The 81,369-nt window shown below is 62.8% G+C and carries 85 protein-coding genes, 1 tRNA gene, 1 other RNA gene, 2 pseudogenes and 1 riboswitch (1 of these 90 only partly in view); of the genes and pseudogenes, 50 read left to right on the top strand and 39 right to left on the bottom strand.

Going from position 1 to position 81,369, the window contains the following annotated elements:
- On the top strand, positions 1–92 hold a 92-nt coding region (locus tag AC5RUU_RS14655; RefSeq protein WP_493975930.1), incomplete at its 5' end, for an IS3 family transposase.
- A gap of 83 nt (positions 93–175) precedes the next feature.
- On the opposite strand, the gene AC5RUU_RS14650 is transcribed toward AC5RUU_RS14655, so the two are convergent.
- The 4 genes from AC5RUU_RS14650 to rfbB are packed head-to-tail and all read right to left on the bottom strand — an operon-like array spanning position 176 to position 3,729.
- Positions 176–565: a DUF2304 domain-containing protein gene (locus tag AC5RUU_RS14650; protein ID WP_493975917.1), complete on the bottom strand. Its 390-nt coding sequence runs from the start codon at positions 563–565 to the stop codon at positions 176–178.
- A gap of 9 nt (positions 566–574) precedes the next feature.
- Positions 575–1,300: a glycosyltransferase family 2 protein gene (locus AC5RUU_RS14645; RefSeq protein WP_493975916.1), complete on the bottom strand. Its 726-nt coding sequence runs from the start codon at positions 1,298–1,300 to the stop codon at positions 575–577.
- A gap of 2 nt (positions 1,301–1,302) precedes the next feature.
- Entirely contained in the window at positions 1,303–2,727 is a 1,425-nt protein-coding gene (locus AC5RUU_RS14640) for a sugar nucleotide-binding protein (protein WP_493975915.1), read from the bottom strand.
- 3 nt (positions 2,728–2,730) lie between these two features.
- Positions 2,731–3,729, bottom strand: coding sequence for a dTDP-glucose 4,6-dehydratase (rfbB, locus tag AC5RUU_RS14635; RefSeq protein ID WP_493975914.1), 999 nt, complete (start codon positions 3,727–3,729; stop codon positions 2,731–2,733).
- 56 nt (positions 3,730–3,785) lie between these two features.
- Between rfbB and rfbA the strand changes: the two genes are divergently transcribed.
- Positions 3,786–4,655: a glucose-1-phosphate thymidylyltransferase RfbA gene (gene rfbA / locus AC5RUU_RS14630; RefSeq protein ID WP_493975913.1), complete on the top strand. Its 870-nt coding sequence runs from the start codon at positions 3,786–3,788 to the stop codon at positions 4,653–4,655.
- A gap of 59 nt (positions 4,656–4,714) precedes the next feature.
- Here the strand turns inward: rfbA and AC5RUU_RS14625 are convergent, their stop codons facing one another.
- Complete coding sequence (locus tag AC5RUU_RS14625) at positions 4,715–7,618, bottom strand: GH25 family lysozyme (protein WP_493975912.1); 2,904 nt, start codon at positions 7,616–7,618, stop codon at positions 4,715–4,717.
- A gap of 290 nt (positions 7,619–7,908) precedes the next feature.
- On the opposite strand from AC5RUU_RS14625, the pseudogene AC5RUU_RS14620 reads away from it, so the two are divergent.
- Together AC5RUU_RS14620 and AC5RUU_RS14615 are read left to right on the top strand one after the other, a co-directional pair.
- A pseudogene (locus AC5RUU_RS14620) lies at positions 7,909–8,799 on the top strand (TadA family conjugal transfer-associated ATPase); the annotation flags it as partial.
- Between the two features lie 32 nt (positions 8,800–8,831).
- Entirely contained in the window at positions 8,832–10,394 is a 1,563-nt protein-coding gene (locus AC5RUU_RS14615; protein ID WP_493975911.1) for a recombinase family protein, read from the top strand.
- Between the two features lie 190 nt (positions 10,395–10,584).
- Here AC5RUU_RS14615 and AC5RUU_RS14610 read toward each other — a convergent pair whose 3' ends face one another.
- On the bottom strand, positions 10,585–11,184 hold the full coding sequence (locus AC5RUU_RS14610; protein ID WP_493975910.1) for a recombinase family protein: 600 nt from the start codon (positions 11,182–11,184) through the stop codon (positions 10,585–10,587).
- Positions 11,185–11,413: 229 nt separating this feature from the next.
- Between AC5RUU_RS14610 and AC5RUU_RS14605 the strand changes: the two genes are divergently transcribed.
- Together AC5RUU_RS14605 and AC5RUU_RS14600 are read left to right on the top strand one after the other, a co-directional pair.
- The gene (locus AC5RUU_RS14605; protein WP_493975909.1) at positions 11,414–12,136 is read left to right on the top strand and encodes a hypothetical protein; all 723 of its coding nucleotides are present in this window, start codon (positions 11,414–11,416) and stop codon (positions 12,134–12,136) included.
- 1 nt (position 12,137) lies between these two features.
- Complete coding sequence (locus tag AC5RUU_RS14600; RefSeq protein ID WP_493975908.1) at positions 12,138–12,515, top strand: FlgT C-terminal domain-containing protein; 378 nt, start codon at positions 12,138–12,140, stop codon at positions 12,513–12,515.
- Between the two features lie 194 nt (positions 12,516–12,709).
- Here the strand turns inward: AC5RUU_RS14600 and AC5RUU_RS14595 are convergent, their stop codons facing one another.
- A complete protein-coding gene (locus tag AC5RUU_RS14595) occupies positions 12,710–13,369 on the bottom strand; it encodes an HNH endonuclease family protein (protein WP_493975907.1) in 660 nt (219 codons plus the stop codon).
- Between the two features lie 724 nt (positions 13,370–14,093).
- On the opposite strand from AC5RUU_RS14595, the gene AC5RUU_RS14590 reads away from it, so the two are divergent.
- A complete protein-coding gene (locus tag AC5RUU_RS14590) occupies positions 14,094–14,660 on the top strand; it encodes a hypothetical protein (protein ID WP_493975906.1) in 567 nt (188 codons plus the stop codon).
- A gap of 250 nt (positions 14,661–14,910) precedes the next feature.
- Here the strand turns inward: AC5RUU_RS14590 and AC5RUU_RS14585 are convergent, their stop codons facing one another.
- Positions 14,911–15,555: a LysE family translocator gene (locus tag AC5RUU_RS14585; protein ID WP_493975929.1), complete on the bottom strand. Its 645-nt coding sequence runs from the start codon at positions 15,553–15,555 to the stop codon at positions 14,911–14,913.
- A gap of 115 nt (positions 15,556–15,670) precedes the next feature.
- On the opposite strand from AC5RUU_RS14585, the pseudogene AC5RUU_RS14580 reads away from it, so the two are divergent.
- The 13 genes and pseudogenes from AC5RUU_RS14580 to AC5RUU_RS14520 all read left to right on the top strand — a co-directional run.
- Positions 15,671–16,018: pseudogene (locus tag AC5RUU_RS14580) on the top strand (CpaF family protein); the annotation flags it as partial.
- Positions 16,015–16,872: a type II secretion system F family protein gene (locus tag AC5RUU_RS14575; RefSeq protein WP_493975905.1), complete on the top strand. Its 858-nt coding sequence runs from the start codon at positions 16,015–16,017 to the stop codon at positions 16,870–16,872. The pseudogene AC5RUU_RS14580 and the gene AC5RUU_RS14575, both read left to right, overlap by 4 nt.
- Complete coding sequence (locus AC5RUU_RS14570) at positions 16,869–17,747, top strand: type II secretion system F family protein (RefSeq protein ID WP_493975904.1); 879 nt, start codon at positions 16,869–16,871, stop codon at positions 17,745–17,747. Before AC5RUU_RS14575 ends, AC5RUU_RS14570 begins: the two co-directional genes overlap by 4 nt.
- A gap of 11 nt (positions 17,748–17,758) precedes the next feature.
- A complete protein-coding gene (locus AC5RUU_RS14565; RefSeq protein ID WP_493975903.1) occupies positions 17,759–19,177 on the top strand; it encodes a recombinase family protein in 1,419 nt (472 codons plus the stop codon).
- 604 nt (positions 19,178–19,781) lie between these two features.
- Positions 19,782–21,158, top strand: a complete 1,377-nt coding sequence (locus AC5RUU_RS14560; RefSeq protein WP_493975928.1) for an AAA family ATPase — start codon at positions 19,782–19,784, stop codon at positions 21,156–21,158.
- Complete coding sequence (locus AC5RUU_RS14555) at positions 21,155–21,337, top strand: hypothetical protein (protein ID WP_493975902.1); 183 nt, start codon at positions 21,155–21,157, stop codon at positions 21,335–21,337. Before AC5RUU_RS14560 ends, AC5RUU_RS14555 begins: the two co-directional genes overlap by 4 nt.
- A gap of 329 nt (positions 21,338–21,666) precedes the next feature.
- The gene (locus AC5RUU_RS14550) at positions 21,667–21,846 is read left to right on the top strand and encodes a hypothetical protein (protein ID WP_493975901.1); all 180 of its coding nucleotides are present in this window, start codon (positions 21,667–21,669) and stop codon (positions 21,844–21,846) included.
- On the top strand, positions 21,843–22,832 hold the full coding sequence (locus AC5RUU_RS14545) for a hypothetical protein (RefSeq protein ID WP_493975900.1): 990 nt from the start codon (positions 21,843–21,845) through the stop codon (positions 22,830–22,832). Before AC5RUU_RS14550 ends, AC5RUU_RS14545 begins: the two co-directional genes overlap by 4 nt.
- Positions 22,829–23,305 carry a GNAT family N-acetyltransferase gene (locus AC5RUU_RS14540; protein ID WP_493975899.1) on the top strand — a complete coding sequence of 159 codons (477 nt, stop codon included), beginning with the start codon at positions 22,829–22,831 and terminating at the stop codon, positions 23,303–23,305. Before AC5RUU_RS14545 ends, AC5RUU_RS14540 begins: the two co-directional genes overlap by 4 nt.
- A complete protein-coding gene (locus tag AC5RUU_RS14535; protein ID WP_493975898.1) occupies positions 23,306–23,524 on the top strand; it encodes a hypothetical protein in 219 nt (72 codons plus the stop codon).
- A 2-nt stretch (positions 23,525–23,526) separates the two neighbouring features.
- Entirely contained in the window at positions 23,527–23,937 is a 411-nt protein-coding gene (locus AC5RUU_RS14530) for a helix-turn-helix domain-containing protein (protein WP_493975897.1), read from the top strand.
- A gap of 11 nt (positions 23,938–23,948) precedes the next feature.
- Positions 23,949–24,566: a hypothetical protein gene (locus tag AC5RUU_RS14525; RefSeq protein WP_493975896.1), complete on the top strand. Its 618-nt coding sequence runs from the start codon at positions 23,949–23,951 to the stop codon at positions 24,564–24,566.
- 17 nt (positions 24,567–24,583) lie between these two features.
- A complete protein-coding gene (locus tag AC5RUU_RS14520) occupies positions 24,584–25,153 on the top strand; it encodes a hypothetical protein (RefSeq protein ID WP_493975895.1) in 570 nt (189 codons plus the stop codon).
- 179 nt (positions 25,154–25,332) lie between these two features.
- Here AC5RUU_RS14520 and AC5RUU_RS14515 read toward each other — a convergent pair whose 3' ends face one another.
- The gene (locus AC5RUU_RS14515; protein WP_493975894.1) at positions 25,333–25,803 is read right to left on the bottom strand and encodes a pentapeptide repeat-containing protein; all 471 of its coding nucleotides are present in this window, start codon (positions 25,801–25,803) and stop codon (positions 25,333–25,335) included.
- 358 nt (positions 25,804–26,161) lie between these two features.
- Between AC5RUU_RS14515 and AC5RUU_RS14510 the strand changes: the two genes are divergently transcribed.
- Complete coding sequence (locus AC5RUU_RS14510; protein WP_493975893.1) at positions 26,162–26,446, top strand: hypothetical protein; 285 nt, start codon at positions 26,162–26,164, stop codon at positions 26,444–26,446.
- A complete protein-coding gene (locus tag AC5RUU_RS14505; RefSeq protein WP_493975892.1) occupies positions 26,447–27,685 on the top strand; it encodes an SGNH/GDSL hydrolase family protein in 1,239 nt (412 codons plus the stop codon). It abuts the gene before it with no gap.
- A 213-nt stretch (positions 27,686–27,898) separates the two neighbouring features.
- On the opposite strand, the gene AC5RUU_RS14500 is transcribed toward AC5RUU_RS14505, so the two are convergent.
- Together AC5RUU_RS14500 and AC5RUU_RS14495 are read right to left on the bottom strand one after the other, a co-directional pair.
- The gene (locus tag AC5RUU_RS14500; RefSeq protein WP_493975891.1) at positions 27,899–28,438 is read right to left on the bottom strand and encodes an HNH endonuclease; all 540 of its coding nucleotides are present in this window, start codon (positions 28,436–28,438) and stop codon (positions 27,899–27,901) included.
- 112 nt (positions 28,439–28,550) lie between these two features.
- Positions 28,551–28,970, bottom strand: a complete 420-nt coding sequence (locus AC5RUU_RS14495; protein ID WP_493975890.1) for a hypothetical protein — start codon at positions 28,968–28,970, stop codon at positions 28,551–28,553.
- 56 nt (positions 28,971–29,026) lie between these two features.
- Here AC5RUU_RS14495 and AC5RUU_RS14490 point away from each other — a divergent pair, with 56 nt between their 5' ends.
- The gene (locus AC5RUU_RS14490; protein ID WP_493975889.1) at positions 29,027–29,212 is read left to right on the top strand and encodes an HNH endonuclease; all 186 of its coding nucleotides are present in this window, start codon (positions 29,027–29,029) and stop codon (positions 29,210–29,212) included.
- Between the two features lie 101 nt (positions 29,213–29,313).
- Positions 29,314–29,679 (top strand): phage terminase small subunit, encoded by a 366-nt coding sequence (locus AC5RUU_RS14485; protein ID WP_493975888.1) that lies wholly within the window; start codon positions 29,314–29,316, stop codon positions 29,677–29,679.
- 493 nt (positions 29,680–30,172) lie between these two features.
- Here AC5RUU_RS14485 and AC5RUU_RS14480 read toward each other — a convergent pair whose 3' ends face one another.
- Both AC5RUU_RS14480 and AC5RUU_RS14475 read right to left on the bottom strand, forming a co-directional pair.
- Positions 30,173–30,427, bottom strand: a complete 255-nt coding sequence (locus tag AC5RUU_RS14480) for a hypothetical protein (RefSeq protein WP_493975887.1) — start codon at positions 30,425–30,427, stop codon at positions 30,173–30,175.
- 704 nt (positions 30,428–31,131) lie between these two features.
- Positions 31,132–32,004, bottom strand: a complete 873-nt coding sequence (locus tag AC5RUU_RS14475) for a DUF6602 domain-containing protein (protein ID WP_493975886.1) — start codon at positions 32,002–32,004, stop codon at positions 31,132–31,134.
- A gap of 211 nt (positions 32,005–32,215) precedes the next feature.
- Between AC5RUU_RS14475 and AC5RUU_RS14470 the strand changes: the two genes are divergently transcribed.
- Both AC5RUU_RS14470 and AC5RUU_RS14465 read left to right on the top strand, forming a co-directional pair.
- The gene (locus AC5RUU_RS14470) at positions 32,216–32,458 is read left to right on the top strand and encodes a hypothetical protein (RefSeq protein ID WP_493975885.1); all 243 of its coding nucleotides are present in this window, start codon (positions 32,216–32,218) and stop codon (positions 32,456–32,458) included.
- A 267-nt stretch (positions 32,459–32,725) separates the two neighbouring features.
- On the top strand, positions 32,726–33,049 hold the full coding sequence (locus AC5RUU_RS14465) for a helix-turn-helix domain-containing protein (RefSeq protein WP_493975884.1): 324 nt from the start codon (positions 32,726–32,728) through the stop codon (positions 33,047–33,049).
- A gap of 491 nt (positions 33,050–33,540) precedes the next feature.
- On the opposite strand, the gene AC5RUU_RS14460 is transcribed toward AC5RUU_RS14465, so the two are convergent.
- Positions 33,541–34,008 carry a hypothetical protein gene (locus tag AC5RUU_RS14460; protein ID WP_493975883.1) on the bottom strand — a complete coding sequence of 156 codons (468 nt, stop codon included), beginning with the start codon at positions 34,006–34,008 and terminating at the stop codon, positions 33,541–33,543.
- Between the two features lie 490 nt (positions 34,009–34,498).
- Between AC5RUU_RS14460 and AC5RUU_RS14455 the strand changes: the two genes are divergently transcribed.
- From AC5RUU_RS14455 to AC5RUU_RS14405, 11 genes are all read left to right on the top strand, one after another.
- A complete protein-coding gene (locus AC5RUU_RS14455) occupies positions 34,499–34,708 on the top strand; it encodes a hypothetical protein (RefSeq protein WP_493975882.1) in 210 nt (69 codons plus the stop codon).
- Positions 34,709–34,712: 4 nt separating this feature from the next.
- Positions 34,713–35,129, top strand: a complete 417-nt coding sequence (locus AC5RUU_RS14450) for a TadE family protein (protein WP_493975881.1) — start codon at positions 34,713–34,715, stop codon at positions 35,127–35,129.
- Positions 35,110–35,679 (top strand): hypothetical protein, encoded by a 570-nt coding sequence (locus AC5RUU_RS14445; RefSeq protein ID WP_493975880.1) that lies wholly within the window; start codon positions 35,110–35,112, stop codon positions 35,677–35,679. The genes AC5RUU_RS14450 and AC5RUU_RS14445 overlap by 20 nt, the downstream gene beginning before the upstream one ends.
- A 29-nt stretch (positions 35,680–35,708) precedes the next feature.
- The gene (locus AC5RUU_RS14440) at positions 35,709–36,122 is read left to right on the top strand and encodes a pilus assembly protein TadG-related protein (protein WP_493975927.1); all 414 of its coding nucleotides are present in this window, start codon (positions 35,709–35,711) and stop codon (positions 36,120–36,122) included.
- Positions 36,123–36,262: 140 nt separating this feature from the next.
- Complete coding sequence (prfB, locus tag AC5RUU_RS14435; RefSeq protein ID WP_493975879.1) at positions 36,263–37,378, top strand: peptide chain release factor 2; 1,116 nt, start codon at positions 36,263–36,265, stop codon at positions 37,376–37,378.
- A 183-nt stretch (positions 37,379–37,561) separates the two neighbouring features.
- Entirely contained in the window at positions 37,562–38,350 is a 789-nt protein-coding gene (ftsE, locus tag AC5RUU_RS14430) for a cell division ATP-binding protein FtsE (RefSeq protein WP_493975878.1), read from the top strand.
- Positions 38,347–39,261, top strand: coding sequence for a permease-like cell division protein FtsX (gene ftsX / locus AC5RUU_RS14425; RefSeq protein WP_493975877.1), 915 nt, complete (start codon positions 38,347–38,349; stop codon positions 39,259–39,261). Before ftsE ends, ftsX begins: the two co-directional genes overlap by 4 nt.
- A gap of 26 nt (positions 39,262–39,287) precedes the next feature.
- Positions 39,288–40,715, top strand: a complete 1,428-nt coding sequence (locus AC5RUU_RS14420) for a peptidoglycan DD-metalloendopeptidase family protein (RefSeq protein WP_493975876.1) — start codon at positions 39,288–39,290, stop codon at positions 40,713–40,715.
- A gap of 85 nt (positions 40,716–40,800) precedes the next feature.
- Entirely contained in the window at positions 40,801–41,274 is a 474-nt protein-coding gene (gene smpB, locus AC5RUU_RS14415) for an SsrA-binding protein SmpB (RefSeq protein ID WP_050054575.1), read from the top strand.
- 73 nt (positions 41,275–41,347) lie between these two features.
- Positions 41,348–41,716: a transfer-messenger RNA gene (gene ssrA, locus AC5RUU_RS14410) on the top strand.
- A 178-nt stretch (positions 41,717–41,894) separates the two neighbouring features.
- Positions 41,895–42,878 (top strand): S1C family serine protease, encoded by a 984-nt coding sequence (locus AC5RUU_RS14405; RefSeq protein WP_493975875.1) that lies wholly within the window; start codon positions 41,895–41,897, stop codon positions 42,876–42,878.
- A gap of 27 nt (positions 42,879–42,905) precedes the next feature.
- Here AC5RUU_RS14405 and AC5RUU_RS14400 read toward each other — a convergent pair whose 3' ends face one another.
- From AC5RUU_RS14400 to AC5RUU_RS14355, 10 genes are all read right to left on the bottom strand, one after another.
- Entirely contained in the window at positions 42,906–43,277 is a 372-nt protein-coding gene (locus AC5RUU_RS14400; RefSeq protein ID WP_493975874.1) for a hypothetical protein, read from the bottom strand.
- Positions 43,278–43,345: 68 nt separating this feature from the next.
- Positions 43,346–43,747 carry a fluoride efflux transporter FluC gene (locus AC5RUU_RS14395; RefSeq protein WP_493975873.1) on the bottom strand — a complete coding sequence of 134 codons (402 nt, stop codon included), beginning with the start codon at positions 43,745–43,747 and terminating at the stop codon, positions 43,346–43,348.
- Entirely contained in the window at positions 43,744–44,172 is a 429-nt protein-coding gene (locus AC5RUU_RS14390; RefSeq protein WP_493975872.1) for a fluoride efflux transporter FluC, read from the bottom strand. Before AC5RUU_RS14390 ends, AC5RUU_RS14395 begins: the two co-directional genes overlap by 4 nt.
- A gap of 1 nt (position 44,173) precedes the next feature.
- Positions 44,174–44,887 carry a metal-dependent transcriptional regulator gene (locus AC5RUU_RS14385; RefSeq protein ID WP_493975871.1) on the bottom strand — a complete coding sequence of 238 codons (714 nt, stop codon included), beginning with the start codon at positions 44,885–44,887 and terminating at the stop codon, positions 44,174–44,176.
- Positions 44,888–44,930: 43 nt separating this feature from the next.
- Positions 44,931–45,689 carry a class I SAM-dependent methyltransferase gene (locus AC5RUU_RS14380; RefSeq protein ID WP_493975870.1) on the bottom strand — a complete coding sequence of 253 codons (759 nt, stop codon included), beginning with the start codon at positions 45,687–45,689 and terminating at the stop codon, positions 44,931–44,933.
- 68 nt (positions 45,690–45,757) lie between these two features.
- Positions 45,758–47,176: an aminotransferase class V-fold PLP-dependent enzyme gene (locus AC5RUU_RS14375; protein WP_493975869.1), complete on the bottom strand. Its 1,419-nt coding sequence runs from the start codon at positions 47,174–47,176 to the stop codon at positions 45,758–45,760.
- A 38-nt stretch (positions 47,177–47,214) separates the two neighbouring features.
- Positions 47,215–47,328, bottom strand: a riboswitch (SAM riboswitch).
- Between the two features lie 161 nt (positions 47,329–47,489).
- The gene (gene hisN / locus AC5RUU_RS14370; RefSeq protein WP_493975868.1) at positions 47,490–48,302 is read right to left on the bottom strand and encodes a histidinol-phosphatase; all 813 of its coding nucleotides are present in this window, start codon (positions 48,300–48,302) and stop codon (positions 47,490–47,492) included.
- A gap of 48 nt (positions 48,303–48,350) precedes the next feature.
- A complete protein-coding gene (gene rsgA / locus AC5RUU_RS14365) occupies positions 48,351–49,466 on the bottom strand; it encodes a ribosome small subunit-dependent GTPase A (RefSeq protein WP_493975867.1) in 1,116 nt (371 codons plus the stop codon).
- The gene (aroA, locus tag AC5RUU_RS14360) at positions 49,450–50,850 is read right to left on the bottom strand and encodes a 3-phosphoshikimate 1-carboxyvinyltransferase (RefSeq protein WP_493975866.1); all 1,401 of its coding nucleotides are present in this window, start codon (positions 50,848–50,850) and stop codon (positions 49,450–49,452) included. The genes rsgA and aroA overlap by 17 nt, the downstream gene beginning before the upstream one ends.
- A 6-nt stretch (positions 50,851–50,856) precedes the next feature.
- Positions 50,857–51,405 (bottom strand): DoxX family protein, encoded by a 549-nt coding sequence (locus AC5RUU_RS14355; RefSeq protein ID WP_493975865.1) that lies wholly within the window; start codon positions 51,403–51,405, stop codon positions 50,857–50,859.
- A gap of 294 nt (positions 51,406–51,699) precedes the next feature.
- On the opposite strand from AC5RUU_RS14355, the gene AC5RUU_RS14350 reads away from it, so the two are divergent.
- On the top strand, positions 51,700–52,464 hold the full coding sequence (locus AC5RUU_RS14350) for a sigma-70 family RNA polymerase sigma factor (protein ID WP_493975864.1): 765 nt from the start codon (positions 51,700–51,702) through the stop codon (positions 52,462–52,464).
- Positions 52,461–52,721 (top strand): mycothiol system anti-sigma-R factor, encoded by a 261-nt coding sequence (gene rsrA, locus AC5RUU_RS14345; RefSeq protein WP_104042300.1) that lies wholly within the window; start codon positions 52,461–52,463, stop codon positions 52,719–52,721. The genes AC5RUU_RS14350 and rsrA overlap by 4 nt, the downstream gene beginning before the upstream one ends.
- A gap of 110 nt (positions 52,722–52,831) precedes the next feature.
- Here the strand turns inward: rsrA and AC5RUU_RS14340 are convergent, their stop codons facing one another.
- The 5 genes from AC5RUU_RS14340 to AC5RUU_RS14320 form a co-directional block, all read right to left on the bottom strand.
- Positions 52,832–52,906, bottom strand: a complete 75-nt coding sequence (locus tag AC5RUU_RS14340) for a 50S ribosomal protein bL37 (protein ID WP_369299106.1) — start codon at positions 52,904–52,906, stop codon at positions 52,832–52,834.
- A gap of 119 nt (positions 52,907–53,025) precedes the next feature.
- Entirely contained in the window at positions 53,026–53,640 is a 615-nt protein-coding gene (locus AC5RUU_RS14335; protein WP_493975863.1) for a PadR family transcriptional regulator, read from the bottom strand.
- Entirely contained in the window at positions 53,640–54,467 is an 828-nt protein-coding gene (locus tag AC5RUU_RS14330) for a DUF4097 family beta strand repeat-containing protein (protein WP_493975862.1), read from the bottom strand. The genes AC5RUU_RS14335 and AC5RUU_RS14330 overlap by 1 nt, the downstream gene beginning before the upstream one ends.
- 83 nt (positions 54,468–54,550) lie before the next feature.
- On the bottom strand, positions 54,551–55,150 hold the full coding sequence (locus AC5RUU_RS14325) for a GDSL-type esterase/lipase family protein (protein ID WP_493975861.1): 600 nt from the start codon (positions 55,148–55,150) through the stop codon (positions 54,551–54,553).
- Between the two features lie 131 nt (positions 55,151–55,281).
- Positions 55,282–59,076 (bottom strand): multifunctional oxoglutarate decarboxylase/oxoglutarate dehydrogenase thiamine pyrophosphate-binding subunit/dihydrolipoyllysine-residue succinyltransferase subunit, encoded by a 3,795-nt coding sequence (locus tag AC5RUU_RS14320; RefSeq protein WP_493975860.1) that lies wholly within the window; start codon positions 59,074–59,076, stop codon positions 55,282–55,284.
- Between the two features lie 517 nt (positions 59,077–59,593).
- Between AC5RUU_RS14320 and AC5RUU_RS14315 the strand changes: the two genes are divergently transcribed.
- The 5 genes from AC5RUU_RS14315 to AC5RUU_RS14295 all read left to right on the top strand — a co-directional run bounded on the left by AC5RUU_RS14315 (position 59,594) and on the right by AC5RUU_RS14295 (position 64,800).
- Entirely contained in the window at positions 59,594–60,931 is a 1,338-nt protein-coding gene (locus tag AC5RUU_RS14315; protein ID WP_493975859.1) for a hemolysin family protein, read from the top strand.
- Positions 60,928–61,998, top strand: coding sequence for a hemolysin family protein (locus tag AC5RUU_RS14310; RefSeq protein WP_493975858.1), 1,071 nt, complete (start codon positions 60,928–60,930; stop codon positions 61,996–61,998). The genes AC5RUU_RS14315 and AC5RUU_RS14310 overlap by 4 nt, the downstream gene beginning before the upstream one ends.
- Positions 61,999–62,122: 124 nt before the next feature.
- Positions 62,123–63,109, top strand: a complete 987-nt coding sequence (locus tag AC5RUU_RS14305; RefSeq protein WP_493975857.1) for a metal ABC transporter solute-binding protein, Zn/Mn family — start codon at positions 62,123–62,125, stop codon at positions 63,107–63,109.
- Positions 63,110–63,925 carry a metal ABC transporter ATP-binding protein gene (locus AC5RUU_RS14300; RefSeq protein ID WP_493975856.1) on the top strand — a complete coding sequence of 272 codons (816 nt, stop codon included), beginning with the start codon at positions 63,110–63,112 and terminating at the stop codon, positions 63,923–63,925. It abuts the gene before it with no gap.
- A complete protein-coding gene (locus tag AC5RUU_RS14295; RefSeq protein ID WP_493975855.1) occupies positions 63,925–64,800 on the top strand; it encodes a metal ABC transporter permease in 876 nt (291 codons plus the stop codon). The genes AC5RUU_RS14300 and AC5RUU_RS14295 overlap by 1 nt, the downstream gene beginning before the upstream one ends.
- A 21-nt stretch (positions 64,801–64,821) precedes the next feature.
- Here the strand turns inward: AC5RUU_RS14295 and AC5RUU_RS14290 are convergent, their stop codons facing one another.
- Positions 64,822–65,283 (bottom strand): Fur family transcriptional regulator, encoded by a 462-nt coding sequence (locus AC5RUU_RS14290; RefSeq protein ID WP_493975926.1) that lies wholly within the window; start codon positions 65,281–65,283, stop codon positions 64,822–64,824.
- Between the two features lie 94 nt (positions 65,284–65,377).
- Here AC5RUU_RS14290 and AC5RUU_RS14285 point away from each other — a divergent pair, with 94 nt between their 5' ends.
- Positions 65,378–66,034, top strand: a complete 657-nt coding sequence (locus AC5RUU_RS14285) for an MBL fold metallo-hydrolase (protein WP_493975854.1) — start codon at positions 65,378–65,380, stop codon at positions 66,032–66,034.
- Here the strand turns inward: AC5RUU_RS14285 and AC5RUU_RS14280 are convergent.
- The gene (locus tag AC5RUU_RS14280) at positions 66,031–67,107 is read right to left on the bottom strand and encodes a PLP-dependent cysteine synthase family protein (RefSeq protein WP_493975925.1); all 1,077 of its coding nucleotides are present in this window, start codon (positions 67,105–67,107) and stop codon (positions 66,031–66,033) included. The genes AC5RUU_RS14285 and AC5RUU_RS14280 overlap by 4 nt on opposite strands.
- 147 nt (positions 67,108–67,254) lie before the next feature.
- Here AC5RUU_RS14280 and AC5RUU_RS14275 point away from each other — a divergent pair, with 147 nt between their 5' ends.
- The 3 genes from AC5RUU_RS14275 to AC5RUU_RS14265 are packed head-to-tail and all read left to right on the top strand — an operon-like array spanning position 67,255 to position 69,709.
- Complete coding sequence (locus tag AC5RUU_RS14275; protein ID WP_493975853.1) at positions 67,255–68,148, top strand: sulfurtransferase; 894 nt, start codon at positions 67,255–67,257, stop codon at positions 68,146–68,148.
- On the top strand, positions 68,145–69,284 hold the full coding sequence (locus AC5RUU_RS14270; RefSeq protein WP_493975852.1) for an NAD(P)-dependent alcohol dehydrogenase: 1,140 nt from the start codon (positions 68,145–68,147) through the stop codon (positions 69,282–69,284). The genes AC5RUU_RS14275 and AC5RUU_RS14270 overlap by 4 nt, the downstream gene beginning before the upstream one ends.
- Positions 69,281–69,709 (top strand): HIT family protein, encoded by a 429-nt coding sequence (locus AC5RUU_RS14265; protein ID WP_493975851.1) that lies wholly within the window; start codon positions 69,281–69,283, stop codon positions 69,707–69,709. The genes AC5RUU_RS14270 and AC5RUU_RS14265 overlap by 4 nt, the downstream gene beginning before the upstream one ends.
- Before the next feature lie 47 nt (positions 69,710–69,756).
- Here the strand turns inward: AC5RUU_RS14265 and hrpA are convergent, their stop codons facing one another.
- The gene (hrpA, locus tag AC5RUU_RS14260; protein ID WP_493975850.1) at positions 69,757–73,728 is read right to left on the bottom strand and encodes an ATP-dependent RNA helicase HrpA; all 3,972 of its coding nucleotides are present in this window, start codon (positions 73,726–73,728) and stop codon (positions 69,757–69,759) included.
- Between the two features lie 80 nt (positions 73,729–73,808).
- Entirely contained in the window at positions 73,809–73,976 is a 168-nt protein-coding gene (locus AC5RUU_RS14255; protein WP_493975849.1) for a hypothetical protein, read from the bottom strand.
- Between the two features lie 81 nt (positions 73,977–74,057).
- Between AC5RUU_RS14255 and AC5RUU_RS14250 the strand changes: the two genes are divergently transcribed.
- Complete coding sequence (locus tag AC5RUU_RS14250) at positions 74,058–75,026, top strand: GlxA family transcriptional regulator (RefSeq protein WP_493975848.1); 969 nt, start codon at positions 74,058–74,060, stop codon at positions 75,024–75,026.
- Between the two features lie 30 nt (positions 75,027–75,056).
- On the opposite strand, the gene AC5RUU_RS14245 is transcribed toward AC5RUU_RS14250, so the two are convergent.
- The 6 genes from AC5RUU_RS14245 to AC5RUU_RS14220 form a co-directional block, all read right to left on the bottom strand.
- Positions 75,057–75,407, bottom strand: coding sequence for a protealysin inhibitor emfourin (locus tag AC5RUU_RS14245; protein ID WP_493975847.1), 351 nt, complete (start codon positions 75,405–75,407; stop codon positions 75,057–75,059).
- A gap of 60 nt (positions 75,408–75,467) precedes the next feature.
- The gene (locus AC5RUU_RS14240; protein ID WP_493975846.1) at positions 75,468–76,520 is read right to left on the bottom strand and encodes a M4 family metallopeptidase; all 1,053 of its coding nucleotides are present in this window, start codon (positions 76,518–76,520) and stop codon (positions 75,468–75,470) included.
- A gap of 572 nt (positions 76,521–77,092) precedes the next feature.
- Positions 77,093–77,168 (bottom strand) — tRNA-Arg (locus AC5RUU_RS14235).
- 135 nt (positions 77,169–77,303) lie between these two features.
- A complete protein-coding gene (locus AC5RUU_RS14230; RefSeq protein ID WP_493975845.1) occupies positions 77,304–78,848 on the bottom strand; it encodes an FAD-dependent oxidoreductase in 1,545 nt (514 codons plus the stop codon).
- The gene (locus tag AC5RUU_RS14225; RefSeq protein WP_493975844.1) at positions 78,845–79,717 is read right to left on the bottom strand and encodes an FAD:protein FMN transferase; all 873 of its coding nucleotides are present in this window, start codon (positions 79,715–79,717) and stop codon (positions 78,845–78,847) included. The genes AC5RUU_RS14230 and AC5RUU_RS14225 overlap by 4 nt, the downstream gene beginning before the upstream one ends.
- A gap of 3 nt (positions 79,718–79,720) precedes the next feature.
- The gene (locus AC5RUU_RS14220; protein WP_493975843.1) at positions 79,721–80,185 is read right to left on the bottom strand and encodes an FMN-binding protein; all 465 of its coding nucleotides are present in this window, start codon (positions 80,183–80,185) and stop codon (positions 79,721–79,723) included.
- Positions 80,186–80,378: 193 nt separating this feature from the next.
- Between AC5RUU_RS14220 and argS the strand changes: the two genes are divergently transcribed.
- Positions 80,379–81,369 carry the 5' portion of an arginine--tRNA ligase gene (argS, locus tag AC5RUU_RS14215; protein ID WP_493975842.1) on the top strand. 674 nt of this gene lie beyond the right edge of the window, so only the first 991 of its 1,665 coding nucleotides appear in the window; it begins with the start codon at positions 80,379–80,381; its stop codon lies off the right edge, out of view.

Here is an 81,369-nt window from a genome sequence, read left to right as displayed (position 1 = left end):
ACTACATCCACTGGTACAACACCAACAGAATCTCAACAAAACTCAAGGGCCTGAGCCCGGTGCAATACCGTACTCAGGCCCTTGCGGCTTAGGCTCTGATTTGGCCAGTCCAACTTTTGGGGACCAGTTCAAACCGGGCGTCCCTTTTCTTTGTCCGCTGTTGGCGGCGCCGGCCTCACTGTTCGCGCGGCTCGGAACCGGTTCCGGAGCCGCGGCCCGCCTCGAATTGGTTGCGGACCTCAGCCAGTTCAGCCCGCAACAACGCCACTTCCTCGCAGAGGATCCTCACCTCGTCTTCAGCCTGGGACTGTTCCCGGGATAGGTGGAGGCAGACTCCAACGAGGAGGATCAGCGTCATGATGAACAGGAGGTTGGCAGGCACCTGGATACCGATGAGACCGCTGGCTTTTTCGAGAAGTGACGGAAAAGCAGACAGCAGAAGGGTGCCTATGCCAATGACGATCCACAAAACCGCGTACTTCTCACGAAGTTTCTGCCGGCGCAGCATTTCGAAGACAAAGAAGAGGATCGCCACGACGACGATGGAGCCCATAAGGAGCGACATATTGGAATCCTAGTTAGTGGAAGGCTCGGTTTTCTTGCGCGTCAGGGCGAACAGCAAGGCCATTGCTGAGCGCCCGAGGTATATGGCAGCCTTTATTGGATCGTGGCTGGGGGTGCCTCCCTGGCGGGCGCGCATCGAGACCGCCACTTGCCTGACAGTACATCCGGAGCGGATGGCGACCACCAGCGAGTCGATGGTGTCACCAAGATACTCGGCCGGGTAGTGGTCAACGTATTGGCGGATCGCTTTTATGTTGGCTGCCCGGAACCCGGAGGTTACGTCAGTCAACGTTGTTCCGGCGACGCGCGAAATCGTCCACGCCAGTACCTTCATGGCCCATTTCCGCGGGCCGCTTACCGTGTAGTTCCCCTTGTCGGCGAACCGCGCCCCGATGGCAATGTCGGCGTGCTGGAGGCCGTCAAGCACAGCCTTGATGTCCCGGGGATCGTGCTGGCCATCGGCATCGACCTGGATGACTTGGCTGTACCCGTGACTCTTGGCGTACTTGAAACCGGTCCGCATTGCACCGCCGACGCCCATATTGAACGGGAGCTGCAGGACGGTGGCTCCTGCCGCCCGGGCGACCTGGGCAGTGTTGTCGCGCGACCCGTCGTCAACGACCAGGACATCGCATGGCGGGCCGAACTCAAATACTTCCCGGATGGTGTTTCCGATGGATTCGGACTCATTCCAGGCAGGCATGATGACAAGGGTGTCAGGGGTGCGGGCGGGCACGGTCACTGTTTAATCAGTCCGTTCTTGATGTAGGACTCCAGACGGGTGCTCGATAGAGGCGGTCGGAATCCGGTCGCCTTGATCTTGGTGAGGTCCAGCACGCTGTTCAGAGGCCGGGGCGCCGCTTCCTTACCCTTGAAATACTCAGCAGTGCTGACGCCGGTAACCGCACTGCGGCCCTTGCCGGACAGCTCATACACGTCTGCCGCAAGGTCTGCCCAGGACTGCGGCTCGCCGTCACTGCTCAGGTTGTAGGTTCCGTAGTCTGCGCCTGACTCCAGCAGGTGGCGGATGCCCGCGGCAATGTCTTCTGTGAAGCTGAGGCGGCCGACTTGATCGTTGACCACCGAGGGCTCGACGCCACGGCCAGCCAGCGATGCCATGGTGCGCACGAAATTGTTGCCGTCGCCGATGACCCAGCTGGTGCGGACGACGTAGTGGCGGGGCACGACCTTGACGATCGCATCACCGGCCGCCTTCGTCTGGCCGTAAACGCCGAGTGGGGTGAAGGGCTCATCCTCGTGGTGGATGACTTGGGCGCCGTCGAAAACATAATCGGACGACACGTGGACCAGTGTGAGGTCATGTTCGACGGCGGTCCTTGCCAATGAAGCGACGGCCGCGACGTTGACAGACCAGGCAGCAGCGCGCCCCTGTTGGGTTTCGGCAGCATCCACGGCGGTGTACGCTGCCGCGTTGATGATGGTGGAGTAGTTCTTCCAGTTCCGGGCGGTGAAGGAGCCCGGGTTGTCCACATCGAATTCGGAACGGCCAGCGAACTCAACTGACGGGTCGCCGTCGTACAGTTTCCGCAGAGCTTTGCCCAGTTGGCCGTTCGCGCCAACGACAAGGATCTTCTTTGGCGGCATCGGTACGACTTCGGCCAGCCGTGGATGCGCCTTGTCCTTGTCGGACAGCTCTGCCTGGCTCAGCGGGATGGGCCACTGGATGGCTGCGGTTTCGTCTGCAAGATTGAGGAACGTGTACTGGCCCTGGGCGTCGGCTGACCAGTGGTCGTTCACCAAGTAGGTGTAGGCGGTGTTGTCTTCGAGCGTCTGGAATGCGTTGCCCACACCGCGGGGGATAAAAATTGCCTGGCTCGGGTCCAGTTCAGCAGTGAATACGGTTCCGAAAGACGGACCCTGGCGGAGATCAACCCACGCGCCAAAGATCTTGCCGGTGGCGACGGAGATAAACTTGTCCCACGGCTCGGCGTGGATACCGCGCGTGGTTCCTGCCTTCTCATTGAACGAAATGTTGTTCTGAACCGGGCGGAAATCGGGGAGCCCCAGGGCAACCATTTTCTCCCGCTGCCAGTTTTCCTTGAACCAGCCCCGGTTGTCGCCGTGCACCGGAAGGTCGTACAGAACAACGCCGGGGATCGGGGTCTCGCGGGCAGCGAGCTTTTTCGAGAATTCCAAAGGCATGGACTACTGGCCCTGTTCCTTGTACTTGGCTTCGGTGGCTGCCTTCTGGGGCCGCCACCAGTCTTCGTTGTCGCGGTACCAGGCAATGGTGTCCTCGATGCCGGCGTCGAAGTTGGAGAAGCGGGGTTCCCAGCCGAGCTCATCGCGCAGTTTGGTGGAGTCGATGGCGTAGCGCAGGTCGTGCCCTGGCCGGTCCACCACGTGGTCGTAGGCGTCAGGTGACTGGCCCATGTGCTTGAGGATGAGTTCGACGACGTCCTTGTTGTTCTTCTCGCCGTCGGCGCCGATCAGGTAGGTCTCGCCGATCTTTCCCTTGGCGATGATGGCCAGGACCGCCGAGGAGTGGTCGTTGGCGTGGATCCAGTCCCGGACGTTTTCGCCCTTCCCGTAGAGCTTGGGCCGGACGCCGTCAATCACGTTGGTGATCTGGCGGGGGATGAACTTCTCCACGTGCTGGTACGGGCCGTAATTGTTGGAGCAGTTGCTGATGGTGGCCTGCAGTCCGAAGGAGCGCACCCATGCCCGGACCAGCAGGTCCGAACCGGCCTTCGTGGAGGAGTACGGGCTGGAGGGGTTGTACGGGGTCTGCTCGGTGAACCGCTCGGGGTCATCCAGCTCCAAGTCGCCGTAGACTTCGTCGGTGGAGATGTGGTGGAAGCGCTTGTTGTGCTTCCGTGCCGCCTCGATGAGCGTGTACGTGCCGATGATGTTCGTGTCCAGGAACGGGCGGGGGTCATGCAGCGAGTTGTCGTTGTGCGACTCCGCAGCGTAGTGGACCACGACGTCCGTCTCGGCGACCAGTCCCTCCACCAGGCCTGCGTCGGCGATGTCGCCCTGGACAAAAGTAAACCGGTCCTCAGGCAGACCCTTCAGGGACTCAAGGTTTCCTGCATAGGTCAGCTTGTCCAAAACGGTCACGTGGTCATCGGTGTTATCAAGTACATAGTGGACGAAGTTGGAACCGATGAACCCGGCACCGCCGGTAACAAGAAGTCGCTGCATAATTCCCAAGGGTACCGGATTTGCCGCGGCAGTTAGCGAAAGGAAAGATGGGGGACATGCGCGGAATAATACTTGCCGGCGGTACCGGCTCCCGGCTTCACCCCATCACACTGGGCGTCAGCAAGCAGTTGGTCCCGGTCTACGACAAGCCAATGATCTACTACCCGCTGTCCACCCTGATCCTTGCGGGCATTCGGGATATCCTGATCATCACCACCCCGCATGACGCAGAGCAATTCGAACGGCTGCTGGGTGACGGCTCACGTTTCGGGGTCTCCATCACCTACAAGCAGCAGCCTTCCCCTGACGGCCTGGCCCAGGCCTTCATCCTGGGCGCTGAACATATCGGCGGTGACAATGTTGCGCTTGTCCTGGGCGACAACATTTTTTACGGCCAAGGGATGGGCACGCAATTGCGCCGGTTCGAAAACATCGACGGCGGGGCGGTGTTTGGTTACTGGGTCGCCGATCCCAAGGCTTACGGTGTGGTCGAATTTGATTCCGACGGTCGGGCCATTTCCCTCGAGGAGAAGCCGGAAAAGCCGAAAAGCCACTACGCAGTTCCGGGCCTTTACTTTTACGACAATGACGTTGTGGAAATCGCGAGGAATCTTAGGCCTTCAGCACGCGGCGAGCTTGAGATTACAGACGTCAACCGGACGTACCTGGACCGCGGAAAGCTCCAGGTGGAGATCCTTCCGCGCGGCACTGCATGGCTGGACACCGGAACATTCAATGACCTGAACGACGCCTCGAACTTCGTTCGTACTACGGAAAACCGGCAGGGGCTGAAGATCGGTGCGCCCGAAGAGATAGCCTGGCGGCTCGGCTTCCTGACAGACGACGAGCTGCGGCAAAGGGCCGAACCCCTTGTTAAGAGCGGCTATGGCTCGTACCTTATCGACCTGCTGGAGTACGGCCACTAAGCGCCTGCAGATTAAAGGAGGCGGAACCCGCAACGCGGATTCCGCCTCCTTTTTCTTGGTTACCGCAAGGTGATTCTTGCTCCACCTGCCGCGGTCCAGCTGATACTGCCGCCCTGGAAGGACTGGCTGCAGGAAGTCCGGTCAGCCGTGCAGGCCTGGCTGCCTGTGGGGTACCCAAGGGCTCCGGCTTCGAATCCCTGGCCCGCCCAACTCTGCTGGATCGGCCCAGGTACTATCAGGTGGGCTCCGCTGGCGGACGACCACATAATCGTGCCTTTTTCAAAGTTCTGGAAACATCCTTCATTGCGGAGGCCGCAGATCGTTCCGCTTGTGGGATAGCCCAGCGAACCGGCTTCGAATCCTGTCGCAGCCCACCGTTCCCTTATCGGTGTCGAGGTGAGAGCCTGGGCCCCTGTGGCAAGGGAGTACATGACCGTTCCCTTCGCGAAGTTCTGGAAGCATCCACTGTTCCTCAGTCCGCAGACTTGGCCACTGACCGGGTAGCCGAGCTTGCCGCCCTCAAAGCCCGAGCCGACCCAGGCTTCCCGGACAGGACCGAACATGACGGCGTTCGCGCCGCTTGCCGGTGACCACATGACCGTTCCCGCGGAGTAGTTCTGGAAGCAGCCGCCGTCGACGAGGCCACAGATCACGTGGGACGCCGGGTAGCCGAGGGATCCGTTTTCAAAACCGGTTTTTTGCCACAGATCCCGGATGGGTCCCAGAATGCTTGGCTGGGCGCCGGTGGCGGGCGAATACATGAGCGCGCCCTTGGTGAACATCTGGAAGCAGCCGCCGTCCTTCAGGCCGCAGTATTGGCCGGATGTGGGATAACCTAGGCTGCCCGCGCCCCAGCCTGTGCGTTCCCAGCCTGCCGCCATGGGGCCGGCGGCAACAGTTTCGGGTGCGGTGGTGGCTGAATAGGCAACCACGCCTTTCTCGAATGACTGACGGCACTCCGTCTGGACGGCGCCGCAGCTGGCCGGTCCCGTTGGGTAGCCAAGCCGTCCGTTTTCGAACCCGGATTTCTGCCAGTAATCAAGGATGCGGCCGGTGAGGGTATGCGCACCGGTTGCGGGGGAGAACAGGAGCGCGCCGCCTTGGAACAACTGGTAGCAGCCGCCGCCGCGCAGGCCGCAGACTTCCCCTGCAACCGGGAAGCCTATTGGTTCACCCTTGGTGCGGGATGCCTTCCAGGTTTCGCCCATGCCCATGAAAACGGGCCAGGCGCCCGATGCGGGTGTCCAGGCTACGACACCGCCGCTGAAGTTCTGGGTGCAGGAGGAACTGCTGCAGAGGGCTTCCGCGTTTGGGTAGCCCAGGAGACCGTTTTCATATCCGGCCCGGCCCCACGCGTCCAAGAGCGGGCCGGTCCTGACCAGGCGTGCACCTGTTGCAGGGCTCCACAGCACGGAGCCGGCCTGGAAGAGCTGGAAGCAGCCGCCGTCCCTCAGCCCGCAGACCTGGTCGCTGAGCGGGTATCCCAGGCCGCCGTTTTCGTAACCCTGTGCTGCCCAGTACTCGCGGATTGCCCCGAACGGCACCAGTGCTGCACCGGTGGCGGGTGACCACATGATCGACCCGCCCTGGTAGTTCTGGAAGCAGCCGCTATTTTTCAGTCCGCAGATGACGCCGGATACGGGATAACCCATCTGGCCGTTTTCGTATCCCTTACGGGCCCAGGCCTCACGGATGGGGCCGGCGAGGCTCGGTTGCGCACCGGCAGTAGGAGACCACATAACGATCCCGGTCTGGTATCCGCGGAAGCATCCGCCGTCGCGAAGGCCACAGACTATGGGTGAAATGGGTGGGCCAAGGGATGGCATCGAAGCGCGGAGCGCGTCGATGGCCTTGACGGCGGCTGGCGGAACTCCGCTGGACGCGAAGGCTTTCAGCCCGGCGTAGTCACCGTTCCATACGTTGGAGTCACCGGCAAACGGCCCAGTGCTGCTGTACTGCCAGATGCTGTATGTGCCCCAACTGGCCGTGGGCACCGGTCCTGCGTTGTTCGTGGGCGAGCTGGGATAGGCAGCAATCCACAGCGGGTAGTCACCGAAGCCCGCGGGGTTGCCGAGGCATTGGTTCCACCAGCTTGTATTGGTGTAGATAACCGGCAGCCTGCCCGTCAGGGATTGCATCGTATTGCCGAAATCCCGCACCCAGGTTTGGAGCTGCGCCGGGGACATGTTGTAGCAGGTGTTGCCGAAGTAAAAGCCGTTGATGGTCCGGCCTTCATAAGGGTTGAACTCAAAGTCCAGCACCGGCGGCATGGTGTAGCCGTCCCCCGACCAGCCGCCACCGTTCTGCACGAAGAAGCGCGCCTGGTCTGCACCTGAGGACCAGTTGGGGATAGCGAAGTGGTAGGCACCCCGGATCATTCCCACATTCCGTGAGCCCTGGTACTGGGAGCCGTAGGAGGGGTTCGTGTAGTAGTTGCCCTCAGTGGCTTTGACATAAGCGAAACGAGCTCCCATGTTCCACTGCTGCTGCCAGTCCACCGTTGGCTGGTGCCCACTTACGTCAAGTCCCTGAACTCCGAACGTCGGCATCCAGGTGCCTTCGCTGGCCAGTGACTCCGTGCTGAGTTTGTTCAACGAATCCGGCCTGGCGGACGCGACACGTGCGGATCTCTGTCCCATTTCAGCGCCGCCGACGCCCACCGCTTCGGCCATCGACTGCGCGGCCCCAGGTGAGGGGGCAGGAAGCTGCGGTTCAGAAGTTGCCGGGTTGGCTGTGGCCGCTTCTGCCGGGACGGCATCCGGAGCGGCGGACGTCGGAGCCGGGGTGGGCGCCGCGGTCTGCTGCGTCGCTGTCCCGGTGGGTGAAGAAGTAGCAGGCGCCGGGGCTGGTTCCACCGCCACGGCGACTCCTGCGAGACCGGGGCCCGCAACCAGGGCGGCGGCCAGCAGCAGCATGCCCAGCGGTTTGGCGGGGTGACGGGACTGAGACGGGTTCCGCTTCATTTTTGCTCCGGAGACAATGTGGCGCTCCCCGAGCGCTCATTTCGTTATCTGCGCGGAATTTTCCCCCAGGGAACACCCGCACAGGGTGTGGTGTGACAAATAACGCGCTCACCATAGCACTGGTGTTACCAGCGGAACCAGTGGTTTCTTTGTGGCAGGAGTGATAGTTGTCGCACTGTTAGTTATCCACATGGGACCGTGGAATGACTTGTTGCGGCGTGGTCCCCTCCCTAGGCTGTACGCAATCGCACTGCGTCCGCTGGGGGCGGCAGTCATCTGGGGGAACACTTATGGATGCTCTGGCAATAGTCGAGGATGAAGTCCGGGAGCTCATCCGGCGCAGGGGACTCGATCCATTGAGGCAGGCGGGCGAGGTCCGAATGCTGGTGGAGGCCGCGGTAACGGACTACGACGAGCGCGCGCTCATGGGTCCGCTTCCCCCTTTGGGCCCCTTGGATACGGCGCGCAGGTTCCTTTTCGACGCAGTGGCCGGATTCGGAGTCCTGCAGCCACTGCTTGACGATCCCTCCATCGAAGAAATTTGGCTCAACGCACCCAACGAGATCTTCGTGGCCCGAAATGGTGAGTCCGAACTGACCTCCTTGAGCCTCTCCGAACAGCAGGTGCGTGACCTCGTGGAGCGGATGCTCAAGAGTTCGGGAAGACGCCTGGACATGTCCTCGCCGTTCGTTGACGCGGCACTGCCCGACGGTTCCAGGCTTCACGTGGTCATCCCCGATGTCACGCGCAGGCATTGGGCCGTAAATATCAGGAAGTTCGTGGTCAAGGCCAGCCGCCTCGAACATCTCGTCGAACTTGGCACCCTGACCCCACAGTCGGCGCGGTTTCTTGGCGCAGCGGTTTCGAGCGGCCTCAACATCTTGGTATCCGGGGCAACCCAGGCAGGCAAGACCACTATGCTCAACTGCCTTGCCGCGAGCATCGGAAGCAGGGAACGGGTCATCACCGTGGAGGAAATCTTCGAGCTGCAGTTCCCGCTGCGTGACGTTGTCGGGCTTCAGTGCCGTCAGCCGAACCTCGAAGGAGAAGGGGAAATTCCGCTCCGCCGCTTGGTGAAGGAAGCCCTGCGCATGCGTCCGGACCGACTGGTGGTTGGCGAGGTGCGCGAAGCTGAGAGCCTGGACATGCTCATCGCCCTCAATTCCGGCCTTCCGGGTATTCGTCAAAACGCAATACAGGGTAGGCTGTCTGCATGGCATCTCCAGTGGCAGCGATCTACGCCAGAATCTCAGACGACAAGACCGGTGCTGGCCTGGGCGTGGCACGGCAGGAAGCAGACTGCCGCGCACTGGCAGAGTCACAGGGCTTCACGGTTCATGCCGTGTATGCGGACAACGACATCAGCGCTTACTCGGGCAAGAAGCGCCCCGGCTATCAGAAGATGCTCGCCGACATTGCGGAGAAGCGGGTTGGTGTCGTCATTGCATGGCACAATGACAGGCTTCATCGAAACCTAAGCGAGCTTGAGGAATACATCAAGATCTCGGAAGCGGCAGGCGTGACAACCCGAACTGTGCAGTCGGGCGAGTTGGACCTGTCCACCCCTGCGGGCCGCATGACAGCCCGCATCCTCGGCGCCGTCAGCCGTCAGGAATCCGAGCACAAGGCTGAGCGCATCAAGCGTAAAGCCAAGGAGCTTGCATTTGCTGGGCAGTACATGGGCGGACTTGTCCCTTTCGGCTGGTCTCTTATCGACGACGTCCCGGTTATCAACGAGGATCAGGCAGCCGTGGTGCGGGAAGCCCATGCACATGTCCTTGCAGGCTTCTCGCTGAATTCCTTCATTCAGATTCTCGCTGAGCGCGGGATTCGAACCGCGCAAGGTAATCGGTGGACGTACGCCACCCTTCGCCAGATGCTCCTACGCCCCCGTAATGCAGGCCTCGCGGTATATGACGGCGAAGTAGTGGGCACCTCCACTTTCCCAGCCCTTGTCGAGCGGCACGTATGGGAGGCCACCCGCTCTAAGCTGACGGACCCCTCGCGTCGTCGTTCCACTTCAAACAAGGTCAAGCATCTTTTGTCTGGTATCGCGCTATGTGAGTGCTTGCGTCCTATGAAGTCTGGACAGATAACCGACCGCAAGGGTGTGAAGCACACGATCTATCGTTGTTCCGAGAGCGGGCCCGGGCATGTCAATAAGCGCATGTCCTACGTAGACGAGCACGTAGAGCGCCAAGTGTTGGTGTTCTTGGCTATGGCGGCCAAGAGGGCCGCAAGATCGCCAGTAGACCCAGCGGTGGTGGAGCGCCTGAAGACGGAGGAAGCAGCTCACAGGGAGAATCTGAATCAAGCCGCACGCCTCTTTGCCGGTAACGTGATTGACGGTGAACAGTTGGCCGTCATGTCCCGAATGAGCAAGGCCAAGCTTGACGCCGTTCAGAAGGAACTTGCTGAACTGGAGGAAGCAAGCGCCAGGAGCGAAGAAGTTGATATGCCGACTGACGTTGACTGGTCTGACACGGCTGCTGCCGACCTGTGGTACGGACTGCATGTAGAGCGCAAGCGGGCATGGATTCGCGACAACTTCATTGTCATACTCCACCGCCATTCGCGGGGGAGTGCGAGAGTGTTTGATCCGGGAACCGTTCAGATTGTCGTGCGCTCCATGGGTGCAGTGCACGCGACTCCTGTCATGGTTGAGCATTGGAAGGCCGAAGCTGCCACATGGGATGAACCTATGCCTTACGGCTTCATGATCAACCCAGCGCTAGGACCGGAGCTGCCACCCGAAGGGCTGGCAGCGAGTGCGTAGCTTCATCCACTGGTCGGCCCCAAGTGCTCGCCGTCCGGGTGGTGTACCAGCGGGGGATATAAGGGCCTAAAAAGGCCCGGAGGTAAAGATATGCCACCGGACCTCTGCTAGGCGCTTCTAGGTCTTCCCCTAACAGCGCGGAGGTGGTAAGAAGCGGAGGCCCGAGGTACCTTGCCCCGGGCCCTACCTGCTACTTTCCTCGGTTGCCGACTAGGGAAAGTGCTTCCATCCGGCGGTAGAGCGTCGCCCTTGACATGCCCATGTCCTCTGCCACTTGCTTGGCAGGCTGGCCAGATTCGATGAGCTTCGCTGCATTCTTGATCTGACGATCGGTGAATTGCTGCTTGCGCCCACCCAAGTCCTTGCCAGCGGCTCGCCGTTTGCTCACGCTGTCGGTAATACGTTCGCGTTTGATCTCAAGCTCCATCTGCCCGAGGGCAGCCATGACCGTGAACACCATGGCCCCCATGGCCGTGCTGGTGTCAACGTCACCCCCTCCCAGGTTGAGCACCCGCAGGCCCGCGCCCCTGCCTTTGATCTCGTCGGCAAGTTTGAGCATGTTGACGGTGGAGCGCCCCAAGCGGTCCAGTGTCGTTACTACCAGGGTGTCGCCCTCGTGCAAGGCCCCCATGGCCTTGTCGAGTTCCACACGGGATGCTTTAGCGCCGCTTACGCCGTGGTCCACGTAGAGATCATCTCGCCGCACACCAGCGGCGAGCAGGTCAGTAACCTGCCTGTCGGTGTCTTGGGCCTTGGTGGATACTCGGGCGTATCCAATCAGCTTTCCCATGTCATGCTCCTTGTGTCTCGCAACAGTGTTTTGCTACTTGGAAATTAACAGGGACTTGCGAGACATGCAAGTAAGACACTTTTGCCGGGCTGCGGGGCTGGCGATGTGTCTCGTAAGAAGGGTGTCTTTTATCCCATGGCATGCGAGACACTGTCCGCAATCCAAGCCACCTTTGGCAACAAGCTGGTGGGCGCGTATATCATCACTGAGCGAGGGGAGTGCCGTAGAGATGAAACAGTTTGTCCTGGCCGTTAGAGCCGGGGTGGGGGCTCTTGGTTTCTTCGCGTCCCTCGCCGGGCTCACGTTTGCCGCTACAGGTCCAGATGGAAAACCCTGGCTTGCCTGGGGTGTCGGTGCGGTGTCGATAAGTTTCCTGGTGTTCTTGGGTGTGTTGCTGTTTCCAGTGATCATGGCTGGGGTTCGTCGGTTGGGCGCGATCGTAAACAGAGTGCGAACGTATCCAGAGCTTGAGGACACGGTCACCCGGCTTGAAGCCGCCTGGGGCTTGGCACAGGGGGAGCGGGACGAAGCGCGTGAAGAACTTTCCACTGTCGCCGATAGGCTCGCCGCAGAGCGAGCGGTGGGCTACATGAACATGGTCGGCGATGTAAGGGCGTTCTTGAGCAACGCCCAACTGACCCCGATTGGAACAACAATCACAGACGGTTCTTTGCGTATCGTTGCCCAGGTTGAAGAAGGTGGCATGCCCCTTATCGGGTCGCGCTTCCTCGTTCAGACTTCTACGCTCGGTTCCCTGCGGGGCGTGGTGACTGTCGTCGGGAGGGACGAGGAAAACCGAAGGGTGCAATTAGCAGTCACCGAAGAAAGCCAAGGGTCAGAATCATTTTGGCTGGACGTGAAGCACGGAGCCGAGCGGAGTGAGCAGGTGCCTGACCTCCGGTTACTGAGCAATCCGAGATTGCAGGGACTACTACTAGGTTCGGAGGAATGACATGAGTAAACCATTTAGGGCACTTGTCGCCCTCGTCATTGACGAGGAGCAGATAGCTGTAAACGCTGGAACGAAGGCCGGGGTAAAGGTGGGTGATCGGCTTTACATCTTGAGGGAGACCGACATCCCCGATCCGGAAAATCCTTCCAGGATTCTCGGTACTGCATTCGTGAGGAAGGGAACCCTCAACGTTGAGACTGTTGAAGATAGCTTTGCCATTGCGCGGGTAACGAGGGCATCAAAGGGCGTTCTCTCCCCGGCCGAACCTACTTTCACGATCACAGACAACCCCGCAGCCGATGGGCGCGGACGTGTCTACGTGGAGAAGGGGGACCCTGTGGATATTCTCATCGACGAACAAGACAGGTTCGGTTTGTAGAAGCCTTGGGAGGGGGTGGGGGTGGACCCCCCCGCCGTTATTGTCGTCCCCCGGCTGTCATAGCGCCTCCGGTCGCGAACGGGTTGAAAAGTCTTCCGATGATTATGACGATAACGACGATTACAACGTCTACTTCAACCACAAAGACAGCGGCCGGGGATTGCCCTCGCATGCCGCTGTCTCCGGACCGGTGGTCATAGCGCCTTTGATCGGGTACGGGTTGTCGGTTTTTTGGACTTCTTACGCCCGGTAGTGGAAGCGCCCGGCTTCGGCTTGTTCCTTAGTAGCTGAGTAACGGGGGGGTAAGCCGCTGGGCCAAGCTCGTGCTCGAAGGGCTGGCCGTCCAGCCCGTAGGCGAACGGCTGGCCGCCGGGCTCGCCTCTGCCAACGGGGAGGCCCTTTGTCATCGCCCACAGCATTACCCCTGGCTTCATGTGGGGAATCTTTGCGAGGTCCCGCAGGACCGAGTCGGGATCTTCCAGTGCTCGTTGGTGTTCCAGTTCGCTGTTGCGGCGTTCCGTCATCGGCATGAGATGGTCGGGCCGCACGCAAAGGGAGTTCCCGCAGACGTGATCCAGCGTCCGGTTTTGGCGGTGCCCTCCCACAAAGTTGTTGTACGAGTAGCGGTGCGCTAACCAGTCATGGTTTCCGATGCTGAGCAGGCCATAGCCGGGAGGCACTTTGCCGTCGGGTCCGGGGGCTGTCTTGTTGCGGCGGCCCGTCCACGGCCAGCAACCGAACAGGCCGTCAAGCCCCTCCCGGCTCGGGGTGATACCTGCGACGAACTTCTCCAGCGTCCGTGCAATTGCCTCCGGCTTGCGAATGGGTTCCTGTAGCAACAGGGGTTCATGCATCCGGCAGTACCCCTGACGGGACTGCTTGGGCTTCAGGCGTGCCCCGCAACCCTCCGCCTTGCACTGAGGCAGCTTGCGTTGTTCTTGACGGTAATGCTTCTCGCACAAGCCGTCCGCGTAGTGGGGCGGCGGCTTTTGGTGCCGGGGCAGGGTCACGAGACAGAGGAGGCAACTACGGGGTACCAGTGCCTTGGGTCTTGCCATGTATACGCCTCGATCTGTCCTATGTAACTGTCATGGATGATCTTACCTTGACCGCTACAAGCCTCTGAAATACAGGATTGCTGGAATCAAAACCCTAGTTTTGGTCCTAGAAGAGTTAGGGCAATACGGTGCCTTTGGTGGTTGTGGTGGTCGGTAGGCCACGGAGCCCCAGCGGAGTGGCCCTGACTCCCTCGACGTACCGGCGTTGGTTCCCCATAAAAGGGAACCGTGACCATTCCCTATAGACTCGCGGGCATGACTGTTGGGGGAAAGCGGGCAGACGGCCCGCGCTGGGGGCGTCTCGTCGGCATACTGGTGGCTGTGGCCCTTTTGGTTGGTGGCGTTGCGGCCTGCCAAGCAATCCGGGCGGCAAGCCCGGAGTATCAATGCAAGCAGGGTAACGGGGTATGGGTGGAAGGGTATGGTGTTGAGACGCCGTACTGCTCCCATCTCACCCCAAAGCAGCCGCGACACTGATACTTAGCCCTGAAGGGCATGGCACAAACAGGATGGGGCGACCTTGGGCTTTAGCGAAATGATGTCCCTTGTGGGAACCGTTACGGCGGTTGTTGGTGGCCTTGCTGGTCTGGCCGCGCTTGTCATATCCATACGAGCGGACAGGCGAGCGGGCCGGGCCGAGAAGCAAAGCGATGCTTCTCGTCAGCGAGCCCTGTGGAGCGAGCTGATTGTTGCTATGCAGGAGATTGTGGGTCTTAACGTCATCCACCAGGATGTGCGTCCGGTTCTGGTCCGAGTCCGAACGGCCATGACCGAGTTGGTGGATGGCCTGCCTGCTGGCAGGTACACCAACCTCGACAAATGGTTGTCCGCCGAGCATCGAGTTGTGAACCTTCTGCTCGAAAAGGCGATGGTCACGCTGAGCGAAACTGCACCAAGCATTGACGCTATTGAAGCGGCACATCGCCCGGCTAATGATTGGGCGTCGGGCTTCCTGAACAATCTTCGGGTTGCGCGTAAGTCGCCCGCTGGCGACGAGGTTGACCGCGAGATAGCGGAACTGACGAAGCACGCCGAGGAAACGGGGGAGCGCCTGTTGGCAGAAAGGGCCAAGGCGCAGTTGCCGTAGGAGGCTCCGCCTTGCCGTGCCCCTTCTTGAGCTGTGCCTGAAAGATAACCGGCCTGCCGGGGGATAACAGGCTCACCAGCTCCCCACGACGTGTATCCGTTCCCCAATTTGTATGGCGTTTGGAAGTAGCTCGGCCTGCCGGACGTTACAGGCATACCAGTTTTCCGCATGGGGAACGGGCTGTGGACAGCTGAACTATTAGCGGCAGTTCGCGGTGGCCTCGTTAGTACCAGGGAGCAGCAAGGAAATGCTAGTGGGCGGGTTCGAGGGCCAGTTTCACGCCGAAACCCACGAGGACGGTTCCGGTGATGCTGTCGATGATGCGGATGCTTCTGGCGCCTTTGAGCCAGCGGGCGGCGTAGCCCGTGCCGAAGATTAGCAACGTGAACCACACCATGGACAGCAGGCAGTGGACGCCGGCGAGCAGCACGCCCATCAGCAGGGGCGAGGTTCCTGCGGGGATGAACTGGGGAATGGTGGCGATATAAAAGACACCCACCTTGGGATTGAGCAGGTTTGTTCCGGTACCGGTAAGCCAGCCTTTGAACAGGTCATTTCTTCCCGAGGAGAGTTCAGTTGCTTCACCTGCCGGGGTGGCATGAACCTTGTATTTACGCAGGCTCTTCCACAGGAGAGACGCCCCCAACCACACCATGTAGGCCGCTCCAGCCAGTGTGAGAACACGGTAGGCCAACTCCGAAGCTGCCAGCAGCGCCGATACGCCCACGGCTGCGGCTACGCCCCAAATCATCGCGCCGGTGCTGATGCCCAGCGCCGTGGCGAAGGCGAAGCTTCGCGACTTGGAAATGGATGATCGCAGGACTAACGCCGTGTCCAGGCCGGGGACCAGTGTTAGAAGCCCGGCAACAAGCGCGAAGGAAAGAACAGCTGTCATGAGAGTCACCGTTCAAGGATAGGTGGCCAAAAGTGGAGCGTTCAAAAGGAGCCTGTTGCGACGATGGCTGGAAACCCGCCACGCGCCGCGTTTGTATTGCGTTTGAACGTAGCTCGGCCTGCCGGGCATGTGTACCGTCCACGCAAATTCCGCCCACGACGCCGTGACAAAGATTTGCACGCTGCCTCTCCTGGCCGGTGAAAACATATCGTCAGCCTTCGTCGTGCCGACTGTCGCTTCCTGCATCGACCTTGTGGTCCACTGCAGCCGGCAGCCGAACGGAAAGCGGGAGGTCACCGAAATCCTGTCCCTTGGGCGCCGCGTGGAAAACGGCATCATCGAATCATCCCTCGTTTTCGCCATGGCCGACGGAGTCCTGCAGCCGTGCGCCAACGCGATGCCGGCAGCGGAAAAATTCTCCCGGGCAGGCTACGACGTTGCCGCACTTCTGGATGCACGATGATCTCTGCCTTGTTAGGGGTGACCACAGGAACAGGGCTGTTCCTCATCTGGTGGTCGTTTTGGGAGTCCCCACAGCAGAGGCGGCGGGAGCGAAAACCGAGCAAGGCCGGCGATCTCCTGGCTGCTGCGGGCGTGGACAAGGTATCCGTCAGCGGCCTGCTGGGTACATGCCTGGGTCTCGGACTGTTCGTGGTCCTGGTCTTCTACGCAATCAGCGATTCCTGGCCCATCGCGGCATGCTTCGGACTTTTCGCCGGGTGGCTCCCAATTACCATCCTTCGTTGGCGTGCAAAAAAGAGGACGGCCATGCTGCGCCAGCTGTGGCCCGACGTCGTTGACCACCTGCGTTCCGCCATCCGGGCCGGGCTGCCGCTGCCCGAGGCTCTTATCCAGCTTGGCGACAAGGGCCCCGAAGAACTGCGGCCGGTATTCCGGGAGTTTGCCGCCGACTACCGTGCCGGCGGACAGTTTGACGGTTCGCTCAACAAACTCAAGTACAGGCTTGCCGATCCCGTCGCAGACCGCATCGTAGAAGCCCTGCGCCTGACACGCGAAGTGGGGGGATCGGACCTTGGCAAACTGCTGGGGACCCTGGCCGAGTTCCTGCGCGAGAGTGCGCGTACCCGCAGCGAACTGGAAGCCCGCCAGTCCTGGACCATCAACGCTGCGCGGCTGGCAGTGGCGGCGCCCTGGATCGTTATGATCCTCCTCGCCACCCGGCCCGAGGCCGTTCAGGCGTACAACACCCCGGTGGGTGCGGCGGTGCTGCTTGGCGGGCTCGTGGTTTCCTTGATCTGCTACTCCATCATGCTGAAGATAGGCGCGCTTCCCCAGGACGAGAGGGTGCTCCGGTGACTGTTGTCTCTCCTGCCGCCGTCGTCTGCGGTGCTGTCCTGGGCCTTGGCCTGTGGCTCGTCATCATCAGATCGCCGTACATGCGGGCAACGACCTTCACGGAGCGCATTGAGCCCCAGCTCAAGTCCCAAAATGTGGAGTCCCGCCTGCTGCACTCCGCCGAGCAGACACTGACGCCGTTCGGCCCGCTTGAAAGGATTCTGCGGCCCGTCATCCACGATGTCCTGACGGTCCTGGGCAGGTTGAATCCTTCGGCGGGGGCCACCGTCCGCAGGCTTGCCCAGGCGGGGATCACCAAGTCGCCAATCGACTTCAGGGCGGAACAGCTGCTCTGGGCTGCGGCGGGATTTGCAGTCGCATTGGGCCTGACGTTCGTGGGCGCTGCTGCGGGGAGCTTCAATCCGGTGTTCGCGGCCATGGTTGTCCTGGGCAGCGCCATAGCCGGCTTCGGGCTGCGGGACTATTGGCTGGGTGTCCAGGTCCGCCGGCGGGAGGCAAGGATGATGGCCGAATTCCCAAGCCTTGCAGAGCTGATGGCGCTTGCAGTCGGTGCAGGGGAGAGCGCTACCGGTGCCTTGGACAGGGTTTCCCGGAGCGCCAAGGGTGAGCTGGCCAAAGAGTTTTCCACGATCCTCGCAGAGACGAGAGCCGGCAAACCGCTGGTTCTCGCGCTGCAGGAGTTCTCCGCACGAACCGACCTGGCACCGCTGGTCAGGTTTGTGGACGGCATCATTGTCGCGGTGGAGCGTGGCACGCCTTTGGCGGATGTGCTCCGCGCCCAGGCACAGGATGTCCGTGACACTGCCAAGCGGGACCTGATGGAAGCCGCCGGCAAGAAAGAAATTGCCATGATGGTGCCGGTTGTCAAATGTTAGTGTTTCTTTGCATGAGCAGTACAGCGATCTACATTCGGCAGTCAGAAGACAAGAGCGGCCTTGAAGCGGCGGTGCAACGCCAGGAGTCATCCTGTCGGAAGTACGCCGAGGCGAAGGGCTGGGAAGACCCGGAAATCTACGCAGACAACTCCATTAGCGCGAGCACTGGTAGGCGCCGGCCTGCGTTCGAACAACTCGTAACCGACATAGAACGCGGAACTGTCACGAAGCTGGTCGTTTGGCACCTGGACCGACTCACCCGCAACATGCGCGACCTTACCCGCGTCATCGAAGCAGGTCAGACGCACCGAGCAAACATAGCCTGTGTTCACGGTGTCTCACTGGACCTTGGAGACCCTACCGGCGTGGCTGTAGCTCAAATCCTTACCGCTATCGCCTCAATGGAAGTCAAGCACAAGGGGAACCGTCAGAAGGCCGCTAACAGGCAGCGAGCCGAGGCAGGAGGGGCCTTCTGGAGTCGGCGCCCGTTCGGCTATGACCGTACCCCGAAGGGACTTGTCTTCACAGTAGAAGAGGAAGCCGCTGCTATTCGTTCTGGCGCTGATCAGATCCTTGCTGGCGTGACAGTCTCAAATGTTGCTAGGGAATGGAACGCGGCAGGACTTCGCACTACGGATGTCCGCCGGGACAAGGCAACAGGAGAAGTCACCAAGGACGGAGGGCTGTGGGGCGTTACCCAAGTTCGCCGGCTGCTGCTGAACCCTCGATACGCCGGCAAGCGCATCTATAACGGGGAGGACATGGGCGCGGGCGAGTGGGAACCAATACTTGATGTGGACACACACCAGCGACTAGAAGTTTTGCTCATGGATCCCAAGCGGCGCACCGCACCCGACGACCTCAACGCGAAGTATCTGCTCTCGGGTATCGTGAAGTGCCACAAATGCGGGGGACCGCTCTACGCGGCGCCGTACAGCAACAAGGGCCGCACAATCATGGTTTACCGGTGCTTGGCTAATTACTGCTTGCAGCGGCGCATGGAGCCCGTAGACGAGCTGGTAACCGACGTGCTGTTGACCAGGCTTGCCCGTCCTGACGCGTCGAAACTCTTTGTCAATTTGGGCAAGGTCGCAGAGTTGCGGGCATCCGCGACGGACCTGCGGGGCAGGCGTGACGCGCTGGCTTCGCTGCTTGCTGATGGGCTGCTGTCGCCCACTGCTGTTCGGGAGCAGGCAGCAAAGATCAGTAGGGAACTATCGGAGGTGGAAGCCGCCATGAGCGCCGCTGAGGGCATGAATCCTCTTGCCTCGGTAATCGGCTCGGAGAACGTCCCCGCGGCGTGGGAGGCCCTGTCCCTGACCGGTAAGAAGCAGGCTATCCGCTCGCTTATGGAAGTTACATTGCTGCCTGCGGGCAAGGGTGTCCGGTTTGACCCTGACCACGTCCGCATTGAGTGGAAACAGGTCTAATCGGACTGTAGCCAATTCGTTACAAACTTTTTTGTGGGCCTCTAACGCGCTCTTAGCGTCTCTCACTGTCTGTTAATGGCTGTTCTGGACTGAGACGGGGCATAGTACACAGGCTATCCACAGTCGTGCAAGGGGAGGGGTCTGTTAATCGTCAGGGCCGTGTGAGAACCTATTAGTGGGAAGCAAAGAAGCGTTAAGCACATAAAGCCGCCACCCCATGCGACGGAGTGGCAGCCGGTGCTACGTGAACCTCTCCCATGTCAACTCACCCTTTTATAGGGCTAGGTACTCACCAAGGAGTTTTTTTGGCTCACGCTTATCCAGACCCGAGTTCATTCGGGCTAGACACTGGAACTCTACCGTCCTCGGACAAAGCGCGTCAAGCCGCTGAGAAACGCGCCGCATACGTCGCCCGCGTAGTAGCCGAAGCACCGCCCCTGACCGCAGAGCAGATAGACCGCCTCGCCGGGATCTTCTCACCCGCAGTAGAACGCACGAACGCCACCCCCTCGGTTTCGACAGGACAATATCAGTCCTGGGAACTGAAGCGATACGAGGACGCAGGCAAGCACGGCTACTACGGCGACGGGGTGGCCGCGTGACGATGACCCCCGAAGAGTGGGAACGCCTCGAAATCGCAAAGCATGAATCGGAAATTTCCGGGGCTCAGTCTGAACCGACCGTAAACCCTGCACTCAAGCTACGGCGACTCAGCGAAATGAAAACCCCGCCGCCAACCAAATGGCTAGGCCGCGGCTGGCTGCCCCAAGGCGAAATAGCCGTCCTAGTAGGCGAAGAGGGTATTGGAAAGTCACTGTTTTGGGTTCTCCTAGCGGCCCACATCACCACAGGCCGCGCATACGCAGCAGTCAACATGCCAAAGCGTAAGCCGGCAGACGTAGTAGTGATCGTGACTGAAGACTCGGCAGGGGAAGTGCTCGCCCGCCTAAAGCTGGCAGGCGCCGACATCGACCGCGTATTCATGTTTTGCGCAGAGGATGACGGCAGCGGCAACCCGGTATTCGGGAACGCCATGAACGGCGACATGCTCACCCTGGATGCCATGCTCGCACAGGAGGGCATAGAGCCCGCCCTAGTGGTAGTAGATGCCTGGGTGGACACCGTATCGGGCAGCCTTACGCTAAAGGACTCGCAGCAGGCCCGGCAGGCTATGCACCCCTGGAAGATCCTGGCGCAGCGCCATAACGTCGCGGTCTTGCTACTAACCCACACAAATCGGTTGAACACCGCGAACACCCGCGATCTGATGGGCTCTACCGCCGTCCTGCGGCAGAAGGCTCGAATGGTTCTCTTTGCAGCTCGTGCCCGGACTGACAAGGAATCCAGCGTCCAGCATCTATGGGTTGGCCCGGACAAATCTAACGTCACCGGAATAGCCAACGCCCTGAAATTCAACGTGACAGTAGAGCAGGTCAGGGAGTTGTCAGACGACGACCCAGGCACCACAGCCCACCTAACGGCACCATCTGATGCCTGCATGACGATTCGGGACCTTATCGGGGAATGGAAGCGCGAAGAGATCGAAGCGGAGCGGAAGCCCACGAAAAAGGATTCCGTCCGTGAAGAACTCGTTGGCTATGTCACCTCACGCGGGGGGACTGTTCCCAGCAAGGAACTTACGGCACACCTCGAAGGTCTCGGCTTCGGTAAAAGCAGCATCGAACAGGCCAAAAAGGAATGCGGACACACCAGCAAGTCAGGATTCGGCGGGGCCTGGGTATTCACCCTCCCCGGCCAATTCACTAACCAAGTCACTACTGAACCCATGACCAATGGGATCAGTGAGATTAGTGCCTTTAGTGAGAATGACGCTAATAGTGCCGTCGAAGATCCTATTCTCCCTAATCCCACTAACTCCCTGAGTAGTAGTGAGTTGGGTAGTGAGTTGACTTGCCCCCTTCACCCCACACCGAAACCGAACGTTTGCTTTACGTGCGACCAGCTAAGGACCGCAGCATGACCGACAACCAGCCTTCCCACTATTCCGAATGGCGCCGCCTCGCCAACCTGCGGCAGGGAATTATTCACCGGCTAGACAGGAAAGTTGCTCGGCTTGAATCGGAGCTAGCGACAGTCAGCGTCTCCCTGGCAGCGGCTAACGCACGGCTCGCACTATATGACGCACGGGAGGCGGCGTGAAGCTCACCAGGGCCGATCTAGAGAAGCTGTGTGACGCCCTGACAGCCAAAGCCCTACACGAGCAGCTACAGCGCCGCAAATGGGAGCAGAGGGCCATAGAAGCGGAATCACGTCTAGCGATCTACGAGCCCAACGCATGACCCGCAGCGCAGAGAGTTACGAGTCAGAGGTTCGGTACTGGCGGGACATGGCCTACCGACTACACCAGCAACTACAAGCATTCAACAACGTCCCCGAGGTCCACACAGACCGCGGACTGCACCCCGACCCAACAGGCAACAGAGCAAGCGCACGAATAGACAGACAACGACGAAAGAAAAGGAACTGACATGGCTTACGACCCTTATACCGAGCACGTCACTGATGACTGGACCTTCGCCAGCCAAGTCGCGCTGTGGCGGGAACGAGCCCTGCACCAGGCGCAACGGGCCGAGTTCTACAAACGCCTGTCCGAAGCCGAAAAGAGCGGCACCACCGTGAACCCCCCAGACAAGGAACCCGCCCTGTGAACGACTCCTGCCAAAACCTGATCCCCGCCGCTAAACAGCCCTGCGTTGAATGCCCGTTCACCAAGAGCAACGCCGACACACCAGACCCGCACGACATCTACACCAAAGACAACTTCGAACGCGTATGGGCCGCTGTCTCCCGCGAAAACCTCAAGCTCCCGTGCCACCTGTTCGACAGCCCCGACAGGACCGGCTTTGATGACCGCAGCAAAGACATGGGACTCCGCACCCCCGTTGACCTCGGCAAACCCAAGGAATGCGCGGGCGTGGTCGGCATGATCCACAGGGAAGTACGCATTGCTGCCGGATACCCGGAATGGGAAACCTACATTGCGGACAGGCCCACAGGCCTACAGCGTGACGCCTACGAAACCGCCCTCGCACGCCTCGCAGGCGTAGGGGCGCCACTCACTGAACCAGCCAAACCGGAAGAACTTCTAGACCCTGCCGAGCGCATAGACCAACAGTCGTTCACTTGGCGCATCGGCGACGCCGGCACAACCGCGCTGCTAAGCGCCGCGCAGGAAGTCCTTGACAGCATAAACACCTCATCGTCTGCCTGCGACTGCCCAGTATGCATCAGCCACGAAAGCGTGCACGCGCCCGCCGAACTGGTAACCGCGACGGGGGACACCGTGACTGTAGACGCCGCCCTGCACCCGCTCTTGGCGATACTGGCAGATGGCGGGATCGCAACCACGTCGTCCTGCGAAAACCTGCACGCGGCAATGGAACAACTCTGGCCCGAACAGATACCTGTACTCCTGGCTGAAGAGGATCCCCGAACCATCAGCTACGCCCCGGCGCTACGCCGGAAGGAAGCAGTGGTCAGGTTCGAGAACCGGAACGACGCGGCCCGGAAGTTCATCAGCATCATCCGGCAGGTCGCAGGGATCCACCTCAGCGACGGCACGACACAGGCGCAAATCACGTTCCCCATGCACATGATCCCCGTTCTCCTGGTCCTGGCGCGGAGGGTCCTGTGAATGTAACTGTCCGCCCAGCGGAGGAGAAGGACTTCCCGGCCATCGCCCGGCTACTCACAAGCGCTTTCGCTCTCGCTGGAACGGACCTTACGGAAACAACGGAATCCGTGCGTCACCGTTCGCGCAACGCGCTAGTGATTGTTGCGGAGTTCCTGGGCATTCCCGCGGGAACAATGACCGTCGCTTCCGCGGGAACACCATACGGGCCCACCGCCAGCAAAGGACAGATGGAAGTCACACGCCTCGCAGTAGACCCCATGCTCCAGGGGCGGGGAATAGCGGCGGCAATGCTGGCGCAGGTCATTGCGTCCTGCCGGCGGCAAGGCGTGGAAGCTCTGGTCGGCGTGACCCTACCTAGCTTTACAACCGCCCACCGTCTCTACGAGGCAGTAGGCGCGCAACCCGTACCAATCCCCGGAACCAAAGCACGCAGCTACACGCTTCACCTCACCAAACCAGAAGGAAAGAACTGAATGTTTGTCAGCAGGCCAACACATTACGCAAGGAACATCGCAGACGGTGAAAGCCTCGGCACCCGGGCAGCGTTCCTCCGCGGACCAGACGGCGAAGAACCGGGCGTCCCAATCCTGACAGGGAACATGCCACGGTTTGTTCTCCGCGAGGACCATGCCATCGCCTTGTGTAACGCCATCATCGACTCACTGGATGAGCGCCGGAGACGGGGCGCCTAGCAGTGGCAAATGTCCCTCGCCCGCCGGAGTCGTACATCCACGGCGTCACGGCCCCGATTGTCATTGTCCCCGCCCGTGTGGCGACCTGGCTTGAACGGTACGCGGGCCTGAATGATCTGCGGATCCGTGCCCGCGGAAACGACCCGGAAGTAGACAGCGTCCTACAAGCCATGCACCGTGCGGCACTTCACTGGCGCACTACCGTAACCGGAAGCGACCATGCGCCGGCACCCGAAGAACCCGCACAATCAAAGTGGATGGGGACAACGGAAGCCGCTGAAATGCTCGGCATCACAGACCGCGCCGTGCGCCTAGCCATCACCCAAAAACGCCTACACGCCACCAACCTTCACGGCAGGTGGCGCATCACCCCCGAAGACATCGAACACTTTAAGGCCGCGAAAGCGGCGTAGGAGAAACCATCATGCCCCGCGTACAGACCGGTAACACCCCGCAGCAGGAAAGGGCTCTCAAACTGAGGGCCGATTACCAGCGCCTTGTGGATGACATCCGCAACAACCGCACCCTCTCAGAGCACGGCAAACGCAAAGAACTCGCCATCCTCTACATCGACTACAAGCCCCGCATGGAAGCCCTGGAAGAGGAGGAGAACAGCGCAAAGGAGACCCGTGCTAAGGCCCTCCGCCGCGACCTGTTCGGCCTCTCAGGCTTCGCCGACCCGCACGCCGCCATCTCTTACCGCGATGCGCAGGACAGGGCCGCGAACATTCAGGACGAGGACGCCGCCATGTCGCTGCTGAGCAGGGCTGAAATCTCCGGAGACACATCCCTCGCCAAAGCCGTCGCAGCACGGGCGTTCGAGGCGGGCTGGAACCGTGTCATCAACACCTACGCGGACGGCAACCCCGCGTCGGAGGCGAAGTTCAACGAACTCATCGACATCGAAAACTACGGCAGAGGATCCGCCGGCCTCGCCCAGATCCTCGGGCAAGCCATGACGTACAGCGTGGACAAGCCCAGCGAACTATCGGGGTACAGCATGGACACTCAGATCGTGGACCTCGCCAACAGCGCAGACTAACCAAAGGAAAAAGAACTATGACTTTCAGCGAAACACCCGAAGGCCGCCTGGCTGAACAGATCCAGGAAAACTTTCACAACGAGCTCGAACGCATCCGATCCGACAAGCACCTCACTCCCGAGGGGAAGAAGGAGCAGATCGCCGCGCAGTACAACAGCGCTTCCACCGCCCTTGATGAGATCAAGAACAACGTCACAGCGGGCAAGGACATCAGGGTCAACGCGCTTCGGCGTGACCTGTTCGGAAGCACAACCACCCCCGACGCTCAGACCGCTATCAGCTTCCGTGACGCACAAGACCGCGTCGGTTCCCTCGGACAGTTCGACCAGGAGAAGGCACTTAAGCTCCTAGACCAGGCCGAAATATCCGGCGACACGGTGATGGTCAAAGCGCTCATGCAGCGGGCAATTGAACATTCTTGGGATCAGGTAGCCAACAGCTACGCGGAGAAGCACCCCTTCTACGGCGACAAGCTGAAAGAACTCCTGTCCCTTCAGACGCCGAAGGGGATCTTCACGAACCGGGACTCGTGGGAGCGCGGCGTCTCCCTCAACATCCAGAAGCCAGAAGAACTCGGGTTCGGGTAGACGACTCGCGGAACTCCTCCCCTTGGCCTGTGAAAGACCAGGGGGAGGACCCGGTGCGCCTCAAAAATAAACCCCGCTGGGTCTAGGCAGCCTCTCCCTCCGGCATTTTTCCCAAACCGTGTTTAGTGCCTGAAGACGCCTTGGCCGAAAGATGCAGCAGTGGCTGGGGGTCAGAGTTATCAAAACCAAGGGTAAAAGGGACGACAAAAGGGATTTTTACTATCGTCCGGTGGTGAGAAACCATCGGGCCATTTGGTGGAAAAGTCGGAGCAAGGTGATTCGTCTGTGCCGCTCGGAATTTTAGCGGAAGAAAGATTGGCCTCTTTAAGGTTTGCTCCTTGAAGATACGCTTTTCGCAAATCTGCGCCAGACAAATCGGCTTTTTGGAGATTAGCTCCGCGAAAGTCAGTGTAGGTAAGGATCGCGTCAACAAGTCTCGTCTCCTGAAGATCACCATTACGTAGGTTGACAAGGCTAAGGTCGGCTTTTTCCATTTTGGCATGAGACACGGTGCTTCCAGCTAAGTCAGCGTCGAATAACTTAGCTCCGGTCAAATCCGACACCGCCAGCATAGAATCCCTGAGATTCGAATTAGATAGGTCCGCCCCTGCCATGCGGAGGCCAATTAGGTTCTGCCCCTGCAAATCCATGTTTCTGAAAGGTCTGTTAGTCGTCTCAGTGGAGGATCTTTCACGGACAAAGGTTAGATTAGCCAGCCTGGCTTCACGCTCCGACCTGCGGTCGTCAAAGTACACCGTGCCTGCCAAGGACAAGACGGCGACAACCGTTCCCGAAATTAGGCCGACCGCCAGATCATGACGCGAGGCCAGCCAAGACCACTTCGATTCAGATACGTCTTTCGCGGTCTGGTCTTTAGATGACCCGTTCGACGTCCTTGATCTGCCCACTTCCATCATTCGAGATTACGACAACTGAATAGCACTAACTGACCACAGCCCGCTTATGGCGGGTTTTTTCATACCCAAAACCAGACAAGAGGAGCCATCTTTGGCTATCGAAACAACCCCGCTCGGGTTCAAGAAACCGGACGGCAACGAATCCATCCGTAACGGCAACGACATCATTTCGGACAACGCCCAGAAGTCCCAGGAGCTACTGACCAACGCGCTGAACCGGATTGGCACCGCTGAGGCAAACATCAACGCCGGCAGCGGCAACGGGCCTGGCCTAGTCGAGGATCCACTGAACCCCGGAACCTATTTCATCGCCTCGGGCTCGCCCATCATCGAAGACCCTACTGACCCCGGCTTCTACCTGATTGGAACCAACTAAATGGCCTACCGCATCGTCTCCGTAGACGACTCCTACAACCTCCCTGACAAGGTCAACATCCGGGACGTGAACCTTCCGGACAACCTTCAGTCTGCGGCACTTTCTGCAACTTATGCCACACCGGCCGCGGTAACGGCTGCAGTCTCACCGGTGGCGGCCACGGCGGCAGCAAAGCTGGACAAGCACGAGGTGAAGCTGCGGCGCTGGTACGCCCGTCTCGGCTGGCGCGAGAGCGCCCCTGCACGCATTCTTGTGTGCGGAGACAGCATCACCGAAGGAACCGGCGCAGGCACCATTACCCGCCGCTGGCAGACACTGCTCCAGACGCGGCTACGGGCAGCCACGAACCAGAACTTCGGCGCCCTCTTCCCCTTCATACCCGCTAACCCGGCAACCACCACGACCGGGCACCCCATAGTCCGCAGCGGAACGTGGACCGCCATCAGCAAGGGGTTGGCCTTCCGTGGTGTCTCGCTGGGCGCAGACGGCAAGGTGACCTTCACGTTCACCGGAACCCGCGCCAAGGTCCAGTTCGTCTCACTCGTAGACGCAGCCTCGGTAGGCGGCGTAAAGGTGGACGGCGGCTCCATCGTTGCCGTCCCTATCGCCATGACAGCATCCGGCGAGACCGCCGTAATGTACGACACCGGCAACCTCACCGCGGGCGTCCACACCGTGGAAGTCACCCGCGACGCCAGCAGCACTACCAACCCCGTGCTGTCCGGGCTTGCCACCTGGGACGGTGACGAAGGCAAAGGCATTGATGTAATCGACTCTGCAAAGCACGGGACCACGGCAAGCGTCTTCGCCAACCCCGGACTCGCACGCCTGCAAGCACGATGCGCCATGGCTATCGGCTCCTACGGACTCGCCATCCTCGGCTACGGCACCAACGATTTCTCCGCCGGGCAGACGCCAGCGCAGTTCAAGGCCAACACCAACATCCTGATTGGCGAGCTACGATCCAACGGATTCACTGGCTCAATTATTCTCATGCTGCCCTACCTCGGGCAGGGCAGGGACGCAGCCGCCTGGGACGCCTACGGCGCAGCGCTAAGGGAGATCGCGGACGGGGACACGGACATCCTCTTCTTTGACCTCACCGAGAAAATGCCAGACGTGCCCAACCCGCACAACTCGACGGCAGCAATGAGCCTCTACGCGGATACGCTTCACCCGGCAGACGCGGGCCACGGCTACATAGCAGACATGCTGCTCTCGCTCATCATGCCGCGATAGCCACCATGCATCAGCAAGAACACAACGGTAAAGCTTGCCCGATGCCCCCTGGGATAGTCCTAAGTGATGGCCCCTATAAGGTCTACGGTCCCCACCGGGACGGAGGCTACAACGTTTCTTGGGAGTCGCAGTGGTTATCTGGCGTGCACGGAAAGACGCCGGAAGAGGCCCTTGAACTGGGGCGCGCCGAAGTCGCAAAGGGCTAAATACAAGTTACGATTCCAGGTCGCCGGCGTCCACCATACGTTGGATGAAGTCTGACCCAGCATCAGTGGGAACAAGGCCTACGTTTGGCACAATACCGTTGATTTGAGTGACGGAGCCACCGTCATCTATCGGCATCGTAGTAAAGAGTCCGTCCTCCAAGAGGTTGGAGAAAAGAATCATCATTCCCGGATGGATGGCGTATCTGTAGTCGCCCGGCCTCATGCCCTGAGCAGCTATTCGGGCCCAGAACTGAAGGACTTGATTTTCCATCTGGGTGTAGCGATGTGATAGCAGGCTCAGATTCCGCTTGAAATGCAGGATCGATTGCTTGGGGATGTCCTTGACGTAATCGAACCGAGTATGGCACGTGGAGCAGAGGCAAATCATATTTTCGAAGGTGTGTTCTTTAACCTTTGCCCAGGGCTCAATGTGCGCCAGCTCAAGGCCCACAGTCTGGCCGCATCCGGGGATCGCGCATCTGTACCCTGCTTCTTCCTTAAGTCGTCGTTGTAGAGGAAGCGGCACGGCGGGACGGTCATCAGACATGAAGAGATGCTACTTGAAAATGCTTGGCACCCTGCTTGTTAGCGGTTTGCAGGGCGTGACGTTGTGCCCGTAGCTACATAACCACGGCTACGGGCACAACACTCATCGGCGCCTATTCAATTGGAGGCTGCTGCTCAATGCGCAGCTCATTGTAAATAAGGTGCCGGGGCGTTGCCGGCGGTGAGTACGGTTTGGGCGGAGCAGGCGCGACTACAGCTCCAACATGCTCCGTCTCCGCCGTTGGGGCATCCAAAGGCAGCTTTACAGGCGCGACTGGTACAGGGACTGGCAAGGCATCAATCTTCCTCAAGGCCCGATACGCGCCCATCCACATCTGTACGAGGCCAATCAGCCCCAACACGACACCGAAGCTAGTCAGCACACCGTAGCCGCCATCACTGCCCTGTGAATAGATACTCCGAGTAAGGCTGTAGGTGAATGAACCGTAAATACCGCCCGCAGACATCACCCCGCCGATGACGGATAGGACGAACCCCATTACAAAGATGCCCGCCGATTCCTTGAACTGCATTCGCTTCCCCATTCTCACCGGAACTAGGGCAGAAAGGTTATAACACTAAGAAGGCAATGAGAGTCGAGATTGCATCAAGATTCGCGCCAGCTCTAACGGATCCCATGGCGCCGTCCCTCGATCACGTGACGCCAAGGTCTAAGGGTGGAACGCATGACCCTAGCAACCTCCTCACTGCCCACCGATGGTGTAACTCCGTGCGGAGCGACAACGAGCACCACGAACTCTTCACCGCGGCATAGGGCCAGGGGGAGGGGGCTAGACCACACCTTGCGAAAGACCCCCGGTGAGGTCAAAAGGGTGTTTTGTAAGCAGATAGACCCAATAGGAAGGAGACCCGGCATTGCCTGGACCTAAAGCAAACCCCGCTAAGCCGAATTCGCGGCATCGCAGTCCTGGCGCACGTTCTGGCCTTATTGAGCTGCCTGCGGAGGGCTGTGATTTACCGGTTCCGCCGCTGCCAAAGTCGGGGAATTGGTCGCCAGAAGATAAGAAATTGTGGCGAAATATCTGGAAAAGCCCGCAGGCAAATGAGTATGACGACTCTTTTGTGCCTGCTGTAGCGGCCTACGTGTGCCATGCAAGGGCCGTTTATGAGGGTACTGCGAGTGCTTGGCAGGCGCAGGAAATGAGGCACTTAGGCGGCCAGCTGGGGCTTACCCCTGCTGGGATGTTGGCCCTTGGTTGGGTGGTCCGTCATGAGCAGTAGAAGGCTTGCGAGGGGTAGCGGTAAGACAGCTTCCGGTGCGATCCCAAAAGTGTTTCTTGAGTACGCCAAGTCTGGTGGTTTCTGGGACACCAGGGCGAAGGTGGAGAAGTGGTGTGAACGGGAAGGGCTTGGCCAGCCGCCGGCACAGTATTTCTTGCATCCTCCTGGGTTGCGTCAGTGGTGCATTGACACTTGGGCTAGACGTGAAGGCTTCGTTACCCGATGGGGCCATGTCAACCTCCGCAAACTGGAGGAACTAGGGATCTGGCGCGGCTATGGGAAGAGCACCACCATGGCGCGCCACCCACAGATGTTCCGCAGGGAAGACCTGGAAGCTTGGCGACCCATTAGCGCCCCTATCGCCTAGTCCTTTGCCTCCTTGGCTGTACATGCCCCTTCATGGGAGTACATGGCCTCTTTGGACCCGTTCGGCAGGATCGCGCCGCAGTCCATGCACTTAGTTCCTTCGCTCGAAACAGCAAAGCTTCCCATTTCAACTCACTTCACTAGCTGCGGATGCTGCCTGCAATTCGGCGCTGGATATCAGTGTGGCGGATATGCGTTTGAGGTATCCGGCGATGACCATTAGCAGACCGAGAGTGCCGCCGCCCATGAGGATCATGCCGTTGGCTGCACCGCCGGCGACGCTCAATGCGAACAATAGGACGGTGATTAGGCAGAACACGCCGCCGATTCCGATTAGGAAGTCACCAACGGATTTAAGGGGGTTCTCAGTCTTAGTTTTCATGGCTGTAGCTAAACACAAACAGGCCCTTATTAAAAGGGCCTGGGCAGTCCATATGCCATCGAAGGCCCCGCCAGCTTCATGACTGGCGGGGCGCTGCGACCCGGAACGGGCGGCAAATCCTTATGACTTCCTCGTACAACCTGAAGGACTGCCAGTACGTGTTACACCGAGAAGTTGTCTGCCGCACTGGATCCGTCCTAGTAGGAGCACCTGGAGCCTGACTACGGATACCGCCCACTGCAAACTGGCATCCAGACAGGAAGCCGCCGCAAAGCGCTCTTTGGGGGCTTCTGTGGCCCTACTTTGTAGGTTAATGTCAAAGCACCGGTATTCAATTTGGGGGAAACATGCGCAAAGCCATAGCGCCCACAGTTCTGCTCGCAATCCTATTGAGCGGATGCTCGTCATCGCTGGAAAGTACCGATCCGAACGGTTATGAGGCATGTAAGCGGCTTGATCGGGCTCGTGATAAGTCGGTAGATACGACCGAAGCTATGGGCCTTATTCTGTGGGGCGTTGGGGAAAAAGCCGTGGAAGCCAAGACAGCAAGCATCCGTGACGGCGTAAAAGAGAGCCCCGAGATATCGAAGCTCTCCAGCAGCAAGTCCTACTCAATCAAAGATTCCCTCGCTCAGACATGCCGTGACCTGGGCGTGCCCGTACGCGACGTGACTAAAACGCGCTAGGAGGCGGCTGCACTAATTCTAGAAAACGCGCGGATTCCCATGATCAAACAATAGATCGCGGCGACGTTCGAGAAAGTGTTCAGCGTAAACGGTTTTCAGATCCCAACGAGTCATCTGGCCCTGCCCTTGCCCAGTTCCGGTGACTTTGGCCAACTCGGCCCCTAACTTCTCGAGGGAAGGGTCATTACGGCCGAGCAATGAATACAACGAGACTATGAAATGAGCAACGGCGCCAAATTTTTTGTCATCGTTGTGCCTCACATAGGAAGTCATCGTGTACGGGGTGTGCTCATCGGGCACGCACGACAGCCGAAGGCACTGAACAGTTCCCGCATCCGCGATGCACGCGATGTCTAGGAGATCGCGTGGATGGTGAGCTTCGTCAGAGAGATCGTCGAGTGCCTTTGAGAGGGTGCCGATCGGTTCATCGCCGAGCGCATGGCTGTGGGCAAGAAAGCCAACCGGGAATCCTGGCAGAAGCTGACCCTCAACCGTCGTTTGGTCGACCCGGCAAAGTGTCGCCAGGTCGGCGGACCACTTTGCGATTTCTTTGGCGTGATGTGATCGTGCAGTCAATTTAACGGAGAAAGCTGCTGCAACACCGCCAGCATGGATCTTCGTTCGATAGCGGAGGTGCTGAGGGTAGGAGGGCTCGAAAACTACAATGTCGGTCTCGAATGGCTTTTGTTCTTCATCATCGCTGCCAATAATGTACTTCCTGAGGCCAATGCCATAAGTAGGAGGCAGCCATTTTGATAGAAGGTCTGCCCACGTCGATTCGCCTTCATGCCCAGATCTTTGAATATCTTCTTTATGCGCCTCTTGGGCATCGCCGTAGTCGGCCTTTATTTCTTCTTGGATGGAATCAAACCACCGGCGAGTCTCCGTCATTAGCAGATCCTATCGGAGTATCCATAACAGGCACTGATAACGACATCTCCACACCCCGATTGTCTGCCCGTTTTCTTAGGGTCGCATACGTAGTGAAGCTCGACCCGGACAGGTTCAAAGCGATGATGTCCCGCATAGACGTGGAGCCCGACTACGAGTACATGCCTCGGTATGATGTCGGAGTGTTCTTACCTAACGAAAGAAGGCGTAAGTGAGCCACCGGAGTGACAAGCTGAAGTCGGTCGGGAAGTCGTTTCTTGCCTCGATGGCCACTGCGGCCCACGAAGTTCTAGGCCGCGATGCTGCCATGAGCACCCTGAAGATTGACCTCCAGGCTAACGACCACAAGGAAGTAATCGGAAAGCTCGCCTACGCGATTGTGGAGCTGCAAGAGGAAGTTGTCAGTCTGCGCACCGAAATTGCAGTGTTACGGCACGAAGCGGAAAGCAGATAGCACGCGCTCCGGTTGATTGCTGACAGGGTGGACGCTTTAGAAGCGAGAATGCCTCCGGAGAAGTAACAGAAGCTCGCGGCTGCTGTCCGACCGTGCGTTTATGGTGCTGGGCATGGTGAAGTTTGATCCTGACGGCTTCAAGGCGATGATGGCCCGCATAGAGGCTGAACGGGTGAGGAGTCCTTACGAGGATTTTGAGCCGGATTACGAGTACATGCCGGCGCCGTGGTGCAACTGTCACTGCCATTAGCCGTTAAGATCGTCGGCATGGAAACAGAGCCCGTAGAAGCCCAGAGCCGTAACGCTAGGCTGCCCCCGGAGTATCTGTACTTCACGGTTGATGACGTGGCAGAAATGCTCTCTGTGTCGCCCAGTACGGTTCGCACGCTAATGCGGAAGGAACGCTGGCCGCACTCTAAGTTCGGTGTGCAAGTGCGATTCACTCTTTCTGACCTTGACGCAATCCGGGCCACGCACACTGTAGATGTGGCGCTAAAGGCGCGACCTACCCATATTGGGACCGAGCGATCCCGCCGTCTAGCCCACTCCTACAACGTCAGGAACGGGCTCGTGGGACAGCGTTACACCTAGCCCGACGCAAAAAGCCCCCTGCCAGCGACTCGACTGGCAGGGGGCTTTTCCTGTTTTATACGCGATCCGGGTGCGGGCACCCGGCGATGTAGCCATGCTTTTCAATCTGACCGGGAGGAGCGTTGAAGTTGTTCCTGTTAACAGTGAAGGGCCCAAAAATACTTGCCGAGGGACTGTATCCGGCCTTGACGCATTGACCGTAATTAACGGGCTTGTCATTCAGGACACCACCACCAGCAGCGAGTGACGGTGTGGCTGCCCCGAGCATCAGGGCAAGGGTGGCAATGATTCGAACCAAGATACGCATGGCGACCTCTCTGTCATCGCGGGTGGGGGACCGCTAAAGTACCTTCTGCTCCGGCGCGCATGGAATAGAACCCGCCAGTAATAGGGGCAGGGTTAGGGGATTCAATGTTTGGGCGAGAGTCAGGGCAGCAGAAAGCCCCTCCCAAGCATGTTTCGCTGCCAGGCGCTTCCCTTGTTATAGGTTGTTATATCCACTCCACCTGTTCTTGCCAATCCTCTATGGATGGCGGGGGAGTGGTGTCGAACCTTGCCGCCATCACGGGACATAACTGGCAGTTAGCGCATCCTGCTGCTGCCACTTCCGAGTCAGTCAGGATCGCGGCCCGGTCCATCAGCACGCGCTTAGTGACAGCCAAAGCAATCGCGGCTTTCGCCAAAGTCGGTTCGGCGGCGCAGCGACCGGTAATCCTGGGCAAAAGGCGGCGGGCGGCTTCGAACCTGACCTTAACCTCTTCGGACTCTATCTGCCTCGTCTTGTGCCCCCACTCGATGTGGATAAGTTCGTGGACGATGGCGCACTTGCGCTGTATGTCGTTCAGTCGATCGTCGTAATAAATTTCCACCCCGTTAGTAGCTGCCGCGATACCTAATGCATCGGGCATGCGCTCGCAGATGGCCTTGGGCAGCCCAGCGCTGCCATTCTTGATCCCCAACAGATCCCCCAGTATTTGAATTTTTTTAGAACAAGCCTGCTGAGACCAATCAGTGCGGGCTTGCTGTGATTATGGCAGGGCGATTAGCTGATTACGCTCTCGTTCGTGTGCAGCAGTACTGCTTTCGCTTCCGTCTTAGTCCGGAAGCCTCCGAAGGTAACGGCGCCGCAAGTTTCGCAGCGGGCCGCATAGCCCTTGTGCTGGCCCTGATCGCCGCTAGTGCCACGCTCGAACGCTATTGCCTCGTGCTTCACGAGTTGCCCCTAACCGTTGTTCCTGCCGCTTCCCCATATCGGAAAGTAATCACAACGGTGCACCATTGTGGTGCCGCTCGTTTTTGGCGTGCTCCCACTGACAGTCGTCTTCGCCGTTTTTCCTGGGATTGCGGCCATCAGCCTCGGCTTCTAGTGCTTGAAATGAACTGGGGCACCCCGAGGCCGGTCCCTTGAAACCGAAAAACCGTAATAACTGAAGAGGAAGAGGAAGAAGGATGAAAAACCTGGGGATCCGCCGCGGGCTGTTGTTGCTGGCGCTCGCAGCCACACGCCGCCCGGCGAATGACAACCCCGAGCGGGGAGACGTACCTGGCTGGGTGATGATCACGCTGATGTCCGCCGTCCTGGTTGCGGCGCTCCTGGCGCTCGCCGGACCCGCCCTGGAGGCCATGTTCAACCAGGCAATGGACAAGGTCGGCAGCTAAGCGCATGACCAGCCCGGCCCGCGAAGCCACGACGGTCCTTCAGATTCCTGCGCCCAAGGAACAGGGCTCGGCCGTAGTGGACTTTGTGTTGGTGGGTGGACTGCTCACGCTGTTTTTCCTCGCGATCATTCAACTAACGCTCGTCTTGCACGTCCGGAACACCCTGATCGACGCAGCCTCCTCCGGTGCCCGGTACGGAACCCTTGCTGACCGGGGTTCCGCCGACGCCGAAGAACGGACCCGTGACCTCATCGCGACGGCGCTGAATCCAGGCTTTGCCGAACATGTCAGCACCAGCGAGGTCCACATTCAGGGCTTCCGGACCCTCGAGGTGACGGTGCGCGCACCAATGCCCGTCATCGGCTTGATCGGCCCGCGGGACCTGCTGGAGGTGAAAGGCCATGCGGCTCTACAGCCCTGACGGCATGCGCCGGATCCAGGACCGGCTGCGGGAGGCGCTGTGCCTCGGACCGGCATCAACCAGGGGCGCAGGTCGCGCCACCGGCTGGGTAGGGCCAGGGCACACAAACCCGATGCAGCAAGGGCTGAAGGACAACGGCGTCGAGCAGGGGAGTGCCGTCGTTGAGTTCACCTTCTTTGCCCTCCTCCTGATGGTCCCGCTGGTGTACTTCATCATCACGGTGGGACAGATCCAGGGCGGGGCTTTTGCCGTCGTCGGTGCCGCGGACCAGGCCGCGAAAGTGTATGTAGCCCAGCCGGATGCCTCCATAGCCCAGACCGCCGCTGAGCAGGCAGCGGCCATAGCGCTTGCCGACTTTGGGCACGCCCCTGAGCAAGCCACGGTTGCCATCAGCTGCAACCCCGCGGACTGCCAGGCTCCGGGTACGGCAGTAACCACAACCGTCAACCTCACCGTCCCGTTGCCGTTCATCCCGTTCGGAGACGGTCTCCGGCTGTCCGCCACTGAAGTGGAAGCATCCGCGACCCAAATGGTGGGCAGGTTCCGGTGAAGTCCAGCGAGACCAATGAAGACGGCCAGATGATCGTGATGATCCTGGGCTATGTCGCCGTGGCCCTGCTGGTCGTAACGGTCATGATCGGCATTTCCGCCGTCTATCTGGAGCACAAACGGCTGCTGTCTTTGGCCGACGGCGCCTCCCTTGCAGCAGCCGACAGCTACACCCTCGGCGAGGTCGAGTCACAAGGCGGAAGCCCGTCCGCCGTCCTCAACCCGGCGCGTGTCCGGAACGTGGCGGCTGACTTTGTGTCCCGAAGTCCGGCAGCGGAGCGTTTTGATGCCCTCGCCGTTTCGGTGGCGACGGGAACGCCTGACGGTTCCACCGCCGTCGTGGTTCTCACCGCTGCCGTGCACCCGCCCATGGTGAACTTCCTGGTACCCGACGGCATCCCGATCGAAGCGACGTCGACGGCGCGCTCCCGGCTGACGCGTTGAACCCGGCTGACGCGTTGAGCTCGCCTAACGCATTGAACCCGCTGACGCATTGAACCCGCCCCAAGCACCAGAAGGCGGGTAGGGGCAGGAAAGTGCAACGGACATGGGCAATCGGACGGATGGCGTAGGCTTAAACGACCATGGCCAATATTGATTTTTCCGCTGAAATCCGCGCGCTCCGCGCCACCTATGCTTCCATCGAACGCGTCAGTGACGTTGAAGCTCTCAAGGAAGACATCGCCGAACTGAGCGAACGCGCAGGGGAACCGGACCTGTGGGACGACCCCGCAGCAGCGCAAAAAATCACCTCGAGGCTGTCCCACCGGCAGTCTGAGCTGGAACGCCTCACCAGGCTGCAATCCCGCATCGACGACCTCGAGGTCCTGGTGGAACTGGGCCAGGACGAGGACGATGCCGATTCCATGGGGGAGGCGGCCGCGGAACTGGAATCCATCGGGAAGTCCCTCAAGGAACTTGAAGTCGTCACACTGCTGTCCGGTGAATACGACGAGCGTGAGGCCGTCGTTTCCATCCGCGCCGGAGCCGGCGGCGTGGATGCCGCCGACTTTGCCGAGATGCTGCTCCGCATGTATCTGCGGTGGGCGGAACGCCACGGATACCCCACTACCGTCATGGACACGTCCTACGCGGAAGAAGCCGGATTGAAGTCGGCAACCTTCGAAGTGAAGGCGCCATACGCCTACGGCACCCTCAGCGTCGAAGCCGGAACCCACCGCCTGGTCAGGATCAGTCCCTTTGACAACCAGGGCCGGCGGCAGACCTCGTTCGCAGCCGTGGAGGTCATCCCGCTGATCGAGCAGACTGACTCGATCGAAATCCCCGACAACGAAATCCGCGTGGACGTGTTCCGGTCGTCGGGCCCGGGCGGCCAGTCCGTGAACACCACGGACTCGGCGGTGCGCCTCACGCACATTCCCACGGGCACGGTGGTGTCCATGCAGAACGAAAAGTCGCAGTTGCAGAACCGCGCCGCCGCCATGCGGGTCCTGCAGTCGCGGCTGCTCCTCCTCAAGAAGGAACAGGAGGACGCCGAAAAGAAGGCGCTGGCCGGAGACGTCAAGGCCTCCTGGGGCGACCAGATGCGCTCCTACGTCCTTAACCCGTACCAGATGGTCAAGGACCTCCGGACCGAGCACGAAGTGGGCAACACCTCGGCCGTGTTCGATGGTGAGATCGATGACTTCATCGACGCCGGAATCCGCTGGCGAACGGACAACCGCAACGCCGAAAAGTAGGGCGTATCGCCAACCAGTCCGGCTGCTGGTGCCGCGACACACCCCTGAAATCGATGTAATCCGCAGCTCATCCTGCGTATAGTCGAGGGGCCGGGGCCCTACTTTCCCCAACAGAAACCCGTGCGCCGGCTGCAGAACTGGGCTGCATCAGAATCAGCCATGCCCTGCAGGGTACTTAGGGCCATGATCCGATTCGAAAATGTCACCAAGGTCTACGACCAGAAAGCCCGGCCTGCGCTGGACTCTGTCAACCTTGAGATTGACCGCGGCGAATTCGCCTTCCTCGTCGGCGCATCAGGCTCCGGCAAGTCCACCTTCCTCCGCCTGGTCCTCAAGGAAGACCGCGCCACATCCGGCGCTGTCTACGTCGCGGGCCAGAACGTCGCCAAGATTTCCAGTTGGCGGGTGCCGCGCCTCCGCCGCGGCATCGGAGTCGTCTTCCAGGACTTCCGGCTGCTTCCCCAGAAGAACGTCTTCGCCAACGTGGCATTCGCCATGCAGGTCATCGGCAAGAGCCGCAGCGTCATCCGGGACACCGTGCCCGAGGTGCTCAAAACCGTGGGGCTGGAGGGCAAGGAGCACCGCATGCCGCACGAGCTTTCCGGCGGCGAGCAGCAACGCGTCGCCATTGCCCGCGCCGTGGTCAACCGGCCCGGTATCCTCCTCGCCGATGAGCCCACCGGAAACCTGGACCCCACGACCTCCATGGGCATTATGGGGGTCCTGGACAAGATCAACCAGAACGGCACCACGGTGGTGATGGCCACCCACGACGACGACATCGTCAACGAGATGCGCAAACGCGTGGTGGAACTGAAGAACGGCGTGGTCATCCGTGACGAGGCCAAAGCGCTGTACACGTCCATGATTCCCGTCGTCGGACAATCACGCAGGCTAAAGGATGCCAGCGGCAGGGAAGATCCCGACGCCGGCCTGCCGGGCGACGGCCGCGAAGGCGAGGCACAGCGATGAGGCTCGCATTCATCCTCTCCGAGATCGGCAGCGGCCTCCGCCGCAACCTGTCCATGGTGGTCTCCGTCATCCTTGTCACCTTCGTGTCGCTCACCTTCGTGGGCGCCGCCGGCATGCTGCAGATGCAGATCAACCAGATGAAGGGCTACTGGTACGACAAAGTCCAGGTCGCCATCTTCCTGTGCAGTGAAGGTTCGACGGCGGCGGGTTGCGTCGGCGGGCCCGTCACCCCGGAGCAGCAGGAGAGCCTGAACAGCCTGCTTGAGTCGCCGGCGGTTGCCCAGTACATCAACGACTTCCAGTACGAGTCCAAGGAAGAGGCCTACCAGCACTTCAAGGACCAGTTCTCCAACTCGCCCATCGTGGACTCCGTGACGCCGGACCAGCTGCCCGCCTCCTTCCGGATCAACATGAAGGACCCGGAGAAGTACCAGATCATCAGCGAAACGTTCTCCTCCCAGCCCGGCGTGGAAACGGTCATCGACCAGCGCCAGCTCCTCGAGCGGCTCTTCTCGGTTATGAACGGGGCCTCGCTGGTGGCCGTCAGCATCGCCGGCGTCATGATTGTCTGCGCCATCCTCCTTATTGCCACCACCATCCGGCTGTCCGCATTCAGCCGGCGCCGCGAAACCGGCATCATGCGCCTGGTGGGCGCATCAAAGACTGTCATCCAGCTGCCGTTCATCCTCGAAGGCGTCATCGCCGCCGTGATCGGTGCGGCCCTGGCGTCCGGAACGCTCTGGGCAGTTGCCCACTTCTTCCTCGGCGAGTACATGTCCCGGCAGTACCCGGACACTGCCTTCATCTCGTCAGGCCAAACGCTGATTCTCGCCCCCGCCTTGCTAATCCTTGGCGGATCCTTGGCTGGAATTTCGTCTCTCTTGACCTTGCGCCGATACCTTCGCGTCTAGGTATGCAAACCGAACAAGGAATGCCCATGAACGCAACTGACCAGACTCCCGAGCGCTTCCGCCACAGGCGGCGCGCAACCGCGCGCCGGACCGGCATCGTCAGCGGCGTGCTTGCCGTTGTCCTGGCAGCCGGTCTGGCATCGTCAACCCCCGTCGCGTTTGCCGACGAGCTCGAGGACAAGCAGAAAGCACTTGAGGCCGAAGCGGCCCGCGTCCAGCAGTCCCTGGAGTTCGTGGATTCCCGGATCGCCAAAGCGGCCAGTGACCTGGTGATCTACCAGGGCCAGCTGCCCGGCGCCCAGCAGGCACTCCTGGAGGCGCAGGGCCGCGTGGCCGGCGCCGTCAAAGAAGTTGAAGCGCTCTCGGCCCGTGTGGACATGGCGCAGCAGAACAAGGCAAAAATCACCCAGCAGCTGGAAACGGACAAGCAGAAGATCGCCGATACCAAGAAGCTCATCGGCCAGATCGCCACGCAGGCCTACAAGTCGGGTGGCGTGCCGTCCAACCTGTCGCTGTTCTTTGGGTCCAACAATGGCGGCAGCCTTACGGAGACCATGGACCTGGCGGACCAGGCCATGCGCAGCCAGAACGCCGCCATGGACAAGCTCTCCCAGCAGAATGCCACGAACGTGAACTCCGAAGCGCGCCTCCAGGCGGTCGAGGTGGAGATTAAGGACCTCAAGGCCAAGGCCGACGCGGCCCTCGAGCGGGAAAAAGCAGCCCGTGACGAGGCCGAGGCCAAGAAGGCGCAGGTGGACCAGCTCATCGCGGACACCACCCGGCTCGACGCCGAACTCCAGGCTGCCAAGCCGGGCATCCAGTCCCAGCTCGCCAGCGTCCAGGCAAGCCAGAACGCCGTGGCCGCCGAAATCCAGGAACGCGACCGGAGGTTGCGCGAAGCCTGGGAAGCCGAGCAGCGCAGGAAGGCTGAGGCGGCTGCTGCCGCGGCAGCCGCAGCGGCCGCAGCAAAGGGCCAGGCGCCCCCGCCCGCACAGCCCTACGTGCCACCGGCGGCCGGATCGCCGTCGGCCTTTGGCGTGCGCCACCCTTTCTCGGCCAGCGTACCGATCACCTCCGGCTTCGGCTGGCGCGCGACGCCGCCCGGCACCATCGACTTCTACGGCACTGGCGGGTACCTGCACACGGGCATCGACTTCGGCGCCCCGTGCGGCACTCCGGTCTACGCCGCAGCCGCAGGCGAAGTCTTCAGTTCCGGCTGGAACTCGGCCGACGGCGGCGGCTGGCGGGTTAAGATCTCCCACGGAGTGGTGCAGGGCAACACGCTGAACACGATCTACTACCACAACGCCAGCATCGTCGTGTCGAACGGGCAGCAGGTCTCGCAGGGCCAGCTGATCGCGTACTCCGGCAACACAGGCAACTCCACCGGCTGCCACGCCCACTTCGAAACCTGGCTGAACGGAACCGCAGTGGACCCGATGAGGCTGCTGTAGGGCTGATTGCCCTGCCGTACACTGGTAGGACTCCGCGGCGGACCGGCCCGGAGGACATCGGACCTGATAACTGAGGAGCTTCCCCGTGCCTAAAGAAAGTGGCCGTAAAGTGGTGGCCACCAACCGCAAGGCCCGGCATGACTACCACGTGCTGGACACCTATGAGGCTGGCATCGCGCTCATGGGGACTGAAGTTAAGTCCCTCCGCGAAGGCCATGCGTCGATGGTGGACGGTTTCTGCACGTTCTATAACGACGAACTGTGGATGGAAGCGATCCACATTCCGGAGTACAACCAGGGCAGCTGGACCAATCATGCCGCCCGGCGCCGCCGGAAGCTGCTGCTGCACCGCGAGGAGCTCATCAAGATTTCCCATAAGGTACGCGAATCGGGCTACACCATCGTGCCCCTGCAGCTGTACTTCGTGGATGGCCGCGCCAAGGTTGAGATCGGTGTAGCCCGGGGCAAGCGGGAGTATGACAAGCGCCAGACGCTCCGCGAGCAGCAGGACAACCGGGAGGCGCAGCGGGAGATGCGGGAGCGCAACCGCCGCAGGTAGGAATGAATCCTGCACAACATGCGTTACTATGAATAGTCCGGTGGGCTTGCCCGCCGGTTTGGTAACAAAATATGGGGATGATCGGTTTCGACGGTGTTTGTCGCGACAGGTGAAGCGGGCCGAGGATGCAGAATTATCTCGTTAACGCTTTCTGCAAAACAATAAGTGCCAAACAAACGCGCACTGACTTCGCTCTTGCTGCCTAAGCAGTAAGACAGTCCGTCAGCCCGGGGTTGCTATCGCCCCGGTTCCTGGCGTCATTTAGATAGCCACTGCTGTTTGCTCCCGTCATCGGAGTAAACGGGACTTTTAGATGACTGGGCCCGGATCAGCCAGCTGTTTGCAGCATGGCTGGGGCCGAGAAAATCCGACGCAAACTGCGCCCGGAGAAGCCCTGACAACACGACATCGGACGGGGGTTCAATTCCCCCCATCTCCACCTTGGGAAACACCCCGGTCCTCGGACCGGGGTGTTTTTCTATGCCTGCGGTCTCGACGAACGAGCCGTTCACCGAGGGCGTAGCGCACACGGGACTAGGACGCCGGCGCCGCTCGTTGAGATCGGTAAGGCCCGGAACCGCCAATCGGCGGCCCGGGTGGGCACGACCAGGAGGTGCGCCGTGGACCAGGCGCGGGAAGCAGCTTCAGCCGAGTACGACGGCGAGGCGCTGGATTCATATTCACAGACTGTCATGCGCGTGGCAGCGTCTGTCACCCCCCATGTGGCGGCGATCGAGATGACTGCACGGCGCCGCAACGGCAGAGTGCGCGCCGGCGCGGGCTCTGCAGTCCTCTTCACGGAGGACGGCTACCTTCTGACGAACTCCCACGTGGTGGCCGGGACCGAACGGGGCCACGCCGTCTTCGCCGATGGCAGCAGGCTGGAGCTTGAACTGGTGGGCACCGACCCACTGTCCGATCTCGCCGTCGTCCACGGCAGGCGCCCCAAGGTGCCGCCCGCAGAGTTCGGCGCCGCAGAAACCCTGCGCGTTGGCCAGCTCGTTATTGCTGTCGGGAATCCACTGGGCCTTGCAGGCTCGGTGACCGCGGGAGTTGTAAGCGGCCTTGGCCGTGCGATCCCCGTCTGGTCAGGTAGCAACCGCAGGGTCATCGAGGATGTCATCCAGACGGACGCTGCGCTGAACCCCGGCAACTCCGGCGGTGCCCTCGCCGATACGCACAGCAGGATCGTGGGCATTAACACTGCGGTAGCGGGAGCAGGGCTTGGACTGGCCGTTCCGATCAACGCGACCACGCGGCGGATAATCTCCGCCCTGCTGTCCGACGGGCGCGTTCGGCGTGCCTACCTTGGCCTGGTCAGTACCCCGATCCGGCTCAACCCCAGCGCTGTGATACGGACCGGCCAGCGGGAAGGGCTGCGCATCGTGGAGGTGCTGCCCGGTTCGCCGGCGGACAAAGCCGGCCTCACTGCAGGAGACATCCTCCTGACGGCGGGCGGCCGCCCGGTCAGCAACGCAGAAAGTTTGCAGCGGCTGCTCTTTGCCGACGCAATCGGCGAGCCACTCGATCTCGCGGTAATGCGGGACGGCTCGGAAAGCCATCTGGTGGCAGTCCCGGAGGAGATGACCAGCAACGGCGCCTGAGGCCGTGCCGGACCACCCGCATTAGCGTCAGTTGTCCGGCGCCGCCACATCGGCGATACCCACAAACCGCGACCCCACGCCGTCGAACTCGCTCCGGACAAAGCCCGGCCGGACAGGCGGCACGTCCGCAGGTGAATGGTGGTGGCAGACCACGTAGGTGAAGTCCGGCCACCACTTCTTTGGACGCGCGGCCTCCTCATAGCCGCAGACCGCGCATTCCAGGTGGACCCAAACCGGCCGCTTGCCCGTCCGGTTCGCCCGGGACTGGACCAGCCAGGGCGGTGGGTTGTCCACGATCGCGCCGAGTTCTGCCTCTGTCATCCACTTGGGAAGTCCGTGGCGCTGGGCCATTTCCAGTGGTACATCCAGGGCAATTGCCGCGTCGCGTCTGCTAATCATCACAGTCCACCATACGGGAGGCCACCAAATCGGTTCCGCCGGGGGTGCAAGGGCTGTGGGGCCCGGGGCTAGGAAGACAAAGCGATGCCTGCCGCGGCTGCACCGAAGCCCAGCATGAGGTTCACCGCGATATTGAGGACGGCGGCAGCGAAACGCGCTTCGCCCAGGAGCCGCACAGTGGCTGTGGTCCAGGAGCTGAAGGTCGTCAGCCCGCCGGCCAGCCCCGAAGCGACCCCGACATGCCATTCAGGGCCGAGGTGGAGCCCCGCGGTCACGCCGTGGGAGACGCCAATGATGAAGCATCCCGCCACGTTCACCACCAAAGTGGCCCACGGCCAGTGCAGCTTTCCCTTTCCCGAGCCGGGCTTGATGCTGCGGATGGAGCTGTGGTGCGCGAACCAGCTGTCGATGCCAAAGCGCAGGAGCGCCCCCGCGACGCCGAAGACGCCTACCAGTACGGCAGCGATCATGGCCGGCCGCCCGGAACCAGGTCCGCCGGAGGGCGGGTGAGCAGCCTGCCCAGGCGCCAGCCGAGGCCCGCTGCCGCCAGGCCGAGGAAGAGGGAGAGCGCCAGGTAGGCCGCCCAGGCCGGGTGCTGGCCCGCCCGGGCAAGTTGGTCCACCGCGAACACTACGGCGGAGAACGTGGTGAAGGAGCCCAGGAGTCCGGGGCCCAGTCCCGCGCGCAGCCAGAATGCGGTTTGCGGCCGGGCCATCCATGCCGTGGTCAGCGCGGCCAGGACAAAGCTGCCAACAACGTTGATCCACAGTATCGCCCAGGGGAGCGACCCGGGCTGGTCGGGGAAGGCAAGGCCGAGGCCGTACCGCAGCTCACTGCCAACCAGGCCGCCGGCGGCGACAGCAAGCCAGGCCCGCCCCGACGGGGCAGCACCCACGTCAGCTGTCTCCCAGCAGGCACCCGGGGTGCGGTTGGTCGCTGTGGACCCAGAGTGCGGAGGTGATTTCGTCCGCCAGGTCGTAGTCCCTGGTCCGGCCGGAGTTTCGGATCCGCACCACCAGTGCACCGCCGAACGGCCTGCGGCCCACTACCTCCACTTCGGCGTCCAGGTCGATCTCCTCCGCGGCCAGATAACGGAGCAGATCCGGGTTGTCGTCGCTGATCCGCGTGATCTTGCCGGTGTGGCCCTTGTCCAATTCACCCATCAGATGAGCCCGTGGCATGAGGACTTTACCGTCCGCTGTGGGTATGGGATCACCATGCGGGTCGCGGCTGGGGTCCCCGAGCCTGGCGGCAACGCGCTCAATGAAGGTGTCCGAAACAGCGTGCTCCAGCAGTTCGGCTTCGTCGTGGACTTCATCCCAGCTGTAGCCGAGCTGCTGGACCAGGTAGGTCTCAATCAGGCGGTGGCGCCGGACCATGGCCAGGGCTAGCCGCAGGCCTGCATCGGTGAGCGTGATGGCGCTGTACGGCTTATGGTCAACAAGGCCCTGGTCCTTCAGCTTGCGGACCATTTCCGACACGGAGGAGTTGGCGACCCCCAGCCGCTGTGCCAGTTGGGAGGACGTGATGGGTTTGTCCTGCCATTCAGTGAATGAATAGATGACCTTGACGTAGTCCTCGATGGAGGAGGAGGGCGCGCTGGTCTTCACAAAACCAAGCCTACCGGGTGCCCCTGCAGCGCGGCGGAACCGGTCATGCTTTGAGTGCCCGCCAGGACAACGTCAGGTAGGGCAGCTTGATCTCCTCGTCCAAGGCGTGCCCCAGATGCTGGTGCAGGTACCAGTCAAGATTCGCGAGGACCTTGGCCCGGGTGTCCTCGCCTGAACGCAGGTAGTAGCTTCGCGATTTGGTGAGTTCGATCAGGTCGCTGGTGCTGACGTTGTCTTGCCAATGCGTCACATGGCCTTGCAGCTGCCCGAACTCCGGACCCACAAGAGGCCGGTGCTCCGGTTTATAGACGTCTCCGGCATGCATGATCCGGGAGAGCCGGTGTACCCAGGGCACGGTGGTGTCCAGCTGGTTCCAGACAAGCCCCAGCGTGCCGTGCGGGCGCAAGACGCGTGCCAGTTCGGTGCTTGCCGCCAGCGCGTCGCACCAGTGCCACGCCTGGGCAACCGTTACGACGTCGAAGGCGGACGACGGCAGGCCCGTCGCCTCAGCGCTTCCCAGGACAGCAGTGGCGTCCGGGCAGTGCACCTTCAGCTGGTCGAGCATGTCCGCAGACGGATCGACGGCGGTGACGGCCAAGCCGCGGTCCAGCAGCAATTCGGTGAACTTGCCGGTGCCCGCACCGGCATCCAGCGCGTCGCGTGCCCCCGCAGGAAGGAGCCAGTCCACAGATTCCGCAGGATAACCGGGCCGCACACGCTGGTAATGCTTGCCGCCGTGCTGGAAGCTTTTGCCCAGCTCCCGGCGCCGCCCGTGATCAAGCTTGGGGCCACCCCGAACCACGTGCGGCCTCCTTCAGTCAATGCCCTGCGGTAACTTCCGAATTTACCGCATCGCCGTGACGGGACGGATCAGCCGTCGATGCAGGGCGCGGCACCGGCGGTGCCGGGCGTGTTGGGAGCCCAGTGCGGGTACGTGCGGGTGTCATGCGCGGGAACCCAGCGGCCCTCGTCCACCACGTAGTCCCAGCCCAGCCCCTCACGGCGGAGCTTGGCGATGCCGGCCAGGAGCCGCTCCGCGTCTTCAAGACGGGAACCGACACCGAAGCTGGCACGGAGCGAGCCCGAGGGCAGGCCCAGCCGTTTCAGCAGGGGATGGGCACAGAAACGCCCGTCCCGGAGCCCCACGCCGTGCTCAGCCGACAGGTACGCTGCAACGAGGCCGGCGTCGTAGCCCTCAACGGAAAAGTTGACCACGCCAATGGTGTCTGTGTCCGCGTTGGTGTCCTTGAAGATCTGGTGGACGGTTACGCCGTCGATCTTCTGCAGGCCCTCAACCAGGAAGGAGCGGATGGCGGACTCGTGGGCGTGCCAGCGGTCCTGGTCCAGCCCGGCGATCACCTGCGTGGCGCGGGCCAGGGTGGCTGCGCCCAGGACGTTGGGGGAGCCGCCCTCGTGGCGGGCCGGGCCCGTGGCCCAGCTGACGCCGTCGAGCCTGGCTTCCTTGACGGCGCCGCCGCCGGCAAGGTGGGGGATCCCGGCGTCGAGCCAGTCCGGACGCCCCACCAGGACGCCCGTCCCGAACGGCGCGTACAGCTTGTGGCCGGAGAAGGCGATGTAGTCCACGTCGTCCGCGCTGATGTCAACGCGCCGGTGTGGCGCCAGCTGCGCCGCGTCCACCACGATGCGGGCGCCGTGCTGGTGGGCGAGCGTTGCCAGGACCCGGATCGGGAGGATCTCACCCGTGACGTTGGACGCGCCGGTGATGGCCAGCAGGCTGACGCCGCCCTGTTCCAGTTCGGTGCGCACTGCCTCAATGGTTCCCGTGATGGTGTCGGCGGCAACAATGCTCCGGTGGGGGACGCCCTGCCACGGCAGCAGGTTGGCGTGGTGCTCGATGTCGAGGTACAGGACATCGCCCGTGGGCCGGCCGTCGCTGAGGGGCAGGCACCCGGCCAGCAGGTTGAGCGAGTCCGTGGTGTTCCGGGTGAAGATGACGGAGTCGTCCGGGCGGCCGCCCACAAAGTCGCGGACAATGCTGCGGGCGTTCTCGTACACGGACGTGCTGATCTGCGATGCGTACCCGGCGCCGCGGTGGACGCTGGCGTAGAAGGGCAGGATCTCGTTGAGGTAGGCGGACACCACCGAGAGGGCCGGGGCCGACGCTCCGTAGTCGAGGTTGGCATAGCGGACGTGGCCGCCGGAAATCAGCGGCGCCTGGATTTCCGCGCCCGTGACAGCGGCCAAGGGACGGCCTGCCACGGCCCGGCGCTCATCGAATACAGAATCGGCGGTAATTGCGGCGTTGGGGGAGACGGTGGCAGTTGTCACAGAGACCTCACTTCAAAACAGGACTCCGGTATCAGTGGAATCCGCGCTTGCCGCATCCGCTCCGGACCGGCCTGGTCGTCACCCGGGGCACCCCACCGCGAATGGAGGGTTGCCGGCCAGCAAACCGGGGTTTTGCGCTGGCACTCGTGACCTGGTTAAGAGCGTAAAACATGGGGCGGCCAGGATTGAAGCCGGTGCAATTGTTAAGGCATTTGTTACGCGCGGCTGGAAAAAGCGGCGTTCCGTCGAAGAATACGACGGCGGACGCCCCTTTTCGGAGACGTTCGCCGTCGAATGTTCGGTTGAGCAGGAGCTAGAGCAGGTCGTCCAGCCCGGGGTTCAGCCGCTGCAGCACCTCGGAGTGCAGGATCGAGTTGGTGGCCAGGGCGTTTCCACCGAACGGGCCGTCTTCGCCTTCCAGCGAGGTGAAGCGCCCGCCCGCCTCCACCACGATCGGCACCAGGGCCGCCATGTCGTAGAGGTTGAGCTCCGGTTCGCAGGCGATGTCCACCGAGCCCTCCGCCACCATGCAGTAGGACCAGAAGTCACCGTAGGCGCGGGTCCGCCAGACCTCCTCGGTGAGGCCCAGGAACTCGTCCAGGTTTCCGCGTTCCTTCCAGCCGCCCAGGCTCGAGTAGGACAGGGAAGCGTCGGACAGGCTGGAAACATTGGAGACCCGGAGCCGGGTGGCGGCGGCAAGGGAACGGCCCATGTAGGCGCCCATTCCCTTGGCGGCCCACCAGCGCTTGCCCAAGGCAGGGGCACTGACCACGCCGACCACCGGCTCGCCCTCATCAACGAGGGCGATCAAGGTGGCCCAGACCGGCACGCCGCGGACAAAGTTCTTGGTCCCGTCGATGGGGTCGATGATCCACCGGCGCGAGCCGTGGCCGGTGCTGCCGAATTCCTCACCAAGTACTGCATCCCGTGGCCGGGAACGCGAGAGCTGGCCGCGGATGGCTTCTTCGGCGGCCTTGTCCGCGTCCGTGACCGGCGTCAGGTCGGGCTTGGTCTCCACGTGGAGGTCCAGTGCCTTGAAGCGGCTCATGGTCTGGTCATCCACGGAGTCGGCCAGGACATGGGCCAGGCGCAGGTCATCGTTGTAGCTCGAAGCGGGTTGGATCATGGTTCCAAACTACCGTCTGCAGGCGGTTCTGCTGGGAGATCGGCTTCGTCAGTTGACGCTGCCGAGCTCCTTTGCCTCCTGCGCTTCCTCCCGTGGATCCGCTCCGAGGAGCCGGCGCAGGGACGCCAGCCGTGCCTCGCCGGTGGGGCCGGCATGGCCGGCGGCCACCCAGGCATCCAGGCCGCAGTCCACTGCGCTTGCCGTGTGCTTGCAGCCGCGTTCACAGGCGTCGGTGCCCGGGGCGAGGTCAGGAAAGGACCGCAGGATCCGGTCCGGGTCCACGTGCGCCAGGCCGAAGGAACGGATTCCCGGGGTGTCGATGATCCAGCTGCCCGCCGGTGCGTCTGCCAGCCGCAGGGCCAGTGCCGACGACGACGTGTGCCGGCCCCTGCCCGTTACCGCGTTTACTCCGCCGGTGGCACGCTCGGCCCCGGTGAGCGCGTTGACCATGGTTGATTTTCCGACGCCGGAGTGCCCCAGCATCACGGTGACCTTGCCGTCCAGGTAGGACCGGAGCGCCGCAACCGCGGCCTTGTCCAGCCGGGCGGACAGGCCGTCGTCCGAACGGGCATCGATGCCTGACGCCTGCATGTCGGCGGTCCGGCTGATGATCACTGGAAGATCCAGGTGCGTGTAGTTGGACAGGAGCTCGGCCGGATCCTTGACGTCCGCCTTGGTGACCAGCAGGATCGGCTCGATGCCTGCGTCGTATGCCGCTACGAGCGCCCGGTCGATAAAGCCGGTTCGGGGTTCGGGATTGGCGGCGGCCACTACGATGACCAGTTGGTCGGCGTTGGCCACCACGGCCCGCTCCACGGGGTCCGTGTCGTCGGCGCTGCGCCGCAGGAGGGTCTTCCGGTCCTGGATCCTTACCAGCCGGGCCAGGGTATCGGGGTCGCCGGAGACGTCCCCCACGAGCGAGACGAAGTCCCCCGCCACCACGGGGGAGCGGCGCAGCTCCCGGGCCCGGGCGGCGATGACGATGCGTTCATCACCGGAATCCTCGCCCACCACCGCGGTGTACCTTCCGCGGTCCACCGTGATGATCCGCCCGGTGACGGCGTCGTCATGGGTGGGCCGGTCCTTGGTGCGGGGCCGGGACCCCTTCTTGTTGGGCCGGATCCGGACGTCCGATTCGTCCCAGGAATCAGTGCGCCGGGCCACCGCTCGAACCTTCCGCCCCGGCCTCGGCCTCCTGCTGCGGGGCACTGCCCTGGGCGAGCATATCCGCCCAAAGCCGGGGAAAGTCCGGCATGGTCTTGGCCGTGGTGGCGATATCCTCCACCTGCACTCCTTCCACCGCCAAACCCAGGATTGCTCCGGCCGTAGCCATGCGGTGGTCGGCGTAGCTGTGCACGACGCCGGCGTGCAGCCTGGCAGGGCGGATCACCAGGCCGTCGGCGGTTTCCTCTACGTCGCCGCCCAGGCGGTTGATTTCCTTAGCGAGCGCGGCCAGCCGGTCCGTTTCATGCCCGCGCAGGTGGGCGATGCCGGTGAGCCGGGAAGGCCCCGAAGCCAACGCGCACAGGGCCGCGACGGTAGGTGCCAGTTCGCTTGTGTCGGCGAAATCCGCACCCTTGATTTCCGGGCCGCCGGTGACCGTGAGGACTCCGTGCTCAAGCGTCACCGTCGCGCCCATCTCGGCCAGGATGGGGCGCCACAGGTCACCCACCTGCTGCGTCTGCTCCGGCCAGCCGGGAATGCGGACCGTTCCGCCCGAAGCCAATGCTGCCGCGAGGAACGGGCCGGCATTCGAAAGGTCCTGCTCGATCCGCTGGTCAAAAGCGCGGATGGGGCCAGGGGAAACTACCCAGTGATTGGGAACCGAATCGTCAACCTCCACTCCCGCGCCCCGGAGCACGGCGACGGTCATGTTGATGTGGTCGAGGCTGGGGACCGGCTTGCCCGCGTGCTCAAGGTGCAGGCCCTCCGTGAACCGTGCCCCCACCAAAAGGAGGGCCGAGACGAACTGCGAGGACGCACTGGCATCGATGACCAGGTGTCCGCCGCGCACTTCCCCGCTGCCCTCCACCACGAACGGAAGCGACAACGGCGTGCCCCCATCCTCCGCGGTTACTGTGACCCCCAGTGCCCTGAGAGCCTCGATGATGGTTCCCATCGGACGCTTGCGGGCGTGCGGGTCGCCGTCGAACACGCTGGCGCCGTTGCGCAGCGCTGCGAGCGGCGGAACAAAACGCATCACCGTGCCGGCGAGGCCGCAGTCGATCCTGGTAAGCGGCTCCGCCGCCCCCTGTCCCAGCGGGACCACCTCAAGGTCCGGACCGAAGGCTCCGTCGCCCGGCACTTCGGTGATGGTGGCACCCAGTTGGCGCAGCGCCTCGATCATCAGCGTCGAATCCCGGGAGTGCAAAGGTGCGCGCAAGCGGGACGGTCCGTCAGCCAGCGCGGCGAGGACGAGGTACCTGTTGGTCAGGGACTTCGAGCCGGGAACCGTGACGGTGGCATCAACGGGCCGCGAGGCGAAGGGTGCGGGCCAGTGGGGGACAGGAGTTCCGGAGTCGTCCCGGGTGGCAGCTGCAGCGGTCATTCGTCCTTATGCCCCCGTGGCTTGTTCAACCGCGCGCCGCACGGCCTTGTCCGCCTTGGCAAGCTTCTTATTGGTGGTCTTCCGTGCGTCAGCTGCAAGGTGGGTTGCGCCCTTGCGGGCATCGGCGGCAAGGTGCTCGGCTCGCCAGGCCAGGCCCGGCTTGCCGGCGGTGTCCACGGAAGCGAGCAGTGCCCCGCCGCTCAGGGACAGGTTTTTCAAGAGCTGGTTGCGGCGGGTCTCCCGGCCTTCCTTGCTGCTGATGTCTGCGCTGCGCCATTCCACAAACGTGTTCAGCAGGGAGATGACCGTAAGCAGGGTGGCCGAGAGCCTGGAGAACTTGCCCAGTCCGAAGAGTACGCCGGCGCCCACCTGCGTCCCGCCGATCACACGGGCCAGCATCTTTTCGTCCGCCTGAAACGGCAGCGACGCCGCAGCCTTACGAAGCAGGGGTGAGAGTTGCTGGGCAGTATCGTCGGTGTTCTTGAGCTTATCCACCCCGGCAAGAACAAAGCTGGAAGCCAGCATGGGGCGGGCGAGCGTGCGTATAAAGGACATGGATTTCCTCCTGGATGGACGAACCGCGTCATAGGCGGCGGAGTCCGTTCTAGTCTTGCACTTTTGGGGAATATTTGCCCAAGGCCAGGGGTTATGGCAAAAGCGGGTCCGGGAAGACCGGCCGCGCAACGAATCACGCAACCGGTGCAGTACGAAATGGAGCGGAGCTTGGCCTTGAGGCGGGTGTTGGACGGAATCGACGCAGTGGGCCCGGTGGCTGTCGACTTGATGGATGCGGATGCCCCGGAGTACGGCTCGTCGCGTGCGCGGAGCCTGACAGTAGACTTGAAGGCAATGAGCACCCTGGATCCGGCCGTGTCGGCCATGTACGAGGCTTCGAACAGCGAAGTGAAAGGCGCGCCCGCCGGGGCGTCCCCGTCCGAATCGGTTGAGGCCCCCGATTCCGGGGTCGAAACCACTGAAGCAATGGTGGATGTTTCGACGGAAACCGCCGAACAGCGCCGCCTCCGGTTCGAGCGCGACGCCATGCAGTACGTTGACCAGCTGTACTCCGCGGCGATGCGGATGGCGCGGAACCCCTCCGATGCCGAGGACCTGGTCCAGGAGGCCTACACCAAGGCCTTCTCGGCGTTCCATCAGTACAAACCGGGTACCAACCTGAAGGCATGGCTGTACCGGATCCTGACCAACACCTACATCAATCTGTACCGCAAGCGGCAGCGCGAACCGCTTCAGTCCAACTCGGACACGATCGAGGACTGGCAGTTGGCGCGGGCCGAATCACACACCTCCAGCGGGCTCCGTTCCGCTGAGGCAGAGGCGCTGGACCACCTCCCGGATTCCGACGTCAAGCGCGCACTCCAGGACATTCCGGAAGAATTCCGCCTTGCGGTGTATTTCGCGGACGTCGAAGGGTTCGCGTACAAGGAAATTTCAGACATCATGAACACGCCAATCGGCACGGTGATGTCCCGGCTCCACCGCGGCCGGAGAATGTTGCGGGACATGCTGGCGGAGTACGCCGCCGAGCGCGGATTCAAGTCGGCCGCGAATGCACAGGACACGGCTGCAAGCACACAACAGGAGAGCAGGAAATGAGCGACTGCCAGGGATTGGGCGATTGCGACGACACCCGGATGCAACGCATCTACGAGTACCTCGACGGAGCTTTGACCCGTGAGGACATCACGGAGATCAAGAACCATCTCGATGACTGCCCGGAATGCACTGAGCAGTACGATCTCGAGTGCGTCATCCGGAACATGGTCAAGCGCTCCTGCACGGAAGCTGCGCCGGACAACCTGAAGAATGCCATCCTGGACAGGATCCACTCCATCCGTCCGGTGGATGCCTAGGTACCGTCATAAAGCCCGCAGCGGGTGCAGCTGCCGGCCAACAGCAAAGGACCCCGGAAGCCGAACGGCTTCCGGGGTCCTTTGCTTGAACCGTAGTCCCTGGCATTTGCCTAGGTGTTGGGGCGCTTCCCGTGGTTCGCGCCGCCACGCTTACGGTCACGACGCTTGCGTGCACGCTTGCTCATAGCTGGCCTCCTTACTTTCGGTACTCAAAAGAGCTGCCCTCAAGTCTCCCACATCATCAGACCGCCCGCGAACCGGGAACCCCCGGGTGACCTGCGGTGGTCCGGTGACAGTCCGGGGATCAGGCCTTGAGGGAATTCCGGATGGCGATGCGCGCCTGTTCCAGCACGGTGCGCATGGTCTCCAACGTGACAGGGCCCAGGGGCTGGCCTCGGGCGTGCAGGCGAAGCTCGGTACGGAGGTCGTCCCGGAACTCCTGGAGCATCAACTCGGCGTCCTTGAGCGACCGTGAGCCTTCCGCGGACGTCCGGCCAGCGGGACCCCGGAAGTCCGTTGCATGTGCGGCAGTGCGTGCGGCTTCGGCAGTGGCAGCCAGGTCTGCCCGCAAGCCCCGCATATTGCTGCGGATGTCCTCGCGCAGGCCGTCGGCCAGCCGGCGCACAGAGGCCGAAATATCGTTCTCGACCCCCGCCAGCTCGTCGCGCCGGCGGTTCAGCTCCGCCAGTCCTGCCGCCGTGATGTGGTAGTTTGTGCGGCGGCCTGCCGATTCGGTAGCAACCAGGCCCTCCTCCTCCAGCTTCCCGAGGCGTGGGTAGATGGTCCCCGCGCTGGGGGAGTAGGTGCCGCCAAACCGGTCCTTGAGCGCCTTGATGAGCTCATAGCCGTGTTTAGGGCCGGATTCAAGCAGCGCCAGGAGATAGAGGCGCAGGGCACCGTGCGCGAACACCGGGGGCATCAGTGCCCCGCTTCCGCATTTCCGGTCGCCGGGCGGTGGATGATCGACGTCTTGCCGGATACGGAGTTGGTCCGCACCAGCATGAGCTGCCCGTCGGGCCCGGCGATCGTCTCCACTTTCCCGCCCACCTGGGCGTAGCGCTGGTCGTCGATGACCACCGCGCCGCTGGCCGACTTGGACACAATGTCCACCCCGACGTCGTGCGGCACGCGGATGGTCAGGTCGCCGGAGACCGAGTTGGACCCGAAGTCGTGCGTGAAGCCGTGCAGGTCGAAGCTGAGGTCTCCGCTCACGGTGTTGGCCCGGATGTTCGTGAACCGGCCCGACGCCGTCACTTCCCCGGAGACGCTCTTTGCCGTGAGGACGCCGGTATGGTTCCGGGCGGACACTTCGCCGCTGACGGTATTGACGTCGAGTTGGCCGTCCGTGCTGTCCGCCATGACCGAACCGGATACTGTGTTGAGCCGGGAATGGCCGGACACGCCGGAGACCAGGCCGTCGCCGCTGACAATACCCGCCTCGACTTCCACGTTCCCGGGAACGGCGATGCTGATGACGGCGGAATTTTCACTGCTGTGGCTGACAGTTCCCATCAGGTTCTTGAACCAGCCCTGTGCGCCGTGCAGCTGGTGGCGGATCTCCAGGCGGCCATTGCTGACGGACACCGCCACCGGGTCGCCGTGGACCTCGGAAATTTCCACCCGGGTCACGGGCTCCCCGTGGGCCACCACGTCGAACCGGCCATGGACCATACCCAGCTTCAGGGATGTCACGCCGTCAACGTCGATGGTCTGCGGGCTGGTGACAGTCCAGTTCTGCTCGGACATGGGAACCTCCAAAGGCGATATATCGTGTGTACTGATCAACGTACAACCGGCGCCCCCGGCAGTCAAGATATATCGCGAAAGGCCTAGGCGGGGGCGTCCATCCCCAGCCACTGGAACCAGCCGCGGTGCAGCACCAGCCACGCCATCAGGCCGTAGCCGGCCTGTCCGGGCGTTCCCGCGTTGGCGGCAAGGTCCTGCCGCCACTGCTCGTGGTTGAGGAGCGGCGAAAAGGTGTCGACGTAGAGGTGCTTGCGGCGGGTGGTGACATCGGCGAAGGCTGTGTTCAGCTCATCCAGCCGGCGGTTTTGCGTGGGATCCAGGGTGGGCGGCGGGCCCACCACGAAGACCTCAATGCGGTTCTGCGATGCCGAGTCCAGGATGTTCGCGAGGTTGAGCCTGCTGCGCGCGGTGGATAGTCCGAATTCGATGTCCCGGCCGGAAAGACCGATCACCAGGCGGTTCTCGGCTTGGCCGCTGAACCGCCGCCCGGCCTCTTCCAGCCAGCGTGCGGCCAGGCCTTCCGTTCCTTCCTGCGGACAGGGGAGGGCATAGCTTTCCAAAAGCATGCCGTCCTGGGGAGTGCGGGCCAGGACGCGGCCCAACCAGCCGAGGGCCCGGGGATCTCCGAGTCCGGCCAGCAGTTCATCTCCTACAGCTGCAATCCGCAGCTTCCTGTCTTCCACACGATCCTCTTTACGTCGGTCCCTGGCCGCTCCCACCGCTGTTGCGGGATGCGGGCGGCGCTGTCCATCCATTAAACAGAACTGCCCGGCCGGAGCCTGGTATTGGACGTCCGGCCGGGCAGCCTTACTGCTTACTTCCGCGCGAATGCCTGCTTCAGGAGCACGTCCTGCTCCGCGGCGTGCCGCTTCATGGAACCGGCTGCCGTGGAGGCCGAGGCGGGACGCGAGACCAGCCGGATCCGGCGGTCGACGGCGTCCGGCAGGTTCAGGCCGATAAACGGCCACGGACCCTGGTTGGCGGGCTCATCCTGGGCCCAAACAACCTCGGCGTTCGGGTACTTGGCAAGTTCAGCCGCGATCTCGGCGTGCGGCAGCGGGTAGAGCTGCTCCACGCGGATGATGGCAGTGGTCTGGTCGCCGGTCTTCTGGCGGGTGGACAGAAGATCGTAGTACAGGCGGCCGGAGACCAGCAGGACGCGTTCGACGGCGTCCGCGGCCAGCTGCTCATGCTCACCGATGACAGGACGGAAGGTGCCGCTCGTGAAGTCCTCGACGGACGACGCTGCGGCCTTCAGCCGGAGGAGCTGCTTGGGCGTGAAGATGATCAGCGGCTTCCGCGGCCGGCTGTACGCCTGGCGGCGCAGCAGGTGGAAGTGCGAGGCAGCCGTGGTGGGGTTTGCCACGATCATGTTCTCTTCGGCGCACAGCTGCAGGAAGCGTTCGATCCTCGCCGAGGAGTGGTCCGGGCCCTGGCCCTCGTAGCCGTGCGGAAGCATCAGCACCAGCGAGGACCGCTGGCCCCACTTCTGCTCGGCCGAGGAGATGAACTCGTCGATGATGGTCTGGGCGCCGTTGACAAAGTCGCCGAACTGGGCCTCCCAGAGGACCAGGGCGTCCGGCCGCTCCACCGAGTAGCCGTACTCGAAGCCCATGGCCGCGTATTCGGACAGCAGCGAATCGTAGATCCACAGCTTGGCCTGGTTGTCGGAAAGGTTGCCCAGGGGCAGCCATTCCTGGCCGTTGGCGCGGTCGTGGAACACGGCGTGGCGCTGCACAAAGGTGCCGCGGCGGGAGTCCTGGCCGGCGAGGCGTACGGGTACGCCTTCCATGATCAGGGAGCCGAACGCTGCGATCTCGCCGAAGCCCCAGTCGATGCCGCCTTCGCGGGACATCTGCTCGCGCTTTTCGAGCAGCTGCTTCAGCTTGGCGTGGACAGTGAAGCCCTCGGGGATTTCGACGTGTGCCCTGCCGATCCGGGCCAGGGTCTCTGCCGAGATGGCAGTGGAGACCGGGGCGTTGATGCTGGAGTCGGACTGCTGTGCAATGGGCCGCTCGATATCGGACACAGCCGCGGAATCCGCCGTGACGATCGGGATGGGGGAGGTCTGCGCTGCGTGGGTTTCAGCGAAGACGCGTTCCAGCCGCTCCTGGTAGTCGCGGAGCAGTTGCTCCGCTTCTTCCTCGGTGATGTCGCCGCGGCCGATCAGGGACTCGGTGTACAGCTTGCGGACGGAGCGCTTGGCTTCGATCAGGTTGTACATCAGCGGCTGGGTCATCGAGGGGTCGTCGCCCTCGTTGTGCCCGCGCCGGCGGTAGCAGACCATGTCGATGACGACGTCCTTGTGGAAGCGCTGGCGGAACTCGTAGGCGAGCTGGCCGATGCGGACCACAGCTTCGGGATCGTCGCCATTCACGTGGAACACAGGTGCCTGGATCATCTTGGCGACGTCCGTGGAGTAAGTGGAAGACCGCGATGACGACGGGGCGGTGGTGAAGCCCACCTGGTTGTTGACCACGATGTGGATAGTTCCGCCGGTGCGGTACCCGCGCAGCTGGGACAGGTTGAGGGTTTCGGCAACCACGCCCTGGCCGGCGAAGGCAGCGTCACCGTGCACCACGATGGGGAGGACGGGGAAGGACTGGCCTTGGTCCAGGCGGTCCTGCTTGGCCCGGACGATGCCCTCGAGCACGGGGTCCACAGCTTCCAGGTGGGACGGGTTGGCGGCGAGGTAGACCTTGGTTTCCTTGCCGTTGTCCGATGTAAAGGTGCCCTCGGTACCCAGGTGGTACTTGACGTCGCCGGAACCCTGGACCGACCGGGGGTCCTGGGTGCCTTCGAACTCGCGGAAGACCTGTGCGTAGGTCTTGCCGGCGATGTTGGTGAGCACGTTCAGGCGGCCGCGGTGTGCCATGCCGATGGCAACCTCGTCGAGGCCGTCGTCGGCGGCATCGGACATGATCGCGTCAAGCAGCGGAATCAGCGACTCGCCACCCTCGAGGGAGAAGCGCTTCTGGCCCACGAACTTGGTCTGCAGGAACGTTTCGAATGCTTCTGCGGCGTTCAGCTTGGAGACGATCCGGAGCTGTTCTTCACGGCTCGGCTTGGAGTACGGGTGCTCCAGCTGGTCCTGGAACCATTTCCGCTCGGCAGGCTCCTGGATGTGCATGTATTCGATGCCCGTGGTGCGGCAGTAGGCGTCACGCAGGACACCCAGGATGTCGCGGAACTTCAGCATGGACTTGCCGCCGAAGCCACCGGTGGGCCATTCGCGGTCCAGGTCCCACAGGGTCAGGCCGTAGGTCAGGACGTCCAGGTCCGGGTGCTTGCGCTGGACGTACTCAAGCGGATCGGTGTCCGCCATCAGGTGTCCGCGGACGCGGTAGGAGTGGATCAGCTGCTGGATCCGGGCCACCTTGTTGATCTCGTCCGCCGGGTCAACCTGCTTGTCTGCGCTCCAACGGACCGGCTCGTAAGGGATCCGGAGGGCTTCGAAGATTTCGTCGTAGAAGTTCTGCGCACCCAGCAGGAGCTGGTGGACGAGCTTAAGGAACTCGCCGCTGCCGGCGCCCTGGATGACACGGTGGTCGTAGGTAGAGGTGAGCGTGAGGACCTTGCTGATGGCGTTCTGGGCAATGATTTTCTCGCTGGCACCCTGGAACTCAGCAGGGTAGTCGAGGGCGCCGACGCCGATGATTGCGGCCTGGCCCTTGGAAAGGCGGGGCACCGAGTGAACGGTGCCGATGCCACCCGGGTTGGTCAGCGAGACGGTGGTGCCCTGATGGTCCTCGGCCGTGAGCTTGCCGCTGCGGGCGCGCTTGATCAGGTCCTCGTAGGTGTGCCAGAACTCGGCGAAGTTGAGGGTCTCGGCCTTTTTGATGTTCGGCACCATCAGCAGGCGCGTACCGTCCGGCTTGGGCATGTCGATGGCGATGCCGAAGTTGACGTGGGCAGGCTGGACAGCCGAGGGCTTGCCGTCCACCTCGTCGTAGTACACGTTCATCGAGGGGAACTGGGAGAGTGCACGGATCACGGCGTAGCCGATGATGTGCGTGAAGGAGACCTTGCCGCCGCGGGCACGGGCGAGGTTGGAGTTGATGACCACGCGGTTGTCGATCAGCAGCTTGGCCGGGATGGCACGGACGCTGGTGGCCGTGGGCACCTCAAGGCTGGTGACCATGTTGGTGGCGATGGCCTTTGCCGGTCCGCGGAGGATGGAAACGACGTCTTCCTCAGGGGCGGTGGGGGCCTTGACGTTCTTGGGCAGCTGCGCAGGGATCGGCTGTGATCCCGTGGCGGCCTCGGTCTTCTTGCCGCCATCGCGGGCCACGGTGGCGGGAGCCTTCTTCACGGGAGCTGGTGCCGGTGCGGCAGCCGGGGGAGCGGCAGGAGCTGCTGCCGGCGACGGTGCCGGAGCCGCAGGAGCCGCGTTGACAACAGGCATCTCCCGGGTGGGAGGGTGGGCAGCGGCCTGCCCCGAATTACCGTTGGAAGAAGAACTGCTACCCGAGTCGAACGATTCAAACAGCGGCCACCACTTGGCATCCACAGCGTTCTTGTCCTGCTGATACTGCTCGTACAGTTCGTCCACGAGCCACTCGTTTCCGCCAAATTCCTCTGGTAGACGGTGGCTTGGCTGCTCTGGCACTTGAAATACGCCTCTTCCATGAGTTGATTTCTCTCCGGCCCCACGGTGCGTCAGCACTACGTTCGAACCAGTCTCTGCGTCCTCTGAACCCAGACCTTTGCAAGTCTAGTAACCATGTTGTGCTAACCGCCAATAAGGGTGACCCAAATCATGAAGTGACGTGGCAACCGCCAAATATGGCGGCCGAAGGCGCCTCACAGGGTTTTCCGGGCGGGCCGTTCCGGCGCTCCGGTGCGGACTCTGAGGGAAGGGGTGCAGGTGCCCGTACCTGTAGACTGAAGTTCTTATGGACAGTAAATCTAGGTGCCGGCCTGGGGGCTGTCAGCGGAGCACGAACAGCGCCGCGCAGTCCACCCGAAGAGCCGGCAAACCCCGAACACGCGCCCATCACCCGCCAGCGGCCCCTTCGACCGCCTCCCGCCCGGAAAGAGCTTCGGTCCCGGCCGACCATCCTCCGCCGGGCAGAGATCCCAGATTTCCGGATCCACGCCCGCGCGCAGTACAGGCGGGATGCTGAATGGAATGGCTCTTCCTTGCCGCAGGTTTGCTGCTCATTGCAGGTACCGGCTTCTTCGTAGCTGTCGAGTTTTCCCTGATCGCACTTGACCAGCCGACAGTCCAGCGCGCGGTGGACGACGGCGATACGGGCGCCGTTCCGCTGCTCACCTGCCTCAAGTCCCTCTCAACTCAGCTCTCAAGCTGCCAGCTTGGCATCACCCTCACCACGCTCCTCACCGGATACGTGATGGAGCCTTCGGTGGGGCAACTCCTGGAAGCCCCGCTGGCCGCCGTCGGGCTTCCCGACGTCGCTGTCGCTTCCATTTCACTGGTCCTCGCCATGGTGATTGCCACCCTCCTCTCGATGCTTTTGGGGGAGCTTGTTCCCAAGAACATGGCCATCGCGCTGTCGTTTCCGGTGGGCAAGGCCCTGGCCCGGCCCCAGCTGATCTTCACGGCCGTTTTCAAGCCGGCCATCGTGCTGCTCAACGGTTTCTCCAACCGCGTTCTCCACGTTTTCGGGCTGGAAGCCAAGGAAGAGATTTCGGGGGCACGCACTCCCGCGGAGCTCGCCTCACTGGTACGCCGTTCGGCGGCTATGGGAACGCTTGACGCCGGCACAGCCAACTTCATTGCCCGCACCCTGAATTTTTCCGCCCGGACGGCCGCGGACGTCATGACGCCGCGCATCCGGGTGGAGACGATCGAGGCGGACCAGCCCGTTGCCGACATTGTGGCTGCCGCCCGCCGGACCGGCTATTCCCGGTTCCCGGTTATCGGCGACTCGGCGGACGACATCCGTGGCCTGGTCCATGTCAAGAAGGCAGTGGCGGTTCCCTGGGAGCGCAGGCAGAACCTGGAGGCCGGCTCCATCATGACGGAGGTGCTGCGGGTTCCCGAGACCATCCACCTGGATGCCCTGCTGGCTGAACTCCGCGAAGGAAACCTGCAACTCGCCGTCGTCCTCGATGAATACGGTGGAACCGCCGGCATCGCCACGCTGGAAGACCTGGTGGAAGAAATTGTCGGCGAAGTGGCGGACGAGCATGACAAAGTCCGCCCTGGCCTGCTGCAGAGTGCGTCCGGCGACTGGTATTTTCCAGGGCTGCTTCGCCCTGACGAGCTGTCCGAACAGATTCCGGGGCTGACTGTCCCTGACGAGGCTGCGTACGAAACCGTGGGTGGCTACGTGATGAGCAAGCTGGGCCGGATCGGTGCGGTGGGGGACACCGTGCCGGTGGGCGGCGGAACCCTGAGCGTCACCCGAATGGAGGGCCGCCGGATCGACCGGATCTGTTTCCAACCGGCCAAAGCGGCTGACGCGGCCGGGGAAACGAATGAAGGGGCCGTGCGATGAGCGACTGGGCCGGAATTGTGTGGCTGGGCGTGCTGCTGCTCGCGAATGCCTTCTTCGTGGGAGCCGAGTTCGCGGTGATGTCCGCCCGGCGCAGCCAGATTGAGCCATTGGCGGAGGCTGGCTCCAAGCGTGCGCAGACCACGCTGAAGGCGATGGAAAACGTTTCGCTGATGCTGGCGTGCGCCCAGCTGGGCATCACTGTCTGCTCTTTGCTGATCCTCCTGGTCGCAGAACCTGCCATCCACCACCTGCTGGCTGTCCCGCTGGAAACGCTGGGCCTTCCGATCGAAGTTGCGGACGTTACGGCCTTCGCCGTGGCGCTGATGCTGGTCACGTTCCTGCACGTGACTTTTGGCGAGATGGTGCCGAAAAACATCTCGGTGTCCGTCGCGGACAAGGCGGCACTGCTTCTTGCGCCGCCGCTGGTGTTCATCTCGCGGCTGGTCAACCCCGTGATTTCCGTCCTCAACTGGTCGGCAAACCACATCCTCAAGCTGCTGCGGATCGAGCCCAAGGACGAAGTCAACTCCTCGTTCACCCTGGAGGAAGTGCAGTCGATCGTCCAGGAATCCACCCGCCACGGCCTGGTGGACGACGACGCCGGCCTCATCACGGGCGCACTCGAGTTTTCCGAGTACACAGCCGCGGACATCATGGTGCCGCTGGACAACCTGGTCATGCTGAGGGCCGCTACTACTCCCGTTGAGTTCGAGAAAGCAGTCAGCCGCACGGGGTTTTCCCGCTTCCCGATGCTCGACGACGAGGACATGCTGTACGGCTACCTCCATGTAAAGGATGTGCTGTCCATCCCGGAACCGGCCTACGAGCGCCCCATCGCCGAGAGCCGGATCCGGTCGCTGGCCAACCTGGCACTGGATGACGAAATCGAGAAGGCCATGTCAGTCATGCAGCGCACGGGCTCGCACCTTGCCCGCGTCATTGGCCCGGACGGCAAAACCCAGGGCGTGCTTTTCCTCGAGGACGTTATCGAGCAACTTGTTGGGGAGATCCGGGACGCCACCCAGGCCACCGGAATCCGCCGGCTGGGCCATCCGAACGGGAACTGAATACAGCCGGCCCTTTCCACTTCGATGGGAAGGGGCCAGTGCTTCCGTACCTAGATAGGAATGATTCCTATTTAGGTATAAACTTGACTGGTCGCTTCCCCACCCAGTGAACCGAGGTTTCTCCGTGCGCCGATCCGCCGCTGCCCGTTCGTCCGTTGCCGCCCTTGCCGGGCTGGGACTCCTGCTCAGTGCCTGCAGCCCCCAGGCAGAGCCAGCGACGGAAGCCGCTGACGGCATCAACATCGTGGCTTCCACCAACGTCTATGGGGACATCGCCAAGGCCATCGGCGGGGACAAGGTCAGCGTCACCGCCATCATCAGCAAGACCAGCCAGGACCCGCACTCCTATGAGGCCACCGCCCAGGACCGGCTGGCGGTATCCAAGGCGGACCTCGTCATTGAAAACGGTGGGGGCTATGACGATTTCATCCATACCCTCGCAGAGGACAGCAATCTTGACGCCGGCAAGGTCCTGAACGCCGTGGAACTCTCCGGGCTCGCGCATCCGGAAGGGGAGGAAGCCACCGCGGAGGCCACAGCGCCGGAGCCGGAAGGGGCGGATGAGCACGCCCACGACCATGGCGAGTTCAACGAGCATGTCTGGTACAGCATGCACGCGATGGAACAGCTTGCCGGCGATATCTCTGCGAAGCTGGCCGAGCTGGATCCGGCTTCGGCGCAGACGTTCGAGAGCAACGCGGCCAACTTCACGTCCAGCCTCGAGGAACTGCACGGCAGGCTTGACTCCGTCAAGGGCACTGCCGCAGGGTCGCCGGTGGCCGTTACCGAGCCCGTTCCGCTCTATCTGCTGGAGGATGCAGGACTGGTGAACGCAACGCCGGAGGACTACACTGCTGCGATCGAGGAAGGCTCGGATGTTCCGCCGGCCGTGCTCAAGGCCGCAACCGACCTCGTAGCCTCCAAGTCGGTCCGCTTCCTCGCCTACAACCAGCAGACTGAGGGCCCGCAGACCGAAGCGCTGAAGAAAGCAGCCGAAACGGCCGGTGTTCCGGTTGTCGACTTCAACGAAACCCTGCCCGATGGCAAGACGTACCTGCAGTGGATGACGGACAATGTGGACAACATCAGCAAAGTTCTGGAGAGCAAATAGTTGAAACCCGTCGTCAGCCTCACCGGAGCGTCCTTGAGATTCGGCAAGCGGGCGCTCTGGGAGGACCTGGACCTGGACATCAAGCCCGGTGAGTTTTTCGCCGTGCTTGGTCCCAACGGAAGCGGCAAAACCAGCTTCCTGAAAGTCCTGCTCGGCCTGCAGGGCCTGCACCAGGGAAAAGCTGAACTGGGTGGCCGGCCGGTTGAACGCGGCAGCAGCCTGATCGGGTACATCCCGCAGCAGAAGTCATTCGCCCCCGACACCCCCATGCGTGCCAGGGACCTGGTGGGGCTTGGGGTGGACGGCCACCGCTGGGGGTTGCGGCTGTCTTTCTCCACGGCAAACCGCAGGATTGACGAGCTCCTGGAACTGGTGGGCGCCAGCGATTACGCAAATGTACCGGTGGGCCAGCTTTCCGGCGGCGAGCAGCAGCGGCTCCGGGTAGCCCAGGCACTGGCCACGGATCCCCAGGTCCTACTCTGCGACGAACCGCTGCTGTCCCTTGACCTGCACCACCAGCAGGCTGTGAGCGCGCTGATCAACAAGCAGTGCCGCGAGCGGAACAGCGCGGTGGTGTTCGTGACCCACGAAATCAACCCCATCATCGACTACGTCGACCGGGTGCTGTACCTGGCCGGGGGCCGGTTCAAAGTGGGGACCCCCGAGGAAGTCATGACCACGGAAGTCCTCTCCGGCCTCTACGGCAGCCACGTCGAAGTCATCCACGCCAACGGCCGGATGGTGGTGGTCGGGCTTCCGGATGCGACCACCCACCACCACTCCGAGTCCCATGCACTGGCGGGGGAAGCCGCCTGATGGACGCAGACAGTATCCTGGCGGCAATCTTCAACTTCGAGAACTACGGCGAACTGCTGGTCCTGGTGCGAAACTCCATCTGGGCCGGCGCCGTCCTGGGTCTCCTGGGCGGCCTGGTTGGCACGTTCGTGATGAAGCGCGACCTGGCGTTCGCCGTCCACGGGATCTCCGAGCTGTCCTTTGCCGGGGCGGCCTTCGCACTCCTGATCGGCGCGGACATCGTGTTCGGGTCCCTCGTCGGGTCAGTGGCCGCGGCGCTCCTCCTCGGCCTGATGGGCGTGAGGGCGCGGGACAAAAACTCCATCATCGGCGTCATCATGCCGTTCGGCCTGGGCCTGGGAATCCTCTTCCTGTCACTGTACGAGGGCCGTGCGGCCAACAAATTTGGCCTGCTCACCGGGCAGATCGTGTCGGTGGATACCGTCCAGCTCCAGGCCCTCGCCGGAACCGCCCTGGTAGTCATGGTGGCGCTGGCCGTCATCTGGCGGCCACTGAACTTCGCCAGCGTTGACCCCGAGCTCGCCGAGGCCCGGGGCGTTCCCGTGCGCAGGCTGGGCATCGTCTTCATGATCCTGCTGGGCATCAGCGTGGCTCTTTCCATCCAGGTGGTGGGGGCCCTCCTGGTGCTCGCGCTGCTCATCACCCCTGCCGCAGCCGCACTGCGGGTAACGTCTTCGCCGGTGGCGGTGGTGGCACTGAGCGTGGTTTTTGCCGTCACTGCAACGGTGGGCGGGATCCTGCTGGCATTGGGCGGCCGTATCCCGATCAGCCCGTATGTCACCACACTGTCTTTCCTGATCTACGTGGTGTGCCGCATCATCGGGTCAGCCCGGGCAGGCAAGGGAATAAACGGCCGGGTCCTGCAGGCACAGTAGCTGCCGGTGCCGGCCGGGCTTTTACAGCCCGCCTGCAGCCTTCAGGGCAGTGCAGTCGGGGCAGAGGCCAAAAATCTCCACCGTGTGGGCCACCTCGCTGTATCCGTGCTCGGCAGCGGTCCGGGCGGCCCAGGTCTCGACGGCAGGTGCCTCCACCTCCACAGCCTTGCCGCAGTTCCGGCACAGCAAATGGTGGTGGTGGGCAGTCACCGCGCAGCGCCGGTAGACCGCTTCTCCTTCACCGTTGCGCAGCACGTCCACCAGACCCTCATCGGCGAGGGACTGGAGGATCCGGTACGCAGTGGCGAGCGAGACAGATACGCCCTGGTTCTGCAGGATCCGGTACAGCTCCTGGGTGCTGACGAAGTCATCCAGCTCATCCAGCGCAGCACTGACGGCGCGGCGCTGCTTGGTGACGCGCTGTTCCTTGCCGCCCGTGGCCGGGGATGGCGTGGTGGAATCAGCCTTGGCGCCGAGCGGCATGGATGGACTCACTTCCGTGGGATGGTGGCAAAGATCCAGATTACCAGCCACAGCCTCGTGGACACCGTTCCGGGCAGGACCCTAGGCTGGCGCTATGAAGCTGACCAAATACACCCACGCGTGCGTGCGTCTCGATAAGGACAGCCGGGTACTTGTCCTGGATCCCGGGAATCTCTCCGAGGCAACGGAGGCGCTGGCCGGTGCGGAAGCGGTGCTGGTCACGCACGAGCACGCCGACCATATCGACGTTCACGCGGTTGTGGAGGCACTCCGCAGCAACATGCACCTGGCGGTCTACGCTCCGGCGGGGGTGGCCGATCACCTGCGGACTGAAGCCCCGGAAGCAACCGCCCGGGTCAACGCGGTGGAACCGGGCCAGTCAATGGATGTTGCGGGTTTCACTGTGCGGAGCTTCGGTGGCCAGCACGCCCTGATCCATCCGCAGATCCCGGTTGTGCCGAACATCGGCTACCTCATCGATGACAACGTCTACCACCCCGGGGACTCATTCATCGTTCCGGACGGCATCAGCGTCAAGACCTTGCTGGTTCCGCTGCACGCACCGTGGAGCAAGGCAGCCGAAGTGGTTGATTTCGTGATCAGCGTGCGGGCGCCCCGGGCCTTCCAGATCCATGACGGACTGCTCAATGACAACGGCCTGAAAATCGTGGAGGGCCACGTCAAGAGGATCGGCGCAAAGTACGGCACCGAGTACGCCCACCTTCGCGCGGGGGAGTCCGTGGAGGTTTAGGCGGTATCGGGGTCCCATCGCCCGGAGTCGAAGAAAGTCCTGATCACGGCTTCGTACGGGCGGGGGTCCAGGCCCTGTGATTCCAGCCAGTCCTGGTTGTAGTAGTTGCCCGCGTAGCGTTCACCGCCGTCGCACATCAGCGAGACGATGCTGCCTTTCCGGCCTTCGGCGACCATCTCAGCGATGGTCTCCCAGACGCCCCACAGGTTGGTGCCGGTGGACGGGCCCGCGTGTAGGCCGGCGAGGACGTGAAGGTGGCGCATGGCAGCCACCGAGGCGGCATCAGGAACCTGGACCATGCGGTCAATCACCGAGGGCACGAAGCTTGGCTCCAGCCGTGGCCGCCCGATGCCTTCGATCCGGGACGGCAGGCCGGCCGGAACACTGTCCGTTCCGCCGCGCCACCCCGGGTAGAACGCCGAGTTCTCTGGATCGACTACCAGCAGCCGGGTGGGGTGGCTGTGGTAGCGCAGGTAGCGGCCAATGGTGGCGCTGGTTCCGCCGGTGCCGGCACCCACCACGATCCACTCGGGCACCGGATGCTCCTCGAGTTCAAGCTGCCCGAAAATCGATTCAGCAATGTTGTTGTTGCCGCGCCAGTCCGTGGCCCGCTCCGCATAGGTGAACTGGTCCATATAGTGCCCGTTGCACGTGGCGGCCACCTCTTCCGCTGCGGCGTACACATCGGACGCGTGCTCAACAAGGAGGCAGGAACCGCCGAACTGCTCGATCAGTGCAATCTTTTCCTGGCTGGTGCTCCGGGCCATGACCGCGATGAACGGCAGGCCCAGCAGCTGCGCGAAGTACGCCTCGGACACCGCGGTGCTGCCGCTCGAGGCCTCCACGATGGTGGTGTCCGCCCTGATCCAGCCATTGACCAGGCCGAACAGAAACAGCGAGCGCGCCAGCCGGTGCTTCAGGCTGCCGGAGCGGTGCGTCGATTCATCCTTCAGGTAGAGCTGGACTCCCCAGTGCTCCGGCAGTGGCACGGCGTAGAGGTGGGTGTCCGCCGAGCGGTTATTTTCAGCCCTGATGGTGCGGATCGCCTGATCCGCCCACTCCCGGTCCGACAACCCGCGGCCTGTCCAGTCCCTGTCCCCACCGTTGCCGCCGTCCCGGCCGCCGCCACCCTCGATCTTCACCAACCCAGCCTACCTGCAGCCGGGCGGGCAGCGGCCTAAAGTGGGAACCGCTGGAGTAAGCACCACCAAAGGAGTCAGATGAACCCCCTGATGGACGTGACCACGCTGGGCGCCCGCCTCGCTGAAGGCCGGCACACAGTGCTGCTGGATGTCCGCTGGGCATTGGGGGATCCGCATGGGCACGACCACTACCTTGGGGGGCACCTGCCTGGGGCCGTCTTCGTGGACCTCGCCACCGAGCTCGCGGCGCCCGCGGCTCCGGCGCGGGGACGGCATCCGCTCCCGGCCCCGGCGGAGTTCCAGGCCGCAGCGAGAAGGTGGGGCATCAACAACGGCGACGTGGTGGTGGCCTACGATGACAGCGCCAACATGGCTGCGGCGAGGGCATGGTGGATGCTGAGGAACGCCGGGCTCCAGGAGGTTTACCTGCTCGACGGCGGCCTGGCCGCCTGGCGTGGCCAGGGCTTTCCGGTGGAGCAGGGTCTCGTCACGGCGGAGCCCGGGGATGTGGTGCTGGCCGACGGCAGGATGCCGGTGCTCGACGCCGGTGCTGCCGCCACCTGGCCGGTCGCCGGGCTCTTGCTCGACGCGCGGGCGGGGGAGCGGTACCGCGGCGAGGTGGAGCCTGTCGACCCGCGGGCCGGGCACATCCCCGGGGCGGTGAGTGCACCGACGTCGGACAACGTGGATGGGAACGGACGCTTCCTGCCCGCGGAAGAGCTGCGAAGCAGGTTCCAGGGACTGGGCGTCCGCGATGGAATCCAGGTTGCCGTGTACTGCGGATCGGGGGTGACAGCGGCGCACGAGGTGGCGGCGCTGGAAGTGGCAGGGTTCAACGCCGCACTATATGCCGGCTCCTTCTCCGAGTGGTCCAACAACCAGGAGTTGCCCGTGGCCACCGGCGCCGAACCCGGTGGCAGGTTTTCGCCGGCTGGAAAGTTGGCTGGCCGCAAGGGTAGCGTCGCACTATGACCCCTGGACGCCCCGTACCGCCGCCCCTTGCCACACCGATTCTTCCCGCCACCGGCACCGGAACACTTGGCGCCGCGTACGGTGCCGTGTCCCCTGACAGCGGTCTGGTCCCGCTGACCGTCGCCCGGCGCGCGCCCCAGCCGGACGACGTCGAGATCGCCATTGAGTTCTGCGGGCTGTGCCACTCCGACGTGCACGCGGCCCGGGGGGAATGGGGCGGGCAGGCCTACCCGCTGGTGCCGGGCCACGAGATCGTGGGAACCGTCAGCCGGGTGGGTTCCGGGGTTACCGGCTTTGCCGTGGGCGACCGGGTGGGCGTTGGCTGCATCGTGGACTCCTGCAGGGAATGCGAGAGCTGCCTGGACGGGCTGGAGCAGTACTGCGAAAAGGGAATGACAGGCACGTACGGGTCCACCGACCGGCGGAACGGCGACGCCATCACCCAGGGCGGCTATTCGTCGTCCATCGTTGTTGACCGCCGCTATGTCGTGCGGGTCCCGGAATCACTTGACCCGGCCGCCGTCGCGCCCCTGCTGTGCGCCGGCGTCACCACGTTTTCCCCGCTGCGGCACTTCGACGTCGAAGAAGGCGACGTTGTGGGCGTGGTGGGCCTGGGCGGACTCGGGCACATGGCGGTGAAACTGGCAAAAGCCATGGGCGCTAGGGTGGTGGTCTTCACCACGTCGGAGTCCAAGGTCCCTGCCGCGCTGGAGCTCGGAGCCGACGAGGTGGTCCTCTCCCGGGACGAAGGCGCAATGGCCGCGGCAAACCGGACCATCGACGTCATCATCGACACCGTCGCCGCCCCGCATGACCTGAACCCCTTGTTCCGCTCCCTGCGCGTGGACGGTGCGCTGTTCCAGCTGGGTCTGCCCTCCGAGCCCATGCCTCCGGTCAATCCCCGTGCCCTGATCCGCCGCCGGATCGCCTATGCAGGATCGCTGATCGGCGGGATCGCCGAAACGCAGGAGATGCTGGACTTCTGCGCCGAGCATGGCGTGGTGGCCGATATCGAAATAGTTGGCGCCGACGAACTCAATGGGGCATACAACCGCATGGTCGCAGGAGATGTGAAGTACCGGTTCGTGCTGGACACCAGCACCTTGCAGGCACCCGCCAAGGAGGCAAACGCATGAGCACGCTCTTTACCAGGATCCTCAACGGGGAAATTCCGGGCCGGTTTGTGTGGCGGGAGGATGATGTAGCGGCCTTCCTCACCACCGGGCCTCTGGCTGACGGACACACGTTGGTGGTTCCCACCGAGGAAGTGGACCGCTGGACAGACGCGTCACCCGAGACCCTGGCACGGGTGATGGAGGTTGCCCGCAGGATCGGTGCCGTCCAGGTGGACATCTTCGACGCCCCGCGGGCCGGGCTGATCGTAGCCGGCTACGAAATCAACCACCTTCACGTGCATGTGTGGCCCTCACGGAGCATGGCGGACTTCAACTTTGCCTCTGCGGACCAGAACCCCGACCCCCAAGTCCTCGACGCGAACGCGGAAAAACTCCGCCGGGGGCTGCGGGACGCCGGCTGGGGGGAGTTCGTTCCCGCCAGTTGAACCCCTGGTGTCCCGGCCTGCGCCGGGACACCCTTCCTTGGAGGTTCCTAGGCCGGTGCCAGCGCCTTGTTGAGCACGGCGCGGATCCGCTTTTCGGACACCGAGTAGGCCGTTCCAAGTTCGACGGCGAACAGGCTCACCCGAAGTTCCTCGATCATCCAGCGCACCTGGGTTAACTCGCGGCCGGCTCGCCGTCCCGGCAGCAGCGCCGCGACGGCTTCGTCATAATCGTCCTCGAGCCGCTGCACCACCGCCATGTTCAGGGCGTCACGCTGGACGTTGCCCGGCAGCCGTTCAAGACGCTTTTCGATGGCAGCAAGGTACCGGGGCAGCTGGCTGAGCTGCGCATAGCCTGTGCGTGCCACAAAGCCGGGGTAAACCAGCTGCTCCAGCTGGCTCTTGACGTCGTTGAGCGCGCTGATGAGCGCCAGGCTGGCGGTCCCCTTCAGCTGCTTCTCGATGCGCCTGGTGGTGGCCAGGACGCGCTCCACCACCGCGGTCACGCCGAACACAGTGTCGATCAGTTCCGCCCGGACAAACTCGTAGAGGGCATCAAAGGCCTGCCGGTCCCACGGCAGCTCCGCCGGGGTGAGCTTATCGATGGCCGCAAGTGCGCAGTCGGCGATCAGTGCGGACACCGAGCCGTGCGGGTTCTGGCTGAACGTCAGTTTTTCGGTGTTGCTCAGGTGCTCGAGCACGTAGCGGTCCGGGGAGGGAACACGCAGCGCCAGCAACCTGATCACACCGGCGCGCATCGAATCCAGCTGCTCCTCGGGCGTCTGGAAAACCCGGAGCGCAACGGTTGTGCCCTGGTCCACCAGGGCAGGGTACCCCATGACGGTGTGTCCCTTCACCATGCTGCTGACTTCCCGCTGGATGGTGCCGAAGTTCCATTCCGTAAGGCCGTCCTGCTCCACGAATCCGGCAGGTGCGGAGGCTCCGTGCACAGGGCCGGGCGGCGCCTGCCGCGCGCCGCCGTCGTCCGCCTTGCCTGCTTTCTGCCGGGCCTGGCTGCCGGCTGCCCGGCTGCCGGGTGCGGCGGACGACGGCGTGGCGCCCAGCGACTCTGCGATCGCCCGCCGGGTGGCGGGCGCGAGCCTCTCCTGGAGGGCCGCAAGGTCCTTGCCTTCGTCAAGGACCTTGCCCTTGCTGTCGACAACCTTGAAGCTGACGCGCAAGTGCGGGGGAACGGCGTCCCAGTTCCAGGACCCTGGCGGGATGATAGCGCCGCGGATCCGCCGGAGGGCCAGTTCCAGCGACGGTTCCAGCTCGTCAGAAGCGGGATCGAAGTCCGACTCAAGGACCGCCACCGCCTGGCGGGCGACGTCCGGGGCCGGAACGAAGTTCTTGCGGATCTGCTTGGGCAGCGATTTGATCAGGGCGGTCACCAGTTCCACGCGCTGGCCGGGGATCAGCCAGCGGAACGCGGCGTCGTCCAGCTGGTTGAGGAACAAGACGGGCACTTCCGCGGTGACGCCGTCGGACGGATCGGGCGGGGCGCCTGGAGCCACCGGATGGAACTCGTAGGTAAGCGGCAGCTCGAAGCCCTTGTGCAGCCAGGTCCTGGGATAGGCGGCCTCGTCCAGGTCATCCGCGTCATCGCTGAGGAGGAGGGACTTGTCGTAATCCAGCAGGTCCGGGTTCTGCTGCCGTGCTTCCTTCCACCACTTGTCGAAGTGGCGCTCGGAGACCACGTCCGGGCCGACCCGGGCGTCGTAGAACTCGAACAGCGTCTCATCGTCCACCAGCAGGTCCCTGCGGCGCATCCGGGCTTCAAGCTCCTCCACCTCCTGCAGCAGTGCGCGGTTCCGGTGGAAGAACTTGTGGTGGGTGCGCCAGTCCCCCTCGACGAGGGCATGCCTGATGAAGAGTTCGCGGGCGACGACGGGGTCAACCCTGCCGTAGTTGATGCGGCGCTGGGCGATGATGGGAACGCCGTAAAGCGTGACCTTCTCGTAGGCCATCACCGCACCCTGGCGGGTGGACCAGTGCGGCTCGCTGTAGCTCCGCTTCACAAGGTCCGGGGCCACCTGCTCGGCCCAGGCGGGATCAAATTTCGCCGCAACCCGTGCCCACAGCCTGCTGGTCTCCACCAGTTCGGCGGCCATCACAAACGTGGGGGACTTCTTGAACAGGGCAGAGCCAGGGAAGATGGCGAAGCGGCTGCCGCGGGCACCCGCGTACTCGCGCTTGCGCTCGTCCAGGATGCCGATGTGGCTCAGGAGCCCGGACAGCAGGCTGATGTGGATCCCGTCGTGGTTCCCAACGGGATCGGCGAGGCGTTTGTTGTCCAGGCTGATGCCCAGCGGGCGGGCCAGCTGCCGCAGTTGGGCGAACAAATCCTGCCACTCCCGCACTCGCAGGTAGTTGATGAACTCGCTGCGGCAGAGGCGGCGGAACGCCGATGAGGACAATTCCTGCTGCTTTTCCTGCAGGTAGTTCCACAGGTTAAGGTAGCCGGTGAAGTCCGAATTCTCGTCCCGGAACCGGTTGTGTTTCTCTGCCGCAAGCTGCTGCTTGTCCGTGGGGCGCTCGCGGGGATCCTGGATGGTGAGCGCCGCAGCCAGGATCATGACTTCCCTGACGCAGTTGCGTTTCCCGGCTTCCACGATCATCCGGCCCAGCCGGGGATCCACAGGCAGTTGCGCAAGTTTCTGTCCGACGGCGGTGAGGCCGCTGCCGCTTCTGCCGTTACCTTCGGCGTTCTGCGGCTTCGGGGCAACCAGCGCGCCGAGCTCGCGGAGCAACATGACGCCGTCGTTGATTGCCCTTGTTTCGGGAGGCTCCACGAACGGGAAATCCTCCACGTCCTTGGGGCCGCGGGCTACCCCCATGGCGGTCATCTGCAGGATGACTGCGGCGAGGTTGGTCCGCAGGATCTCCGGGTCGGTGAACCGTGGCCGGGACTCGAAGTCCTCCTCCGAATAGAGCCTGATCGCAATGCCGTCCGAGACACGGCCGCAGCGCCCGGACCGCTGGTTTGCCGACGCCTGGGACACACGTTCGATGGGCAACCGCTGGACCTTGGTGCGGTGCGAATAACGGGAGATGCGGGCCGTTCCGGTGTCGATCACGTACTTGATTCCGGGCACCGTGAGGGACGTTTCCGCAACGTTGGTTGCCAGCACGATCCGGCGCCTGCTGCCCGGGTGGAAGACCTTGTGCTGTTCCTGCAGGCTCAGGCGCGCGAAGAGGGGAAGGACCTCCGTGCCGGCCAGCCGGCGGTTCGACTGGATGCGGGCCTGCAGTGCGTCCGCGGCGTCCCGGATCTCGCGCTCGCCGGAAAAGAACACCAGGATGTCCCCTGGTGCTTCGTTGGCGAGCTCGTCGACGGCGTCGCATACGGCGTCCAGCGGATCGCGGTCCTCCTCGAGTTCGTCGTCGGAGGGGTCTTCGTCGTCAGCCCTGGGCTGGGTCAGGGGGCGATAGCGGACCTCCACGGGGTAGGTCCGGCCCGAGACCTCGATGATGGGCGCAGGTTCTTCCGTGGTGCCGAAGTGGTTGGCGAAGCGCTCGGGATCGATCGTGGCCGAGGTGATGATGACCTTCAGGTCCGGACGCTGAGGCAGGATCCGCTTCAGGTATCCGAGGATGAAGTCGATGTTGAGGCTGCGCTCATGGGCCTCGTCGATGATGATGGCGTTGTACTTGCGCAGCAACTTGTCCCGCTGGATCTCTGCCAGCAGTATGCCGTCCGTCATCAGCTTGACCTTGGTGGACTTGCTGACCTCGCCGGTGAATCGGACCTGGAAGCCAACCTCCTGGCCGATCTCAACGCCCAGTTCCTCGGCGATGCGCTCTGCAACCGTGCGCGCTGCTAGCCGGCGCGGCTGGGTGTGGCCGATCAGCCCGTTCTCGCCCAGGCCGAGCTCCAGGCACATCTTGGGGATCTGGGTGGTCTTTCCGGAACCGGTCTCGCCGGCGATGATGGTCACCTGGTTGGCGGCAATGGCGGCCATCAGGTCCTCGCGACGCTCGGAGACCGGCAGCTCGGCGGGATACGAAATATGCAATGTCATGGCTGCAGACAGTCTACTGCGGCGGGGCCGGCACCCCCGGTTCGACTGCCTGCGGCGTTCTTTTTACTTGCTGGAGGTTGCTAGAAGATGCGGAGGCTGTAGCTGGTGCTGGGCAGGTCCAGGGCGGACCATTCCTCGTGTGAGCTGACGGGAGGGGTGTGCCCCCGTCCGTCGCGGAGGAGCGCTGCTATGGTGGCGGCAGCAAGGAGCAGGAGCAGGATGACGATGAGGGTTGCGAAGATTTCCATGGGTCCATGCTTCTCTTCGGCGCTCCAACTCAACAGTGGCAGAAATGCCCAAAAACCTAAAATTCCTGCCATAATAGAAGTATGCTGAAATCGGTAGCCGTAATCGTCGTTCCCAACTTTTCGATGTTCGAGTTTGGAACGGCCTGCGAGGTGTTCGGGATTGACAGGTCCGGCCGGGGCACGGGTGTTCCGGCTTTCGATTTCCGGGTGTGCACTCCCGAGCCGGGCAACGTCAGGCTCAAGTCAGGGCTCTCCATGAACGTCAGCCTGGGACTGGAAGCCACTGTAGACGCGGACCTGGTGATCATGGCTCCCTATGGGCGGGACCAGGAACTGCCGGAGTCGGTGCTCGAAGCACTCCGCGCCGCCGATGCCAGGGGAGCATGGGTCATGTCTATCTGCTCCGGGGCGTTCGCGCTGGCCCGTGCAGGCCTCCTGGATGGCCGGCGCTGCACCACGCACTGGCATTACTCCCACGACCTGGCTGAGGCCTGTCCGGAGGCACAGGTGGACGAGAACGTCCTCTATGTCCAGGACGGCAACATCATCTCTTCTGCCGGAACTGCTGCCGGCATTGACGCCTGCCTTCACCTGGTGCGCCTGGAACTCGGGGCGAATGTTGCCGCCGCCATCGCCCGGGACATGGTGGTTCCGCCTCACCGCGACGGCGGCCAGGCCCAGTTCATCGACCGGCCCATGCCCACCTGCGGCTCGGCGCCCATGGAGGAACTGCTGCGCTGGATGGTGCAAAACCTGGACCGTGAGCATACGGTCAACGAACTGGCGGCCCGGCTGCACATGTCACCCAGGACTTTTGCCAGGAAGTTCCGGTCGGAGACCGGCGCAACACCCGCGGCCTGGCTTAACTCGCAACGGGTCCTCCGGGCGCAGGAGCTCCTGGAATCTACCGACCTGAATATCGACGAGGTGGCCCGGGAAGCCGGATTTGGCCATCCGGTCCTTTTGCGCCACCACTTTGCCAAGGTCCTCGACACCAGCCCGCAGTCCTACCGACGGGCCTTCCGGGGGCAACTGGCAGAGGCGGGCTAGCTGCTGTCCGGGGCCCAGAGGCTGCCTCCGCTACCTTCCGGAAGTCCTGTCCGTGCCGGGTTGGTTTCGGGCGCCCTGCCCCGTCCCGGACTCCTGCGCTGCAGCCCTGGTGCGGTCCACCAGTACCCGCCAGGGACCAGTCACGGCCTGTTCCGGCAGTGCCGCCCGCCGTTCCCCGGCGCGGATTGAATAGATGAACCGGTCAGGTTGGCTCCCGGAGAACTGCTCAGCTGCTGCCCGCGGTGTCCTGGGAACGGCGTCCCAGGGGCATGCTTCGACGAGTGGCTGCCACTGGTTCATGGCTGTTTCCGACCTGGCGTCCACAGTCCACACCCGCGTCATCGCGGCTATACCACCGGTGCGTTCCACGCTGATCTTCATGGCCTGGTTCCTGGGCTTCCACGCAGCCTGGCGGCTGAAAGTCCGGCAACCAGGCATCCCTTAAAGCTTGACCTTCACAGTTTCCCACGCCTGCCGCACGGCGTCATGCTCTTTTGAATCAGAGCCGAAGAGCTCCACGGCGGCAGCGGCCGTGGACCGGGCGAAGACGCTGAAGGTCGCGGTGGTGGGCAGGGAGCCGCCCGTCAGCGTTTCGTACCAGATACGGCCAGGGGAGTCCCAGGCGTTTCCGCCCAGGGATTCCGCCACCAGGTAGAAGGCGCGGTTGGGGATGCCCGAGTTGATGTGGACGCCGCCGTTGTCCGCACTGGTCCTAACGTAGGAGTCCATGGAGTCCGGCTGGGGATCTTTACCCAGCACATCGTCGTCGTATGCGGTTCCCGGAGCCTTCATGGAACGCAAAGCGCTCCCTTCCACCTCGGCCGTGAAGAGCCCCTCGCCGATCAGCCAACTGGCCTCGGCAACGGACTGGTTCTTCACATACTGCTCCACCAGGGCGCCAAACACATCCGACATTGATTCGTTCAGGGCACCTGCCTGGTTCCGGTAGGCGAGGGCGGCCGAGTATTGGGTGACGCCATGGGCCAGCTCGTGCCCGATGACGCTCAGCGACGCGGTGAACCGCCCGAAGACCTCACCGTCACCGTCGCCGAAGACCATCTGGGTGCCGTCCCAGAATGCGTTGTCATAGAGCTTGCCGAAATGCACGGTTGCGTCCAGCCGCAGCCCCTGGCCGTCAACGGAGTTCCGGCCGAAGACATCGGCATAGAGGCGGTGTGTGTGTCCCAGGCCGTCGTAGGCTTCATCCGTTGCGGCATCTCCTGTCCCCGGCTCGCCCTCCTTGCGCACGAGCTTTCCGGGAAGGGTTTCCGAACCCGCGGCGTCATAGATGGTCCGGTTGGATGGCCCCGGCTTAGCCTGCCGAACTCCGGAAGGAACGTCAGGCATGGCCTGGGTCCGCGACGCCTGGAAGGCGCCGACGTGGCCAAGGGCCTCCCTTGCCGCCCTCGCCGCAGCGGAAAACTGCGGTGCGTCCTGCCGGGCCAGGCGCCGCAACAGGTAGGGCGGGACAATGGAACAGAACGGAACGTGCATGGCGTACCCCCTCAACTAGGTGAATTCAGACTACGAGGGGGCCCTGACAATCGGTGAAAGGCACGCGCGCCCAGGTCAAGCACGGGTGCTGTCTAGATCTCCTTGGATGCTTTTTATTTTCCCGGTGCTGGCCTTTCGTTGGCCACTTCACCCGCCTGCGGTGTCGATGAAAACCCATGGGTGCCACAGCGAGGCCACAGCACGAGATTGCCACCCGCACACAGTGCAATCGTGGTTCCGCGCTCAGAATGTCAGTGCTCCCGTGGCCTGAGCTGCCGGACCTCGATATTCCGGATGATCCCGGAGTCCGGGAATGTAAGGTACCGCCGGATCCGTTCCCCGACTGGCACCTCTGGCTGACCGCTGAGGAGTGCAACGTCTAGTGCCCAGCAGCGTGCAGTGCCTAGCAGCGTGTAGTGCCTAGCAGCGTGCAGTAACTGGCAGCGTGCAGTAACTGGCAGCGTGCAGTGACTGGCAACGTGTCGTGCCCAATGGAATAGGCTCGCGGCACCAAGGGTTGGGCCAGGCAAAAGAAAAGCAGCCCGGTCAATTGACCGGGCTGCTCACGCAGATGGTGCCCTCGATAGGATTCGAACCTACGGCCTTCTGCTCCGGAGGCAGACGCTCTATCCCCTGAGCTACGAGGGCAAATCCGGAATTCCTGCCGTTGCTGGCGGGACGTCCTAGAGCTTAGCAGGAAGGTGGGCCCCAAGGGAAAATCGGCTCCCGACAGGCCGGTTTTGCCTGGCCCGCAGGGACGCAAGCGGGGGTGTCAGTACGGTGTCAGTACCCGGAGAACGAGTCAACGTGCACCCACTGTGCCCCCGCTTTCCGGGCGGCACGTCGGAGGGAAGCAACACTGGCAGGCGAGCCGGAGACATAGACTTCGCGGTTGCCAATGTCCGGAACAAGTGACTTCACCCCTTCCGGGTCCAGTGGCGACCCGCCGCCCGGAACCGTGCCGAAGTCCAGCGGGGGCTCCGAACCATCCGCGAGGCGAACCAGGACCCGGATGCCCGCAGCCCGGAGCTCGTCAGCGTAGGTTATCTCGTCCGCGCTCCTGGCAAGAAGGAGAAGGACAGCGTCGCGTTCCCGGAGCCCGCCCGAGGACAGGTATGAAAGAAACGGCGTGATGCCGATTCCGGCGGCAATGAGCAACACGGGTTGGTTGGGATCGCGGGGAAGGACAAAGTCGCCACCCACCGAGGTGGCCGTCAGCTCGTCGCCGGGCTCCAGCGCGAGGAGTGCCTTCTTGGCGGCCGATAATGGCTCGGCGGTCCGCACACCAAACTTGACCAAGCGTTCCGCAGGCGAGCCCGTCAGGCTGAACACCCGCCGGCGGCCCTTTCCATCGGACTTGGCGTGCGGCAGGTCAAGCTCCATGTACTGCCCCGGAAGGAAGCGCACCGGACGGGCGGGTTCGAAAGAGAACTCGGTGGTGCTCGGCGTCAGCGCCCGGCTGCCGGCGAACCGCAGCTTGACACCCCCGCGCTGGCCCACCAGGAAGGCCATGAAGTTACCCAGCAGCAGGGCCGCCTCCGGCGAATTGGCGACGAACCCGAGGTTGTAGGGAACGGCAAACACGACGCCCACTACAGCGGCCAGCGTCAGTTGCTGCCACCGCCGGGGCGGCAGCGTCAGCGGTTCGGTCAGCATGAATCCCACGAAGAATAGCACGGGCCGCTGCGCCAACGCCTGGTAGATGCCCATGCCTGCGGTCATTCCGGCCCGGAGCAGCTCGACAGTAATGATGGCCGTGGCAACAAGGGTGAACACCGACGCCATCAGGACTCTCCGCGTCCGTAAAAGGACCAGCAGCACGCCCGGAACCAGCAGCCAGAGCATGGCGGGCGTCGCCGCCCACCAGGTGGCGATGTTCAGCCCGGTGAGGCCGGTGACGAAAGCCCCCGCGGCGGCCGGATTGAAAATGTGCCGGCCGCGCCAGGCAAGAGCATATTTCGACGCCGACGCCAGCACACACGCCAAGGCCACCCCGGCCACATCCAACGCCTGGAAAGACGGCCAGAAGAGGAAGTAAAGCAGCAGGCCGGTGATCAGCGACGACTCCGAGTGCGGCCGTACCCGGAACAACGCTGCCAGTGCCCGGTTGGAGGCGTAGGTCAGGCCAAGGCAAAGGGCCAGGTGCGCCAGCATCTCCGGGATTCCGAACGTCAGCCAGCCGAGGACCTCCAACAGCAGGCTGTAGGCGGCAAGGGTTGCCAGCACCAGGAGGATGAGCCGGTACATGGTGAACCGGCCAAGCATGGTGTCCAGCCGTCCGGTGACGGACGGAGCAGGACCGGCTTGAGGGGTTTCAACAGGGCTCATGTGAACAGTGTCCCTTCAAATTCTTCGGAATAGCCTGCGCTGCCGTCGGAGTACACCGTCAGCCACGAGAAATCGAACGTTTCCTGGAGCTCTGCCCCGGGAACAAAGAAGAGTGCCGTTGCCAGAGCATCGGCCAGGACAGCGGTATCGGCCAGTGCCCAGGTTGCGACGGCGGTAAGGACCGGGCGGCCCGTGGATCCGTCCAGCACGTGGTGCAGTCCGTCCCCCCAGACCCGCCGGTTTGCAGCGGACGCGCATAGCGCACGGCCGGCCAGCTGCACCACGCCGATCGCCTGGGCCGGGTTGTACGGGTGCTCCAGGGCCACCGGTACCGAGGACGGGCCGCGTGCCAGGAGATCGCCGCTGCCGTCGATGATGTACGAATCTATGCCCTCGGAGTCCAACTCAGCTGCCAGCAAGTCCACCAGGAGCCCCTTCCCGGCAGCCCCGATGTCCAGCACAACCGGGGCGCTGGTGGTGATGGAGGTCCCGCTCCAGTCCAGGACGTCGTCCCAGGCCGGGGCCGGCAACGGGGGACCGGCCGGCCGCAACGTGTACGCGGCGTCGTAGCCCAGACGCTCCAGGCTGCCGCCGATCAGGGGCGTCATGGTGCCGCCGGAGAGGTTGTATAAGATCCTGTACAGCCCGCCGAGCTTCCCCGCCTCCTCCGGGAAGCGGTACTGGCCCGGCCTCTGTGCCATGGCGCTGACCAGCGAATCGCCGCGGAAACGCGACCAGTCGGTGTCGAACTTCTCAACCTTCGCGAGGAGGCGCCCACTCAGGGAGGGCCCAAGCGGGAGGGGCGTGGAGATTTCCCAGTGCGTGCCGATTCCCTCGAACGAAAAATTCTCCACGTCCCCTCCCGGCACCGCCTACTGGGCTTCCGACTTGATCTGTTCCACTGCCTGGTTGAAGCCACCACTGGTGAGCGAGGAGCCGGCCACCTTGGAAACCTTGAGGTCGTCGATGTTCTTGCCCACTACCTGCGCCGCGATGCCGCCGGCAAACTCACCCTGGAACTTGCGGGTGTTGGGGTTGGAGGGGTGCTGGGTGATCTCGACGCCCGTCACCGTGCCTGAAGCAAGGGTCAGCTGAACGCCCACGGTCTCGGTACCGTTGGGCGACACGTAGTTTCCGTCGGCACTGTAGGTTCCGTCCTTATAGGTTGAGCCGCTGCCGGCCAGCGCGGACGCGCTTGAAGATGTGGTTTCGGCCGGGTTGCCGCCGGTCGGGGCGGGATCGCTTTCGGTAGCGGACGGCGCGCAGCCTGCCACGGTTCCTGCGAGGGACAGGCCGGCAAGTCCGGCGTAAACACTCTTACGTGCAGAGGGTCTCATCAGGGCTCTCGTTTCGTCATAGGGATCACAGGTTTCAAGCGGTGGTTACGGTGTTGTCAACGCTGAATCCACCCTATTGGTTCAACCCTGTGCCGTTATTTGGTTTTTTCCTGTTGCCGTCCTGTGTATGGCTGCCCGCCTGCGGGGCGCGCAAAAATTCTTTGCTGTCACTGGCCCCCGGTAGGCTAGAGGGGTGACTCCCGAAGAACTCTCCCTCGCCATATCCGCCTGCCTGAAAGACGCTGTCGCCGCCGGTGACATTGCCCTTTCAGCATCAGCTGTGCCTGATGAGGTCCGCGTGGAGCGACCCAAGAACCGGGAGCACGGAGACTGGGCCACCAACATTGCGCTGCAGCTGGCCAAGCAGGCCGGCACCAATCCGCGCGAATTTGCCGCTGTCCTCAGCGCCCGGCTGAAATCCATCGACGGCGTCTCCGCCGTGGACATCGCCGGTCCCGGGTTCCTGAACATCACCGTGGATGCCGCCACCGCGGGCGCCCTTGCCAAGGTGATTGTCGAAGCCGGCACGCAGTATGGAACCAACACCGCGCTCGCCGGCCACACCGTGAACATGGAGTTCGTGTCGGCGAACCCCACCGGGCCCCTCCACATCGGGCACACCCGCTGGGCTGCCCTCGGCGATTCCATTGCGCGCGTGCTGCGGGCTTCCGGTGCCGACGTCACGGCCGAGTACTACATCAACGACGCCGGTTCCCAGATGAACACGTTCGCCACGTCCGTGTACTCCCGCCTGCACGGCCTCCCCGTGCCCGACGGCGGTTACCCCGGACAGTACATTGCGGACCTTGGCCACGAGGTCCTCACGGCCCACCCGGACATCCGCGAACTCACTGAAGTTGCCGCGCTGCCGGTGATCCGCGCGGCCGCCTATGAGGCGCAGATGAAGGACATCAAGGCCACCCTTGCGGACTTCGGCGTCGAATTCGACGTGTTCTTCTCGGAGCAGGAACTGCACGACGCCGGCGCCATCGAAAGTGCCGTTGCGCGCCTTCGCGAGCAGGGCCACGTGTTCGACGACGGCGGCGCCGTTTGGCTGCGGACCACGGACTTTGGCGATGACAAGGACCGGGTGATGATCCGTGCCAACGGCGAACCGACCTACTTTGCTGCTGACGCCGCCTACTACCTGTCCAAGAAGGACCGCGGCTTCACCGAGAAGATCT

Source organism: Arthrobacter sp. K4-10C (genome assembly GCF_059090085.1).
Note: the sequence above shows the minus strand (reverse complement) of the source record. Positions and strands in the feature narration are given on the sequence as shown.

Excerpts from the sequence above, each read along its gene's own strand:
- AC5RUU_RS14565 (WP_493975903.1), top strand. The coding sequence starts at position 17,759 with ATGAGCAGTACAGCGATCTACATTCGGCAGTCAGAAGACAAGAGCGGC.
- AC5RUU_RS14450 (WP_493975881.1), top strand. The coding sequence starts at position 34,713 with ATGACCAGCCCGGCCCGCGAAGCCACGACGGTCCTTCAGATTCCTGCG.
- AC5RUU_RS14455 (WP_493975882.1), top strand. The coding sequence starts at position 34,499 with ATGAAAAACCTGGGGATCCGCCGCGGGCTGTTGTTGCTGGCGCTCGCA.
- AC5RUU_RS14615 (WP_493975911.1), top strand. The coding sequence starts at position 8,832 with ATGGCATCTCCAGTGGCAGCGATCTACGCCAGAATCTCAGACGACAAG.
- AC5RUU_RS14420 (WP_493975876.1), top strand. The coding sequence starts at position 39,288 with ATGAACGCAACTGACCAGACTCCCGAGCGCTTCCGCCACAGGCGGCGC.
- hrpA (WP_493975850.1), bottom strand. The coding sequence starts at position 73,728 with ATGACATTGCATATTTCGTATCCCGCCGAGCTGCCGGTCTCCGAGCGT.
- AC5RUU_RS14515 (WP_493975894.1), bottom strand. The coding sequence starts at position 25,803 with ATGGATTTGCAGGGGCAGAACCTAATTGGCCTCCGCATGGCAGGGGCG.
- AC5RUU_RS14610 (WP_493975910.1), bottom strand. The coding sequence starts at position 11,184 with ATGGGAAAGCTGATTGGATACGCCCGAGTATCCACCAAGGCCCAAGAC.
- AC5RUU_RS14285 (WP_493975854.1), top strand. The coding sequence starts at position 65,378 with ATGAAGCTGACCAAATACACCCACGCGTGCGTGCGTCTCGATAAGGAC.
- AC5RUU_RS14355 (WP_493975865.1), bottom strand. The coding sequence starts at position 51,405 with ATGTCCTTTATACGCACGCTCGCCCGCCCCATGCTGGCTTCCAGCTTT.
- AC5RUU_RS14330 (WP_493975862.1), bottom strand. The coding sequence starts at position 54,467 with ATGTCCGAGCAGAACTGGACTGTCACCAGCCCGCAGACCATCGACGTT.
- AC5RUU_RS14220 (WP_493975843.1), bottom strand. The coding sequence starts at position 80,185 with ATGAGACCCTCTGCACGTAAGAGTGTTTACGCCGGACTTGCCGGCCTG.
- rsrA (WP_104042300.1), top strand. The coding sequence starts at position 52,461 with ATGAGCGACTGCCAGGGATTGGGCGATTGCGACGACACCCGGATGCAA.
- AC5RUU_RS14600 (WP_493975908.1), top strand. The coding sequence starts at position 12,138 with ATGAGTAAACCATTTAGGGCACTTGTCGCCCTCGTCATTGACGAGGAG.
- AC5RUU_RS14270 (WP_493975852.1), top strand. The coding sequence starts at position 68,145 with ATGACCCCTGGACGCCCCGTACCGCCGCCCCTTGCCACACCGATTCTT.
- hisN (WP_493975868.1), bottom strand. The coding sequence starts at position 48,302 with ATGATCCAACCCGCTTCGAGCTACAACGATGACCTGCGCCTGGCCCAT.
- AC5RUU_RS14250 (WP_493975848.1), top strand. The coding sequence starts at position 74,058 with ATGCTGAAATCGGTAGCCGTAATCGTCGTTCCCAACTTTTCGATGTTC.
- AC5RUU_RS14490 (WP_493975889.1), top strand. The coding sequence starts at position 29,027 with ATGAGAGTCGAGATTGCATCAAGATTCGCGCCAGCTCTAACGGATCCC.
- AC5RUU_RS14585 (WP_493975929.1), bottom strand. The coding sequence starts at position 15,555 with ATGACAGCTGTTCTTTCCTTCGCGCTTGTTGCCGGGCTTCTAACACTG.
- AC5RUU_RS14550 (WP_493975901.1), top strand. The coding sequence starts at position 21,667 with ATGGCTTACGACCCTTATACCGAGCACGTCACTGATGACTGGACCTTC.
- AC5RUU_RS14295 (WP_493975855.1), top strand. The coding sequence starts at position 63,925 with ATGGACGCAGACAGTATCCTGGCGGCAATCTTCAACTTCGAGAACTAC.
- AC5RUU_RS14245 (WP_493975847.1), bottom strand. The coding sequence starts at position 75,407 with ATGAAGATCAGCGTGGAACGCACCGGTGGTATAGCCGCGATGACGCGG.
- AC5RUU_RS14480 (WP_493975887.1), bottom strand. The coding sequence starts at position 30,427 with ATGAAAACTAAGACTGAGAACCCCCTTAAATCCGTTGGTGACTTCCTA.
- AC5RUU_RS14240 (WP_493975846.1), bottom strand. The coding sequence starts at position 76,520 with ATGCACGTTCCGTTCTGTTCCATTGTCCCGCCCTACCTGTTGCGGCGC.
- AC5RUU_RS14395 (WP_493975873.1), bottom strand. The coding sequence starts at position 43,747 with ATGATCGCTGCCGTACTGGTAGGCGTCTTCGGCGTCGCGGGGGCGCTC.
- AC5RUU_RS14315 (WP_493975859.1), top strand. The coding sequence starts at position 59,594 with ATGGAATGGCTCTTCCTTGCCGCAGGTTTGCTGCTCATTGCAGGTACC.
- AC5RUU_RS14475 (WP_493975886.1), bottom strand. The coding sequence starts at position 32,004 with ATGACGGAGACTCGCCGGTGGTTTGATTCCATCCAAGAAGAAATAAAG.
- AC5RUU_RS14525 (WP_493975896.1), top strand. The coding sequence starts at position 23,949 with ATGCCCCGCGTACAGACCGGTAACACCCCGCAGCAGGAAAGGGCTCTC.
- AC5RUU_RS14440 (WP_493975927.1), top strand. The coding sequence starts at position 35,709 with ATGATCGTGATGATCCTGGGCTATGTCGCCGTGGCCCTGCTGGTCGTA.
- AC5RUU_RS14335 (WP_493975863.1), bottom strand. The coding sequence starts at position 53,640 with ATGCCCCCGGTGTTCGCGCACGGTGCCCTGCGCCTCTATCTCCTGGCG.
- AC5RUU_RS14290 (WP_493975926.1), bottom strand. The coding sequence starts at position 65,283 with ATGCCGCTCGGCGCCAAGGCTGATTCCACCACGCCATCCCCGGCCACG.
- AC5RUU_RS14500 (WP_493975891.1), bottom strand. The coding sequence starts at position 28,438 with ATGTCTGATGACCGTCCCGCCGTGCCGCTTCCTCTACAACGACGACTT.
- AC5RUU_RS14495 (WP_493975890.1), bottom strand. The coding sequence starts at position 28,970 with ATGCAGTTCAAGGAATCGGCGGGCATCTTTGTAATGGGGTTCGTCCTA.
- rfbB (WP_493975914.1), bottom strand. The coding sequence starts at position 3,729 with ATGCAGCGACTTCTTGTTACCGGCGGTGCCGGGTTCATCGGTTCCAAC.
- AC5RUU_RS14520 (WP_493975895.1), top strand. The coding sequence starts at position 24,584 with ATGACTTTCAGCGAAACACCCGAAGGCCGCCTGGCTGAACAGATCCAG.
- AC5RUU_RS14535 (WP_493975898.1), top strand. The coding sequence starts at position 23,306 with ATGTTTGTCAGCAGGCCAACACATTACGCAAGGAACATCGCAGACGGT.
- AC5RUU_RS14350 (WP_493975864.1), top strand. The coding sequence starts at position 51,700 with ATGAGCACCCTGGATCCGGCCGTGTCGGCCATGTACGAGGCTTCGAAC.
- AC5RUU_RS14625 (WP_493975912.1), bottom strand. The coding sequence starts at position 7,618 with ATGAAGCGGAACCCGTCTCAGTCCCGTCACCCCGCCAAACCGCTGGGC.
- AC5RUU_RS14605 (WP_493975909.1), top strand. The coding sequence starts at position 11,414 with ATGAAACAGTTTGTCCTGGCCGTTAGAGCCGGGGTGGGGGCTCTTGGT.
- AC5RUU_RS14465 (WP_493975884.1), top strand. The coding sequence starts at position 32,726 with ATGGAAACAGAGCCCGTAGAAGCCCAGAGCCGTAACGCTAGGCTGCCC.
- AC5RUU_RS14560 (WP_493975928.1), top strand. The coding sequence starts at position 19,782 with ATGACCCCCGAAGAGTGGGAACGCCTCGAAATCGCAAAGCATGAATCG.
- AC5RUU_RS14505 (WP_493975892.1), top strand. The coding sequence starts at position 26,447 with ATGGCCTACCGCATCGTCTCCGTAGACGACTCCTACAACCTCCCTGAC.
- AC5RUU_RS14555 (WP_493975902.1), top strand. The coding sequence starts at position 21,155 with ATGACCGACAACCAGCCTTCCCACTATTCCGAATGGCGCCGCCTCGCC.
- AC5RUU_RS14445 (WP_493975880.1), top strand. The coding sequence starts at position 35,110 with ATGCGGCTCTACAGCCCTGACGGCATGCGCCGGATCCAGGACCGGCTG.
- AC5RUU_RS14310 (WP_493975858.1), top strand. The coding sequence starts at position 60,928 with ATGAGCGACTGGGCCGGAATTGTGTGGCTGGGCGTGCTGCTGCTCGCG.
- AC5RUU_RS14275 (WP_493975853.1), top strand. The coding sequence starts at position 67,255 with ATGAACCCCCTGATGGACGTGACCACGCTGGGCGCCCGCCTCGCTGAA.
- AC5RUU_RS14265 (WP_493975851.1), top strand. The coding sequence starts at position 69,281 with ATGAGCACGCTCTTTACCAGGATCCTCAACGGGGAAATTCCGGGCCGG.
- AC5RUU_RS14255 (WP_493975849.1), bottom strand. The coding sequence starts at position 73,976 with ATGGAAATCTTCGCAACCCTCATCGTCATCCTGCTCCTGCTCCTTGCT.
- ftsE (WP_493975878.1), top strand. The coding sequence starts at position 37,562 with ATGATCCGATTCGAAAATGTCACCAAGGTCTACGACCAGAAAGCCCGG.
- AC5RUU_RS14595 (WP_493975907.1), bottom strand. The coding sequence starts at position 13,369 with ATGCATGAACCCCTGTTGCTACAGGAACCCATTCGCAAGCCGGAGGCA.
- aroA (WP_493975866.1), bottom strand. The coding sequence starts at position 50,850 with ATGACCGCTGCAGCTGCCACCCGGGACGACTCCGGAACTCCTGTCCCC.
- AC5RUU_RS14400 (WP_493975874.1), bottom strand. The coding sequence starts at position 43,277 with ATGATTAGCAGACGCGACGCGGCAATTGCCCTGGATGTACCACTGGAA.
- AC5RUU_RS14640 (WP_493975915.1), bottom strand. The coding sequence starts at position 2,727 with ATGCCTTTGGAATTCTCGAAAAAGCTCGCTGCCCGCGAGACCCCGATC.
- prfB (WP_493975879.1), top strand. The coding sequence starts at position 36,263 with ATGGCCAATATTGATTTTTCCGCTGAAATCCGCGCGCTCCGCGCCACC.
- rfbA (WP_493975913.1), top strand. The coding sequence starts at position 3,786 with ATGCGCGGAATAATACTTGCCGGCGGTACCGGCTCCCGGCTTCACCCC.
- ftsX (WP_493975877.1), top strand. The coding sequence starts at position 38,347 with ATGAGGCTCGCATTCATCCTCTCCGAGATCGGCAGCGGCCTCCGCCGC.
- AC5RUU_RS14575 (WP_493975905.1), top strand. The coding sequence starts at position 16,015 with ATGATCTCTGCCTTGTTAGGGGTGACCACAGGAACAGGGCTGTTCCTC.
- AC5RUU_RS14230 (WP_493975845.1), bottom strand. The coding sequence starts at position 78,848 with ATGAGCCCTGTTGAAACCCCTCAAGCCGGTCCTGCTCCGTCCGTCACC.
- AC5RUU_RS14650 (WP_493975917.1), bottom strand. The coding sequence starts at position 565 with ATGTCGCTCCTTATGGGCTCCATCGTCGTCGTGGCGATCCTCTTCTTT.